101 protein-coding genes and 1 pseudogene (1 of these 102 cut by a window edge) are annotated in these 110,761 nt (G+C 74.1%); 49 read left to right on the top strand and 53 right to left on the bottom strand.

All coding sequences use genetic code 11. The annotated features are described in order from the left end of the window. Positions 1-1,745, top strand: the 3' portion of a protein-coding gene (locus ACZ7JA_RS23280; RefSeq protein WP_470810153.1) for a complex I subunit 5 family protein. Its footprint begins 13 nt before the window's first position; the window shows 1,745 of its 1,758 coding nt (coding positions 14-1,758); its start codon lies off the left edge, out of view; the stop codon is at positions 1,743-1,745. 3 nt (positions 1,746-1,748) lie between these two features. Here ACZ7JA_RS23280 and ACZ7JA_RS23275 read toward each other — a convergent pair whose 3' ends face one another. Continuing rightward, a complete protein-coding gene (locus ACZ7JA_RS23275; RefSeq protein WP_351671324.1) occupies positions 1,749-2,411 on the bottom strand; it encodes a DUF4230 domain-containing protein in 663 nt (220 codons plus the stop codon). A 189-nt stretch (positions 2,412-2,600) separates the two neighbouring features. On the opposite strand from ACZ7JA_RS23275, the gene ACZ7JA_RS23270 reads away from it, so the two are divergent. Beyond that, positions 2,601-3,554: a ribose-phosphate diphosphokinase gene (locus ACZ7JA_RS23270; protein ID WP_470810542.1), complete on the top strand. Its 954-nt coding sequence runs from the start codon at positions 2,601-2,603 to the stop codon at positions 3,552-3,554. 53 nt (positions 3,555-3,607) lie between these two features. Here the strand turns inward: ACZ7JA_RS23270 and ACZ7JA_RS23265 are convergent, their stop codons facing one another. Both ACZ7JA_RS23265 and ACZ7JA_RS23260 read right to left on the bottom strand, forming a co-directional pair. Then, the gene (locus tag ACZ7JA_RS23265) at positions 3,608-4,021 is read right to left on the bottom strand and encodes an anti-sigma factor antagonist (protein WP_351671327.1); all 414 of its coding nucleotides are present in this window, start codon (positions 4,019-4,021) and stop codon (positions 3,608-3,610) included. Positions 4,022-4,188: 167 nt separating this feature from the next. Next, positions 4,189-5,139, bottom strand: a complete 951-nt coding sequence (locus tag ACZ7JA_RS23260; protein ID WP_389301723.1) for an NADP-dependent oxidoreductase — start codon at positions 5,137-5,139, stop codon at positions 4,189-4,191. A gap of 71 nt (positions 5,140-5,210) precedes the next feature. Here ACZ7JA_RS23260 and ACZ7JA_RS23255 point away from each other — a divergent pair, with 71 nt between their 5' ends. The 3 genes and pseudogenes from ACZ7JA_RS23255 to ACZ7JA_RS23245 all read left to right on the top strand — a co-directional run. Next, on the top strand, positions 5,211-6,167 hold the full coding sequence (locus ACZ7JA_RS23255) for a GlxA family transcriptional regulator (RefSeq protein ID WP_470810149.1): 957 nt from the start codon (positions 5,211-5,213) through the stop codon (positions 6,165-6,167). 73 nt (positions 6,168-6,240) lie between these two features. Further along, on the top strand, positions 6,241-7,086 hold the full coding sequence (locus tag ACZ7JA_RS23250) for a hypothetical protein (RefSeq protein WP_351671335.1): 846 nt from the start codon (positions 6,241-6,243) through the stop codon (positions 7,084-7,086). 25 nt (positions 7,087-7,111) lie between these two features. Further along, positions 7,112-7,363, top strand: a pseudogene (locus ACZ7JA_RS23245) (response regulator transcription factor); the annotation flags it as partial. Positions 7,364-7,509: 146 nt separating this feature from the next. Here ACZ7JA_RS23245 and ACZ7JA_RS23240 read toward each other — a convergent pair. Both ACZ7JA_RS23240 and ACZ7JA_RS23235 read right to left on the bottom strand, forming a co-directional pair. Continuing rightward, complete coding sequence (locus ACZ7JA_RS23240) at positions 7,510-8,904, bottom strand: FG-GAP repeat domain-containing protein (protein WP_470810147.1); 1,395 nt, start codon at positions 8,902-8,904, stop codon at positions 7,510-7,512. A 162-nt stretch (positions 8,905-9,066) separates the two neighbouring features. Further along, complete coding sequence (locus ACZ7JA_RS23235; RefSeq protein WP_470810540.1) at positions 9,067-9,624, bottom strand: GNAT family N-acetyltransferase; 558 nt, start codon at positions 9,622-9,624, stop codon at positions 9,067-9,069. Between the two features lie 145 nt (positions 9,625-9,769). On the opposite strand from ACZ7JA_RS23235, the gene ACZ7JA_RS23230 reads away from it, so the two are divergent. Continuing rightward, positions 9,770-10,159, top strand: a complete 390-nt coding sequence (locus tag ACZ7JA_RS23230; RefSeq protein ID WP_404032202.1) for a cupin domain-containing protein — start codon at positions 9,770-9,772, stop codon at positions 10,157-10,159. Between the two features lie 75 nt (positions 10,160-10,234). Here the strand turns inward: ACZ7JA_RS23230 and ACZ7JA_RS23225 are convergent, their stop codons facing one another. Next, positions 10,235-11,461, bottom strand: coding sequence for a PucR-like N-terminal domain-containing protein (locus tag ACZ7JA_RS23225; RefSeq protein WP_389301737.1), 1,227 nt, complete (start codon positions 11,459-11,461; stop codon positions 10,235-10,237). Between the two features lie 212 nt (positions 11,462-11,673). Here ACZ7JA_RS23225 and ACZ7JA_RS23220 point away from each other — a divergent pair, with 212 nt between their 5' ends. Beyond that, positions 11,674-12,138 (top strand): pyridoxamine 5'-phosphate oxidase family protein, encoded by a 465-nt coding sequence (locus ACZ7JA_RS23220; protein WP_351671348.1) that lies wholly within the window; start codon positions 11,674-11,676, stop codon positions 12,136-12,138. Between the two features lie 61 nt (positions 12,139-12,199). Then, a complete protein-coding gene (locus tag ACZ7JA_RS23215) occupies positions 12,200-12,592 on the top strand; it encodes a VOC family protein (RefSeq protein ID WP_351671350.1) in 393 nt (130 codons plus the stop codon). 279 nt (positions 12,593-12,871) lie between these two features. Here the strand turns inward: ACZ7JA_RS23215 and ACZ7JA_RS23210 are convergent, their stop codons facing one another. Beyond that, positions 12,872-13,174, bottom strand: coding sequence for a DUF4235 domain-containing protein (locus tag ACZ7JA_RS23210; RefSeq protein WP_351671353.1), 303 nt, complete (start codon positions 13,172-13,174; stop codon positions 12,872-12,874). 28 nt (positions 13,175-13,202) lie between these two features. Next, complete coding sequence (locus ACZ7JA_RS23205; RefSeq protein ID WP_351671356.1) at positions 13,203-14,219, bottom strand: glutathione S-transferase family protein; 1,017 nt, start codon at positions 14,217-14,219, stop codon at positions 13,203-13,205. A gap of 105 nt (positions 14,220-14,324) precedes the next feature. Here ACZ7JA_RS23205 and ACZ7JA_RS23200 point away from each other — a divergent pair, with 105 nt between their 5' ends. Continuing rightward, on the top strand, positions 14,325-15,362 hold the full coding sequence (locus ACZ7JA_RS23200; protein ID WP_351671359.1) for a cation diffusion facilitator family transporter: 1,038 nt from the start codon (positions 14,325-14,327) through the stop codon (positions 15,360-15,362). A gap of 108 nt (positions 15,363-15,470) precedes the next feature. Here ACZ7JA_RS23200 and ACZ7JA_RS23195 read toward each other — a convergent pair whose 3' ends face one another. Then, on the bottom strand, positions 15,471-15,920 hold the full coding sequence (locus tag ACZ7JA_RS23195) for a nitroreductase family deazaflavin-dependent oxidoreductase (RefSeq protein ID WP_351671361.1): 450 nt from the start codon (positions 15,918-15,920) through the stop codon (positions 15,471-15,473). A gap of 115 nt (positions 15,921-16,035) precedes the next feature. Beyond that, the gene (locus tag ACZ7JA_RS23190) at positions 16,036-16,659 is read right to left on the bottom strand and encodes a LysE family transporter (RefSeq protein ID WP_470810140.1); all 624 of its coding nucleotides are present in this window, start codon (positions 16,657-16,659) and stop codon (positions 16,036-16,038) included. Between the two features lie 293 nt (positions 16,660-16,952). Here ACZ7JA_RS23190 and ACZ7JA_RS23185 point away from each other — a divergent pair, with 293 nt between their 5' ends. From ACZ7JA_RS23185 to ACZ7JA_RS23175, 3 genes are all read left to right on the top strand, one after another. Beyond that, positions 16,953-18,182, top strand: a complete 1,230-nt coding sequence (locus ACZ7JA_RS23185) for a cytochrome P450 (RefSeq protein ID WP_470810137.1) — start codon at positions 16,953-16,955, stop codon at positions 18,180-18,182. A gap of 12 nt (positions 18,183-18,194) precedes the next feature. Beyond that, positions 18,195-18,395 (top strand): ferredoxin, encoded by a 201-nt coding sequence (locus ACZ7JA_RS23180; protein ID WP_351671370.1) that lies wholly within the window; start codon positions 18,195-18,197, stop codon positions 18,393-18,395. Between the two features lie 77 nt (positions 18,396-18,472). After that, positions 18,473-19,018 carry a flavoprotein gene (locus ACZ7JA_RS23175; protein ID WP_470810134.1) on the top strand — a complete coding sequence of 182 codons (546 nt, stop codon included), beginning with the start codon at positions 18,473-18,475 and terminating at the stop codon, positions 19,016-19,018. A gap of 75 nt (positions 19,019-19,093) precedes the next feature. On the opposite strand, the gene ACZ7JA_RS23170 is transcribed toward ACZ7JA_RS23175, so the two are convergent. Then, entirely contained in the window at positions 19,094-19,981 is an 888-nt protein-coding gene (locus ACZ7JA_RS23170; RefSeq protein WP_450747092.1) for a hypothetical protein, read from the bottom strand. 137 nt (positions 19,982-20,118) lie between these two features. Further along, the gene (locus tag ACZ7JA_RS23165; RefSeq protein ID WP_351671423.1) at positions 20,119-20,961 is read right to left on the bottom strand and encodes an endo alpha-1,4 polygalactosaminidase; all 843 of its coding nucleotides are present in this window, start codon (positions 20,959-20,961) and stop codon (positions 20,119-20,121) included. 158 nt (positions 20,962-21,119) lie between these two features. On the opposite strand from ACZ7JA_RS23165, the gene ACZ7JA_RS23160 reads away from it, so the two are divergent. Continuing rightward, entirely contained in the window at positions 21,120-22,088 is a 969-nt protein-coding gene (locus tag ACZ7JA_RS23160; RefSeq protein WP_470810132.1) for an aldo/keto reductase, read from the top strand. A gap of 369 nt (positions 22,089-22,457) precedes the next feature. Further along, positions 22,458-24,338 (top strand): ricin-type beta-trefoil lectin domain protein, encoded by a 1,881-nt coding sequence (locus ACZ7JA_RS23155; RefSeq protein WP_470810130.1) that lies wholly within the window; start codon positions 22,458-22,460, stop codon positions 24,336-24,338. Positions 24,339-24,350: 12 nt separating this feature from the next. On the opposite strand, the gene ACZ7JA_RS23150 is transcribed toward ACZ7JA_RS23155, so the two are convergent. From ACZ7JA_RS23150 to ACZ7JA_RS23135, 4 genes are all read right to left on the bottom strand, one after another. After that, positions 24,351-24,845 (bottom strand): universal stress protein, encoded by a 495-nt coding sequence (locus tag ACZ7JA_RS23150; RefSeq protein ID WP_351671385.1) that lies wholly within the window; start codon positions 24,843-24,845, stop codon positions 24,351-24,353. A 31-nt stretch (positions 24,846-24,876) separates the two neighbouring features. Next, the gene (locus ACZ7JA_RS23145) at positions 24,877-26,130 is read right to left on the bottom strand and encodes an SLC13 family permease (RefSeq protein ID WP_351671426.1); all 1,254 of its coding nucleotides are present in this window, start codon (positions 26,128-26,130) and stop codon (positions 24,877-24,879) included. 171 nt (positions 26,131-26,301) lie between these two features. Beyond that, on the bottom strand, positions 26,302-27,024 hold the full coding sequence (locus ACZ7JA_RS23140) for a DUF4232 domain-containing protein (RefSeq protein ID WP_351671388.1): 723 nt from the start codon (positions 27,022-27,024) through the stop codon (positions 26,302-26,304). 147 nt (positions 27,025-27,171) lie between these two features. Further along, positions 27,172-28,560 carry a serine/threonine-protein kinase gene (locus tag ACZ7JA_RS23135; RefSeq protein WP_470810127.1) on the bottom strand — a complete coding sequence of 463 codons (1,389 nt, stop codon included), beginning with the start codon at positions 28,558-28,560 and terminating at the stop codon, positions 27,172-27,174. 9 nt (positions 28,561-28,569) lie between these two features. Between ACZ7JA_RS23135 and ACZ7JA_RS23130 the strand changes: the two genes are divergently transcribed. Then, positions 28,570-29,154: an RNA polymerase sigma factor gene (locus ACZ7JA_RS23130; protein ID WP_351671394.1), complete on the top strand. Its 585-nt coding sequence runs from the start codon at positions 28,570-28,572 to the stop codon at positions 29,152-29,154. Here ACZ7JA_RS23130 and ACZ7JA_RS23125 read toward each other — a convergent pair. Beyond that, the gene (locus tag ACZ7JA_RS23125) at positions 29,148-31,529 is read right to left on the bottom strand and encodes a SpoIIE family protein phosphatase (protein ID WP_470810124.1); all 2,382 of its coding nucleotides are present in this window, start codon (positions 31,527-31,529) and stop codon (positions 29,148-29,150) included. The genes ACZ7JA_RS23130 and ACZ7JA_RS23125 overlap by 7 nt on opposite strands. A gap of 198 nt (positions 31,530-31,727) precedes the next feature. Further along, positions 31,728-33,353, bottom strand: coding sequence for a multicopper oxidase family protein (locus tag ACZ7JA_RS23120; RefSeq protein WP_351671400.1), 1,626 nt, complete (start codon positions 33,351-33,353; stop codon positions 31,728-31,730). 312 nt (positions 33,354-33,665) lie between these two features. Here ACZ7JA_RS23120 and ACZ7JA_RS23115 point away from each other — a divergent pair, with 312 nt between their 5' ends. The 3 genes from ACZ7JA_RS23115 (at position 33,666) to ACZ7JA_RS23105 (ending at position 36,504) form a co-directional block, all read left to right on the top strand. After that, entirely contained in the window at positions 33,666-33,905 is a 240-nt protein-coding gene (locus ACZ7JA_RS23115; RefSeq protein WP_351671403.1) for a hypothetical protein, read from the top strand. Between the two features lie 3 nt (positions 33,906-33,908). Further along, entirely contained in the window at positions 33,909-34,286 is a 378-nt protein-coding gene (locus ACZ7JA_RS23110) for a toxin Doc (RefSeq protein WP_351671406.1), read from the top strand. 517 nt (positions 34,287-34,803) lie between these two features. Then, positions 34,804-36,504 carry an RICIN domain-containing protein gene (locus tag ACZ7JA_RS23105; RefSeq protein ID WP_470810121.1) on the top strand — a complete coding sequence of 567 codons (1,701 nt, stop codon included), beginning with the start codon at positions 34,804-34,806 and terminating at the stop codon, positions 36,502-36,504. 44 nt (positions 36,505-36,548) lie between these two features. Here ACZ7JA_RS23105 and ACZ7JA_RS23100 read toward each other — a convergent pair whose 3' ends face one another. Next, the gene (locus tag ACZ7JA_RS23100) at positions 36,549-37,718 is read right to left on the bottom strand and encodes a lactate 2-monooxygenase (protein WP_389454180.1); all 1,170 of its coding nucleotides are present in this window, start codon (positions 37,716-37,718) and stop codon (positions 36,549-36,551) included. 434 nt (positions 37,719-38,152) lie between these two features. On the opposite strand from ACZ7JA_RS23100, the gene ACZ7JA_RS23095 reads away from it, so the two are divergent. Then, complete coding sequence (locus ACZ7JA_RS23095; protein WP_351672567.1) at positions 38,153-38,584, top strand: protease inhibitor; 432 nt, start codon at positions 38,153-38,155, stop codon at positions 38,582-38,584. A 232-nt stretch (positions 38,585-38,816) separates the two neighbouring features. Here the strand turns inward: ACZ7JA_RS23095 and ACZ7JA_RS23090 are convergent, their stop codons facing one another. From ACZ7JA_RS23090 to ACZ7JA_RS23080, 3 genes are read right to left on the bottom strand one after another with little or no spacing between them, the layout of a single operon-like run. Beyond that, positions 38,817-39,014: a CDGSH iron-sulfur domain-containing protein gene (locus ACZ7JA_RS23090; protein WP_351672569.1), complete on the bottom strand. Its 198-nt coding sequence runs from the start codon at positions 39,012-39,014 to the stop codon at positions 38,817-38,819. Further along, positions 38,995-39,648: a HemK2/MTQ2 family protein methyltransferase gene (locus ACZ7JA_RS23085; protein WP_351672571.1), complete on the bottom strand. Its 654-nt coding sequence runs from the start codon at positions 39,646-39,648 to the stop codon at positions 38,995-38,997. Before ACZ7JA_RS23085 ends, ACZ7JA_RS23090 begins: the two co-directional genes overlap by 20 nt. 22 nt (positions 39,649-39,670) lie before the next feature. After that, a complete protein-coding gene (locus tag ACZ7JA_RS23080; RefSeq protein ID WP_351672573.1) occupies positions 39,671-40,684 on the bottom strand; it encodes an iron-containing redox enzyme family protein in 1,014 nt (337 codons plus the stop codon). A 22-nt stretch (positions 40,685-40,706) separates the two neighbouring features. Between ACZ7JA_RS23080 and ACZ7JA_RS23075 the strand changes: the two genes are divergently transcribed. Continuing rightward, the gene (locus ACZ7JA_RS23075; protein WP_470810538.1) at positions 40,707-41,315 is read left to right on the top strand and encodes a flavodoxin family protein; all 609 of its coding nucleotides are present in this window, start codon (positions 40,707-40,709) and stop codon (positions 41,313-41,315) included. Between the two features lie 11 nt (positions 41,316-41,326). On the opposite strand, the gene ACZ7JA_RS23070 is transcribed toward ACZ7JA_RS23075, so the two are convergent. Next, positions 41,327-41,494 (bottom strand): hypothetical protein, encoded by a 168-nt coding sequence (locus ACZ7JA_RS23070; RefSeq protein WP_351672575.1) that lies wholly within the window; start codon positions 41,492-41,494, stop codon positions 41,327-41,329. A 186-nt stretch (positions 41,495-41,680) separates the two neighbouring features. Between ACZ7JA_RS23070 and ACZ7JA_RS23065 the strand changes: the two genes are divergently transcribed. Continuing rightward, a complete protein-coding gene (locus ACZ7JA_RS23065) occupies positions 41,681-42,208 on the top strand; it encodes an SRPBCC family protein (protein ID WP_470810115.1) in 528 nt (175 codons plus the stop codon). A 26-nt stretch (positions 42,209-42,234) separates the two neighbouring features. On the opposite strand, the gene ACZ7JA_RS23060 is transcribed toward ACZ7JA_RS23065, so the two are convergent. The 5 genes from ACZ7JA_RS23060 to ACZ7JA_RS23040 all read right to left on the bottom strand — a co-directional run bounded on the left by ACZ7JA_RS23060 (position 42,235) and on the right by ACZ7JA_RS23040 (position 49,315). Next, the gene (locus tag ACZ7JA_RS23060) at positions 42,235-45,051 is read right to left on the bottom strand and encodes an NHLP bacteriocin export ABC transporter permease/ATPase subunit (protein ID WP_351672579.1); all 2,817 of its coding nucleotides are present in this window, start codon (positions 45,049-45,051) and stop codon (positions 42,235-42,237) included. A 1-nt stretch (position 45,052) separates the two neighbouring features. Continuing rightward, the gene (locus tag ACZ7JA_RS23055) at positions 45,053-47,275 is read right to left on the bottom strand and encodes an NHLP family bacteriocin export ABC transporter peptidase/permease/ATPase subunit (RefSeq protein WP_389454192.1); all 2,223 of its coding nucleotides are present in this window, start codon (positions 47,273-47,275) and stop codon (positions 45,053-45,055) included. Beyond that, positions 47,272-48,078, bottom strand: a complete 807-nt coding sequence (locus ACZ7JA_RS23050) for an HlyD family efflux transporter periplasmic adaptor subunit (protein ID WP_351672583.1) — start codon at positions 48,076-48,078, stop codon at positions 47,272-47,274. Before ACZ7JA_RS23050 ends, ACZ7JA_RS23055 begins: the two co-directional genes overlap by 4 nt. Positions 48,079-48,185: 107 nt before the next feature. After that, on the bottom strand, positions 48,186-48,401 hold the full coding sequence (locus ACZ7JA_RS23045) for a type A2 lantipeptide (protein WP_351672585.1): 216 nt from the start codon (positions 48,399-48,401) through the stop codon (positions 48,186-48,188). Between the two features lie 500 nt (positions 48,402-48,901). Continuing rightward, positions 48,902-49,315 carry a PaaI family thioesterase gene (locus ACZ7JA_RS23040; RefSeq protein WP_470810112.1) on the bottom strand — a complete coding sequence of 138 codons (414 nt, stop codon included), beginning with the start codon at positions 49,313-49,315 and terminating at the stop codon, positions 48,902-48,904. A gap of 199 nt (positions 49,316-49,514) precedes the next feature. Between ACZ7JA_RS23040 and ACZ7JA_RS23035 the strand changes: the two genes are divergently transcribed. Beyond that, a complete protein-coding gene (locus tag ACZ7JA_RS23035) occupies positions 49,515-50,984 on the top strand; it encodes a S1 family peptidase (protein WP_470810536.1) in 1,470 nt (489 codons plus the stop codon). Positions 50,985-51,286: 302 nt separating this feature from the next. Here the strand turns inward: ACZ7JA_RS23035 and ACZ7JA_RS23030 are convergent, their stop codons facing one another. Next, positions 51,287-53,383 (bottom strand): SpoIIE family protein phosphatase, encoded by a 2,097-nt coding sequence (locus tag ACZ7JA_RS23030; RefSeq protein ID WP_470810534.1) that lies wholly within the window; start codon positions 53,381-53,383, stop codon positions 51,287-51,289. Positions 53,384-53,779: 396 nt separating this feature from the next. Between ACZ7JA_RS23030 and ACZ7JA_RS23025 the strand changes: the two genes are divergently transcribed. Then, positions 53,780-54,388, top strand: a complete 609-nt coding sequence (locus ACZ7JA_RS23025) for a response regulator transcription factor (protein WP_351672589.1) — start codon at positions 53,780-53,782, stop codon at positions 54,386-54,388. 7 nt (positions 54,389-54,395) lie between these two features. Here the strand turns inward: ACZ7JA_RS23025 and ACZ7JA_RS23020 are convergent, their stop codons facing one another. The 4 genes from ACZ7JA_RS23020 to lanKC all read right to left on the bottom strand — a co-directional run bounded on the left by ACZ7JA_RS23020 (position 54,396) and on the right by lanKC (position 61,274). Then, entirely contained in the window at positions 54,396-56,552 is a 2,157-nt protein-coding gene (locus ACZ7JA_RS23020) for an ABC transporter ATP-binding protein (RefSeq protein ID WP_470810110.1), read from the bottom strand. Positions 56,553-56,598: 46 nt separating this feature from the next. Then, on the bottom strand, positions 56,599-58,299 hold the full coding sequence (locus tag ACZ7JA_RS23015) for an ATP-binding cassette domain-containing protein (RefSeq protein ID WP_389301800.1): 1,701 nt from the start codon (positions 58,297-58,299) through the stop codon (positions 56,599-56,601). 127 nt (positions 58,300-58,426) lie between these two features. Next, positions 58,427-58,540 (bottom strand): SapB/AmfS family lanthipeptide, encoded by a 114-nt coding sequence (locus ACZ7JA_RS23010; RefSeq protein ID WP_401128953.1) that lies wholly within the window; start codon positions 58,538-58,540, stop codon positions 58,427-58,429. 37 nt (positions 58,541-58,577) lie between these two features. Then, positions 58,578-61,274, bottom strand: a complete 2,697-nt coding sequence (gene lanKC / locus ACZ7JA_RS23005) for a class III lanthionine synthetase LanKC (protein WP_470810107.1) — start codon at positions 61,272-61,274, stop codon at positions 58,578-58,580. Positions 61,275-61,475: 201 nt separating this feature from the next. On the opposite strand from lanKC, the gene ACZ7JA_RS23000 reads away from it, so the two are divergent. From ACZ7JA_RS23000 to qcrB, 3 genes are all read left to right on the top strand, one after another. Beyond that, the gene (locus ACZ7JA_RS23000; protein ID WP_351672598.1) at positions 61,476-63,929 is read left to right on the top strand and encodes a SpoIIE family protein phosphatase; all 2,454 of its coding nucleotides are present in this window, start codon (positions 61,476-61,478) and stop codon (positions 63,927-63,929) included. 80 nt (positions 63,930-64,009) lie between these two features. Beyond that, positions 64,010-64,282, top strand: coding sequence for a hypothetical protein (locus ACZ7JA_RS22995; RefSeq protein ID WP_470810105.1), 273 nt, complete (start codon positions 64,010-64,012; stop codon positions 64,280-64,282). Further along, positions 64,279-65,784, top strand: coding sequence for a cytochrome bc1 complex cytochrome b subunit (gene qcrB / locus ACZ7JA_RS22990; RefSeq protein ID WP_351672602.1), 1,506 nt, complete (start codon positions 64,279-64,281; stop codon positions 65,782-65,784). Before ACZ7JA_RS22995 ends, qcrB begins: the two co-directional genes overlap by 4 nt. Here qcrB and ctaF read toward each other — a convergent pair. Both ctaF and ctaD read right to left on the bottom strand, forming a co-directional pair. Next, positions 65,720-66,103 (bottom strand): aa3-type cytochrome oxidase subunit IV, encoded by a 384-nt coding sequence (gene ctaF, locus ACZ7JA_RS22985; RefSeq protein WP_351672604.1) that lies wholly within the window; start codon positions 66,101-66,103, stop codon positions 65,720-65,722. The genes qcrB and ctaF overlap by 65 nt on opposite strands. Further along, positions 66,100-67,782, bottom strand: coding sequence for an aa3-type cytochrome oxidase subunit I (gene ctaD / locus ACZ7JA_RS22980; protein WP_470810102.1), 1,683 nt, complete (start codon positions 67,780-67,782; stop codon positions 66,100-66,102). The genes ctaF and ctaD overlap by 4 nt, the downstream gene beginning before the upstream one ends. A 145-nt stretch (positions 67,783-67,927) precedes the next feature. Here ctaD and ACZ7JA_RS22975 point away from each other — a divergent pair, with 145 nt between their 5' ends. Continuing rightward, the gene (locus tag ACZ7JA_RS22975) at positions 67,928-68,296 is read left to right on the top strand and encodes a DUF6479 family protein (protein WP_403676757.1); all 369 of its coding nucleotides are present in this window, start codon (positions 67,928-67,930) and stop codon (positions 68,294-68,296) included. An 85-nt stretch (positions 68,297-68,381) separates the two neighbouring features. On the opposite strand, the gene ACZ7JA_RS22970 is transcribed toward ACZ7JA_RS22975, so the two are convergent. Next, positions 68,382-69,542 carry an alkane 1-monooxygenase gene (locus ACZ7JA_RS22970; protein ID WP_351672607.1) on the bottom strand — a complete coding sequence of 387 codons (1,161 nt, stop codon included), beginning with the start codon at positions 69,540-69,542 and terminating at the stop codon, positions 68,382-68,384. A 273-nt stretch (positions 69,543-69,815) separates the two neighbouring features. On the opposite strand from ACZ7JA_RS22970, the gene ACZ7JA_RS22965 reads away from it, so the two are divergent. Beyond that, complete coding sequence (locus ACZ7JA_RS22965) at positions 69,816-70,385, top strand: TetR/AcrR family transcriptional regulator (RefSeq protein WP_470810098.1); 570 nt, start codon at positions 69,816-69,818, stop codon at positions 70,383-70,385. Between the two features lie 113 nt (positions 70,386-70,498). Here the strand turns inward: ACZ7JA_RS22965 and ACZ7JA_RS22960 are convergent, their stop codons facing one another. Continuing rightward, on the bottom strand, positions 70,499-71,716 hold the full coding sequence (locus tag ACZ7JA_RS22960) for a PP2C family protein-serine/threonine phosphatase (protein WP_470810096.1): 1,218 nt from the start codon (positions 71,714-71,716) through the stop codon (positions 70,499-70,501). 107 nt (positions 71,717-71,823) lie between these two features. Here ACZ7JA_RS22960 and ACZ7JA_RS22955 point away from each other — a divergent pair, with 107 nt between their 5' ends. The 5 genes from ACZ7JA_RS22955 to ACZ7JA_RS22935 all read left to right on the top strand — a co-directional run bounded on the left by ACZ7JA_RS22955 (position 71,824) and on the right by ACZ7JA_RS22935 (position 75,076). Continuing rightward, the gene (locus ACZ7JA_RS22955) at positions 71,824-72,012 is read left to right on the top strand and encodes a hypothetical protein (protein ID WP_351672613.1); all 189 of its coding nucleotides are present in this window, start codon (positions 71,824-71,826) and stop codon (positions 72,010-72,012) included. Positions 72,013-72,159: 147 nt separating this feature from the next. Further along, positions 72,160-72,336 carry a hypothetical protein gene (locus ACZ7JA_RS22950; RefSeq protein ID WP_351672615.1) on the top strand — a complete coding sequence of 59 codons (177 nt, stop codon included), beginning with the start codon at positions 72,160-72,162 and terminating at the stop codon, positions 72,334-72,336. A 105-nt stretch (positions 72,337-72,441) separates the two neighbouring features. Continuing rightward, entirely contained in the window at positions 72,442-73,413 is a 972-nt protein-coding gene (gene rfbB, locus ACZ7JA_RS22945; protein WP_470810532.1) for a dTDP-glucose 4,6-dehydratase, read from the top strand. After that, positions 73,410-74,276: a dTDP-4-dehydrorhamnose reductase gene (gene rfbD, locus ACZ7JA_RS22940; RefSeq protein WP_389454224.1), complete on the top strand. Its 867-nt coding sequence runs from the start codon at positions 73,410-73,412 to the stop codon at positions 74,274-74,276. The genes rfbB and rfbD overlap by 4 nt, the downstream gene beginning before the upstream one ends. Beyond that, a complete protein-coding gene (locus ACZ7JA_RS22935) occupies positions 74,273-75,076 on the top strand; it encodes a class I SAM-dependent methyltransferase (RefSeq protein ID WP_470810093.1) in 804 nt (267 codons plus the stop codon). The genes rfbD and ACZ7JA_RS22935 overlap by 4 nt, the downstream gene beginning before the upstream one ends. Here the strand turns inward: ACZ7JA_RS22935 and rfbC are convergent. From rfbC to ACZ7JA_RS22910, 5 genes are all read right to left on the bottom strand, one after another. After that, positions 75,066-75,671 carry a dTDP-4-dehydrorhamnose 3,5-epimerase gene (gene rfbC, locus ACZ7JA_RS22930; RefSeq protein WP_351672620.1) on the bottom strand — a complete coding sequence of 202 codons (606 nt, stop codon included), beginning with the start codon at positions 75,669-75,671 and terminating at the stop codon, positions 75,066-75,068. The genes ACZ7JA_RS22935 and rfbC overlap by 11 nt on opposite strands. 4 nt (positions 75,672-75,675) lie before the next feature. Beyond that, a complete protein-coding gene (locus ACZ7JA_RS22925; RefSeq protein WP_470810091.1) occupies positions 75,676-77,613 on the bottom strand; it encodes a glycosyltransferase family 2 protein in 1,938 nt (645 codons plus the stop codon). 121 nt (positions 77,614-77,734) lie between these two features. Then, complete coding sequence (locus ACZ7JA_RS22920; protein ID WP_351672624.1) at positions 77,735-78,319, bottom strand: hydrolase; 585 nt, start codon at positions 78,317-78,319, stop codon at positions 77,735-77,737. 7 nt (positions 78,320-78,326) lie between these two features. Next, positions 78,327-79,721 carry an MFS transporter gene (locus tag ACZ7JA_RS22915; RefSeq protein ID WP_470810088.1) on the bottom strand — a complete coding sequence of 465 codons (1,395 nt, stop codon included), beginning with the start codon at positions 79,719-79,721 and terminating at the stop codon, positions 78,327-78,329. After that, positions 79,718-80,155 carry a MarR family winged helix-turn-helix transcriptional regulator gene (locus ACZ7JA_RS22910; RefSeq protein WP_389301834.1) on the bottom strand — a complete coding sequence of 146 codons (438 nt, stop codon included), beginning with the start codon at positions 80,153-80,155 and terminating at the stop codon, positions 79,718-79,720. Before ACZ7JA_RS22910 ends, ACZ7JA_RS22915 begins: the two co-directional genes overlap by 4 nt. A gap of 135 nt (positions 80,156-80,290) precedes the next feature. On the opposite strand from ACZ7JA_RS22910, the gene ACZ7JA_RS22905 reads away from it, so the two are divergent. The 5 genes from ACZ7JA_RS22905 (at position 80,291) to ACZ7JA_RS22885 (ending at position 86,849) form a co-directional block, all read left to right on the top strand. Further along, entirely contained in the window at positions 80,291-83,335 is a 3,045-nt protein-coding gene (locus tag ACZ7JA_RS22905) for an FAD-binding and (Fe-S)-binding domain-containing protein (RefSeq protein WP_470810086.1), read from the top strand. Positions 83,336-83,345: 10 nt separating this feature from the next. Further along, the gene (locus ACZ7JA_RS22900) at positions 83,346-84,455 is read left to right on the top strand and encodes an enolase C-terminal domain-like protein (RefSeq protein ID WP_450746409.1); all 1,110 of its coding nucleotides are present in this window, start codon (positions 83,346-83,348) and stop codon (positions 84,453-84,455) included. Positions 84,456-84,489: 34 nt separating this feature from the next. Beyond that, positions 84,490-85,500 (top strand): SDR family oxidoreductase, encoded by a 1,011-nt coding sequence (locus ACZ7JA_RS22895; RefSeq protein ID WP_389301839.1) that lies wholly within the window; start codon positions 84,490-84,492, stop codon positions 85,498-85,500. Between the two features lie 9 nt (positions 85,501-85,509). Then, positions 85,510-86,004 (top strand): metallophosphoesterase family protein, encoded by a 495-nt coding sequence (locus ACZ7JA_RS22890; protein ID WP_351672636.1) that lies wholly within the window; start codon positions 85,510-85,512, stop codon positions 86,002-86,004. Between the two features lie 239 nt (positions 86,005-86,243). Further along, positions 86,244-86,849, top strand: coding sequence for a GNAT family N-acetyltransferase (locus ACZ7JA_RS22885; protein WP_470810082.1), 606 nt, complete (start codon positions 86,244-86,246; stop codon positions 86,847-86,849). A 22-nt stretch (positions 86,850-86,871) separates the two neighbouring features. Here the strand turns inward: ACZ7JA_RS22885 and ACZ7JA_RS22880 are convergent, their stop codons facing one another. From ACZ7JA_RS22880 to ACZ7JA_RS22845, 8 genes are all read right to left on the bottom strand, one after another. After that, positions 86,872-87,537: an SRPBCC family protein gene (locus ACZ7JA_RS22880; protein WP_351673631.1), complete on the bottom strand. Its 666-nt coding sequence runs from the start codon at positions 87,535-87,537 to the stop codon at positions 86,872-86,874. 16 nt (positions 87,538-87,553) lie between these two features. Then, positions 87,554-88,660: an XdhC family protein gene (locus tag ACZ7JA_RS22875; RefSeq protein ID WP_351673633.1), complete on the bottom strand. Its 1,107-nt coding sequence runs from the start codon at positions 88,658-88,660 to the stop codon at positions 87,554-87,556. After that, complete coding sequence (locus ACZ7JA_RS22870) at positions 88,653-89,780, bottom strand: vWA domain-containing protein (protein ID WP_470810079.1); 1,128 nt, start codon at positions 89,778-89,780, stop codon at positions 88,653-88,655. Before ACZ7JA_RS22870 ends, ACZ7JA_RS22875 begins: the two co-directional genes overlap by 8 nt. A 128-nt stretch (positions 89,781-89,908) precedes the next feature. Beyond that, positions 89,909-90,784 (bottom strand): AAA family ATPase, encoded by an 876-nt coding sequence (locus ACZ7JA_RS22865; RefSeq protein WP_351673637.1) that lies wholly within the window; start codon positions 90,782-90,784, stop codon positions 89,909-89,911. A 15-nt stretch (positions 90,785-90,799) separates the two neighbouring features. Then, positions 90,800-91,654 carry an FAD binding domain-containing protein gene (locus ACZ7JA_RS22860; protein ID WP_351673639.1) on the bottom strand — a complete coding sequence of 285 codons (855 nt, stop codon included), beginning with the start codon at positions 91,652-91,654 and terminating at the stop codon, positions 90,800-90,802. Then, positions 91,651-94,137 (bottom strand): xanthine dehydrogenase family protein molybdopterin-binding subunit, encoded by a 2,487-nt coding sequence (locus ACZ7JA_RS22855; protein WP_470810076.1) that lies wholly within the window; start codon positions 94,135-94,137, stop codon positions 91,651-91,653. The genes ACZ7JA_RS22860 and ACZ7JA_RS22855 overlap by 4 nt, the downstream gene beginning before the upstream one ends. Beyond that, the gene (locus ACZ7JA_RS22850; RefSeq protein ID WP_389301858.1) at positions 94,134-94,616 is read right to left on the bottom strand and encodes a (2Fe-2S)-binding protein; all 483 of its coding nucleotides are present in this window, start codon (positions 94,614-94,616) and stop codon (positions 94,134-94,136) included. The genes ACZ7JA_RS22855 and ACZ7JA_RS22850 overlap by 4 nt, the downstream gene beginning before the upstream one ends. A gap of 190 nt (positions 94,617-94,806) precedes the next feature. Next, entirely contained in the window at positions 94,807-96,066 is a 1,260-nt protein-coding gene (locus ACZ7JA_RS22845; RefSeq protein ID WP_470810073.1) for a YncE family protein, read from the bottom strand. A gap of 149 nt (positions 96,067-96,215) precedes the next feature. On the opposite strand from ACZ7JA_RS22845, the gene ACZ7JA_RS22840 reads away from it, so the two are divergent. The 11 genes from ACZ7JA_RS22840 to ACZ7JA_RS22790 all read left to right on the top strand — a co-directional run bounded on the left by ACZ7JA_RS22840 (position 96,216) and on the right by ACZ7JA_RS22790 (position 108,035). Next, the gene (locus ACZ7JA_RS22840; RefSeq protein WP_393433016.1) at positions 96,216-96,878 is read left to right on the top strand and encodes a TetR/AcrR family transcriptional regulator; all 663 of its coding nucleotides are present in this window, start codon (positions 96,216-96,218) and stop codon (positions 96,876-96,878) included. A 371-nt stretch (positions 96,879-97,249) separates the two neighbouring features. Then, positions 97,250-98,275, top strand: a complete 1,026-nt coding sequence (locus tag ACZ7JA_RS22835) for an alcohol dehydrogenase (protein WP_470810071.1) — start codon at positions 97,250-97,252, stop codon at positions 98,273-98,275. Between the two features lie 320 nt (positions 98,276-98,595). Further along, positions 98,596-98,721: a hypothetical protein gene (locus tag ACZ7JA_RS22830; protein ID WP_351673548.1), complete on the top strand. Its 126-nt coding sequence runs from the start codon at positions 98,596-98,598 to the stop codon at positions 98,719-98,721. 18 nt (positions 98,722-98,739) lie between these two features. Continuing rightward, on the top strand, positions 98,740-100,251 hold the full coding sequence (locus tag ACZ7JA_RS22825; protein ID WP_470810069.1) for an MFS transporter: 1,512 nt from the start codon (positions 98,740-98,742) through the stop codon (positions 100,249-100,251). Further along, positions 100,235-101,476 (top strand): tetratricopeptide repeat protein, encoded by a 1,242-nt coding sequence (locus tag ACZ7JA_RS22820; protein ID WP_470810067.1) that lies wholly within the window; start codon positions 100,235-100,237, stop codon positions 101,474-101,476. The genes ACZ7JA_RS22825 and ACZ7JA_RS22820 overlap by 17 nt, the downstream gene beginning before the upstream one ends. Further along, positions 101,473-103,386 carry a B12-binding domain-containing radical SAM protein gene (locus ACZ7JA_RS22815; protein ID WP_470810065.1) on the top strand — a complete coding sequence of 638 codons (1,914 nt, stop codon included), beginning with the start codon at positions 101,473-101,475 and terminating at the stop codon, positions 103,384-103,386. Before ACZ7JA_RS22820 ends, ACZ7JA_RS22815 begins: the two co-directional genes overlap by 4 nt. Beyond that, positions 103,386-104,324 (top strand): multinuclear nonheme iron-dependent oxidase, encoded by a 939-nt coding sequence (locus ACZ7JA_RS22810; protein WP_389301874.1) that lies wholly within the window; start codon positions 103,386-103,388, stop codon positions 104,322-104,324. The genes ACZ7JA_RS22815 and ACZ7JA_RS22810 overlap by 1 nt, the downstream gene beginning before the upstream one ends. After that, positions 104,314-105,105: a hypothetical protein gene (locus ACZ7JA_RS22805; RefSeq protein ID WP_351673558.1), complete on the top strand. Its 792-nt coding sequence runs from the start codon at positions 104,314-104,316 to the stop codon at positions 105,103-105,105. The genes ACZ7JA_RS22810 and ACZ7JA_RS22805 overlap by 11 nt, the downstream gene beginning before the upstream one ends. Then, positions 105,102-105,947, top strand: coding sequence for a JmjC domain-containing protein (locus ACZ7JA_RS22800; RefSeq protein ID WP_470810062.1), 846 nt, complete (start codon positions 105,102-105,104; stop codon positions 105,945-105,947). The genes ACZ7JA_RS22805 and ACZ7JA_RS22800 overlap by 4 nt, the downstream gene beginning before the upstream one ends. Beyond that, positions 105,944-106,999 (top strand): aKG-HExxH-type peptide beta-hydroxylase, encoded by a 1,056-nt coding sequence (locus ACZ7JA_RS22795; RefSeq protein ID WP_470810060.1) that lies wholly within the window; start codon positions 105,944-105,946, stop codon positions 106,997-106,999. Before ACZ7JA_RS22800 ends, ACZ7JA_RS22795 begins: the two co-directional genes overlap by 4 nt. Continuing rightward, the gene (locus ACZ7JA_RS22790) at positions 106,992-108,035 is read left to right on the top strand and encodes a metallopeptidase TldD-related protein (protein WP_351673564.1); all 1,044 of its coding nucleotides are present in this window, start codon (positions 106,992-106,994) and stop codon (positions 108,033-108,035) included. Before ACZ7JA_RS22795 ends, ACZ7JA_RS22790 begins: the two co-directional genes overlap by 8 nt. Before the next feature lie 24 nt (positions 108,036-108,059). Here the strand turns inward: ACZ7JA_RS22790 and ACZ7JA_RS22785 are convergent, their stop codons facing one another. The 3 genes from ACZ7JA_RS22785 to ACZ7JA_RS22775 form a co-directional block, all read right to left on the bottom strand. Continuing rightward, a complete protein-coding gene (locus ACZ7JA_RS22785) occupies positions 108,060-109,592 on the bottom strand; it encodes an MFS transporter (protein ID WP_389454538.1) in 1,533 nt (510 codons plus the stop codon). Positions 109,593-109,698: 106 nt separating this feature from the next. Next, positions 109,699-110,034 (bottom strand): hypothetical protein, encoded by a 336-nt coding sequence (locus ACZ7JA_RS22780; RefSeq protein WP_351673568.1) that lies wholly within the window; start codon positions 110,032-110,034, stop codon positions 109,699-109,701. After that, positions 110,031-110,761: cytochrome c oxidase subunit I (locus ACZ7JA_RS22775; RefSeq protein WP_470810057.1), on the bottom strand; the 731-nt coding region annotated here is incomplete at its 5' end. The genes ACZ7JA_RS22775 and ACZ7JA_RS22780, both read right to left, overlap by 4 nt.

Genomic DNA, 110,761 nt, shown 5'->3' with positions numbered 1-110,761 from the left:
TCCCGCTGCTCGTCGCGGTGCCGCTGCTCGGCGCCGCGCTGCTGGTGGCCATGGGCCGCTTCCTGCCCCGGCGCGCCGCCGAGATCACCGGCTGCGCGGTCTCCGGTGGCACCGCCGCGCTCGCCCTGGTCCTGCTGCCGCACTCCCCACCCCCGCTGGTCGAGTGGGCCGGCGGGTGGCGTCCCACCGGCGCCGGCAGCGTCGGCATCGTGCTGGTGGGCGACGGGCCCGCCCTCGGCATGGCCACCCTCGCCTCGCTGCTCACCCTGGCGGCGCTCGCGTACTCCTGGCGGTACTTCGACGAGCCGCCGCGCGGCCACTCCGGCTCCTTCCCCGCGCTGATGCTGGCCTTCCAGGGCGCGATGTGCGGGTTCGCGATCGCGGGCGACCTGTTCAACGCCTTCGTGTTCTTCGAGCTGATGAGCGTGGTCGCGTACGCGCTGACCGGCTACCGGATCGACGAGGCGAAGGCGGTGCAGGGCGCGCTGACCTTCGGCGTGGTCAACTCGCTGGGGGCCTACGCCCTGCTGATGGGCATCGCGCTGCTGTACGCCCGCACCGGTGAGCTGTCCATGACGAGGATCGGCCGGGGGCTCGACGCGCACGGACCGCCGGACGCCCTGGTCCTCGCCTCCTTCGTACTGGTGATGACCGGGCTGCTGGTGAAGGCGGCGGCCGTACCGTTCCACTTCTGGCTCCCGGACGCGCACGCGGTCGCGCCGACCCCGGTCTGCATGCTGCTCTCCGGCGTCATGGTCGAGCTCGGCTCCTACGGCGTCTGGCGGGTGTACGGCACGGTCTTCGCCGGCCCCGGCGGCATTCCCGCCCCGGCACTGACCAGCGCCCTGGTCACGCTCGGCACGCTCACCGCCGTCATCGGCTCTGCCATGTGCTGGTACCAGCGGCACATCAAGCGCCTCCTGGCCTACTCGACGGTCGCGCACACCGGGCTGTTCCTGATCGGCCTCGGCGTGCTCAGCCCCGAGGGCGACGACGGGATCGCGCTGTACATCCTGGGCCACGCCGCCGTGAAGGCCGCGCTGTTCGCCTGCTCCGGCGCCCTGCTCGACCGGTACGGCAGCGTCGACGAGCACGCCCTGCACGGCAGGGCGCGGGAACTGCGCGGCTTCGCGGTGATGTTCGCCGTCGGCGGCCTCGCCCTCGCCGGTCTGCCGCCGTTCGGCACGGCGCTCGGCAAGGCGATCGCCGAGGAGGCCGTGGGCGGGCCGCTCACCGTGGTGTTCGTGGGTGCTTCCGCGGTCACCGGCGCGGCCGTGCTGCGCGTCACCTCCCGGGTGTTCCTCGGCCTCGGCCCGCGCCCGCGGGACGCGGAGTACGAGACCAGCGGCTCCGACGAGCGGCCGGAGACGACCGGCATCCTGCGGCGCGTCCCGGACAGCATGACGGCGGTGCCCGCCGTGCTGCTCGCCGCCGCGTTCGCCGCCGGGGTCGCCCCGGGCTTCGGCGATGTGGTGGCCCGGTCCGTCAACGAGGCCGGCTCTGGCGGCGCCCACGCCTCCGCGCACTGGACGCTCGCCGGCGTCCTGCTGGGCCTGCTCTCGGCGCTGCTCGCGGTGGCCCTCGCCACGTCCGCCGTGACCCGGCCGGGTCGGGTGGGCGCCCCGGACCGGGCCCTGCCCCTGCGCCGGCTGCAGTCGGGCCACGTCGGCGACTACGTGGCCTGGCTGCTGGTGGGCGCCACCGCGCTCGGGGCGCTGGCGCTGCCGGGCGTCCTGGGCGGCTGACGCTCAGGCCCCGTAGGACACGTGCACCTCCTTGAACCCGAGGGAGTGCAGCAGCCCCTGCAGCATGTCGGTGGTGTTGGACTCGGCCCGCCCGGTCAGCCCGCTGTCCTTCGCGGCGTCGCCGATGTGCCGCACGGCGAGCTTCTGCACCGCCTGCTCGCCGTTGGGGTTGTCCGAGAACAGGTCGCCGAGCCGGTCGAGCAGACCGCGCTGCTTGGACACGGCGTAGGAGCGGTCCGGGTCCAGGGCGGGCCTGCCGAGCCGCGCGTGCGGCAACCGGAGCGTGGCCGTCGTCCGGTCGCCGTTCACCGACACGTCCTTGTCCCCGACCGCGCCGAGGTCCACATAGGCGTCCACGGTGCCCGCGCCGACGTACAGCGTGCGGGTGCCGCGGATCGCGTCGGGCAGGAACTTCGCGTCCTTCTCCAGGTCGACGACCACCTGGAAGTTGCCGGAGGCGGCGTCGTAACGGCTCATGTCCTGGATGGACTTCAGGAGCGCGGGGCCGCTCCGGTCGTGCGTCTCGGTGCCGAACAGGTCCTTGATGCCCGGGAGCACGGCCAGCCGGATGCCCGCGAACAGCACCACCAGCACCAGCACGAACGCGGTCACCACCTTGGCCCAGCCGGGCATGCGGCGGGGCAGGCGTCTGGCTTCAGTCGTCATGGCGACCCTCCTTCCTGCTGACACTGATGCCCGTCAAACGCGGGAGCAGACCGCGCCATTGAGTGGACGACGGCCCCGGGCGCCGGACCACGGCCGGGACGGGCGCGTCCGGCACACCGCTGCCGGGGGCCGGGAAGCGCCGCCAGTAGCATGACGGCGCAGCCCGTGCTGATCAGCGAGGAGCGGATCGTGCGAGACATCGCCGTCTTCAGTGGCAGTGCCCATCCCGAGCTGGCCGTGGAGGTCTGCGCCCACCTCGGCGTGCCGCTCAGCCCGACCCGGGTCAGCCGGTTCGCCAACGACTGCCTGGAGGTGCAGCTCCAGGCCAACTGCCGGGAGCGGGACGTCTTCCTGATCCAGCCGCTGGTCCGGCCGGTGCAGGAGCACCTGGTCGAACTGCTGATGATGTGCGACGCCGCCCGGGGCGCCTCCGCCGCCCGGATCACCGTCGTCATGCCGCACTACTCCTACGCCCGCTCCGACAAGAAGGACGCGCCCCGCATCTCCCTCGGCGGCCGGCTGGTCGCCGACCTGCTGACGGCCGCGGGCGCGAGCAGGGTGCTCGCCATGACCCTGCACGCGCCCCAGGTGCACGGCTTCTTCTCGGTGCCGGTGGACCATCTGCACGCCCTGCGCGAACTGGCCGCGCACTTCGCGCGGTACGACCTGACGCGCACCACCGTCGTCTCCCCGGACCTCGGCAACGCCAAGGAGGCCGCCGCCTTCGCCCGGCTGATCGACGCCCAGGTGGCTGCGGGCGCCAAGCAGCGGTTCGCGGACGACCGGGTGAGCATCAGCTCCGTCATCGGCGAGGTCACCGACCGGGACGTCATCGTCCTGGACGACGAGATCGCCAAGGGCAGCACCGTGCTCGAACTGCTGCAGAAACTGCGCGAGATGAGGCCGCGCTCGATCCGGGTGGCGTGCACGCACGGGCTGTTCGCGTCCGGCGCCCTCAAGCGGCTGAGCGAGCAGCCGGACGTGCTGGAGATCGTCTGCACCAACACCGTGCCGATCCCGGCGGACGAGCACACCGACAAGCTCCGCGTCCTGTCGATCGCCCCGGCCCTCGCCGAGGCCGTGCGCCGCATCCACAACGGCGAGTCCGTCAGCGCCCTGTTCGAGGACCCGCGGGGCGCCTGACGGCGAGGAGCCGCGGGGCGCCTGACGGCGAGGAGCCGCGGGGCGCCTGCGGCTCACAGGGAGCCGGACGCGGCCTCGGACCGCTTCAGGGCGGCGTCCAGAGTCGGCTGCGGCGGCAGCAGCCGGGACAGGCCGGTGACCCGCAGCACCCGGAGGGTCAGCGGATGGGTGCACACCAGATGCAGCCGGCCGCCCCGCTCCAGCACCCGGCCGCGCGCCCGGTACAGCAGGCGCAGGCCGGAGCAGTCGAAGAAGTCCACGGCGCGCAGGTCGATCACGATCAGAGCCCCGGGCCGACCGGTCGCCCGGTCCAGCGCGGGGACGATCTCGGCCGCCGCCGCGATGTCGATCTCACCGCGGAACTCCAGCACGGTGTGCCCGCGGTCCTCTCGCACGCGCAGATGCCGGGTGCGTGGCGTGTCCTGTCGCACGACGGCACCACCTCCCACCCGCGCCCGGAAAAGCATGACCCTCGACCGTCAAGTTACCCTCGATAGAAGGAATTTGAGCATGTTCGATTGACATATGTCTTCGGGTTTCACGCGTGTCGCCGTGTGGCCTGGGTGACAAAGCGGCGGCGGCGCGGGAGCGCGGGCCCGCCGTCGCCGGGCCCACGCTCACCCTCCCGCCCAGGTCAGTCCACCAGCAGGACCAGCTTGCCCGTCGTCCGTCCGGTGTCGCCCAGCTCGTGCGCCTTGGCCGCTTCGGCGAGCGGGAAGGCGCCCGCGACGGTGGCGCGCAGCCGGCCCGACTCCGCCAGCTCCGCCACCGTGTTCATCCCGGACCGGTCGGCGTCCACCAGCATCCGCACCGCCCGCACCCCGAGCCGCTCGGCCTCCTCGAGGAACTCCCGCGAACCGACCGGCAGGATCGACACCACGACGCCGCCCGGCCGCAGCACCCGCAGCGACCGTACGGACGTGTCCCCGCCGAGGGTGTCCAGGACGACGTCGACGTCCCGTACCGCCTCGGCGAAGTCGGTGGAGCGGTAGTCGATCGCCTCGTCGACGCCGATCTCCCGCAGGAAGTCGTGCTTCCCCGCGCTCGCGGTGCCGATCACGTACGCGCCGCGCGCCTTGGCGATCTGGACGGCCACGTGTCCCACCCCGCCGGCCGCGGCGTGGATCAGCACCCGCTGCCCGGGCCGCACGTCGGCGTGCTCGGTCAGGGCCTGCAGGGCCGTCAGCGACACCAGCGGGAGCGCGCCCGCCTGGACGTGGTCGAGCGAGGCCGGCTTGTGGGTCAGGGCGCGGGCCGGGACGGTGACGTACTCGGCGTGCGAGCCGTGGCCGAAGGGGTAGGGCAGCATGCCGAAGACCTCGTCACCGGGCCGGAAGGCGGCCACGCCGATCCCGGTCTCGGCGACCTCGCCGGAGACGTCCCAGCCGAGGACGAACGGCGGTTCCCCCAGGAAGCCGCCGGTCGCCCGGTGCTTCCAGTCGGTCGGGTTGACCCCGGCGGCCCGCACCCGGACCAGTACCTCGTTCGGCCGAGGCGCGGGCCGCTCGACCCGTACCTCCTTCAGCACCTCGGGACCGCCGAGGACGTCCTGGCGGATGGCGCGCATCGTGTTCACATCGCTCATGGTCACCCAGCCTGCCCGGCGGCGCCCGCCCGGGAAATGGCACGATGGCCAACCTCCGATAGGATCGTGCCATGCGTGGCACAGCGAGCCCGGAACGGGTGGCGGTCCTGGCCCTCGACGGCGCCTACCCCTTCGAACTGGGCATTCCCAGCCGCATCCTCGGCGCCGCCGACGGCCGCTACGAGGTGCTGACCTGCAGCGTCGACGGCCAACCGGTGCGCAGCAGCGCGGACTTCACCATCGGCGTCGAACACGGACCGGAACTGCTGGAGACGGCGGACACGGTCGTGGTCACCTCCGTCGCCCCCGCCCGCCTCCCCACCGGGCTGCCGGAGGCCGTCGCCGCCGCTCTCGCCCGGATCCGCCCCGACGCGCGGATCGTCTCCATATGCACCGCGGCCTTCGTGCTGGCCGAGGCGGGGCTCCTCGACGGCCGCAGGGCCACCACCCACTGGCACCTCGCCGACCTGTTCCGCCGCAGGTACCCGCGGGTCGAGCTGGACCCGGACGTGCTGTTCGTCGAGGACGGCCGGACCCTGACCTCGGCCGGGGCCGCCGCCGGCGTCGACATCTGCCTGCACCTGGTGCGCAGCGACCACGGCAGCGCCCTGGCCAACTTCGTCGCCCGCTGCTGCGTCGTCCCCCCGTTCCGCGAGGGCGGCCAGGCCCAGTACATCGAGCAGCCCGTCCCCGAGAACGGCACCTCCGGCACGGCCGCCACCCGCGCCTGGGCCCTGGAGCGGCTGGCCGAGCCGCTCACCCTGACGGAACTCGCCCAGCACGCCCGGATGAGCCTGCGCACCTTCGCCCGCCGCTTCCACGACGAGGTCGGGATCAGCCCCGGCCGCTGGCTCATCCAGCAGCGCGTCGGCCGCGCCCGGCACCTGCTGGAGTCCAGCGACCTGCCGGTGGACCGGATCGCCGCCGAGGTCGGCTTCGCCACCGGCGCCTCCCTGCGCCAGCACCTGCACGCCTCCATCGGGGTCTCCCCGCAGGCCTACCGGCGGACGTTCCAGAAAGCCCGCTGAGGCCCGCTGAACGTTCCGCGCCCCTCGGCCGTCCAAGGAGCGGACAACGGGCAGGCGGGAACAGGGGTGGGACATGCGCGCGGGACTCGTGGCGGTGGCGGTGCTTGCGGCCGTGGCGGCGGTGGGATGCGACGACGGGACCGGAGTACGGGTGGTGGTCCGCGGCACGCCCCCGGCCACCCCGTACGACGGACCGCTGCACGTGGCCACACGGGACACGGACGAGTCCGGTCCGCGTGCGCTGCGGCAGGCCTCCGGGGCGGCCGGGCGGGCGCTGGAGTGCGACGGGGAGATCTACGACGGCGGCGGCCCCGACGGCTGGAGCAGGGCCGACGGCGGTGACACGCCGGAGGACGGGCTGAAGCTCTACTTCGACCTGTTCGAACCCGAGCTGCCCGGCCACGGCTACCGCGAGGAGCGCGCGGAGGCCGGCCGGGTGCTGTACTCCTTCGACGTCCACGGGCGCACCAAGGTGGCCGTGGTGGTGGCCGAGGACCAGCCCGGCCGCCCGGGCTGGGGCCCGGAGACCTACGCCTCCTGCGACCCCGCCGAACTCCCCGCCCGCTACGCGGAGGCCGCGGGGGTGGAGGTGTGGACGGACCGCGACGGCGGGCGCGTACCGGTGCGCAGGCTCACCGGCTGGACCGGACCGGAGCACTGCGACTGGCAGTCGGCCCGCTTCATCGACCTGGACGGCCGCACCTACGCCCGTGACCCCGAGGGCGTGCTCGCCCGCGACGGCCTCCTCCGGGCGCCGTACCGCGCGCACGCCCCGCTGCCGGCGACGGCCCGTGACACCGGGTACCACTATCGCGGACTGCGGCTGTGGCTGACGCCCGCCCGGGACACCGCCTACGTCCGCACCGCCACCGGCACGGAGGCCTGGCCGCAGACGAAGAGCCGCATCGCCTGCAAGTGACGGTCCGACGGCCGCGGTTCGCGCCCGGTGGGTCGCCCAGCCGCCCGGCGCCGGTGCCGGCACCGGGCTGGAAGAGCTGACCGGCCGCGAACGCGAGGCCGTCGTCCTGGTCGCGCGGGGCCTGTCCAACGACGAGATCGCCGACAGCATGGTGATCAGCCCCCTGACCGCGAAGACCCACATCAACCGGGCCATGTCGAAGCTGCGTGCCCGCGACCGGGCACAACTCGTGATCCTGGCCTACGAGTCCGGCCTGGTGACCCCGCGTACCTCCTGACCCCGCGTCACGCGCACCCGGAGCCGTCCCAGCAGGCCGCTCGGCAGGCAGCCGGGATCCGCGGCACCGACCCGGTTGTCTCGGGCAACGCCGTGCGCGGGGCGCGCGGGGCCGTCGAAGCCGCTGACGGCCCCGCGCTCAGGTTGTCACTGCGGGAAGGTCGGCCAGACGCCCACCTTCGTCACCGCCGTGGTGGTGATGCCCGTGGAGCCGCCTCGCAGGAGGAGGCTGGTCTGCTCGTAGTCGTTGTCGCCGATCACGAGGTCGGCGTCGCCGTCCCGGTCGGTGTCGCGCAGGCGGACGAATAGGCCGAACCGCTCCCACTGGGTCGGGCTGCCGGGGACGCCGGCGGTGGCGCGGGTGAACCACTGCGAACCCGCGCCGGTCAGCCCCGCCCTGCCGCCGCGCAGGATGTGCACGCCGCCCGCCGAGGCGACCGTGCCGACCTTCTCCTCCTCCGAGCTGACCGCGAGGTCGGGGTAGCCGTCGCGGTTCGTGTCGCCGGCGGAGAGGGTGTCGCCGAAGCCGTCGTTCTTCGTCGCGGCCGTGGCGACGCCCGAAGTGGACTGTGTCAGGCGGTACTTGGTCGTGGGCCCGGTGGCGCCGCCGCGGACGACGACGACCGAGCCGGCGCCGTTGTTGTAGCTGGTGTCGCTGACGGCCAGGTTGCCGTAGCCGTTCTTGTCGAAGTCGGCGATGACGCCTCTGGGGCTGTAGTCGGGGTGGGAGTTGTCGATCGGGGTGACCTTGGAAGCGGGCTTGACGGTGCTGCCGCCGCGCAGGAACCAGGCGTCCAGGGTCATCTTGTCGTTGCGGTAGCCCTGCCCGAGGACGTACAGGTCGGTGGCCTTGTCGTCGGTGACCCTCCCGGCGACGAGCCCGGCGGGCTCCAGGATGTCGGGGGAACCGGGCGGCAGGTGGTGCTTGGTGACGGTGCCGGTCGTCCCGCTCTTGGAGAAGCCGCCCCGGAAGACGTACGCGGTGTCGAGGGAGTCGATCACCGCCAGGTCGGGCTTGCCGTCGCCGTTGAAGTCGCCGGTCTCGACGCCCTTGCCGAAGCCCCGGTACTTGACGGCGGCGACGGGGAGCCGGGTGGCCTTCGTGCCGAGGCCGGAGGCCGCGCCCCACATGATGGTGACCGCACCCGAGTCGACCTTGTCGCTCACCTTCTCGGTGAAGTCGGCGACCGCGAGATCGGCGTAGCCGTCCGCGTTGAGGTCGGCGGCGGCGAGGTCCGCACCGAACGCGTCCCCGTAGCCGCCGGCGTCCCCGGCGGCCCCGGGTACGCCCGTGCTGCTCTGGGTGAACGTCTTGGTCACCGTGCCGGGGCCGGTGGCGGTCCCGTAGGTGACGGTGAAGGAGCCGCCGAAGGAGGCCTGGGCGTAGTCCCGGTAACCGTCGCCGTTGAAGTCGTCGGCGTACTTCGCGGCCGCGGCCGCGGCGGGGCTCGAGAGGGCCAGCAGCCCTCCGCCGGTGAGGGACACCGCGGTGGCGGTCGCGAGGGCGAGCCGCAGCGCGCGGGGCATCCTGGGCGTGAACATGCGTCTCCTGCGTGCGCGCGGGACCGGCGGGGCCGGCTCCTGGTGATCTTGTGGTGCGGGGTACAGGGGAGACGCATGGTGGGGGAGAAGGGTTGTATCCCGGGGCCGCTCCTTCGCGGGCCGGCCGTGGGGACCCGACCGCCCAGGGCCGAAGGAGAGGACTCACGGTCCGCTCACCCGATGGAGCCGGGAGAACTCCTCGGCGAGCATGCCCATCAGAACGAGATCGTGGTGGCGGCCGGCGAGGAACACCTGCTCCCGGAGGCGGCCCTCCTCCACGAAACCAAGCCGACGGTGCAGTGCCAGCGACCCCTCGTTGTGCGCGAAGATCCGTGCCTGGCACTTGTGATAGCGCCGCTCGGCGAACATGTATTGCAGCAGCATCACCACGGCCTCTGACGCATAGCCCTGGTGACGGTGGTCGGCACCGATCGTGACGCCGTACTCGAACCAGCCGGCACCGGGGTCGGCGTGGTGCGTGCCGACGGTGCCGACCGCCTCTCCCGAGTCCGCCGCCTCGACGACCAGTTGGAAGCAGTCGCCGTGCGGCTCGGCAACGGCCCGCTCTCTCGCCCAGGCACGGCAGCCCTCGGCGGAACGAGGCGGACGCAGCACGTCCCCCAGTCGTTCCTCATCGGCGGCGAAGCGCATGAACGCCGTCCAGTCGTCAGGCTCGATACCGCGCAGACGTACCCGGGTGCCCGTCCAGAAAGATGCCATCCCGCATTCGATCACGCCGCACCGGAGGCGAGTACACGCGCTCGCCTCCCCCGCCGTACCCTCGGAAGGCCCGTTCGGGGGGCGTCATTGCGGCCGATGGCTGTCCGAGGAAAGAGGCTGAAGAGCCGTTGCTAGCGTTCGCCCCGTGAGTGACAGCGTGTACGTGGGCAACGCGGGCGAGGACGCGGCACTGGACCGGGGGTGGCTCCTCGGGCACTTCAAGGATGTTGGGGATCCGCGTCACAGCGAGGCCGTGGAGATCAAGTGGGGCGTCCACCCCCGTGCCGACGCGCGAGCGCAGTGGGTGAGGGGCGAGGAGCGCACCGCTCTCCTGGTTCTCGTCAGTGGCCGCTTCCGCGTCGAACTGCCCGGCCGCAGTGTCCTCCTGGAGAAGCAGGGTGACTACGTCGTGTGGGGGCGCGGAGTCGATCACTCGTGGTTCGCGGAGGAGGAGTCGGTGGTACTGACGGTCCGCTGGCCTTCCGTGCCCGGCTATGCGGCGGCTGGGAAGGATCGGGCGCGACCGCAGACCTGACACGGACGACTCCCGCGGCGCCGGCCGGGCGTGGGCCGGCGTCCGGGCGGGCCGGGAGGGCGCCCGTGCCCGACGTCACTCGGGAGCCATCGTGCCCCCGCGCAGTTCCCGTGCCCGCAGCGCGAGTTGGATCTCGAAGCGGGCGTCCGGGTCGTGGAGCGAGTCGCCGAAGAGTTCGTCGAGCTGGCGCATCCGGTAGCGGACCGTCTGAGGGTGCACCGCGAGGCGGGCGGCCACCTCGGCGACGCCCCGGCCGGACCGCAGCAGCGCCAGCAGGGTCTCCGCCAGCCGCTCCCGCTGGGGGAAGCGCACCCGCGCCAGCGGGCGCAGCCGGCGCTCGGCCATCGCGTCCAGCAGCGCGTCGTCGCGCAGGAGCAGCAGCGCGGGCAGGTGGTCCTGGCAGCGCACCACGCCCCCGGCCGGACCGGGGCCCGCCAGCACCCCGCGCCGTACGAGGCCGAGGGCCTCCGTCGCCCAGCGCAGCGACCTCGCGCCTTCGTGCGGCGCCACCGGCGGCCCCATCGCGGCGCGCAGTCCCTGCAGCGCCCCGGCCACCGCACGCGCCCGGCCCGGGCCCTCCGGATCGGGCACCACCAGCAGCGCGGGCTGCAGATCGAAGCGGGCGAGAAACTCCGGCGGCACGATCGGAGCCGCACCGGGGCCCGGGTCCACCGCCACCACCGCCACCGCCCGGGGCACCGTCCAGCGCGCGGAGTGCGCCAGATCGGCGATCGCGCCCTCCGGTGCCGGCGGGTCGGCGGTCAGCAGGTCCGCCAACCGGGCCCGGCGCTGCTGGAGTTCGCCGGCCGCGTGCAGCCGGGCCTCGGTGTAGGCCGCGGTCGCGGCGGCCGCCATCTCGTCCAGGTGCAGGAACAGCGCCTCGCCGAAGGCGCCCAGCACATCGCGGGGGAGCAGCCCCTCGTCCACCAGCGCGTTGACCCGGCGCCAGGTCACCCGGGCGCCGAGCCGCAGCGCCGACTGGAACGAGTCGAGACTGCGCCCCTCCTCGGCCTCCCCGCGGCCGATGCGCTCGTACGTCTCCTTGACCGGCTGCCAGTCGGTGTCCGGCTGCGCCATCCGCTCCAGCAGTCCGCGCAGCGCGTGGTCCACGCCCCGGTGCACGCCCTGGATGTACGTGTCGTCCATCGGGCGGGCGTACTCGGCTATCTGGCTGCCGATGGCGCGGACGACCTCCTCGGTGATCTCGGCTGCGTACGGTCGGAGGCGGTCGGGCAGTCCAGGGGGCAGCGCCTTGAACGGGCCGCCCGTGTCGGCCCCCGCCACGGCGGCTCTCTTCGGCACGGCGGTGACGATACCCGCGAGTAACTCGTACGGGCTCATCACCTGGAGACAGTTGCGGAAGCCACTTCTGCGCACCGGTGACAAAGGCCCCTCGCGGCCGGCGGCCCGGACACGCCTGGAGCGCCTTTCGAGCGCGGACGCAAGGCGGACGGTCACACTTGACGCCGTCCGCACGTCCTACGAGCGAGAACCGATGCCGAGGAGGCACGACCATGACCCCGCCGCCCGCCCGCACCGCCGAACAGCGCAAGAAGGACACCCTCCACCGGCTGGAGCACGACGTGGACGCCTGGGTGGCCACCGCGGGCGCGGACGGCGGCGCCCCCTACCTCGTCCCGCTGTCCTTCGTCTGGGACGGCGCCACCCTGCTGATCGCCACCCCGGCGGAGAGCCCCACCGGGCGCAACCTGGCGGCCACCGGGCGGGTCAGGCTGGGCATCGGGCCGACCCGGGACGTCGTCATCGTCGAGGGCGCCGCCCGGGCCGTGGCCCCCGAGGACCTGCCGGAGGAGGACGCCGAGGTCTTCGCCGGGAAGACCGGCTTCGACCCGCGCCGACTCGCCACCCGCTACCTGTACTTCACCGTGCTCCCGCGGCGGGTCCAGGCCTGGCGCGAGGAGAACGAGCTGGCGGGACGGGAGCTGATGCGTGACGGAGCGTGGCTGGTCGCCGACTGAAACGGCGGGACGGGGATATCCGCAGGGAGACCGAGAAGGACGGAATTCCCCAGGAGGAAAGATGCCCCTCGTGACCGCGGGCGTAGTGGTACTGGACTGCGCCGAGCCGGAGAAACTCGCCGAGTTCTACCAGCAGTTCCTGGACGGGGAACAGACGCACGCGTCCGCGAACCTGGTGGAGATCCGGGGCGGCGACGGCCTCCGGCTCGCCTTCCGCCGGGACGCCAACGCGACGCCGCCGAGCTGGCCGCGTCCGGAGAACTCCCTGCAGGCCCACCTGGAGTTCCTGGTGGCCGACCTGGACGAGGGCGAGCGCCGGGTGGTGGGGCTCGGCGGCCGGCCGATCGAGGCGGGGGACCCGGCGGGGACGTACGAGGAACGCGGCTTCGCCGACCCGGCCGGCCACTCCTTCACCCTGCGCCTCGTGCCGTCGCCGGCCCCGAAGCAGGGATGACGTTCCCGGACGCTCCACCGGGCCGGGCCGGGCGACGTGAGCCCGGCCCGGCCCGGTGGAGCGTCCGGCCGGCAGGTCCTAGGTCGTGTCCGCGAAGTCGCGTCGTTCGCCCGCAGGGCGGGCGTCGCGGCGTCCGGTGCGTGCTCTGGGGGTCCCCCGGCCGAAGGCTGGGGGAGTGCCGGCCGGATGCCCTCGTACTGGGTGTACTCGGGCTTTCGGCCGGTGCGGCGAGAGTGCGTGCCGGGCGTCGTGACGCAGACGCGACTTTGCGGACACGGCCTAGTCCCGGCCGCCCTTCTCCTTGGCCGGCCAGACGCCCGTGGTCCGCTCGATGGCCTTCGCCCCGGTGCGGTCCACGGCGCTGCGCACCACCGCGAAGATGGCGCCCTGGACCGCGGCGGCGAGCAGGATCTCGCCCCAGCCGCGGTCCGGGTCCAGCGCGTCGGGCGCGTCCTCCTCGTGCCGGAAGGCCATCCACGCCTTGCGGAAGGCCATCCCCGCCAGTGTTCCGCCCGCCCAGCTCAGCACGAACCCGACCGGCTGGTAGACGAGTGGGAGCTTGTTCTTCTTTGTCTTCGCCATGGAGGACTCCTTCCTCGTCATACGGTCCTCATGCGGGGCGTCCTCGCTCCGGCACCCGTTCGCCCGGGGGCGGCGGGCCCGGCGGCGTCCCGTCCCCGAACGGCCGTCCTCCCAGCTCCTCGCGGTGATGCGGGGTCAGCCAGCCGTCCAGGTCCGGGCCGAGCGGCACGATCCCGGTGGGGTTGATGCCGGTGTGCACCTGGTAGTAGTGCCGCTTGATGTGGTCGAAGTCGACCGTGTCGCCGAAGCCGGGCGTCTGGAACAGGTCCCGGGCGTACGCCCACAGCACCGGGTTCTCCGTCAGCTTCCAGCGGTTGCACTTGAAGTGGCCGTGGTAGACCGGGTCGAACCGGACCAGCGTGGTGAACAGCCGGATGTCCGCCTCGGTGATCGTGTCGCCGACCAGGTAGCGCCGGCCGGCGAGCCGTTCGGCGAGCAGCTCCAGCCGCCGGAACACCGCCGTGCAGGCCTTCTCGTACTCCGCCTGGTGGGTGGCGAACCCGGCGCGGTACACCCCGTTGTTGAGGTCCGCGTACACCTCGGCCATCACCGTGTCGATCTCGTCGCGCCGGCCCGCCGGGTACAGGTCCGGGGCGCCCTCGCGGTGCAGCTCCGTCCACTCGGTGGCCAGGTCGAGGGTGAGCTGCTGGTAGTCGTTGGTGACGAGCCGGCCGCTGGGCACGTCCACGACCGCCGGCACGCTCACCCCGCCCGGATAACCCGTCTCCCGCTTGTCGTACGCCTCGCTCAGGAAACGGATGCCGAGCACCGGGTCACGGCCGCCGGGGTCCAGGGTGAACCGCCAGCTCCGGTCGTCCTGGACCGGGTCGGCGACGGCCATCGGCAGGGCGTCCTCCAGACCCAGCAGCCGGCGTGAGACGACGGCCCGGCTCGCCCACGGACAGGCGCGGGACACCACCAGCCGGTAACGCCCGGCGGCCACCGGCCAGCCGTCCCGGCCGTCGGCGGTGATCCGGTCGTCGAAATGGCTTCTGGACCGGCTGAACGTCTTGTGTCCGTAGGCGCTGTTGCCGTCGCCGCCCATCTCTCCTCCTCGTCGTGCGCGGGCTTGTGTTCCCGCCACCACGCGTTCCCCTTTTTCGCCCTTCGGCACGGTGTGATCCGGCGGAGCGGGGGCAGTCGGCACCAGGTGAGTGGGACATCCTCTGAGCAGCAGACGGCCGCACGGACGGCCGAGGACTCGAACGGTGAGAAGGGCACCCGGCACAAAGGCGATTCGGGCGGTGACCATCACACCAAGGTCACCGTGCTGGTCGCGCTGGCCGCGAACCTGGTGATCGCCGTGGCCAAGGCCGTCGGCGGGGTGCTGGCGGGCTCGCCCGCGCTGCTGTCGGAGGCGGCGCACTCCGTCGCCGACAGCCTCAACGAAGTCTTCCTGCTGGCCGCGTTGCGGCGCAGCAGCCGTCCCGCCGACCGGCGGCACCCCTTCGGCTACGGCAAGGAGCGGTTCTTCTGGTCCCTCCTGGCGGCGGTCGGCATCTTCGTGATGGGCGGCTGCTTCTCCTTCTTCCAGGGCTTCGAGGCGCTGCGCAGCGGCACGGAGGAGAAGTTCAGCGGCTACGTCGCCGGCCTGATCGTGCTCGGCGTGGCGCTGGTCGCCGAGGGCGCCTCGCTGATGCGGGCCCTGCACCAGGTGCGCCGGCAGGGCGGCGGCCGCGACGCGCTGCGCGACCCGGCGCTGCGCACGGTGGTCGCCGAGGACGGCACGGCGGTCCTCGGTGTGACCCTCGCCCTCATCGGCATGGCCCTGCACATGGTGACCGGCCAGGTCGTCTGGGAGGCCTCCGCGTCCATCGCCATCGGCGCGCTGCTGGTGTACGTCGCCTACCGGTTGGGCCGGGACGCCCGGGACCAGCTCATCGGCGAGGCCGCCGACCCGGAGCTGAGCGGCAGGATCCGCTCGCTGCTGGAGGCCCAGCCGGAGATCGACAGCGTGGAGTCACTGCTCACGATGAAGATGGGCCTCGACTCCACCCTGGTGGCCGCCCGCATCGACCTGGTGCCGGGCCTGGACAGCGAGCGGGTGGAGGAGGTCTCCGTGCGCATCAAGCGGTCGATCTCCAGCACGGTTCCGGCCGCCGACCACATCTACCTCGACGTGACCGACCGGCCGGCGCGGGAGGCGCGAAGCGGCCCCGCCGCGACGGGGGAGCGCGGCGGGGCCTGACGCACGGGTGCCCAGCCCCGGACGGGTTCATGCCCGCCGGTTCGGCGAATCTCCCGACGGCGCCCGCCGCCCCGGCCGGAACCCGGCTCAGGGCGGCGGGCGCCCCCGTCAGTCCCCGTCGACCGGCTCCAGCACGAACACCGGGATCTCGCGGGACGTCTTGCGCTGGTAGTCGGCGTACGGCGGGAACGCGGCCACCGCACGCTCCCACCACTCGTCCTTCTCCGCGCCGGTGACCTCCCGGGCCCGCATGTCCCGCTTCTCCGCCCCGTCCTGCAGCTCGACGTGCGGATCCGACTTCACGTTGAAGTACCAGACCGGATGCTTGGGCGCGCCGCCCAGCGAGGCGACCGCCGCGTACCGCCCCTCGTGCTCGACCCGCATCAGCGGCGTCTTGCGGATCTTTCCGCTGCGCGCGCCCCGGGTGGTCAGCACGATGACCGGCAGCCCGGTGTCCCGCAGCGTGGTGCCCTTGGTGCCCCCGGAACTCTCGTACAACTCGACCTGCTCGCGCACCCACTGCGTCGGGCTGGGCTCGTACTCGCCCTCAAGTGGCATGGATCCGTCTCCTTCGTCGGTCCGGCGGTTGGTGCTCCGGACGGCCACAACGCCTGCGGCCGCCCGGATCATCCGTACCGCGTGCCCCGTCATCCGCGCGGGTGAACCGGTCCGGCTACGTGGTCATCCGTACCGCCAGCACCAGGATCACGGCGCTGGACAGCAGCGCCGTCGTCAGCCGGCCCCGGTGACCGGTCAGCGAGCGGCCCAGCAGGGCGCCCCCGCCGGCCAGCACGAGCTGCCAGCTCGCCGACGCGGCGAAGGCCGCCGCCACGAACGCCACCCGCTCCAGCGGCCGTCCGGCCTGCGCGGCGCCGCTGCCGAGCACCAGCGCCGCGAAGTAGACGACCGTCATGGGATTGAGCAGCGTGATCCCGAGAAGGCCGAGATACGCCCGTGCCGCGCCGGGAACCGGCCGCTGGGGGCGGGTGGCCAGCCGCCGGGCGCGGTACTGCCGCAGGGCGAGCAGCGCGGTGCGTACCGCGAGTGCCGCGAGGACCAGGGCCGAGGCCCAGCGCAGCGGGTCCAGCACCGGCCGCAGCCCGGCCGCGAGCGCGGCGCCGCCCAGCGTGGCGAGCAGCGCGTACAGTCCGTCGGCCGTGGCGACGCCGAGCGCCGCCGAGGCGCCGGTGCGCAGCGAGGTGCGGGCGGTGAGGGAGACCAGGTAGGTCCCGACCGCGCCCACGGGCACGGCGATCCCGTACCCCGCGAGCAGGCCCGCGAGCAGCGCGCCCGTCATGGGCGCGCGGGGTCGGGCCCTCCCGGACGGCCGGGCTGCTGTCGGCCCGGCACCGCGAGGACGGTGGCAGCGGGCGTCGGCAGGAGGGAGTCTGTAAGAAGCATGGGCCGATCCTGGGGCCGCCGCGCCCGCACCGGCAAGCGAATTTCGGCGCGTTCCCGTCCCCGGCCGGCCCGGTCTTCGGCCACATCACGGCGTACGCCGATCTGGCCGAACTTCCCGTCGCCCCATAGGTGCCTCGGGCATCTAATGAAGATCGGCACGACGCGTCTCATCGTCTGCGAGGTCTGCCCATGACGGAACTGAAGGACATCACCGGCCCGGGGACCCCGGCCGACCCCGTCGCCTTCCCCCAGGACCGCACCTGCCCCTACCACCCGCCGACCGGATACGAACCGCTGCGCGACGGGCGGAGCCTGTCCCGCGTCACCCTCTTCGACGGCCGCGAGGTCTGGATGGTCACCGGCCACGCCGCCGCCCGCGCGCTGCTCGCCGACCCCCGGCTGTCCACCGACCGCACCCGCCCCGGCTTCCCCGTGCCCACGGCCCGTTTCGCGGCCGTCCGGGACCGCCGGGTGGCGCTGCTCGGCGTCGACGACCCCGAACACCAGACCCAGCGGCGGATGATGATCCCGTCGTTCACCCTCAAGCGCGCGGCCGGGCTGCGCCCGACCATCCAGCGGACCGTGGACGGGCTGCTGGACGCCATGGTCGAGAAGGGCCCGCCGGCCGAGCTGGTCTCCGCCTTCGCCCTGCCCGTGCCCTCCATGGTCATCTGCGGTCTGCTCGGCGTGCCGTACGCCGACCACGAGTTCTTCGAGGAGCAGTCCCGCAAGCTGCTGCGCGGCCCCACGGCCGCCGACTCACAAGGGGCCCGCGAGCGGCTCGAGGAGTACCTCGGCGGGCTGATCGACGACAAGGAGCGCCAGGCCGGGCGCGGCGAGGGCGTCCTGGACGACCTCGTCCACCAGCGGCTGCGCACCGGCGAGCTGGACCGCCGGGACGTGGTGGCGCTGGCCGTCATCCTGCTGGTGGCCGGCCACGAGACGACCGCGAACATGATCTCCCTCGGCACCTACACCCTGCTGCGGCACCCCGGCCGGCTGGCCGAACTGCGCGCCGACCCGGCGCTGCTGCCCGCCGCCGTGGAGGAGCTGATGCGGATGCTCTCGATCGCGGACGGGCTGATCCGACTGGCTCTGGAGGACATCGAGGTCGCCGGCACCACGATCCGGGCCGGTGAGGGCGTCCTCTTCGCCACCTCGGTGATCAACCGCGACGCGTCCGTGTTCGCCGATCCCGACACCCTGGACTTCCACCGCTCCACCCGCCACCACGTGGCCTTCGGCTTCGGCATCCACCAGTGCCTGGGGCAGAACCTGGCCCGCGCCGAACTGGAGATCGCCCTCGGCTCCCTCCTGCGGCGGTTCCCCGGGCTCCGGCTGGCCGCGCCCCCCGAGGAGATCCCGTTCAAACCCGGCGACACGATCCAGGGGATGCTGGAACTCCCCGTGACCTGGTAAGAGGCTCTGGTCATGCACATCGACATCGACAAGGACCGCTGCATCGGCGCCGGCCAGTGCGCGCTGGCCGCGCCGGCCGTGTTCACCCAGGACGACGACGGCTACAGCACGCTGCTCCCCGGCCGGGAGGACGGCGGGGGCGACCCGATGGTCCGGGAGGCGGCCCGCGCCTGCCCGGTGAGCGCGATCAGGGTGACCGAACCGGCGGGCTGAGGGAGCCGGGGCGGCCCCGGGCAGGCGGCCGCCCTCGCCGGTTCGGTCGGGTCGTGCGCTTTCAGTAGGGTCGTGCGATGACCTCACAGGCCGGCAGGCCCTTCCTCTACGTCATCGTCTGCACGGCCGGGATCGCCGCCGGAGTACCCCGGCTGATCGCCGCGGCCCGTGACCGGGGCTGGGAGGTCGGGGTCGTGGCGACCCCGGTCGCGATGGGCGGCTTCTTCGACACGGCGGCCGTCGAGGAGCTGACGGGCCGTCCCATCCGGTCGGCCTGGCGCTCCCCGGCCGATCCGCGCCCGTTCCCGCCGCCGGACGCCGTGGTGGTGGCGCCCGCCACCTTCAACACCGTCAACAAGTGGGCGGCCGGGCTCGCCGACACGCTCGCCGTCGGCACGCTCTGCGAGGCGGCGGGGCTCGGCGTGCCGATCGCCGTCCTGCCCTGCGTGGCGGACGCGCTGGCCGCCCACCCCGCGTACCGGGAGAGCCTGGTCCGGCTGCGCGGGATGGGCGTCCGATTCGGCGAGCCGTACGCGGGCCCGCCCGGGGAGGACGGCGGACGGCCCGGGTTCGCCTGGGAGAGCGCCCTGGACCTGGTAGAGCGGCCCCCGGCCCCTCGGTAGCCGGCCGGGGCCTGCCGAGGGAGCCCCGCCCGGCCCGCCCGCTCCGGGCGGACGACGGGGCCTTCGCGACGGACCCTAGACGCAGGTCAGCGCCGGTCCGGCGAGCATCGCGCCGGTGTACAGGGACTGGCCGCGCGGCACCCAGTAGCCCAGCTTGGAGACCACGGTGGAGCAGTCGGGTCCGACGGTGACGCGGACCTTCACCTTCTCCGGGTGGCCGGGCTGCAGCGTGGTCAGCGCGCAGTCCAGGGAGTGCCGCAGCCGGGTGTTCGAGGGGTACCGGCCGACCAGCGGGTTGACGCAGCGGGCGTCGTCCGTGGCGATGCGCACACCGGTGGCGGCCTCGCCGATCAGCCCGAGCCGGGCGCTGCCGTCGCCCTCGTCGCCGTCCCGGCGGACCGTGTAGGTCAGCGTGGTGGTCGCGTTGCGCCGCAGCGTGGTCCGGTCGACGGTGACGGCGTGCGTGGGCTTCGCCTTGGGCGCGGTCACGGTGAGCGTCGCCTCGACGGTGCCCCGCAGGTCGACACCCGCGGGCGCCGACCGCACCCGCACGTCGGCGGTGACGTCGTACGTACCGGGGCCCGGGTACTCCTGGGCGTCCGGCAGCGTCCCGGTGGCGAGCGTCCGGCCGGCGCGGTGCGCCGTCCAGGTGCCCTCGGTCCGGCAGGTGTAGCGCACCCGGACGCCGGCGCGCCGGCAGCTCGCCGGGGCGGAGACCGTGAGTTGCGGGGTGCCGCTGCCCAGGCAGACGCTGACGACGGCCAGCTGGCCGTGGGCGCCGCGCAGGGTCCCGGCGGGCGCGCACAGGGTGGACGGCGGCTCCTCGCCCGCCCGGGACGGCGCGGACGGCGCGGACGGCGCGGACCGCGCGGGGGTGGGCTGCCCCCAGGCGGGGGTCACCAGGGCGAGGGGCAGCAGCGCCGCCCCCGCCAGGCTTTTCAGGATGGTGGGACGTGTCGGCACCTGGTGTCCTCCGGGCGGCCGGACCGGCCGGCTGCCGGTCGTCTGGGCCGAGGATGAGCTGACGGTACGACTGTCGGACCGCGCCACGCCGGGCCGGTCACCGGCAGGCGGCACGGCGGGAGGGCCGGTCGGCCCCCTCAGCGCACCTCGCGGACGTAATCCGGCGCGTCCGGCGTGGAGACGTCCAGGTCGCGGCGGACGATGCTCAGCCGGCCGCCCCAGCGCGCCAGGGCCTTGCGCAGGCCCCGGTCGGTGTACTCGATGTCCACCACGAGGTCGTCGAACGCCTTGGCGTACACCTCGCACTCGTCGTACTGCCCGCACTCCTCGGTGACCGCGAAGTCCAGTCCCGCCGCCTTGCGCCGGGCGGCCAGTTCCGCGGTGTTCTTCTGCCCGACGGCCAGTTCGCGGGCGTGCGCGTGCCCGGTGAGCAGGCGCGTGAACGCGATCGCGTCGGCGGCGGTGAGCAGGTGCTTCGAGCGGGTGTAGCTGTCGTAGTTGTCGGGCTCCACGGCGTCGAAGCCCTTCTTCGCGCAGCCGTCGATCCACCGGTTCACCCGCGCCGCCACCCGGCTCCGCTTGGCGGGGGTGCCGATGTCCAGCAGCGGCTCGTCCCAGTCCTCGTCGACGACGAGCCTGCCGCCGCCGTCGCGCAGCAGCAGGTCGGCGGGCCAGTCGGAACGTTCCTGCGGCTGGGCCTGGAAGGCGTTGACGTAGCAGATGTTGTACAGGCCGGGCACGGGGGAGTCGGACCGGTCGCGGCTGACGACGCGGACCCCGCGGGCCGGGGGATAGGCGCCGCCGATCTGGTAGTCGAAGCCGGCGTGCCGCGGCGGCAGGCGGTACGTCTGGGGCTTCGCGGTCCTGACCGGGCCGTCCGGGCCGCAGCCGGCCGGCGCGGTCACGGCGAGGGCCGCGGCGAGCAGGGCGGCGCCGGCCGTCGTCCCCCGGCCTCCCTTCCGGGAGGCTCCCTTCGTCAGCACGTCCGCTCCGTCGTGTCCCGGTCCCGGCCCCGCTCCGGACCGGCGTGGCGCGTCCGGAAATCCAACCGTCCGCCCGCGGCCGTGGTCAAGTCGGGTCCGGGAGCCGGACGTACGCTCCTGAGTGACCATCGCCCCTGAAGGCAGGAGCAGCAACGATGCAGTACGTGAAGCTCGGTTCGACCGGCCTGGACGTGTCGCGGATCTGTCTGGGCTGCATGACCTACGGCCTGCCCGACCGCGGGACGCACGAGTGGACGCTCGACGAGGAGGCGTCCCGTCCGCTGATCCGGCAGGCGCTGGAGGCGGGCGTCAACTTCTTCGACACCGCAAACGTCTACTCCGACGGCACCAGCGAGGAGATCGTCGGCAAGGCGCTGCGCGACTTCGCCGACCGCGACGAGATCGTGCTGGCGACCAAGGTGCACGGCCGGACCCGGCCGGGCCCCAACGGCGCCGGACTGTCCCGCAAGGCCGTCCTGACCGAGATCGACCACAGCCTGCGCCGTCTCGGCACCGACTACGTGGACCTCTACCAGATCCACCGCTACGACCACAGCACTCCGATCGAGGAGACGATGGAGGCGCTGCACGACGTGGTCAAGGCGGGCAAGGCCCGGTACATCGGGGCGAGTTCGATGTACGCCTGGGAGTTCGCCAAGGCCCAGCACGCCGCCGACCTGGGCGGCTGGACGCGATTCGTGTCCATGCAGAACCACTACAACCTGCTCTACCGCGAGGAGGAGCGGGAGATGCTCCCGCTCTGCGCCGACCAGCGCGTGAGCACGCTGCCGTGGAGCCCGCTCGCTCGCGGCCGGCTCACCCGTGACTGGGGCACGGTCACCGAGCGCAGCGCGGGCGACGCCTTCGGCAGCCGCCTGTACCTGGAGAGCGACCGCTCCATCGTCGAGGCGGTGACCCGGATCGCCGGGAACCGGGGCGTGCCGCGCGCCCAGGTGGCGCTGGCCTGGCTGCTGCACCGGGACACGGTGGCCGCGCCGATCGTCGGCGCCGCCCGGCCGGGGCACATCGAGGACGCGGTGGCGTCCGTCGAACTCGAGTTGAGCGAGAAGGAGATGGAGGAACTCGAGCAGCCCTACACACCGCGCGCGATCAGCGGCCACTGACCGCACGGCATCGGTCCGAGCGGGGCGCGCCCGTGCCGTGCGGACCGGCGCTGAGCCCCCGCCGGCCGCCCGGCCGGCGGGGGTGAACGGCGGTAATGCGGCGTAAAGGCTTTCTTGACAATTTGTCAAAAGGGCGGCCGCCCGAATTCCCATGCCGGGAACCGGGAGATCTCTTGTTACCCGGTGTCCGACTGTGTAAAAGTGTGCGCTGTCGGCGCGCAGACAATTACATTTTCCGCTGCATGCGCCAGGCCGCTCCGTACGCCCCCCACGCTTCAAAAGAGCTGCCACGGCGGCGTTCGAGATGCCGAATCCCGTCCATCCGATTGGTATGGACTAATTTCGTGTCGCGTCTGGAGGAATGCAGCGGTGAACGACGCAGGCAGGTCGGATTCCGCGCCGACCGGCCGCCGGTTCGATGTCCCGGACGAGCGGCTGAGCGCCGAACTGAGGAAGTGGACGGGAACGTCACCCGCGCTGCATCCGGTCGGTGAACTCCTGGACCGGCACTGGGAAGCCGCCTTCGCCTACGCCCGGCTGTGCACCGACGGGCCCCGGCCCGCGGGCATGCTCACCACCGCCGCCTTCACCCGGCTGTTCGGCGAGTCCATCAGGCAGTCCGGCCCGTCCGCCGCCTGGCGGCCCCATCTGCTGGTCACCGTCCGCCGGATAGCCGCCGAATGGGACGGCGACGGCCGGCAGGAACTGCTGCACCCCGCCCTGCGCACCAACCCCGCCACCGGTGAACGCGCCTCCGCCCGACTGCTCCCGCCCCCCGGCCGGCGGCTGCTCTCCCGGGCCTTCCAGCGGCTCCCCCAGTCCGCCCGCGCCGTGCTGTGGCACATCGAGGTCGAGGCCGAACCCCTGGCTGTGCCGGCCGCGTTGCTGGGCCAGGACGAGGACGAGACCCGCGTCGAACTCGGCCGCGCCCGCGAACGCCTGCGCGAGGAATGCCTCCAGGCGCACCGCGAACTCGCGCCCGAGACCGAGTGCCGGCGATACCTGCGCATGCTGGACGTCACCTTCCGGCGCGGCGGCGTCGACGTCGACCCCGATCTGCGGCGGCACCTCGACGGCTGCCGGCACTGCCGGCAGACCGCCGACCAGCTCGCCCAGTTCAACGCGGGGCTCGGCCTGGCCCTCGCCGAGGCCGTCCTCGGCTGGGGCGCCCGCGCCTACCTGGAGGCCCGCGCCACCCTCCCCGAAGCGGCCGCCGCCCCCGCACCCGCACCGGCCGCCGCGCCGCCCGGAGGCGAGGCCTTCGCCCCCACGCCGTCCCGAGCCCCCACGCCGTCCCGCGTCGCCGCCCCGTCCCGCGCCGCCGAGGCATCCCGCCGGTCCGCGCCCGCCGACCCGGCCGGCCCGCCCCGGCCCGGGCCCTCCCGCCGGTCCGCGCACCGGGCCGCCCGCCGCGCCCGCCGCCGTGACCTCGCCCTCGCCGCCGCCGCGGTCAGCGGCCTGGTCGTACTGCCGCTCGTCCTGTGGTCCGTGCTGAGCCCGGGCGACGACCCGGCCCCCGCGCCCGGCGCCACCCCCTCCCGGACACCGGGCAAGGGCAGCCCCGACGCGGGCCCGTCCTGGGCCGGTTCGAGCGGGACCACCCAGGGGGCACTGCGCGGCCGGCTGCGCAACCTCGCCTCCGGCCTCTGCGTGGACGTCGCCGGCGGCAGGGCCGTCAAGGGCGCCGAGACCGAACTCGCCACCTGCTCCTCCGGCCCCGCCCAGCAGTGGCGCTACGAGACCGACGGGCTGCTGCGCAACGCCTCCGCGCCGGACCTGTGCCTGGACTCCCACCTCGGCTACTCGGTCCGGCTCGCCCCCTGCTCGGCCACCGCGAAGTCCGCCAAGGACATCCGCTACGACTTCACCCTCCAGGGCGCGCTCGTGCCCCGCTCGGACCAGGACCTGGCACTGGTCCCGGCCGCCACCGACGGATCCGGCGCCCTCGTGCTCAAGACGCGGACCGCGGCCTCGGTCCAGCGCTGGAGCGTCGACACCGCGACCCCCGACCTGGAGATGCAGATCGTCAACTGGGACATCGAGAGCACTCCCGCACCGGCCCCGTCGGCCACCGTCGCGCCCAGGGCCGCCGAGCCCCCGTCCCCGTCGCCCACGCCCACCCCGACGGCGGACCCGTCCACCTCACCGCCGACGGACACGCCCAGCCCCGACTACTGCTCGGTCCACCCCGATCACTGCTCCTGGGGCGGCGGCGGATACCGCGGAGGCGGCGGACGCCACCACCACTGATCCGCCGCCGGCTCAGTGGTGGTGATGCGGCGGCGGGGGCGGGATCGTCGCCAGCCCCGGGGCCGGCTCCGGCCAGACCAGCAGCACCGGGCAGGGCGCGTGGTCGACGGCGAACCGGACGGCCGGGCCCAGACTGCGGGGCCCGAGCCGCGAGCGGTCGCCGTCCCGGGCCAGCACCAGCAGATCGGCGCCCTCCGCGGCGGCCACCACCTCCCGCTCGACCCGCCCGGCCCGTACCGCGCGGACGCTCGGCCGCCCCAGCCGCTCCGCCGCCGCGTCCAGGATCCCGGCGGTGGAAGTGCCCTCCAGCGTCTCCAGCAGCCCGCCCGGGTCCCGTTCGGGATGGCCGCGGCCCAGAAGCCCCGCGAACGCGCCGTGCGCCACCCCGGGCACGTCCGGGCCGGAGACGTGCAGCAGCACCACCTCGGCGTCCGGCGGGGCATGGGTGCGTACGGCGTCCACACAGGCGGGCCAGGTGCCCTCGACGAGCCAGGCGATCACGCGCATCCGGCCGGCCTCCCTCGGCTCACGGAATCCCTCAGAGAATCTGCAGCGCCCCCCACAGTGCCACCACGGACACCGCCAGCGAACAGGGCACGGCGATCAGACCCAGCCGGGTGAACTCCCCGAGGTCCACGCCGTGCTCGTGCTGGTGCACGATCCGCCGCCACAGCAGGGTGGCCAGCGACCCGGCGTACGTCAGGTTGGGGCCGATGTTCACCCCGAGCAGCACCGCGAGCACCGCGCCGGAACCGGCCGGAGCGGCGAGCGGCAGCAGCACCAGCACGGCCGGCAGGTTGTTGATGAGGTTGGCCAGCACCGCGGCCAGCGCCGCGGTCCCCAGCAGCGCGGCGAGCCCGGTGCCGCCGGGCAGCACCCGCCCGAGCACGTCCGCGAGCCCGTTGTCGACGACGGCGCGCACCACGACGCCCAGCGCCAGCACGAACGCAAGGAAAGCCGGGGCCGCCGCCCGCACCACGGCCAGGGGCGTCGCCCTGCGCCGCAGCAGCGCCCGCCCGGCCAGCACCAGGGCACCCGCCGCGGCCACCCACGCCGGGTCCACGCCGAACGCCGACGCCACCACGAAGCCCGCCAGCGTGCAGCCCACGGTCACCAGCGCGAACAACGGCAGCGGCGGCGCCGCGGCGGCCTCCCCGGGCACGGGGGCCGCGGCCGTCAGGTCCCGGGCGAAGAACCGCCGGAACACCAGGTACTCGGCGCCGATCGCCACCAGCCAGGGCAGCGCCATCAGGGCCGCGAACCGGGTGAAACTCAGCCCGCTCGCCGCGAACGCGAGCAGGTTCGTCAGGTTGGACACGGGCAGCAGCAGCGACGCCGTGTTGGACAGATGGGTGCACGCGTACACATGCGGTTTGGGCCGTACGCCGGTGCGTGCGGCGGTGGCGAAGACGACCGGCGTCAGCAGCACGATGGTGGCGTCCAGGCTGAGCACCGCCGTGATCGCCGACGCCAGTGCGAACACCGCCGTCAGCAGCCGCACCGGCCGGCCCTCCGCCCAGCGCGCCATCCACGCGCCGCACGCCTGGAACAGCCCCTCCACGTCGCAGAAGTGGGCGAGCACCAGCACCGCCGCCAGGAAGCCGACCACGGGCCCGAGCCGCTCCGCCTCCGCCCGGGCGTGCTCCAGCGGGATCGCGCCGGTCGCGATCACGATCCCGGCGGCGGGCACGGCCAGCGCGGCCTCCGGCCATCCGAAGGGACGTACGACGGCCCAGGCCAGCACGGCGACGAGCAGCAAGGCCGACAGGGCCTCGGCGAGCGGGGTGTTCAGGGCGGGTCCTTCCGGATCGGTCTCAGGTGGTGCCCGCCCATGAAAGCAAACGCCGGCGCGCGCACCACGCCGTCCTGGTGCCCGCCGCGCCCGGGAATCCGTCCCGGACCGGCACGGCGGTTTCCGCCGTCCAGGCCGGACGGCGGAAACCGGCATGCCGGCGGAAGCCGGTCAGGCGCCGGTGCCGGGACTGAAGACGGTCAGGAACACCGAGGAGGAGTTTCCGCCGACCGGGACCTCCCCGGCCGTCCACGCCACCCGCAGGTGGTCCCGCTCGTCCGGCGGGGTGATCAGCAGGCCGGCCGGCCTGGCCGTCTTCGCCTCGCTGATCTCCGGGTTGGAGAAGGTCAGGCCGGCCCAGGCGCTCTGCCCGGGCTTGAGCGTGACGGTCGCCGGGGAACCGGAGGAGCGCTTGGGGTCGGGGCCGAGCTGCGCGCCGGAGGCGTTCACGAAGGCCGCGCCCGGATAGCCGCGCAGGGTGCAGGTCCGGCCGGACTTGTTGGTGAGCACGAGGGGGAAGTTCTCCTGGCCGGCGCCCGGGTTGTTGCGGCCGACGGCGGCCCGCAGCTCCGAGGTGTGGCACCGGGTGCTGGTGGCGGCGGTCTTCCCGCCGCTGTCCGCGCCGGTGCCGGTCTTCGTGCCGCTGCCGGCGCCGCCGGACGCCGTGCCCGTCTTCGGGGCGGCGGACGAGGCCGTGCCGCCGGGGGTGGAGGCGGCAGGGGAGGAGACGGTGGTGGCCGGGCTGCCGCCGGCCTCGGTGGCTGGACCCGCCGTGCCCGACACCTTCTGGGGCGCGGAGCCGTCCTGGCTGCCGCAGGCGGTCAGCAGGCCCAGCACGGCGACCGCGCCCGCGAGCAGGGCCCCGCGCCGCGGGGACCGGGATGAGTACGCCATGTCGCTCACTCCTGGATCTTCACGGCACGCGTCGGGCGCGTGCCTCCGGCGCCGGGTGCGCCGTCACCACACTCCGATGCGCGGGGCGCCGGAAAAGTTCGCCTCGCCCGGAAATCCCTTCCCCGCACCGCCGCGCGCGGAACGTGTTCAGGTGACCCGCAGTGAGCGGAGCACCCTGTCGGTGCCGTCGGCGCCATCCCGCCGGCGGACCTGTACGTACACCTGGGGCCCCGCGGAGCCCCCCGCAGGCACCAGGGCCGACTCGGTGACCGAGCCGCCGTCCGGGCAGTCGCTCCAGGCCCGGACGCGGCCACGCCACCGGTCGCTCGCGAAGCTCCGGGAGCCGTCGTAGTGACAGCCCGGGTGGGTGAGGGCGTTCACCGGGGCGGTGACGTCGCCGTGCCCGCCGAGCCCGGCGAACACCCCGTCGACGCCCGCCCTCAGGTCGGCCCAGCGGGACAGGTCGCCGGTGACCACCAGACCCGGCTGGTGCCCGGCCGGCAGCCCGAGGACGCGCGGGTCCCAGCCGGAGTCGCGCAGCTCGCCGGCCCAGCCCGCCGGCACCTCGACCGAGATCCGGCCGGTGGCGTCCCGCACCTCGGTCCGGCCGCCGGAGCCGGAGCGGTGCAGCGCCAGTGTCACGGCGACCGCGGCCGCCACGGCGGCCACCACCGCGGCCAGTACCAGCGTCCCGGCGCCGAGCCGCCGCCGGACGCCGCCGAGTCGCCCGCCCACCCCGCCGCGGGCGGGCGCCGCGAGCCGGTCCAGCTCGTCCGCGAACGCCAGCGCCCCCGGCCAGCGCCGCTCCCGGTCCGGTTCGAGCGCGCGCAGCAGGGCCCGCTCGGCGTCCGCGCCCAGGTCCGGCCGCAGCCGGCCGGGCGGCACGACCTTCCCGGGCGGTCCCGGCACGGCGCCGGTGACCAGCTCGTAGCCGACCGCGCCCAGGCTGTACACGTCGGCGCGGGCGTCGATGCCCGCGCCCGGCTCGGCCTGCTCCGGCGGCTGGTAGCCCGCCGAGCCGGCCGCCAGGGTGAGCACCGAGGCCTGCGCCAGGCTCTTGGCCAGCCCCAGGTCGGCCAGCAGCACCCTTCGTTCGCCGTCCGGGGCGGTGTGCAGCAGCACGTTGGTCGGCTTGATGTCGCGGTGCACGATGCCGGCCTCGTGCAGCGCGGCGGCGCCGCGCGCGGCCAGCGCGGTCAGCGCGAGCGCCCGCGGCACCGGCAGCGGACCGGCCGTCAGCAGATCGGCGAGCGTGCCGCCGTCGGCGTACTCCATGACGAAGTACGGTCTGCCGTCGGGGAGTTCGCCGATGTCGTAGACCTGCACCACCCGGCTGGAACCGGCCCGGCGCAGCAGCCGCGCCTCGGACAGGAAGCGCTCGCGGACGTCGAGCCGGTGCGCCCAGTTCTCGGCGAGGACCTTCACCGCCACCGGGGCGTCGAGCTCGTCGTCGTGGGCGAGCCACACCGTGGCGAAGGCGCCGGTGCCCAGGCGCCGTTGGAGGCGGTAGCGGCCGATCCGCTCCAAGGAGTGCATACGACTATCATGCCTGCCCTGAGATCGACTTCCAGGGGGCCCGACGTGCCGGACGAGGCGACGGCCGAAGACCTTGCCCGGAGCGCCGCCGCCGGCGACCGGGAGGCGCTGGACCGGCTGCTGACCGGGCTGCGGCCCGAGGTGGTGCGCCGCTGCGGACGGTTCCTGCCCTGCCGGGAGGACGCCGAGGAGGCGGCGCAGGACGTGCTGCTCCAGGTGGCCCGGCACATCTCCGGCTTCGAGGGCCGCAGCCGCTTCAGCACCTGGCTTCACACCGTCGTCGCCAACTGCTGCCGGCAGAAGTACCGCGAGCTGAAGCGGCGGGCGGCCGAGCGGCCCGCCGTCATCGAGCCCGCCGAACACGTCGACCCGCGCACCACCAGCGTCATCGCCGGCTCCCGGGTGGACCTGCTGGAGGCCCTCGACCGGCTGGAGCGCGAGCACCCGCACCTGGTCGCGCCCCTGGTGTACCGGGACGTCTGCCGGCTCGACTACGCGGAGGCCGCCGAGCGCGCCGGCATCCCGCTCGGCACGTTCAAGTCCCGCCTGCACGAGGCCCGCAAGCGGGTACGGCCCTGGCTGCGGGTCTACTGAACCTCGGTCAGCGCCAGTTCCGCCCAGATGGTCTTGCCCTCCGGCGTGTGCCTGCTGCCCCACCGCTGGGTGAGCTGGGCGACCAGCAGCAGCCCGCGGCCGCCCTCGTCGAAGGTCTTGGCCCGCCTGAGGTGCGGCGCGGTGTGGCTGGCGTCGGACACCTCGACGATCAGCGTGGCCTCGTCGTGGATCAGCCGCAGCCTGATCGGCCGCGCGCCGTACCGGATTGCGTTGGTGACCAGTTCGCTCACCACCAGCTCCGCGGTGAACGCGACCTCGCTCAGCGACCACAGGTCGAGCTGGTCCAGCACCTGCTTGCGGATCGGCGCGACCAGTGCCGGGTCGGCGGGGATGTCCCAGGTCGACACCTGGGAGGCGGGCAGCCCCCGGGTACGGGCCAGCAGCAGGGCCACGTCGTCGGTGGCCTCGCCCGGCGGCAGCAGGGTCTGCAGGACCAGGTCGCAGGTCTCGTCAAGGGAGCCCGCGTACGCCTTCAGCGCCTCCACGAGCAGCCCTCTGCCGACGTCCAGATCCCGCTTGCGGGACTTCACCAGACCGTCGGTGTACAGGGCGAGCACGGTGCCCTCGGGCAGCTCGACCTCCGCGGACTCGAACGGCAGCCCGCCCAGTCCGAGCGGGGGGCCGGAGGGCAGGTCCAGCTCGTGCGGCTCGCCGCCCGGCCGCACCACCAGCGGCTGCGGGTGCCCCGCGCGGGCCAGCGTGCAGCGCCTGGACACCGGGTCGTACACGGCGTAGAGGCAGGTGGCGCCCACCTCGCCGGGGCTGTCGTCGCCGCTGTACTGCTCCGCCAGCCGGATCACCAGGTCGTCGAGGTGGGTGAGCAGTTCGTCGGGGGCCAGGTCGAGGTCGGCGAGGGTGCCGACGGCGGTGCGCAGCCGGCCCATGGTGGCCGAGGCCTGGATACCGTGCCCGACGACGTCCCCGACGACCATCGCGACCCGCATCCCCGACAGCGGGATGACGTCGAACCAGTCGCCGCCCACCCCGGCCCGGGCCGCCGGCAGATACCGCGAGCGGGCCTGCAGGGCGGCCGTGCGGGGCATCGTGCGGGGCAGCAGGCTGCGCTGCAGGGCGAGGGCGGTCTCCCGCTCGCGGGAGTAGCGCCGCGCGTTGTCGATGCAGACGGCGGCCCGGGCGGTGATCTCCTCGGCCAGCAGCACGTCGTCGGCGGTGAAGGAGTCCGGCCGCCGGTGCCGGGTGAGGACCGCGACCCCGAGGGTCAGGCCGCGCGCCCGGATCGGCACCGACATCGTCGAGTGGATGCCGAACCTCCTGACGACCTGGTCGCGGGCGGTGTGCCAGCTGTGCCACCTGGCCATGTCACCGGCGGCCTCGGAGGCGATGATCGTGCGGCCCGCGGTCAGCGCGTCGGCCTGCGGGGAGAAGTCCGGGTACAGCTCCGCCCGCCCCGGCCTGACCACCGCCTCCGGCACACCGTCGAGCACGGACTGGTGGGCGGTGCGGCGCAGCCGCAGGGGCGCCGTGACGCGCGCGGGGGGCTCGCCGTCGTACTCCTGCGGGTCCAGCAGGTCGATGGTCACGAAGTCGGCGAGCACGGGTACGCACACGTCCGCCAGCTCCTGGGCCGTACGCGTGATGTCCAGCGTGGTGCCGATCCGCGCGCCGGCCTCGTTGACCACCTGCAGCCGCCGGCGGGCCAGGTGGTTGTCGGTGACGTCGTGCGCGGCCAGGCACACGCCGACCACCCGGCCCCGGGCGTCGGTGATCGGGGCCATCCGGGTGAGCCAGGCCGTGACCCGGTCGTCCCCGCCGATGTCGCCGGTGTTCTCCATGTCCAGCGGCAGGCCGCTGGACAGCACCTGGAGCATGCCGCGCTCCACGTCCTCCGCCGGGGCCTGTCCGCCCAGCTCCGTGATCCGCAGACCCTTCACGCGCTCCTCGGGCAGCCCGATGAAGCCGGCCATGGCCTCGTTCATGCGCCGCAGGCGGAGCTGGTCGTCGTAGAGCGCGACCGCGCAGGGCGACTGGAGGAGGCTCGCCCCGGCCAGGTTGTCGTCGTCCAGGGCGTGCGGCCCGGCGCCGGTCAGCGGGGAGACGACCAGCCAGTCGGCGCCGTGGCCGTCGTCGGGCGGCCGGCGGTGGGCGAGCAGCCACACGGGGACGGTACGGCCGTCCCGGTGGCGCAGTTCCACCGTCCCGGTCCAGCGCGTGCCGAACGGCGTCTCCGGCATGCCCTCCCCGGCCAGCAGGGCGGCCGCGGGGCGGCCCACGACGGTCTCCGGCGGGTGGCCGAGCAGGCGCCGCGCGCCCTCGTTCCACTCGACCAGTGTTCCGTCGTCGTCGATGACGGCCCGGGCCGTGGCCGCATCGTCGAACGGATAGACCCGGCTCATCGTCGCCGCTCCCAGCGCACACTCACAGTGAACAGGTGGTACCACGCGCATTCCAGCGTAGTGCGTGGCACACCTCCCGCGGGGACGGCGAACCCGGCGGCCGGGTCGGTCCGCCGGACGGGGCCGGGGCGCCTTCCCGGCCGCCCGGACGCCCGGCCCCGTCCGCGGCGGACCGGGGGCGGGGACGCGGACACCGGGTCAGGCGCGGTAGCCGAGGATGGTCATCATGCCGCTCTCCGAGTGGTACTGGTTGTGGCAGTGCAGCATCCACAGCCCGGGGTTGTCCGCGTCGAACTCGACGACCAGCTTGCGGTGCGGCAGCACGATGGCCGTGTCCTTGCGCGCGCCCGCGCCGTCGAGTCCCGCGACGGCGAACGTGTGGCCGTGCAGGTGCATGGGGTGCCACATGTCGGTGGCGTTGATGAGGGTGAGCCGCACCCGCTCGCCGGCGCGCACCGGGTGGCGCTGACGGACGGAGTACGGCCGGTGGTCGAAGCCCCAGTCGTACTTCTCCATCGTGCCGGTGATCCTGATGCGCATCTCGCGGTCGGGGTCGCGGTCGTCCAGGGCGACGGAGTCGTCCGGCCGCAGGCGCCGGGCCGGGACCAGGTTGCGGTCGAGCCCGTCCGGGCGGACGTCCGCAGGGGGGACGTTGCGGCCCTTGTCGGTGCGCAGGACGGCGAGGGCCTGGCCCCTCTTGCCCTCGGCCAGGGCGACGAACGGGAACGCGCCGTCCTTGGCGGTGACGAGGACGTCGTAGCGCTCGGCCATGCCGACGAGCAGTGCGTCGGTCTCGGTGTGCCGCACCGGGTAGCCGTCGGTGTGCGTGACGGTCATCGGGTGCCCGTCCAGCGCCACCCGGAAGGCGGTCTCGGAACCGGCGTTGATGATGCGCAGCCGCACGCGCTCGCCGGGCCGGCACCGGAACACCGACGGGTGGCCGGCGGTGCGGCCGTTGACGAGGTAGAGGGGGTAGTCGACGCTGCCGGCGTCCCCGTGCAGCATCTCGCTGTACGCGTGGTGCAGCACCCGGCTGGGCCCGCCGGACGCCCGGGAGTGCGCGGCGTGCGGGGCCGCCGTCCCGCCGGAACGGGTCGCGGCCGGCTCGGGGCCCATGGCCATGCCCTCCATCTTCATGCCCTTGGGCATGAGCTGACGGAGCACCTGGTCGGGCGTGGAGCCCTGGACGCCGTCGAGCCAGTCGTCCAGGACGATGACCCACTCCTTGTCGTAGGCGAGGGGTTCCCGGGGGTCGTCGACGATGAAGGGCGCGTACAGGCCGCGGTCGGGCTGCATGCCGACGTGGGAGTGGAGCAGGAACGTGCCCGGGTGCGAGACCGTGAAGCGGTAGGTGAAGTCGGTCCCGGGCGCGATGGCGTTCTGGGTCAGGCCCGGGACGCCGTCCATGTCACAGCGCATGCGCACGCCGTGCGAGTGCAGGGTGGTGGTGTCCGGCAGCCGGTTGGCGAGGGTGAGGCTGAGGACGTCGCCTGCGGTGACGCGCACCAGCGGGCCGGGCAGTTGCTCGTGGTACGCCCAGGTGCGCACCTGCCGGCCGCCGAGGTCAAGGGTGTGCTCGGCGGCCGTGAACCTGAGCATGCGCACCGGGCCGGAGCCGCGTCTGCGCTCGGCGGCACGCACCTCGGGACCCGACGGCTCGACATATCCCTTCGGCCCGGGCGGAACGAAGTCCCCCTGGACGGTCCCCGCGGCCGCTGGGCCGGAACGGGGGCGGGGGCGGGAGTCGGTGCAGGCAGCCAGCAGTCCCGCGCCGGCCGCAGCGAACGGGGCTTGGAGCAGGGTACGCCGCGAAGGTGTGTGCATAAATGAAATAAGACACGTTTCGATCTGATATGTGCGGGATCCCGGGCGGCGCGTCCGATGGTGTCGGCGGCTGGGCCGTGCGTGCGCCGACCCGTTCCCGCGCGCCGGGCGGCGGGCGCGCCGTGTTGCCCTGCCGGGGGCGGCGGCGCGAGAGTGGGGGCCACCGGACTGCTTGGGGGTGTGGACCGTGTGCGTGGGCCTCGTGTCACCGGCGGAGAACGGCCATGGCCCCGGAGTTCGGCAGGTACCGGGACGAAGTGGCTGTGACCTGCCGATATTTACGGGTGAGTACCCGAGCGGTACCGTTGGCGCATGCCAGCTCTCAACGTGGAGTTCACTGACCGCGAACTGGAGGACCTGCGCCAGATCGCCAAGGAGCGCGGTACGTCGATGAAGGCGCTGGTGCGCGAGGCCGCCGCCGCCGACATCGCCCGCCACCGGGCGCTGCAGGAGGGCGCGGAGGCGTTCCGGAGCTTCTTCACCGCCCACGCCGAGGAGTTCGCGGCCGCGTTCCCCGACGACGAACGCCCGGCCAGCGGCGAGGCCGCCTGAGCGATGCCACCCGTCATCCACATAGACGTCCCCTGGCTGCTCCAGCGGCACGAGGAGGTCCTGCCGGACCAGCCCACGGTCGACGACTTCTCCGCGCTGGTCGCCGCCGTCGCCCGGCACCGCGTCGACCCGCCCCGGCTCGGCGTGGACTCCGACCCCGCCTGGCGGGCCGCCGCCCTGCTGCACACCCTCACCGTGCTCAAGCCGCTGCCGTCGGCCAACGCCCGCTTCGCCTGCGCGACCGCGGTGGCCTACATGTTCGTCAGCGGCGCCGGCATCGACGCGCCCTACGGCGCCCTCGTCGACCTCGCCCGCGACCTGATGTCCGGCAAGACGGACGTGTACGGCGCCGCCGACCGGCTGCGTTCCTGGCAGATCTGAGACGGTCCCGGCCGGCGGGGGAAGCCGCCGGGGCCGCCGGCCGGGGGCGCCCGCACGGAACGGGCCGCCGGCCGTGGGCAGTGGGACGGGGCCGGCGGCCGGTTGCGCGGGGGAGGGCTTCCTCCGGCTCTCGGCTTCGCCGAGCCGGGACCGTCCCGCCGCGCGGCCTTCCGAGGGGCCGGGGCCAGTCCACCACCCGGTCGCGCGCCCCGGGAGCGTGCGTGGCCGGCCGGTGCGTGCGCGGTGTTCACACGGGGCACGAGGAAATGGGAAAGGGGCGGCGGAGAACCGTTTCCGCGGCGCCCGTCCGGCTTCGTCCCGAAGGCCGCCGATGTCGTGCGAATGCCTTGTTCCGTGTGTGGAGGTTGTGCAAGGGTTGAAACACGGTGCGGGGGGTAATCGCCAGCAATCTCAAGGCAGTTGGGACGGGCCGGTCCGGAACCGGTGAATTCCCGCTCCCCGCGCGTATCCGGCGATCGGCAATCGACGCACCACACCCATCAAAGGATTCCGCTCAGTGCCAACCCCCCACCCCCCTCACCCTCCCTATCCGCCGCCGGGCGGCGACCCCGGGGAGTCCGACGAGTTCCTGGCCGTCCCGCTGCGAGCCGGTTCCGACGCGGAGGCCGCCCGGTCCACCGCGCTGCTGATGGCCCGCCACTGGCATGCCGCACACGACTACGCCGTCGTCTGCCTGGCCGCACAGGGACCGGTCGCCCACATGGTCACCGGCGCCGCCTTCCACCGGACGCTCGCCCGGCTCGCGCTCGGCGAGCCCGCCGAGGCCGTCCGGCCCCGCCTGCTGGTGGCCGTCCGGGACACGGTCCTGAACTGGTCCGCCGAGGACCGGATAGCCGCCGTTCTGCCGGCCCTGCGAAAACCCGCCGGGGGCCGCGGTATGCGCAACGCGAAGACCCTGATACCGGAAAACCGCGCCCTCTCCGAACGTTCTTTCCAGAGCCTTCCGCGACTCGAACAGGCGTTGCTGTGGCACGTCGAGGTCGAGGCCGAGCCTTTGGACATACCCGCGGCCCTGCTTGGCCTGGATCCCGGCAGCGCGGCGGCGGCACTCGAACAGGCGCATGAGAAATTCCGGGAAGGCTGCGTGCGGGCCCACCGGGAACTCGCGCCGAGTTCCGACTGCCGTCACTACAACCGCCTTCTGGACGCGCCGATCCGCCGCGGCGGCGCCCTGCTGCCGGACGTCCGGCAGCACCTCACCGGCTGCCGCTACTGCCGGCACGCCGCCGAGCAACTGGGCCGCATCGAGGGCGGACTCGGCGTACTGCTGGCCGAGGCGGTGCTCGGCTGGGGCGCCCGGCGGTATCTGGAGTCGCGCCCCGGCCGGTCCGGACCCGCCCGGGGCGCCTCGCAGGGCCCCGCCGGACGAGGGCGCGGCGGCGGGCGGCGCGGACCGCTGGAAGGGGCGCCGCCACGGACGTCCGGCGGACGCCGCAGACGCGGCAGGGCGTCCGGGCCGTTCGGCGCGGTCCCGACGCCCGCGTCGGGATGGCCGGCCAGGACGCTGCTCGTGGGGGTCGCGGTCGCCTCCGCCGCGCTGCTCGCCACCGTCGTCGCCCTCAGCGCCTGGCCCGACGGCGGCGACCACACCGACCCGGTCGCCTCCGAAGCGGCCCCGGGCGCCGGCGTCCGGCCCCCGACCGGGGCCGGCGGCTCGCCCGGCACCGCGGGCCTCCCCACGGCCGGCCGGCCCGCCCGGCTGCGCAACGCCGCGACCGGTCTGTGCCTGGACGTGCGGGGCGAGGCGCGGGCGGGCGCGAGCGTGGTGCTCGCCGCCTGCTCGGCCGCGCCGGCACAGCAGTGGACGTACGAGGCCGACGGGCTGCTGCGCAGCGCCGCCGACCCCCGTCTGTGCCTGGACTCGCACGCCGACGCGGGCGTGGTCATCCTCGGCCGGTGCGCGGGGGCGGGGGAGCGGAGGGGCGACGACGTGCGCTACGACCTCACCGTGCGGGGCGAGTTGCCGCCCCGCTGGGACCCGACCCTCGCGCTCGCCCCGGCCGGCGACGGGGCGAGCGCCGACGTCGTCGTCAAGGTCCGCGACGGCTCCGCCGCCCAGCGCTGGCGCACCGACGCCCCGTCCGCGAGCCCGGGCTCCCTGTCGGTCGCCGGCGGCGGCTCCCCGGGGTCCGGGGCGGCGCCGTCCGCCGGGCGCGCCCCGGCCCGGCCGGCCGTGCTGCCGGGGACGGGGACGTAGCGACTACGGCCGGTGCCGCCGCCGACGGCGGCGGCACCGGCCGGTCAGAGCGCCGCCTCGACGAGGTCGTCCCGCGAGACCGTCGCGGGCGTGGCGTGGCCGGACAGCGCGAGCGTGAGATCCAGTTCGGCCAGGACGCAGCGGACGACGTGCTCGACGCCCGCCTGCCCGTCGAGACCGAGGCCGTACACGTACGGCCGGCCGAGCAGCACCGCCCGCGCGCCCAGGGCGAGCGCCTTGAAGACGTCGTCGCCGGTGCGCACCCCGCTGTCGAACAGCACGCTCAGCCGGTCGCCCACCGCCTCCGCGATCGCCGGCAGCGCGTCGGCGGCCGCGATCGAACCCGCCACCTGCCGGCCGCCGTGGTTGGAGACCACCACCCCGTCCATCCCGGCGTCCGCGGCGAGCCGGGCGTCGTCCGGGTGCAGGACGCCCTTGAGAACGATCGGCCCGTCCCAGTGCTCGCGCAGGAAGGCGAGGTCGGGCCAGGTGTGGCCGGCGTCCCCGAACAGGCCGAGGAAGTGCAGCACCGCGGCGTTCGGATCCTCGTGGACGGGCTTGGCGAGGCCCGCCTGGAAGGCCGGGTCGGTGAAGTAGTTGGCGGTGCCCACCCCGTGCAGGAACGGCAGGTACGCCTGGTCCAGGTCGCGCGGGCGCCAGGCCAGCAGCGGGGTGTCCAGGGTGACGACGAGCACCGAGAACCCGGTGGCCCGGGCGCGGGCCAGGAAACTGCGCGTCACCTCGCGGTCCTTGCCCCAGTAGAGCTGGAACCAGCGCTCCGCGTCCCCCATGGCCTCCGCCACCCGCTCGAGCGGCGTGCTGGACGCCGAGGACAGGACGAACGGCACGCCCTGCGCTGCGGCGGCCCGGGCGGCGGCCGTCTCGGCGTCCGGGTGCATGATCGACAGCACGCCCACCGGGGCGAGGGCCAGCGGCGCCGGCAGGGTGCGGCCCAGCACCTCGGTCGTCAGGTCCCGCTCCTGGACGTCGCGCAGCATGCGCGGCACGATCCGGCGCCGGGCCAGGGCCGCCCGGTTGGCGCGGGCGGTGCCGCCGTCACCCGCGCTGCCCGCCACGTAGCCCACCGGGCCCGGTCCGAGCCGGTGTTCGGCGAGCTCCTCGAGCCGGGTCAGATCGGTGGGCAGCCGGGGCACGGCACCCGTCATCCCGTTCAGGTAGATCTCGTACTGGAAGTCCGCCCAGTGCTTGGCCATCCGTCCCTCCCACCACTCGCACCACGCCGCACGTCAGCGCGTGCCGACGATACTCGCGGGTAGGCCGGCGGGGCCCCACCGGGACGCGTCCGCAGCGACGGGACCACGCCGGCTCCCTGGACGCTCCATGAACGCGAGAAGTCGTGAAGGGGTCGTGAAGGGCTCGCCGTGGGGTTGGGGCGTTATGTTTCAGGCCGATTAACAAGTGGATGTTTTTCGGCCATTCGATCGACCCCTACGATCAAGAACCGCTCAGTTATGGGGTCGACGCGTTCAGTTTCCGTGACTTCACGCCACTGCTTCAACACGCAATGTTACTGAAAGCCGTGGGTTGGATGTGTGTTTCGGCGCGGGACTCGGCAGAGTGGCGCTCGCCGCTCCGGCGCCGACCGGGCCGGAGGGCACCCGTCTATTCGAGCGGAAGGATGCACACAATGCGGAACACCGCGCGCTGGGCAGCGATCCTCGGCCTCACGGCCGCCGTCTGCGCACCCCTGACCGGGGCCGCCCTCGCTGCACCGGGCGCCGCCCCGTCGTCGCTCTACGCCCCCTCGGCGCTGGTGCTGACCACCGGCCACGGCGAGACCGCGGCCGCGGCCACCCCCGAGCGCGCCGTCACCCTGAACTGCGCCCCGACGGCGTCCGGCACCCACCCGGCGGCGATCGACGCCTGTGCCGAACTGCGCGCCGCCGGCGGCGACCTGTCGGCCCTGAAGGCCCGCGACGACGTGCGGTGCACCAAGCTCTACGACCCGGTCGTGGTCACGGTCCAGGGTGTCTGGCAGGGCAAGCGCGTCTCGTACGAGCGCACCTTCGGCAACTCCTGCGTGAGGGACGCCATGAGCAGCAGCGTCTTCGCGTTCTAGGACCGGGATCGCAAGGTCCGCGCGCCGCCGGATCAGGCTCGCAACTGGGGAGTGCGGCCCCTGGAGCGTGGACGTGCGATCTCGCACCGGGACCGACGGGCGGAGTGGGGCCCCCGCCGGATTTCCCGGGCACACAGCCGCTCCCCGGAACAGGCCCGTGGGGGGCCTCTCCGGGGAGCGGCGAAAAACGACCGGTATCGAAAAACAACCGGTTTCAACTGAAGACCGGACGTCAGGCCTTGCGCCGGTGACTCGTGTCGCACCAGGGGTAGCGGCGACTGCGCCGGCAGGTGCACAGGGCCACCCGGAAGCGGTCGGAGGAGACCGTGGTGCCGTCGTCCAGCTCGATCTCCACCGGGCCCTCCATCAGGAGCGGCCCGCGCCGCTGCATCCGGATCCGGCGGGGCTGTTCAGCAGGGTCGTTCGGCACGGATCACCACCAGCTCCTCCTTGTCGTCGGCGGCCGTGAGCAGACCGCTCCGGCGCAGCCAGTCCTCCCGGGAGCGCAGCACCGGACCGAACTCGATCCAGCGGCGCCGGACGACGGCGGCCTTGAGATCCGCCGCGCGCAGCAGTTCCAGGGTCCGCTCCGGGCCGCTGAGCGCCGAGTGGACCAGCAGCAGCACCCCGCCGGGCCGCAGCAGCCCGGGTGCGTCCCGGCAGATACGGTCCAGCAGCAGCCGCCCGTCGTGGCCCGCGTCCCAGGCCCGCGACCTGCCGTGCGGCTCGCCCCCGGAGCCGGGCGCCGGCACGTACGGCGGGTTGGCCAGGATGAGGTCGTACGATCCGTCCGCGACGGGGCCGAAGAGGTTGCCGCGCCGGATCCGCACCGGCTGGCCGGTCAGCCACGCGTTCAGCCGCGCCGTCCACACCGCCCGCCGTGAGACGTCCACCGCGGTCACGTCGGCGCCGTGCCGGGCGGCCGCCAGGGCCAGCGCCCCGCTTCCGGTGCCCACGTCCAGAACCCGCGCGCCCGGTGCCGGCGCCTCTTCGTCCAGTGCCTCGGCCAGCAAGGCGGTGTCGTCCTGAGGGGCGTACACGCCCGGAAGTACCCATGCTGTCACGCCGGCCCGGGTACCCCCTTCATCAGGATGTATGGGCCATTTCCCGGGCAAGGGGAACGCGGAGCGACGACCGCCCCGCACGCCACTCGCCGAGCAGCCGCCGCGCCAGCCGCTCCTCCACGAACTCGGTGGCGTCGATCCCGAAGGCGATGTCGGCCGCCAGTTCGGGCTCCTCCGCCAGCAGCCCGCCGATCACGTCGTGGCGGACGACCTGCTCGTGCACCGCGTCCGCCTCGACGTGCTCGTCGTAGAAGAACTCGGCGGCCGGCCCGGCCCCGGTGCGGCGCATCGCCTCGGCCAGCCGGCGGGAACCGGGGGAGGAGGTGATCTCCACGTCCGCGAAGTGGCCCACCAGCGCCCCGCGCAGCCGGCGGTGCAGCCCGAACAGCGACATCAGGTTGACGACGGTGAGCATCTCGGCGCAGGCCGCGTCCAGGTGGCGGCCGTACGCGGTGTCCAGGCCCAGGTCCGTCATCAGATCGGCGAAGAGCCGTGCGTGCACGCGCTCGGTCCGGCCGCCGCCGAACTCGTCGAACTCCACCGCCGCCATCGCCGCCTTGGCGCGGCCCCACAAGCGGGGCAGCACCCAGGCGTGCGGGTCGGCCTCCTTCAGGTGGTACAGGGAACGCTGCGCGGCGTACTCCCGCACATGCCACAGCTCGCCCTCGTCGCACAGGAAGTGCGAGACGCCCGTCCCCTCGGCGGGCTCCACCAGGAGGGCGGCCAGGGCCTCGTCGAGGCTGTCGTGCACCGGCGTGTCGGCGCGCAGGGCGGACAGGAAGCGGTTCTCCAGCGCGCCCCGCAGCGCGAGCAGCCCGGGATCCCACTCCAGCTCCGGGCGGACGCCCGCGAAACCGCGGTAGTGCAGCTCGTAGCACAGGTAGAGGGCGAGCTGGAGATCGTCGCCGTAGGGATCGGCCGCCTCGGCGCCGGCGGCGTCGGGCAGCGGGCCCGCGTCGCGCAGGAAGGCGGTGACGGCTGCGGACAGGGGCCCGCGCGGCGCGGGCAGCTCGGGTCCTCGCAGGTGGTGGTTCATGGCAGCCGGGTACCCGGCCGCGATGAAAGCACTAGTGATCAACTGCACTCTCAAGCGGTCACCCGACGCCTCCGACACGGAGGCGCTCGCCGGGGTGGTCACCGGGCGACTGGAGAGGGAGGGCGTGGGCGTCGACCTCGTACGGGCGGTGGACCTGCCGATCGAGCCCGGCGTCACCAGCGAGCCCGTCACCGACGGCGACGCCTGGCCCCAGGTCCACGGCAAGCTGCTGGACGCCGAGGTCCTGGTGATCGCGTCACCGACCTGGCTGGGGCGTCCGTCCTCCGTCGCCCAGCGGGTGCTGGAGCGGATGGACGCGATGCTGTCCGAGACCGACGGCGACGGCCGCCCGGTCGCCTACAACCGGGTCGCCGGTGCGGTCGTCACCGGCAACGAGGACGGGGCGCATCATGTGATCAGCGAGATCTCCGGCGCCCTCGCCGACATCGGCTACACGATCCCGGGCCAGGCCTGGACGTACTGGCACCTCGGCCCGGGGCCGGGTCCCGATTACCTGTACGAGGAACGCGGCCGCGAGTGGTCGCACCGGACCGGCCGCGCCATGGCCGCGAACCTGCACGCGGTCGCCCGCGCGCCGGCGGAGCACCCGGTGGGTGCTCCGCCGGAATAGCGGGAGGGCGCTCAGTCCCCCTCGGACTGCTCCTGCGCTCCGGTGTTCGGGGTGATGGCGTCCGCCGCCTCGCCCCGGTTCCGCTCGTCCTCGCCGTGCGTCTCGGCCTCCTCGGCCTCGTGCAGCACTTCCCCCAGGGCCGTATCGGGCCGCTTCCCCTGGTCGTTCCCGCCCGGCATGGCGTCTCCTTCCGTCGCCTGGTCTTGATCCACTACGGGTTACCCGTCGGCGCGGTCTCAAGCGCCCCGGCACGGGTCCGGGAAGGCGGAGGCGTCGTCCACGGGCCCGGCGTGCGGACGCGCGGGGGAGTGGGCGGGTAGCCTCGGCACGCCGAGGGGGGCCCGCACCGCGGAGGACCGATCACCATGCCCGCCGACCTCACCGGCACCTTCCTGACCCTGGACGACGGCCGCCCGGCCGTCCGCTTCACCCGGATCTACGACCTGCCCCAGGACCGGGTCTGGAGGCTGGTGACCGACCCGGGCGAGCTGGCCGGCTGGTTCCCCTCGCGCGCCGAGATGGACCTGCGCCCCGGCGGCGCCATCACGTTCAGCGGCGACCCGAACATGCCGGAGTCGACCGGCACGGTGCTCGCCGCCGACCCGCCTCGCCACCTCTCCTTCGAGTGGGGCGGCGACGAACTCCGCTTCGGCCTGGAGGCGGAGGACGGCCGGCGCACCCGGCTGACGCTCACCGACGTGCTGGCCGACGAGAAGGCCGCCGCCCGCAACGCCGCGGGCTGGGAGGTGTGCCTGGCCGCCCTGGACGCCAGGGCGCGCGGCGAGCACCCCGACGGACCGCACGCCGGAGCGGGCGCGGCCTGGCGGGAGTTCTACGACGCCTACGTCGCGGCGGGAGCGCCCTCGGGCGCACCAGTGCCGGGCCTGGACTGACCGCCCGGCCCGCGCCCGGTCCTCGCCTACGCCAGTTGCCTGCGCACCAGTTCGTGCAGCCGGCCCCCGGTGTCGGCGAGCAGCTCGGCGGGCGGCCCCTGCTGGATCACCCGGCCGTCCTCCATCACGATCACCCGGTCCGCGTCCAGCACTGTCGACAGGCGGTGCGCGATGACGATCCGGGTGGCGTTCAGCTTGCGGGTGCTGTCGATGACCGTGCGCTGGGTGTCGTTGTCCAGGGCGCTGGTCGCCTCGTCGAAGAACAGGATGCGCGGACGCCGGATCAGCGCCTGGGCGATCATCAGCCGCTGCCGCTGGCCTCCGGAGATCGCGCCGTTGCCGGCCACGATCGTGTGCAGGCCCATCGGCATCCGCTTGATGTCCTCCGCGAGGCCCGCCAGCTCGGCGGCGGCCATCGCCTCCTCCGGCGTGTACGGCTCGGTGCCGCAGATGACGTCCAGGATGGAACCGGTGAACGGCTGCGCGTGCTGGAGCACCACACCGCACTGGCGGCGCACCGCCGACTGGTCCAGGGCCGCCAGGTCCTGCCCGTCGTACAGCACGCTGCCCGAGACCGGCCGGTCGAAGCCGATGAGCAGCCGCAGCAGCGTGGACTTGCCGCAGCCGCTCGGGCCGACGACCGCCACGAACTCGCCCGGACGGACGGCGAAGGACACGTCGTCGAGGACGAGCGGCCCGTCGTCGGCGTACCGGAACGACAGCCGGCGGGCCTCGACGGCGCCCGACAGCGGGCCGGGCCGGGTGCTCGCGGTGCGCACCTCGGGCGTGGCGTCCAGCACCGGCCTGATCTCCTCGAACAGCGGCAGCGCCGCCACCGCCGAGACGAAGGAGCCGGTGAGCTGGGTGACCGAGGTCAGCACCATCGTCACCGAGGTGTTGAAGGTGAGGAACGCCGCCGCCGACATCGCGCCCCTGGCCGGCCCGGCCAGCAGCATGAACATCAGCAGCGTGCACACCGGCAGGTAGACCGCGCCCAGCACCGAGGTGAGGTTCTTGATCCGGCCCACCTTCTGCTGGAGCTCCCGGCTGTGCGCGAACTGGCGCGCCCACGCGGCGTACGCGTAGTTCTCCGCCGCCGCCACCCGCAGCTTGGGCAGACCGCGCAGGGTCTGGAAGGCCTGGTTGTTCAGCTTGTTGCCGAGCACCACCAGGCGCCGCTGCCAGCGGACCTGCCACAGGCCGAGCCCCAGGAACACCGCCGCGATGACGACGAGCATGCCGATCGCCGCCATGGCCATCGCCGGGCTGTACCAGAACAGCAGCCCCAGGTTCATCGCGCCGACCGTCACCGACTGCGCGACCACCGGGCCGGTCCCGGCCAGCAGCCGGCGGATCGCGCTGATCCCCATGGCGGCACTGGCCAGCTCACCGGTGGAGCGCTGGGTGAAGAACCGGGTGGGCAGCCGCAGCAGCCGGTCCCACACGGCCGGCTGCAGCGCCGACTCGATGCGGCCCTCCATGCGCAGGATGGTCAGGTTCTCCAGCAGTGTGAAGGCGGCCGACACCACCCCGCTCACCATCACCGCGAGGCATACCTGCACGATCAGGCCCGTCTGGGCCTTCGGCACGTACTCGCCGAGCACCTTGCCGGTGGCGATCGGCACCAGCGCGCCGATGACCACCGTCACCAGCCCGGCCAGCGCCAGATTCCCCAGGTCGCCGCGCGTGCCGCGCAGACTGAACCGCAGCAGCCCGAGCGGACCGAGCCGCCGCTCGGGCAGCGGCCGGTAGAACATCACCGCGCGCGGCTCGAACTCCTCGGCGTTCGCCTTCTCCACCGGCGTCTCGCGCCCGGTGCCCGGATGCACCGCCACATAGCCGCCGCGCCGCCACAGCAGCGCCACCGGCGCCCCGGACAGCGCCCGGTGCCCCACCAGCGGGCCCACGTTCTCCCGCCACCAGCGCCCGTCCAGCCGGACCGCCCGGGTCCGCACCCGGGAGGCGAGCGCCACCCGCTCGACCGGGTCGAGGCGTTCGCTCTCGGTGCCGCTCTGCGCGGGGGCGGCCAGCTCGATGCCGGCCGCCTCGGCGACCAGCTTGCAGGCCGCGTAGCTCGCGTCGGCGTCGGCGGCCGTCGCCGGACGGGCCGAGCGCCTGCCGATGGAGGCCAGCAGCGTCTGGTCGGCCTGGGCGCGGACCGCCTCACCGGCCTTGATGCCGGCCGCCGTACGCGTCTCGTGGGTGCGCTCGAGCTGCTCGATCCACCGGTCGAGCGCGGTCAGCAGCCGGTACTGCTGGTCGACCATGCTCTGCCACAGCGCCGGGTCCATCAGCAGATCGGCCGCGGCCTCGGCGCCGTACAGCGAGCCGTACTGCACGCTGCCCGGCGGCACCTGCATCCAGAACACGTCGTCGTCGGCGGGCGCGGCGGCGCGTTCCTCGGCCATCGGCGCCTGGAAGAGGACGGACAGACCGCGGCCCACGCCGAGGGCGAGGGCGTACTCCAGCGGGCTGGTCGTGGGCGGCACGTACTGCGGGTTGCCGTACTCGTCGTACGACCAGGTCTGGGTGTGGGCGGGCTGGTACAGCTCGCGCAGGTTGACGCGGTGCAGCACGCAGTCCCGCACCGGGCGGGCCACGAGCGTGTGCTGGGGCCCGGCGACCGGGCCGAGCAGCAGCGCGCCCGCCTCCAGGCGGCCCAGATGGTGCCAGTGCCCCTGCTGCTCGGCGTCCACCGCGAACAGGTCGAGCCCGCCGGCCGCGACCAGCCACAGCACCTGCGGCCCTTCGAGGTCCACGCGGCTGAAACCGGCGCAGTCGACCCGCGTGCCCAGCGAACCGAGCGCGCCGAGGACGAGGTCGCCTTCGTGCACGGACGTCATCTCACCGCTCCCTGACCAGCGCGGCGTACGCGCCACCGCGCGCCACCAGCTCCTCGTGCCGCCCGCGTTCCACGACGGTGCCGTGCTCCAGCACGACGATCTCGTCGCTGTCGCGGACCGTGCTCAGCCGGTGGGCGATCACCACGCAGGCGCAGCCGCGCCGGCGCAGGTTGTCCATCACGACCAGCTCGGTCTCCGCGTCCAGCGCGCTGGTCACCTCGTCCAGCACCAGGATGCTCGGCCGGCGCACCAGCGCCCGGGCGATCTCCAGGCGCTGCCGCTGGCCGCCGGAGAAGTTCCGGCCGTCCTGCTCGACCATGCTGTGGATCCCGCCCGGCCGGCGCGTCACCACGTCGTACAGGGCGGCGTCCCTGAGCGCCTCGATCACCGCCTCGTCGGGGATCGACGGGTCCCACAGGGCCACGTTGTCGCGGATCGAGCCCTCGAACAGGAACACGTCCTGGTCGACGAAGGACACCGAGGCGGCGAGCGCGCCGCGCGGGATGTCCTCCAGCCGGCGGCCGTCGATGCGGATCACCCCGTCCCACGGCGTGTACAGGCCCGAGATCAGCCGGGACACCGTCGACTTGCCGCTGCCCGAGCCGCCGACCAGGGCCACCTGCCGGCCGGGGCCCACCGTCAGGTCGAACCCGGTCAGCAGCGGCTGGTCCAGCGGGCTGTAGCCGAAGGTGACGTTCTCCAGTTCGATGTGCCCGTGCAGCCGGCGGGTGGAGTCGCCCGAGCCGGGCCGCGCGTAGAGCGGGTCGGCCTGGAAGTTCTCCACGTCCTTCAGCCGGGCCACGTCCGCGGCGAAGTCCTGGATGCGGCCCGCGACGCCGTTGAGCCGGGTCAGCGGCGCGGTGAACCGGGTGACCAGCGCCTGGAAGGCGACCAGCAGACCGACCGAGATGTGCCCCTCGACGGCCCGCATCCCGCCGATCCAGAGGATCAGCGCGCTGTTGAGCGTGGCGAGCGTCGGCGCGACCACGCCCAGCCAGGCGCTCGGCACGCCGAGCCGCTGCTGCTCCTCCAGCGTGGTGGCGTGCTGGCCGGCCCACTTGCGGAAGTAGCCGTCCTCGCCGCCGGTCGCCTTCATCGTCTCGATGAGCTGCAGCCCCGAGTACGAGGTGTTGGTGAGCCGGGCGGTGTCCGCGCGCAGCTTCGCCGTCCGGGTCGCCCGCAGCCGTACCACCAGCCGCATCGCGACGACGTTCAGCAGGGCCACGCCGATGCCGACGAACGTCAGCTGCGGGTCGTACGTGTACAGCAGCACGGCGTACAGCACGACCACGATGGCGTCCACGCCCGCCGCCGCGAGGTCGCGGGCCAGGGTCTCGGCCACCTGGTCGTTGGACTGCAGGCGCTGCACCAGGTCGGCCGGGGAGCGCTGGGAGAAGAAGGTGACCGGCAGCCGCAGCAGATGGCGCAGGAAGCGGGCGCTGGAGAGGGTGGAGGAGATGATCCGGCCGTGCAGCAGGTTCGCCTGCTGGAGCCAGGTCAGCACCAGGGTGAGCGCGACACAGGTGGCCATCGAGGCGAACAGCACGCCGAGCAGCGAGGTCTGCCCGCCGATGAGGAACATGTCGATGTAGGTACGGCTGAGCGCGGGCACCGCCGCCCCGACCGCCACCAGCAGCAGGCTGGCCAGCACGGCGGCCGGCAGGGTGCCCGCGGTGCCGCGCAGCCGGGCCGGCATCGCGCCGAGCACGCCCGGCCGGCGGCCGCCCCGGGTGAAGTCCCCGCCCGGCTCCATCACCAGCACGACACCGGTGAAGCTGCCGTCGAACTCCTCCATCGGCACGAACCGGCGGCCCTTGGCGGGGTCGTTGATGTACACCCCGCGGCGGCCGAAGCGGCGGCCCATGCCGTCGTAGACGACGTAGTGGTTGAACTCCCAGAAGAGGACGGCCGGCGCCTTCACCTCGGCGAGCGCGGCCAGGTCCATCTGCATGCCCTTGGCGGTCAGCCCGTAACCGCGGGCGGCCTTCAGCAGGTTGCTGGCGCGCGAGCCGTCGCGGGAGACGCCGCAGGCGATGCGCAGCTCCTCCAGCGGGACGTGCCGGCCGTAGTGGCCGAGCACCATGGCGAGGGAGGCGGCGCCGCACTCGACGGCCTCCATCTGGAGCACGGTGGGCGTACGGACCGTGCCGCCGCGGGACTTGGGCACCGGCCTGCGGGCCGGGGCGGCGCGTCTGCGGCCGCGGGATTCCTGGGCGGTGGTCACGGGAGCAGCCAATCGACGGGACGCTGGTCGGCCAGCTTGATCGAACCGGAGGCGAGGGTCATGGAGTCGAGCCGGTACGGCGGCCCCTCGGCGGACGACCAGCGGTAACCGCTCTTCGCCGACGCCGACTTGTCCAGCGAGACCAGCACCGCCACCGGGCGGCCCTTGCGGGTGAACTGCTCGCCGAGCTGGCTGTCGCCGAGGAACGCGGCGATGGACTGCGGGGACTGCGCGGCGCGGTCCACCGACTTCACGTGCCCGCGCAGCACGCCGTACCGCTGTGCGGGCACGGAGGACACGGTCAGGTCGACCGGGGCGTGCGCGGGGATGGCGGCCGCGTTCTCGGCGGGGACGTACACGGTCGCGTACAGCGGGTCCGAGGCGTGGGCGATCTTCTCCACGGAGGCCACGTTGGCGCCGGTCTGGACGATCTGCCCGATGGTGGCGGCGAGCGCGGTGATCCGGCCCGCGGCGACGGTGCGCACCACCGTGTCGCCCTGGCCGGTGCGGACCTTGAGCACGGGCGCGCCGGCCGGCAGCCGTTCGCCCTGCTCGGCGAGCACGGCCGTGACCTGGCCGGCGACGGGGCTCTGCAGCAGGTAACTGCCCTGCCCATGGGTCAGGACGGCCTGTGCGGCGACGGTGGAGGCGACCGATCCGGTCACCGCCCACACGGAGGCCGCCGCCATGACGACGACGGTGACGCCGAGCGCGAGCCAGCCCTGGGGGCGGGCCAGTCGCACCGGGAGGTCCAGCTCCTCCGGCGACTGGAGCTTGGCGAGGGCCTGTTGGCGGAACTGCACGGAACTTCCCTCACCCGAGGAGAGACATCGTCACGACAGGAACGCGGGCACCCGAGAGTCCCGGAGCCGGGGGGCGGCTCCGGGACTTCGGTGACACCGGGGTGCGATCAGAGACCGGCGACCAGGCCGGTGATCGGGGCGGTGTTCAGGCCCGTGACACCCTCGACGGTGCCGACGGCGGTGTCCACCAGGCCGGCGACGGGGGCAACGCCGTTCACGGCACCGGTCACGGTGTTGAGGGCGTTCAGGGACAGACCGCCGGAGACGTTGTCCAGCTCGGCGTCCGAGATCTCGACGGTCTCAACCTGGGGGGTGGAGTTCATGGTGGAACTTCCCTTCGTATGGATATTCATAAGGGGGGAAGCGGCCCCCTCTGGGGACAGACGGACGGCCGCCACCGCGGGCTCCGGGCCCCCGTTTCCGGAAGGCCCGGGGGAATGCCCGCGGTGCGATGGATCAAAGCACGCCCGCGCTTCTGGCTTCCAATCAAACATGCCTCTCACCTGCGCACTTGGAGTACCCAAGAGTCCAACGGTGCAGGTTTGCGCACGCCGTGTCGGCCACTCCTTCACATGCCGCACGGCATCGGCGCGGCCGCGCCCTTGCCCACCGGCCGGCGAATCCGGCACTCCGCGCCAAAGGAGTGCCGGGGGGCGCGCGGATGTGCAGATACGACGGCGGCGGTGACGCGCTTGGGCAGTCGATGTGCAGATTCCCTGAAGCAGGGATTCCGGTACGTGTGCAGAACTGGCTGTTACCGAACGGTAGCCGAGCGTGCCCGTTCAGGGGTGCGCGGAGCGCCGGCCCGGGAAGGCGCGGACCGTCAGCCCAGGAGCGCGTAGACCGTGCTCGCCCGGGCCGCCAGTGCGCCTGACTCCGTGTCGCGCAGGGTGATGTCGGCGAACGCCGTCCGCCGCCCCAGCTTGGTGAGCACCGCCTCGATCCGGACGTCGGAACCGGTCACCGCGCGCTGGAAGGACGTCGACTGCTGCACGGTCGTCATCGGCACGAAGCCGCCCCGGGCGGCCGAGACCGCGACCACCGTGGCCGTGTCGGCCGCCGCCATCAGCGCCTGGCCCGACAGTCCGCCGCCCTCCCGGGCCAGCCGCTCCGACCAGGGCAGCCGCAGCACCGCGCGGTCCTCGGCCAGCGACTCGACCACCAGGCCCAGTTCGAGGACCCAGGGGGCGAAACAGGTGGCGAGGATCTTGTCGGCCTCGGCGGTGGTCAGCGTCATGTCGGCGATTCTTCCCGGCCCGGCGCCGGGACACGCGCGACGCGGCCGATTCGCCTCGGTGGCACGGGAGTCGGCAACCGGAATTGAACGCACCGCCTGACCCGCCCGTACCTGTAGCCATCCAGGCGCCCCGAACGACTGCCCGACCGCGGCAGATTCCCCCGCTCCCAGGAGGTCGAGAAGTTTGAGTCACAAGCGAATGCCCAAGCGCAAGGCCGCGATAGCGGTGGGCGGTGTCGCTGCGCTCGGCGCGGCGGCCCTCCTGCTGCCCAACGCCAACGCGTCCCAGGACAAGGCGTCGGGCGCCGCCGGCACCGCCAGGACCCTGAAGGCCGCGGACGCCTCGGATCTCGCCGCCCAACTGCAGAAGGCGCTCGGCGACGCCGTCGCCGGGTCCTACTACGACAGCGCCAAGCGGCAGCTCGTCGTCAACGTGGTCAGCGGCGACAAGAACGTGATCGTCCAGGCGGAGAAGGCCGGCGCGGCCGTGCGCCAGGTCGACAACAGCACCGCCGAACTCCAGGCCGCCGCGCGGACCCTGAAGAGCAAGGCCACCGTCCCGGGCACCGCCTGGGCCGTCGACCCGCGCACCAACAAGGTCGTGGTCACCGCCGACTCCACCGTCACCGGCGCCAAGTGGGACCGGGTCCAGTCGACCGTGCGCGGTCTCGGCTCCGGCATGGCCACCCTGAAGAGGTCCGCCGGTTCCCTCAAGACCTTCGTCTCGGGCGGCGACGCCATCTTCTCCCAGGTGCAGGGCGGCAACGTGCGCTGCTCCCTCGGCTTCAACGTCACCGCCTCCGACGGCAGCCCCGCCTTCCTGACGGCCGGTCACTGCGGGGTGGCGGCCAAGCAGTGGTCGGACTCCCAGAACGGGCAGCCCATCGCCACCGTGGACCAGGCCACCTTCCCCGGCGAGGGCGACTTCTCACTCGTCAAGTACGACGACCCGAACACCCAGGCGCCCAGCGAGGTCAACGCGGGCAACGGCCAGACCGTGCAGATCAACCAGGCGGTGGACGCGACGGTCGGCCAGGCCGTGTTCCGGATGGGCTCCACCACCGGGCTGCACAACGGCCAGGTGACCGGCCTCGACGCCACCGTCAACTTCCAGAGCGAGACGGACCCCAACGGCGTCGACACGGTCACCGGCCTCATCCAGACCGACGTCTGCGCCGAGGCGGGCGACAGCGGCGGCTCCCTGTTCACCCAGGACGGCGGCGCGGTCGGCCTCACCTCCGGCGGCAGCGGGGACTGCACCAGCGGCGGCGAGACCTTCTTCCAGCCGGTCACCGCGGCCCTGCAGGCCACCGGCGCCACCCTCGGGAACGGCGGGAACGGCGCGGGCGGCCAGGCGGGTGCCGGAGCCGGGGACCAGGCGGGCGCGGGCGACCAGGCGGGTGCAGGAGCGGGGGACCAGGCCGGAGCGGGCGACCAGGCAGGAGCTGGTGACCAGGCCGGCGCCGGTGCCGGTGACCAGGCTGGAGCCGGGGAGCAGGCGGGCGCCGGGGACGGCTCGGGCGCCGGTGACCAGGCGGGCGGCGACCAGATCGGCGGCGGCGCCGACCCGTCGGCCACGGCGGGCGGCCACCAGAGCGGCACGGGCGAGGGCGCGGGCGACCAGGCGGGCGCGGGCGACGGGTCCTCCTCCGCCGACGGGTCCCACTGATCCCACCGGGGCCCGCCGGCTCGCGCCGGGCGCGACCGGGGCCACCGGGCCGCAGCACGACTCCCCGCCCGGCCCACAGCGGTTCCGGCCGGGCGGGGACGGTCCGGTCCTCCGGCGGGAGGGCCGGACCGCGGCCGTCGCGGCACCCGGGACTCGCCGCTGTCGTGGTGCCTGGGACTCGCCGCTGTCGTGGGGCCTGGGACTCGCCGCCGTCGCGGCACCCGGGACTCGCCGCCGTCGCGGCGCCCGGGGCTCGCCGCCGTCGCGGCGCCCGGGGCTCGCCGCCGTCGCGGCACCGCGGCTCAGCCGCCGTCGTGGGCCCTGAGCAGCAGCACCGCGACGTCGTCCATCCGTTCCTGCGCGGCCGCGCTGTGCCGCAGCAGCTCGTCGGCCAGCTCCTCCAGCGGCCGGCCGCCCACCTCGCCGAGCAGCGCGCCCAGGTCGACCAGGGAGTCCTCGATGTCCACGCCGGGCGACTCCACCAGCCCGTCCGTGTACAGGGCGAGCACCGAGCCGGGCGTCAGGGACACCTCGGTGGTCGGGTACGTGGCGGAGGCGTCGATGCCCAGCAGCGGGCCGCCCGCCAGGTCCAGCACCCGCACCCGGCCGTCCGGGCGCCTGAGCAGGGGCGGCGGATGCCCCGCGCGAGCCATCACGGCCCGGCCCCGGGCCGGGTCCAGACGCAGGTACAGACAGCTCGCGAACAGCTCGGACCCCAGATCGATGAGCAGCCGGTTGGTGCTGCTCATCACCTCCTCGGGCGGCTGCCCCACCGTGGTGTAGGCGCGGACCCCGGTGCGGATCTGCCCCATCAGCGCCGCCGCCGTGACGTTGTGTCCCTGTACGTCCCCGATCACCGCCGCCGCCAGCGGGCCGGTCGGCACCAGGTCGTAGAAGTCGCCGCCGATCTCCATGCCCTGAGTGGCCGGCAGATACCGGGCGGCCGCCTCGATCCCGGGCAGCCTCGCCAGCGAGTGCGGCAGCAGGGACTCCTGGAGCCCCTGCGCCAGCCGGTGCTTGGCGTCGTACAGCAGGGCGCGCTCCAATGCCTGCGCGATGAGACCGCCGAGGCTGGTCAGCACCGCCCGCTCGTCGGCGGCGAAGGCCCGCGGTTCGGCGTACGCGAGCACACAGGTGCCCACCGGCCGCCCGGACGCGATCAGCGGCAGGAACGCCCAGGCCGCGTAGCCGTCCGGGGTCCGCTGCCGGCTGGGATACAGCCGCTCCAGCTGCTCCTGGGTCTCGAAGAACCCCGGTACGCCGCTGTTCAGGACATGGGTGCCCGGGGTGCGCTCGGTGAGCGGCAGACCGTCGAACCGCTCCACCACGTGCGGGTCGGTGTAGCCGCGGTGTCCCAGCACGTGCAGCCGTCCGCCCTGGGAGCCGAGGATCACCAGCGCCTGGCTGCCGACCGCCGGGGCCACCTCGTCGGCGACCAGCTGCACCACGTCGTGCACCCCGACCGCCTCGGTCAGCGCGCCCGCCAGGCTGAGCACCTGAGAGATCGTCACCAGCCGGGACGGCCCCGGTCCCGGCTGCGGCGTCTCGCGGGTGATCTCGGCGACTGCCCGGGCACGGGTGATCCGGACGCTCAGCCCGGTCCTGCTCGGGTACAGCCGGAACGACAGCCATTCGCCCGGCGGGCGCAGCGCCACGAACGACGCCACCTGCTGGCTGATCAGCGCGGCCCGGTAGCGGTCCTCGTACACCGGGTCGTTCAGCCACGGCACCGACACCCACGGCTGGGTGCCCAGCAGTTCGGCCGCCGGCCGGCCGAGCAGCTCGGCGGCCGCCGCGTTGACGAAGCCGACCCGGCCGTGCAGGTCCAGCGACACCAGCCCGTAGGGCAGCCGGGCCACCATCCGCGCCGCCTCCACCGTGCCCAGCGTGCCCGCCACCCCCGACACCGGCGCCGCCAGCAGATCGGCCTCGGGGAGCAGGGTCAGGTTCTCCTCGGCGGCCCGGGCCAGCCGCAGCGCGAGCCGTTCGCAACCCGCGGTCAGACGCTCCCGCTCCGGGTCGGACAGCTCCGGCGGCCGCACCCCGGGCCAGGTCACGAACACGGCGCCGAACACGGTGTCGGCCGTCGCCACCGGCAGCGCGGCCAGCGCGAACGGGTACGGCAGCACCACCGAGATACGCGGGTAGCGACGCGCCATCTCCTCCTCGCCGCTCACCCACACCAGCCGGCGCTCGCGCACCGCGTCCGCCACCGGGATCGGCGCGTGCAGCCCGACCCGCTCCCAAGGGGCCGCGAACGCGCGGGGCATGCCCGCCATGACCGCCATCTCCAGCACCGGCTCGGAGTGGCGCAGCAGGTAGACCGCGCCGGAGTGCGCGCGCACGTCCTCCAGCATCGAGGCCAGCGCGAGCGACAGCAGCGGCCGGCCGGCCGTCATGCCGGCCACCTCCGGTGTCCGCCCGGCCCCTGGCCCGTCGGGCACGGCGACCACCTCCTCGTACGGCCGCGCACGCCTCCCGGGATCAAGGCTGCCCCGTGGGCGCGCCGGGCGCACGGCGAGCGCCGCCGGCGTGCCCCCGGCGGCGTCCTGACCTGCGCGCGAACCCGCGCGTGACGATGAAATCTTCCGATTACCCCGTCCGCCCGGACCCATGCCCAGGCATCGGAAGCGCGGGTGGTGTACGGGCGCCGCACGTGCGCCCCCGCGCATCCTGATGGCCGGTTTCCCGCGCCCGTGATCGGTGACAGCGCCGAACAATAGGGCACGCGCTCAACACCTGAATTCGAAAGCATGCGAGGCGGCCGCCGAGCGGTCCGCTGGAGGGGCGGGGCAGTGATACGGGTACTCCTGGTGCACGACGCGTGTCTGGTACGGGCGGTTCTGGCCGAGTGGCTGAGACGGGAGCCCGGGCTCCAGGTGGAGGACACGCCATGGCGGGGCGCCGCGACGAGGGTGCGCTCCTTATGCCCGGACGTCTGCGCGGCGGACCTCGAGTGCGGCGACGGCCAGGGGAGCCCGCCGCTCGGTGAACTGTGTCCCCCGGGCACGGGAGGGCGGCCGCCGGCGCTGGTGGTGCTGGCGAGCGGGAACCGGCCCGGGGCCCTGAAGCGGGCGGCCGAGGCGGGGGCGCTCGGCTTCGTCGACAAGGCGGGCTCCCCGGACCGGCTGGTGCGGGCGATCCGGCGGGTCGCGGAGGGGGAACGATTCGTCGACACGTCGCTGGGCTTCGGGTTCCTCAAGGCCGCTCAGATGCCGCTGACCGGCCGGGAGTTGAGCGTGCTGTCGATGGCGGCCGACGGCGCGTCCGTCGCGGAGATCGCCGGGCGGCTGCACCTGTCCCACGGCACGGTGCGCAACTACATGGCCGCGATCACCCGCAAGACGGGGGCGCGCAACCGCATCGACGCGATCCGGATCTCGCAGGGCGAGGGGTGGCTGTGACCGCCGGTCACCGCACCGGCGCGGCGGGCTCCGCCGTCCAGTCGCCGACCAGGGCGCGGTAGCGCGCCGAGGTCCGCAGCAGTTCTTCGTGGGTGCCGCAGGCGGTGCGCGGCCCGTCCAGCACCAGTACCCGGCCGGCCCGCAGGGCCGAGCTGATGCGGTGCGCGACGACCACCAGCGTTCCGCCGGGCCGGGCGGCGAAGGCCCGCTCGGCCCGGGCCTCGGCGGCCGCGTCGAGATGGCAGGTGGCCTCGTCGAGCAGGGCGAGCGGCGCCGGGGAGAGGTAGGCGCGGGTGAGCGCGATCAACTGGCGCTCGCCCGCGGACAGCGCGGCCGGATCGACCCCGGCCGCGGGGCCGCCCAGCGCCTCGAGCAGCGGAAGGCACCCGACCGCCTCGGCCGCGGCCGTCAGCTCCGCCTCCGGCACGGGCTCCTGGCGGAACATGCCCAGGTTCTCAGCGAGGGTCCCGCCGTGGACGTACGCCTCCTGCGGAATGAGCACCCGCGCGGCGGCCGCCTCCGGGCTCGGCACGGTGTGCCCGTACACCTGGATCGCCCCCTCGCGTGCCACCAGCAACCCCGCGACCAGCCCCGTGAGGGTCGACTTCCCGATCCCGCTCGGCCCCACGACGGCCAGGTGCCCGCCCGCCGGCAGCCTCAGATCGAGCCCGTCGAGCACGGGCTCGCTGGCGGGCCCGTAGGCGAAGGTGACACCCCGGAGACCGAGGGCGGGAGCCCCGGGACGCGGACGCGGGTGAACGGTTCCCCCCGGCTCCCGCCGTGGAGCCGGCCCTCCGCCCGAGGCGCCGAGCCGGGGCGCCGGGGGCCGGGGCGGCCGACCGCCGGTGCGGCCTCGTTCGTGCGTGGCCTCTCGTGCAGGCGGCCCTTCGCCCGCGGCGTCGAGCCGGTCGCTGTGGTCGGCCGGGCCGGGCGCTGGGTGGGGGGCGGGCTCTGTTGCCGGGTGCCGGTCCGGACGTCCCTCCCCGGCTGCGGGCCGTTTCGTGGGTGCCGGCCGGCTCGGCGTGCCGGATGCGGACGCCTGACGCTGGTCGCCGCGGTCGCCCGGTGTGGGCGCGGGGCGAGGGTCCGGCTGGTCGGCGGAGCCGGGTGCGGGGCGCTGGTCCGGCCTGCCGGGTCCGGGCGCCGGGCGCCGGGCGCTGCGTCCGGCCGGGCCGGACGCCGGCTGTGGGTCCGGTCCGTCGGCGGGCCGTCGTGCGGCCGGTGGCCGGTTCTCGACGTCGGGGGGTGTGGGCGGGAGTAGGCGGCGTAGGACGACGGTGAGGCGGGAGCCGCTGGTGCCGAGGCCGTGGACGAGGTTCTGGAGGGCGGGGAGCAGGGACTGGGTGACGTAGGCCAGGGCGCCCACCAGCGCACCCGCGGTGACGCCGTGCCCGAGCAGCCAGGGCGCGGTCACCAGCAGCAGGACGACCGGCAGTTCGCCGCCCACCGCCAGCGCCGCCACCCGGGCCACGCTCCAGCGGGCCAGGGCGCGGGCGGCCCGCTCCTCGGCGGCGACCGCCTCCGAAATTTCCGCCGCCATCCGGGCCTCCGCGCCGGCGGCCGCCACGTCCCGCAGCCCCGGGCACACCGTCCCCAGCTCCCCGGCGAGCGCCTCGTCGGCGGCGAGGAAGGACTCCTGGCGCCGGGCCAGCGGCCGCAGCGTCGCAGCGAACAGCGCGACACCCGCCAGCAGCGGCGGGACGACGACCGCGAGCAGCAGCGGGTCCAGCGCGCACAGGCCGGCCAGCGCCCCGGCCGCGGTGAACAGGAACGACCGGGAGACCAGGACGAGACCGGCGGACGTGTCCCGGGCGATCTCCACCTGCTGGGTGAGCCCGGAGAGCGCTCCGCCGTCCGCCTCCCGCACCCCGCGCGCCACCACCCGCTCGACCAGCCGGTCCCGGGCGGGCTCGACCAGCGCGGCGACCGCGCCGTACACGCGTCCGGTCCCGTACGCCCCGGCGGCCACCGCGAGCCCGGCCGCGCCGAGCCAGAGCAGGCCGGTCCGTGTGTTCCCGGCCAGGAACCCGGCGTCCAGCGCCCGCGCCAGGGCGTACCCGAGCACGAAGGTCTGCCCCGCCTCCAGGGCCGACCAGCAGCCGAGCCGCACCAGCACCCGCCACCGTGCCCGCAGGAACCGCAGCGCCTGCCGCCGTACGCCCATCAGCGGGCTCCTTCCCGGTGCGGGCACCCGCCCGCGGGCCGCTCGCTCATGTCCCGTCCTCCTCCCCGAACACCGCCCGGTACTCCGGGTCCCGCCACAGCTCGGCGTGCGGGCCCACCGCCCGTACCCGGCCCCCGTCCAGCCAGGCGACCGCGTCGGCGCGGGCCGCGGTGGCCGTGCGGTGGGCGATGAGCAGACGGGTCGGGCCCGCACGGGAGGACAGCAGGGCCTCGGTGATCTGGTGCTCCGTGACCGTGTCGAGGCTGGAGAGGGCGTCGTCGAGGATGAGCAGCCGGCCGCCGTGGGCGAAGGCGCGGGCCAGCCCGAGGCGCTGGGCCTCGCCCCCGGAGCGGGGCGCGTCGGCGCAGCGGGTGGCGTAGCCGGCGGGCAGCCGGCGGACGAAGTCGTCGGCGCGGGCCGCGCGCGCGGCCGACCGGACGCGCTCGGCGGAGGGGGCGGCGAGCCCGAAGGAGAGCGTGTCCTCGATGGTGGTGCCCAGCAGGGCGGGCCGCTCGAAGGCGTACGACACCGCGCGGCGCAGCTCGTCGTGGCGCAGGTCGCGCAGCGGGACCCCGTCCAGCCGGACCTCCCCGGCGTCCGGGTCGGTGAGCCGGCCCGCGAGTTCGGCGAGCAGCGACTTGCCGGTGCCGGAACGACCGACCACCGCGAGCATGGCGCCCGCCGGGACGAGCAGGTCGACGCCGTCCAGCACGGTCCGCCCGCCCCGCCGGGCCGTCACGCCGCGCAGCTCCAGCCGTCCCTCGCCGGGCGGCAGTTCACCGGAGCCGTACCCGGGGGCCGGCTCGGCCAGCACCTCGGCCAGCCGTCCGGTGGCCGCGCGGGCCCGGGAGAGCGCGGCCAGGTGCCCGAGCAGCATGCCGACGCCGGTGGCGAGGGCCGCGTACCGGGAGGCGGCCAGCACCTCGCCGACCGACAGACGGTGCCGGGCGAGCAGCAGCCCGGCCACCGCGACCACGCCGAGGTTCAGCAGCGGCGCCACCGTGACCGCCTGCGCGGCGGCCCGCCCCTGCACCCGCCACATGCGGTGCCCGGCGCGGGACAGTTCCGGCAGCGGCCGCAAGATCCGGGCCGTCTCCCGGTCCTCGGCGCCGGCCGCGCGGATCGTGCGGGAGCCGCCGACCGCCTCGGTCAGCGCGGCGGCGATCCTGCCCTGCACCCGCTGGTAGTCGGCGGCGCAGGCCGAGGTGTCCCGGGCGAAGGCGCGCAGCAGCAGCGCCAGGACCGGCGCTCCGGCGAGGAACACGGCGGCCAGCCAGGGGTCGATGAGGCCCAGCGCCACCACCCCGCCCACCGGCCCGGCGAGCGCGGCGACCAGCGCGGCCGTGGCGCCCGGCGCCGTGCCGGCCTGCGCGGCGCTGCCCACCAGCCGGGCCACCAGGTCACCGGAGCCGAACCGGGCGCCCGCGCGCGGGCCGACGGCCAGTACGTGCCCGGTGACCCGGCGGCGCAGCCACGCGGTCGATCGCGCGTCCACCGTGCCGGTGAGGACGCCCGCGCACCCGTCCAGCACGGCGAGCAGCAGCACCAGACCCGCGCAGCAGGCCACCCAGCGGCCGGCCGGCGCACGGTTCAGCAGCAGGTCGAGGGCCCGGCCGAGCGCGGCCGGCAGCAGCAGTCCGGCGGCCGTCGCCGCCGCGCTGACGGCGCACAGCGCGGCGCACCGGGCCCGGACGTGCCGGAGCACGGCACGCGGCAGACGGTCGGGGAGGTCGGTCGGGGGCGTCATCGGCTGCGGCCTCGCCTCGGATCGAACGGGAGCACGAACAACGAACGGGACGGGAAACGGGAAGGCTCCGGGCAGCCCACCCCCGCACGGGGAGTGGGGCGCCCGGAGCCGTTATCCGGCGGCTCGGTCAGAGACAGAGCGCAACGCTCGCCGCCGAGACGCAGGACAGCAGGCTCAGCGTGCTGGCGCCGCCGCCGGTGTGCTCGTCGGACTCCAGGGTCTGCAGGTCGAGAAGTGCCATGATGGGTGTCCTTTCCCTATTGGGGACGGGGGTTGTGTCACGACTCCGTCGGTGCGGAGCCGCGTGTGAGGGCCGCCGGCGGCGGCAGGAACGGCAGGTGCGCGGCGCGTTCGGCGTCGAGGGCCGAGGCGAGCGCCAGCAGGCAGCCGGCCGTTCCGGTGGCGAGGTCCATGGAGAGCCGCATCATCTGGTTCCCGGGGAAGGCGAGCTGACCCTGGTAGGCCATCGCGAACCAGCCGAGCCCCGCGATCTGCTGCTCGAGCCGCTCCCGGCCGGCGTCCGGCGTCAGGCCGCGGGCCAGGTGCAGGATCATTCCGGCGCGGCCCTGGAAGAGTCCGGGCTGCGCGTAGAAGCGGGAGGTGGCGGCGGTGCGGATGCCGGTCCTGGCCTGCTCGAACTCCGCCGCCGCGCCCGCCGCGTGCGCGAGGAAGGCCGTCTCGCGGGCGTCGTCGGCGGTCCGGGCGAGCGAGGAGAACCGCTCGCCGCCGTCGCCCGCGTGCGCCAGGTAGTCGTCGAGGACCATCCCGATCCCCACGCTCCCGTCGCCGAGGTACGGCAGCGTCCGCCAGCCCTCGTCCACCTCGAGCCCGCCGTGCGCCTTCTGGAGCACGCAGCCGGCCAGGTCGCGGCGCAGTGCCTCGGCCGCGGCCACCAGAAGCCGGGTCTCACCGGTCTGCTCGTACCGCCGCAGCAGGAACAGCGCGGGCCCGGTCGCGCCCCGCAGCAGCCCGGCCCGCCGCCGCGGCGTGTCCGGGACCGGCTCGGTGAGGCGCCGGACGAGGATGTCGGCGGCCTCATCGGCCCGCTCGCCGAGCTCCGGCTCGCCGGTCGCGGCCGCCAGGTGGCCGAGGACCAGTCCGACCCCGGCCAGTCCGCCGTTCAGTTCGGAGGAGAGGTTCTGCCACTTCTCCCGCAGGACGCAGTCGACCAGGTCCAGCGCACGCTGCCGGTGGCCGAGCCGGTCGAGGACCAGCGCCACGCCCGCGAGGCCGTCGTAGAGGCCCAGCGGAGTGCCGGGCGGCACCACCGCCGTGTGGTCCAGCAGCCAGCGCTCGCCCTCCTCGTACCGCCCGGCCCCGGCGGCGTCCAGCGCGTACAGCACGCCGGCCGCGCCGTGCGCCAGGCCGAGCCCGCCGCCCTCGGAGAACTGGGCGATGTCGCCTGGGAAGAGTCGGTCGTCGCGCTCCGGCGTCGCGGAGGCGAGGATCGCCTTGACCATCGAGTCCCGGCTGTAGGGCCAGTCGCCCGGGTCCACCAGCGGGGCGGACGGCCGGGCCGTCCCGCCGGCCGGGTTCCGGGTGATCTCGGCGACCGCCTCGTCCAGGAAGGCGCGCGGCACGTCCGGGAACTGCCCGGCGATCACGTCCGCCAGGTGGGCGGCCTTGCCGCGGTCCACCACGAACAGCGTGGTCACCGGCAGGAACAGGGCGATCCGCAGACAGGCCAGCGCGTACCGGTCGACGTCCTTGCCGCGGCGGTCCGGCGGCGCGAAGAAGCCGGGGTGGGCGACGACCTGCCGCCCGTTCTCCTTGGCCGGCGCGGCCGCCTCGAAGTCGATGAGGTACACGGTCTCCTCGTCCGGGGCGACCATGACGTTGAAGACGTGCAGGTCGTTGAAGACCAGCCCGCGCTCGTGCACCGCCTCCACCGCGCGTTCCACCGCCCGGTGTATGCGCAGCGCCCACCGCGTGTACGAGGCCACGCGCTCCGGGTCGGGATCGGTCGTGAGCAGCGGATGCCGCTCGGCGAAGTACGAGTTGAGCGTGCGGCCCTCGAGGAAGTCCATCACCAGGAACCGGTGGTCGCCCAGCGTGAACCAGTCCCGCACCTCGGGCACCACGCCGGTCCCGGCGGCCCGTTCCAGCGCCGCCTTCTCCCGCTCCAGCCGGGCCACGGCGTCCGCCCCGTCTGCCGCGAGCCCGGCGTGCGGGCGCGCCTCCTTCAGCACGACCTTGCGCCCGTCGCGGGTGTCGGTGCCCACGTAGACCCCGCCGCCGTTGGAGAAGTGCAGCGCCTTCTCGATGCGGTAGGGCAGGTCGCCCACGGTCGTGGTGTTGCGGGCCTCCAGGTGCGGCCGCAGGAACTCCGGCAGCGCCACCCACTCGGGCACCTGGAAGGACGGGTCCCGCCGGTCCGGCACCAGGCGTCCCTCGCCGTCGGCCACCGCCAGGACCAGCGAGCCCCGCTCGTCGACGACGTACCGGCGGGCGAACGCGCCGTAGCGGACGTAGAGCGGGCCTTCGCCGTAGCGCAGGTCGGTCAGGATGTACGGCCCCTCGCAGCCCTTCAGCTCCGCGCCGAGCTCCTCCAGCACCTGCCGCAGCTGCTCCTCCCCGTCCGGGTAGACGGTGACGAACTTGCCGCTGGTGTCGCGGCCGGCGTACTTGGTGTTGCGCAGGTGCAGCAGGTGCGGGCCCGGCACGAACTTGAACGGGATGCGGCGCGGCACGCAGTAGTCCCACACGGCCGCCGCGATCCGGTCCGCGTTCGCCCGGGTCGCCGAGGAGTGCACCTTCCAGCCCTGGGCCGGCCCGGGCAGCGGTGCGCCGTCCGCGCCGAGCGGGGTCAGCGTCAGCCAGTCGCCGCTCCGTGCCGCGTGCCAGCCGTCCGGAACCGTGCGACGCGCCGTCTCGAACAGCGGCGCGGGCTCGTGCCCGTCGTCCGCCGAAAGCCGGTCGGGCGTGTCGTAGAAGTGCCCGTCGGCCAGCGCGTACACCTCGTACCGCTTGTCCATGCGCCTGCAGCCCCTCCCTGTGGGTGACCGGGGAAGAGATTTCCAGCAACCGACCGGTCGCGGACAGTCACCGCTGTCACGAGAAGGCCGTGCGGAACGCACAAGTAAAGATGTGTTCGGCGGCTTTCGAGCGGTACGCGGACGGCGGCGCCCGGGACGGCGCGTCCGCAGGGGCTGCGCCGTCGGCTCATACGCGCTGTAATGGCGAACGTGGCGAGTGAGGGTGCCGCGGTGCGCGGATCGCGGAGCGAGCGTGCCGCATCTGCCTTGGACGCACTCGCGGCCGTTCCCGCTGCACCGGACCGGCTGCGGCGCGTCCTGGAACAGGCGCTGGTCTTCGCCGGGGCCTCGTTCGCCGGCGTGTACGCGCCGGGCGACGACCCCGCGACGCTCCGCCTGACCGAGTCGGCCGGTCTGCCCCGCACCCTGTACGGGCTGCGCGACGGCTGTCCGGCCGCGGGCGGCTCCCCGATGGCCGAGACCCACCGCACCCGGAGCCCCGTCTGGCTGGGCCCGGCCGACCTGGCGGGGTGCGCCGAGGCACGCCGGGCGCCGTATCCGGACTTCTCGCTGGCCGCCCTCCCGCTCGGCCCGTCCGGCGGCTGCCTGCTCGCCGTCACCGAGCAGCCCGGCGGCTTCGGCGCCGACGACCGCGCCTGCCTGGAACTGGTCGCCCGGGCCGTCGCCCTGCCCGCGCCGGCCCCGGTCGCGACCGACACGGGCGAGCTGCCCGCCGACGCGTTCAGCGTGATCATGGACACCGGCCGGATCGAGGTCGGCGACGCGATCCTCGGTCTGTTCGGCATCGGCCGGCCGGAGTTCGACGGCCGGGTGGAGACGCTGCTCGGCCTCACCGTCCCCGAGGACCTGCCCTCCCTCATGTCCGTCGTCGAGGCCGACCACATGTCGATCGGCGAACGCGAACTGGAGTTCCGCATCCTGCAGCCCTCCGGCCCGCCCAAGTGGGTCCGGCTGCGCGGCCGGCTGGTGCCCGGCGGCGAGGGCCGTTCCGCCCGTCTCACCGGCACCGTCGCGGACGCCTCCACGCTGCGCTCCGGCGTCACCGACGTGGCCCGGGTCCAGCGGCTGGCCGCCGCGCTGGCCACCGCCGGCACCGTCAAGGACGTCGGTAAGGCCGTGGTCGCCGCCCTGCGCGTCCCGCTCAACGCCGACCGCATCGCGCTGGCCGAACTGGAGAACGACCGCCTGGTCGTCACCGTCCTCGACCCGCCGGAACCCGAGGCGTGGCCCGAGGTGTGGCGCACCGAGTGGCGCACCGAGTGGCCCGACGCGCCGGTGCGGGCGATGCCCACCCTGGCCTCCGCGCTGCGCCAGGGCCGCGCCCGCATCTGGCCCGCCGGCAGCCCGCTGGAGCCCGCCCTCGCCGAGGTCGGCCCCGGCGGCCTCGCCGTGCTGCCGCTGCCGGCCGGCGGCCGCATGGCCGGCGCCTGCCTGGTCGGCTGGGACCAGCCGCACGAGTTCGCCCCCGACGAGCGCGCCCTGCTCACCGCCTGCGCCGGTCTCACCGGACAGGCACTGCTGCGCGCCCACGCCTTCGACGCCGAGCACGAACTCGTCGGCATGCTCCAGCGCACCCTGCTGCCACGCCGGCTGCCCCGGCTGCCCGGCGCGGTCGCCGTCGCCCGCTACCTGCCCACCACCGCCGGCCTGGAGGTCGGCGGCGACTGGTACGACGTGATCCCGCTCGCCGACAACCACGTCGCCCTCGTCATCGGCGACGTCCAGGGCCACAACGCGGGCGCCGCCACCCTGATGGGGCAGATGCGCACCGCCCTGCGCGCCTACGCCGCCGAGGGCCACTCACCGGACGTCGTCGTCGCGCACGCCAACCGGCTGCTGCTGGACATGGAGACAGACCTCTTCGCCACCTGCGCCTACGTCGACGTCGACATGGAGCAGGGGACCGCCCTGTGCGTGCGCGCCGGCCATCTGCAGCCCGTGCTGCGGCACCCGGACGGCAGCACCGAGATCGTGCAGGCCGAGGGCGGCCCGCCGCTCGGCGTGCTCGGCCAGGCCGAGTTCCGCATGACCCCGCTGCGGCTCCAGCCCGGCACGGTCCTGGCCCTCACCACCGACGGCCTGGTGGAGTCCCCGGGCGCCGACATCGACGAGGGCATGGACCGGCTCGCCGCCGAGCTGGCCGCCGCCGACCCCGGCCACCTCGGCCTGGTCGCCGACGCCCTGCTCACCGGCGCCCACCGCGGCGACGACGTCGCCCTGCTGCTGATGCGCTACGACGGCATGGCCGTACGCCCGCTGCGGGAGAGCTGGACCGTGTGGCGGGTCCCCGAGGCCGTCCGGCACGCCCGCCGCTTCACCCGGCGCACCCTGCGCACCTGGGGCGTCTCCCCGGACACCCTCGACGCCGCCCTCCTGGTCGTCTCCGAGCTGGTCACCAACGCGCTCGTGCACACCGGCGGGCCGGTCCGCCTCGACCTCAGCCTGGTCAACCACCGGCTGCGGCTCGCCGTCGCCGACACCTCGCCGCGCAGCCCGGTGCAGCCGACCAGCATCGGCTGGGAGGCCACAGGCGGCCGGGGCATCCTGCTGGTGGAGGCGGTGTCGGCGGCCTGGGGGACGGTGCCGGTCAGCGGCGGCAAGCAGGTGTGGGCCGACCTCGTATCACCGGACTGACCCGCCACTCGGGTACCGGTGCGGTCCGCGCACGGCAGGTCAACGGGCGCCGCGCGCCGACCGTGCCTAAGGTCGGTGGGGTGGCACACACCTTCGAGGAACTGGTGGCGAAGCAGCGCGCCGCCGAGGCGGCACAGCGCATGGTCGATGAGCTCCGGAACGCCTACGGGCCGCCCGCCGGGCAGCAGATGACGGGCGTCCAGTCCGGCACCTACGAGACGGCCCTGCGCGCCTGGCGGGACCTGGCCCGTGAGGTGCAGACCGCGGTGAGCGAGTACGCGAAGGAGACCGGCAGACCACGGGCCGACGTCGAGGCGGAGGTGGCGCGGGCGGCCGCACCGCAGGACTCGTGAGAGGTGGTCCCCGCGCGGCCGCCCGCGCCGCCGAACGCCTCACCGACGCCGCCGACGCCCGCCTCCCGGTGCTGGAGGGCGGCTCGCTGCTGCGCAAGGCGTTCCCCGAGCACTGGTCCTTCCTGCTCGGCGAACTCGCCCTCTACAGCCTGCTGGTGCTGATCCTGACCGGGGTGTGGCTGACGTTCTTCTTCCAGCCGGAGATGCGGGAGGTCGTCTACCAGGGCTCCTACGTGCCGCTGCAGGGGGTGCTCATGTCGTCCGCCTTCGACTCCACCCTGCGCATCAGCTTCGACGTCCGCGGCGGACTGCTGATCCGGCAGATGCACCACTGGGCCGCGCTCCTGTTCATCGCAGCGATCGGCGCGCACATGCTGCGGATCTTCTTCACCGGCGCCTTCCGCCGGCCCCGCGAGCTGAACTGGGTCATCGGGGTCACCCTGTTCGCGCTGGCCCTCGCGGAGGGCTTCGCCGGCTACTCGCTCCCCGACGACCTGCTGTCCGGCACGGGACTGCGGATCGCCCAGGGCATCATGACCTCGATCCCGGTGGTCGGGACGTACCTGGCCTTCTTCGCCTTCGGCGGCCAGGTGCCCGGCCACGACATCATCACCCGCCTCTACCCGGTGCACATCCTGCTGATCCCGGGCGCGCTCGTCGCCCTCGTCTCGGTGCACCTGATCCTCGTGTTCCGCCTCAAGCACACCCAGTGGCGCGGCCCCGGCCGCACCAACCGCAACGTCCACGGCAAACCGCTCGTCCCGCAGTTCAGCGCCTCCTCCATCGGCCTGTCCCTGACGGTCGCCGGCGTGCTCGCGGCGCTGTCGGCCGTCGCCCAGATCAACCCGGTGTGGGTGTACGGCCCGTTCCGCCCCGACCAGGCCTCCACCGGCTCCCAGCCCGACTGGTACGTCGGCTTCCTGGAGGGCGCCCTGCGGCTGATGCCGGCCTGGGAGACGAACTTCGCGGGCCACACCGTCATGTGGAACGTGCTGCTGCCCGCCGTGGTCCTGCCCGCGCTGGTGTTCGCCGTGCTCTACGCCTACCCGTTCGCCGAGCAGCGCCTGACGGGGGAGTGGCGCCAGGAGCGGCATCTGTGCGACCGGCCGCGCGAGCGTCCCGTGCGCACCGGACTGGGCGTCGCGGCCACCGTGTTCTACGCCGTGCTGCTGCTGGAGGGCGCCAACGACGTCAGCGCCCAGACGTTCCGCGTCTCCGTCAACGCGCTGACCTACGTGTACCGCGTCGCCCTCGTCGCGGCGCCCGTCCTAGCCTTCCTGCTGACCCGGTGGCTGTGCCGCGCCCTGACGGCGGCCGAGCGGGAGCGCCTCGCCGAGGGCGTGCCCACCGGCGACATCCGGCAGAACGTCACCGGCGGCTACGAGACCGGCCACGAACCCGTGGAGTCGTTCCGGCCCGGAGCGCCGCGCCGGGAGATCACCGGCGCGCGTACTGGAACACCATCCCGAAGACCCCGCGGGCCAGAACGCCGCAGCCGATGAGGAACAGCCACAGCCCGTAGACGACGCCGGTCGCCGTCACCGCGAAGCCCAGCGCGGTGACGACCGGCCACGGGCTCTCGTCCGGGAAGAACGCCACCGGCCCGGCGCCGTCGGCCACCTCGGCGTCCCCGAGGTCCTGCGCCCGCCTGCCCTTGCGCCGGTACTGCACCAGGCAGAAGAACGACACCAGCGCCGCCATGCCGCACGCCACCAACAGCGCGGCCGTGCCCGCCGGCTCGCGCGACCACACCCCGTACAGGGCGGCGACCCCGCCGAAGAACACCGCCACCCCGCCGAACAGCATCGCCTCGGTCTTCATCGTTTCCCTTCCTCCTGGGCCTCGCGCACGACCTCCGGATGGTGCAGGTCGAAGGCCGGCGACTCGGACCGGACCCGGGGCAGCGCCACGAAGTTGTGCCGGGGCGGCGGGCAGGACGTCGCCCACTCCAGGGCCCGGCCCCACCCCCAGGGGTCGTCGATGTCCACGCGCTCGCCCTTGGCCCATGTGCGCCAGACGTTGTAGAGGAACGGCAGGGTCGAGACCGCGAGCAGGAACGCGCCGGCGGTGGAGATGCTGTTCAGCAGGGTGAAGCCGTCGCCGGGGAGGTAGTCCGCGTAGCGGCGGGGCATGCCCTGCTCGCCGAGCCAGTGCTGGACCAGGAAGGTGAGCTGGAAGCCCGGGAAGAGCAGCCAGAAGTGCAGCTTGCCGAGACGCTCGTCCAGCATCCGGCCGGTGAACTTGGGCCACCAGAAGTAGAACCCGGCGAACATGGCGAACACCACCGTGCCGAACAGCACGTAGTGCAGGTGGGCGACGATGAAATAGGAGTCCGTGAGGTGGAAGTCCAGCGGGGGTGAGGCGATCAGCACCCCGCTGAGCCCGCCGAGGAGGAACGACACCAGGAAACCGCAGGACCACAGCATCGGGGTCTCGAACGACAGCGAGCCGTACCGCATGGTGCCGATCCAGGCGAAGAACTTGATGCCGGTGGGGACGGCGATCAGGAACGACATGACGGAGAAGAACGGCAGCAGCACCGCGCCGGTGGCGAACATGTGGTGCGCCCAGACGACGGCCGAGAGCATGGTGATGGCGATGGTCGCGCCGATCAGCGGCAGATAGCCGAACAGGGGCTTGCGGGAGAACACCGGCAGGATCTCGGAGACGATGCCGAAGAAGGGCAGCGCGACGATGTAGACCTCGGGATGCCCGAAGAACCAGAACAGGTGCTGCCACAGCAGCGCGCCGCCGTCGGCCGCGTCGAAGACGCGCGCGCCGAACTTGCGGTCGGCCTCCAGGGCGAGCAGGGCGGCGGTCAGCACGGGGAACGCGGGCAGCACCAGGATCGAGGTGAACAGCACGTTCCAGGTGAAGATCGGCATCCGGAACATGGTCATGCCGGGGGCGCGCAGGCACATGATGGTGGCGATGAAGTTGACCGCGCCGAGCGTGGTGGAGACACCGGTGACGACCAGCCCCATCACCCACAGGTCGCCGCCGGCGCCGGGGGAGTAGTACGCGCTGTTGAGAGGTGCGTAGGCGAACCAGCCGAAGGAGGCGGCGCCGCCCGGCACCAGGAAACCGGAGACCACCATCAGGCCGCCGAAGAGGTACATCCAGTACGACAGCGCGTTGAGCCGGGGGAAGGCCACGTCGGGCGCGCCGATCTGCAGCGGCATGACCGCGTTGGTGAACCCGGCGAACATGGGGGTGGCGAACAGCAGCATCATGATCGTGCCGTGGATGGTCACGAACTCGTTGTAGCCCTGCGCGCTCAGCACCTGCAGCCCCGGCCGCGCCAGCTCCGTGCGCATGCCCAGCGCGAGCAGCCCCGCGAGCAGGAAGAAGCAGAAGGCCGTGACCATGTAGAGCCGGCCGATCACCTTGTGATCGGTCGTCGACAGCCAGCGCAGCAGGACCCGGCCGGGCCGGGGAGCGGGGGAGGAGTACCGTGCGGTGATCTCCGCGATCTCCGACATCTCCGGTGTTTCGGTCATCACGGGCGACGCTACTCCGGGGGCCCCGTGGGCCCGCCCGCGCCACGCCCCGCACGCCCACGGTCGGATCCGCCGCCCCCTGCGCCGTTCGGCTGAAGCACCCCCGGTCAGGCATCCGGCGCGCACTCCCGGGTACCCGCAGGCCATGAACACTGCCACGTACGAAGCAGCCTCGGGCACCCAGGTGTTCGGCTACGTCCTCGTCCTCGTGGTCGGCGTCGCGCTCGTCGCCGGGCTGCTGTGGGCCTTCCGGCTGGGCGTCTCGGTGCGCCGGCGCGAATCGGCTCCGCCCCGGCCCGAGGAGCAGCCCAAGCTGCCGCCGACCGGTCCGGTCCGTGAGACGAGCGAGATGCGCGAGGCGCACGAGGTGCCCCGCGCCGAGGACGGCGACGAGCGGCTCACCCCCCACCAGCTCGGCAACGCCGGCTCCCGGCGCGCCGAGGACCAGCGGCGTCCGCGCTGGTCGCCCGGTTCCAGCGGTTCCTTCGGCGGCGGTGGCGGCGGCCAGACCTGAGCCGCGACCGTGGCCGTGACGCCGCGGCTTCCCGTACATACATGAACTCGGGTTCGGTTCACCCTTGTGGGCGAACCGAACACCGTTACCGACGGGCCGGAGAAGTGGACGGCGCCGGGCGCCGCCCGGTGGGTGTCCTGGTGTTGGTCAACGCGGTGTCGCCGCCGTAGTGGGCGAGCAGCCTCGGGTCCATGACCCTGCGCCACAGCGGTGGGACCCAGGCGAGGACGATCATGGCCGCGTAGCCGGCGGGAAGCTGCGGCGCTTCGTCGAAGTGCCGCAGCGTCTGGTAGCGGCGCAGCGGGTTCGCGTGGTGGTCGGAGTGCCGCTGGAGCTGGAAGAGGAACAGGTTGCTGACCGTGTTGTCACTGTTCCAGCTGTGCCGGGGGGTGACCCGTTCATAACGGCCGTCCGACCGCCGTTGACGCAGCAGGCCGTAGTGCTCCAGGTAGTTCACCGACTCCAGCAGGCCCACACCGAGGACCGCCTGCAGCAGCAGCCAGGGCAGGACCACGGGTCCGAAGACCGCGCCCAGCGCGCTGAAGAGGGCGACGGACAACGCCCAGGCGGTCAGGACGTCGTTGTGCCGGCTCCAGGTGGGTCGTCCACGCCGTTGGAGCCGGCGCCGCTCCAGAAGCCATGCCGATCGCGCACTGCCCGTGACGGTGCGGGGCAGGAAGAGCCAGAAGCCCTCCCCGCGGCGGGAGCTGGCGGGATCCTCCGGTGTCGCCACACGCACGTGGTGGCCGTGGTTGTGCTCGACGTAGAAGTGGCCGTAGCAGCTCTGGGCCAGGGCCAGACGGCTGAGCCTTCGCTCCACCTGCTCCTTCTTGTGGCCCAGTTCGTGGGCGGTGTTGATCGCCACCCCGGCGACCACGCCGGTGGTGGCCGCCAGCCCGAACGAGCCGGTCACGCCGAGAGCGCCTCCGGCCCACTGCCGGCAGGCCCAGACGAGGGCCGCGAACTGCAGCGGCAGATACAGATAGGTGCACCACCGGTAGTAGCGGTCCTGCTCGAGGCGCTCGACCGCCGTCTCGGGAGGGTTGGCCCCGTCGGTGCCGGTGATCAGATCGAGCAGTGGGACGAGGACGAAGGCGAAGAACGGCCCCCACCACCACAACGCGGCGACGCCGGTGACGTGCACAAGGACGCCGGCCTGCCAGGGCAGGGTCGGGACGGCGAGCGCCAGGGGCCACCACAGGCGCTTGGGGTCGCGCCAGCGCACGTCGTCGGCATCGCGGCTCATAGCGTCAGCTCCTCGGTCGGGTGCGTGCTTCCGCCTCCCCCGCCCAGGGGAGGCGGAAGCACGCCATGGGGGGGGAGGCTCAGACTGGCAGTCGGCCGATCGGCTGACAAAGGCGGCGCTGTGTCAATATTCTGACGGCCGGTCAGCTTGCGAGGAGTGATCATGCGGGTGCCGCAAACGGGCGGACCAGGGCCTCAGGAACAGCCCCTCCCCGAGCAGGGGGCGGGATCCGGGCGGCCGCCGGATCCGCCCCGTCTCGCCTGGCGCAAGCACATGCGTCAGCGCGTCCTCGACGAAGCGTGGGCCCTGGCCTCCGACAGCGGATGGGACCGTGTACGGGTCGCCGACCTCGCTGTGCGGGCCGAGGTCTCCCGCCCTTCCATCTACGCGGAGTTCGGCAACCGCGCCGGCATAGGCCACGCCCTGGTGCGTCGGGAGGCCGAGCTGTTCCTCACCGGCCTGGCCGGCGTGCTGGACCGGAACCGCACGCACGTGGGCCTCGCCCTGCAGGCCGGAGTCGGCCACGCCCTGGCCGAAGCCGAACGCAACCCGTTCATCAAGGCGGTGCTGGCCGCCGCCCGCGGCGGAACCGACGCCCTGCTGCCCTTCCTCACCAGCCGCCCCGACCCCGTGCTCACCAGCGCCCGCACCCTGGTGTCCGCGTGGCTGGGCGACGTCCTGCCCCACCTGGAAGAGCACCGGCACCACGAGGCCGCCGACCTCCTGGTGCGCCTGAGCATCAGCCACATGCTGCTGCCGTCCCCCGACCCGGACACCGCACCGGCCCGCGTGGCACGCGCGGCCTGCGCCGTGCTCGGCATCCCACCGGTCGCCGCACGATGACGGCCGGCATGGATCACCGCTGCCGCGGGCTGCGGCGCCGTCCGCGCGTCGCGCCGGGACGAAGGCCCCGCGTGCGGTCCGGGCCGGCAGCGGCGGTGCTGCTGTCGGGGAGGTCAGCCGGTGTCCGGTCCCTGAGTGGGCCGGAGTTGGGTGTTGCGGCTGGGTCCGTGCCATTCGAGGCAGACGACCGTGGCGTCGTCGCGGAGCCGGTCGCTGTGGTGGTCCAGGACGGCGCGCATGAGGCGGCGCAGGGTTTCGGGTACCGAGAGGCCGTCGGCGTGGTGGCGGATGACGAAGTCGGTGAAGGCCTCCAGACCGAACTCGCGGCCCGTCGCGTCGCGGGCCTCGATGACGCCGTCGGTGTAGAGGAGGACGCGATCGCCGGGTTCGAGCTGCTCGTGGCAGAGCGTGGCGGTGATACCGAGGTCGGTGCCCAGGGGATGGGCGGGCTTACAGGGCAGTGAGGCGGTCCAGCGGCCGGCACGGATGAGAACCGGCGGGTGGTGTCCGCGACTGATCCAGGTGAGCAGCCCGGTGCGAGCGTTGAGGTCCGCCAGGATCGCCGTGACGTACGTGTCGTGTCCGAAGTGGTCCAGCAGCACCCGTTCGACCCGCTCGCCGGTGGTGACCAGGCCGGCTCCCTGGCGGCGCTGGTTGCGGCAGGCAGCCACGGCCAGGTTCGCGGTCAGCCCGGCGTGGCTGTCGTGGCCCATGGCGTCGAAGACGGCCAGATGCACCTGGTCCCCGGCGACGGCGTAGTCGAAGGCATCCCCACCGATCTCGTAAGCGGGTTCCATCGCGGCGGCGATCACCACGTCCCGGTTGGCGAAGGAACGCGGCGGCATCAGATTCCACTGCAGCTCCGCGGCCACGTTCATCGTCCGGGTTCGGGCCAGGCGGGCGGCGGCATCGCTGCTGGGCCGCTTGCTGACCACCAGCAGACCCACCAGCGACGCCACCGTCTGCAGCTCCTCAAGTCCCGCACCGCCGCCCAGGTCGGCGCGCAGGACGCCAAGCCGCGCGGTTCCGTCCAGGATCGGTACCCACCAGCGGCCCACCTCGCCCTCTGCGCGCGGCTCGTTGTAGGCGAAGACCCAGCCCGGCAGCGTGCCCTCCACCGGGAACTCCTCGCCGCCGTGCGTGCCGTCCAGACCGCTGCCGGTCACCTCCCGCAGAACCTGCTCGCGCAGGTCGGCCAGGTAGACGCGGGCGTCGGACAGGCCCGCCAGGGCGGCGTGCCTGGCGATGAGGCCAGGGAGCTGATCGAAGCCGGCCAGGTGGCCCTCGGCCAGCATCCCGCCCAGCGACCGCACCATGCGCTCCGCCTCCATGGGCTCACCCCTTCGCCGCCGCGGCATGGCTTCCGGCTCCAGCATTCCAGCCACCACGGCCGAAAGCGCGCACGAGCAGGCCTCGGGTCGCCGCGGACCGCTCAGGGATGATCACGAACGGGTGCCCGCCCGCGGTGCGCCGCCCGGCCGGGCGGACCGTCTTCGGACCCAGGGCGGCCATGGGGCCGCTGGTCGGCCGGTACCGGATCGGGTGCCTGGTCGAGCAGGTCGAGGTGGGCACCATGTCCGCGAGCGGCCGGTACGGGCGTCCGGCCGCGCGCCCGCCGACGGCTTGAGCGCCACGAGTACGGAGAGTCGCCCCTGCCACTGCCCACGCGTTTGGGCGTCCGGGGCGCGGGGACCCGGGCCGACACACCGCAGCCGCCGGCAGCCGGTCCACCGGCCGGCCCGGCGGCAGGGCAGAAGAGAGAAGATGAGACACCGTGACCGCGCACATCAGTGACAGGCCCACCCTCCCCTATGCCGAGACCGGCTGGTCCAAGGCCCGCCGCGGGCGGGGCAAGGGCGTCCGCACCTGTCTGCCGGCCGTCGTCGACCGCACCGCTCCGCGGCAGGGCGACACGGAGCGGGACGCCACCATAGTGCGGGGCGAGGACTGAGGAACACCGCGACGGGGAGCGGCGCCGCGGCGGCGATCCGCGAGCCTGCCCAATAAGGCGAACAAGGGTCCGGACCGGGCCGTCCGCCGTTAGGGTATGGCCAATATGAACCTCCTCGTCACCGGCGCCGCCGGGTTCATCGGCTCCCACTACGTCCGCGGCCTCCTCGCCGACGACTCGCCCGGAGCGCCGAGCGTCACCGTGCTGGACAGGCTGACCTACGCCGGCACCCGCGCCAATCTGCCGAGCGGGCATCCCCGCCTCGACTTCGTGCACGGCGACATATGCGACGCCGCCCTCGTCGACAAGCTGATGGCCGACGCCGACCAGGTGGTGCACTTCGCCGCCGAGTCCCACGTCGACCGGTCGATCGACGGGGCCGGCGAGTTCGTCCGGACCAACGTGGTGGGCACCCAGACCCTGCTGGACGCGGCGCTGCGGCACGGCGTCGGCACCTTCGTGCACGTCTCCACCGACGAGGTGTACGGCTCCATCGAGTCCGGCTCCTGGCCCGAGGACCACCCCCTCGCGCCCAACTCCCCGTACTCCGCCTCCAAGGCCTCCTCCGACCTGCTGGCCCTCGCCCAGCACCGCACCCACGGCCTCGACGTCCGGATCACCCGCTGCTCCAACAACTACGGCCCGCGCCAGTTCCCGGAGAAGGTGATCCCGCTCTTCGTCACCAACCTCCTCGACGGCCTGACCGTCCCGCTCTACGGCGACGGGCGCAACGTCCGCGACTGGCTGCACGTCGAGGACCACTGCCACGGCATCGAGCTGGTGCGCACCAAGGGCCGGCCCGGCGAGGTCTACAACATCGGCGGCGGCACGGAGCTGAGCAACAAGGAGCTGACCGGCCTCCTCCTCGAGGCCTGCGGCGCCGGCTGGGACCGGGTGCGGCAGGTCACCGACCGCAAGGGCCACGACCTGCGCTACTCGGTCGACTGGAGCAAGGCCCGCGACGAACTCGGCTACCGCCCGCGCCACGACTTCACCAACGGCCTCGCCGCCACGGTCGCCTGGTACCGGGACAACCGCTCGTGGTGGGAGCCGCTCAAGCGGCGGAGCGTCCGATGAGGTGGCTGGTCACCGGCGCGAGCGGCATGCTCGGCCAGGACACCGTCCGGGAACTGCGCGAACGCGGCGAGGACGTCACCGGTCTGGACCGTACGGCTCTCGACATCGCCGAACCCGGCTCCGTACGGCAGGCGTTCGACGACCACCGTCCGGACGTCGTCGTCAACTGCGCCGCCTACACGGCCGTGGACGACGCCGAGACCGACGAGGCACGCGCGCTGCGCGTCAACGGCGAGGGACCCCGGCTGCTCGCCCGCGCCTGCGCCGCCCACGGCGCCCGGCTGGTCCACGTCTCCACCGACTACGTCTTCTCAGGCGAGGCCCGCGACACCCCCTACCCCGAGGACCACACCCCGGCGCCGCGCACCGCCTACGGCCGCACCAAACTCGCCGGGGAGCGCGCGGTGCTCGCCGAACACCAGGGCGGCGCCGTCGTGTTGCGCACCGCCTGGCTGTACGGCGCCCACGGCCGCAACTTCGTGCGCACCATGCTCGAACTCGAGGCCCGCCGCGACACCCTCGACGTCGTCGACGACCAGCGCGGGCAGCCGACCTGGAGCGCCGACGTGGCCGCCCTCGTGGCGGACCTCGGCGCCGGGGACGCCCGCGGCGTCCTGCACGCCACCAACTCCGGCGAGGCCACCTGGTTCGAGCTGGCCCGCGAGGTGTTCCGGCTGGCCGGGGCCGACCCGGAGCGGGTGCGCCCCACCGACAGCCGGTCCTTCCCCCGCCCCGCGCCCCGGCCCGCCTACAGCGTCCTCGGGCACGCGCGGTGGCGGGAGACCGGCCTGGAACCGCCGAGGGACTGGCGGTCCGCCCTGTACGAAGCCCTGCCTCACATCCGCAAGGAGATGTCCCAGTGAAACGGCACGAGTTCCTGCGGGAGCTCCACAAGGTCACCGCGAACCGCAACTACCTGGAGATCGGCGTCAACGACGGCCGCAGCCTGACGCTGTCCCGGGTGCCCAGCATCGCCGTCGACCCCGCGTTCAAGGTGGTCACGGAGATCCGCTGCGACGTGCACCTCGCCAAGGCGACCAGCGACGACTTCTTCGCCCGCGACAACCCCCTCGCGCACCTCAGGGGCGGCCGCCATCCGCTGCGCAACCTGGCCCGCAACCGCAGCCCCTTCGGCTACTGGCGGCGCACCACGCTGGACCTGTCGTTCATCGACGGCATGCACCTCTTCGAGTACGCGCTGCGGGACTTCATCAACATCGAGAAGCACGCAGACTGGGCGAGCGTCATCGTCTTCGACGACATGCTGCCGCGCAACGTCGACGAGGCCGCCCGCGACCGGCACACCGACGCCTGGACCGGCGACGTGTACAAGCTCGTCGAGATCCTGAACCGCCACCGTCCCGACCTGGTCACGGTACTGGTCGACACCGCGCCCACCGGCCAGCTCGTGGTCTTCGGCGCCGACCCGTCGAACACCGTGCTCAAGGACCGGTACGACGAGATCGTCGCGGAGTTCGAGGTCCCCGACCCGCAGAAGGTCCCCGAATCGGTGCTGGAGCGCACCACGGCCGTCAAACCCGAGGACTTCCTCGGCGCCGGCTTCTGGAAGCCGCTGGCCGCGGCGCGCGACCGGGGCACCAAGCGGGCCCGCGGCTGGGAACCGCTGCGGCGCGCGCTGGAGCCCTACTCCGTCACCCGCTGAACCGGCCGCGCAGTCGCGCGTAGTGGGCGGAGCAGTCCGCGTAGGAGGGCAGCAGCCCGGACCGCTCCGCCTCGGCCAGGGTGGGCGCCTCGGCGTCCTTGGGCGACAGCACCGGCTCGACGCCCTCGGGCCAGGCGATGCCCAGACCGGGATCGAGCGGGTGCACGCCGTGCTCCCGCCCCGGCGCGTACCCCTCCGAGCACAGGTACACCACGGTGGCGTCGTCGGTCAGCGCCATGAAGGCGTGCCCGAGGCCCTCGGCCAGGAAGACCGCGTGCCGGTTGTCGTCGTCCAGCCGTACCGCCTCCCACCGCCCGAAGGTGGGGGAGCCGACCCGGATGTCCACCACCACGTCGAGTACGGCGCCGCGCACGCAGGTGACGTACTTGGCCTGGCCGGGCGGCACGTCCGCGAAGTGGACGCCGCGCAGCACGCCCCGCCGCGACACCGAGCAGTTGGCCTGGGCGAGGCCAAGGTCGTAGCCGGTGGCCTCGCGGAACTCCGCGCCCCGGTACCACTCGTGGAAGCTGCCCCGGTCGTCCGGGAACGCCTTCGGCTCCAGCACCCACGCGTCCGCTATCTCCAACTGCCGCACCGCTTCAGGCCTTTCGTGTAGTCGTCGGTCCCAGCACCGCGCCCAGCACGCGCCGGGCCCTGCCGAACAGCCGCCGCAGCAGCCCGCGCGGAGTCACCCGCACCACCCGCACGTCCTCGCGGCCCGCCTTCAGCAGCAGCGGCAGCGTCAGAACCCGGCCGCCGGGCAGGCAGAGCGCCGCGCGCCAGGCGGCGCCCCGCAGTTCGCGCACCGGCACCGGGGCCGCGAGCAGGCCGTGGGCGCCGTCGGCGGGGGTCAGCACGGCCTCCGCGTCGAGGGTGCGGCCGGAGGCGGTGTGGGTCAGCCGGAGGGTGATCGGGGTGCTGTCGGGGACGTACAGCGGCAGCACCAGGGAGAGCACCTCGCTGTCGGACAGCGCCGCGTCGGCCGGGGTGAGCCGGTGCAGCCCGAGGGACTTCACCGCCCGGTCCACGTCCAGGGAGAGGTTCGCGTACCCCTTCGTCCAGTACGGCAGCACCATCCGGCCGCCGACCAGCCCGGCGGGCGGCAGCGCGCCGCCCTGCGCGGGCGCCGGCCCCAGCCGGCACTCCTTGGTCCAGCCGCCCAGCGTGAGGCGGACATGGGCGCCCCACAGCCCGCCGGCCGGCGGTTCGCCGCCCGCCGCCGTCGCGGGGTCGACGGTGGCCGTGCCGCGCAGCACCAGCCGGGTCCGGCCGTCGGCGGCCGGGACGCGCTCCCGAACGGTCTCCACCGGCTGGAAGTAGGAGGCGCCGGTCTCCCGGTCGCGCAGGATCAGATCGGCGGTCGCCCTGCCGAAGCCGTCCGCGGCGGCCGCGGTCAGCCGGGACACGGCCTCGGCCAGGTCGGCCGGCGCGTCGTCCGACGGGGGCCGGGTCCCGTCGGCGCTGACGGCGAGCGGGCCGTCGGCGTCGGTGTACTCGGCGGTGAAGCCCACCCGCAGCCTCCCGTCCCGCCACTCGACGCCGGCCGGTACGGCCCGGGGCCGGACGCCCGCCTCCCACTCGGCGTAGGCGACCAGGTCGTCGTAGCGGTCGTCCCGGATCAGCGCGGCGACGATCCGCTGGCCCAGCCGCATCCCGGGGGCGACACCGGGGCCGAAGCGCTCCTTGACCACCGCGTGGGTCTCCCGGAACACCTCCCGCCGGTAGTCGTCCGGCATCGCCAGCAGCCGGCGCCCGCTCATCCGGTCGACGATCTCCACCCGCAGCCAGCGGCGCAGCAGCCGGTCGCGCAGCGCGCCCGGCTCGGTGTATCGCTCGACGACGTCCAGGGCCTCGCGGAGGTTCTGGAAGTAGCCGACCGGATCGAAGCTCTGGAAACCGGCGTTGGCGGCGTCGTCGCGTTTGACGTGGTAGTAGCAGACGTAGTCGCTGAGCACGGAGACGTTGTCCGCGCGCAGGTAGGCCTCGGTGACGAAGACGTGGTCCTCCAGGCGCCGCCGGCCTTCCGGGAAGCGCAGCCCGGTGCGCTCCAGGAAGGAGCGCCGGAGCATCTTGTGCGGGGTGAGGCTGTCGATCAGCGGGGCGTTGGCGACCGTGGCGTGCGGGTGGTTGCGGCGGAACAGCTCCACCGGCACCGGGCGGCCCTTGCCGGCCATCTTGCCGACGACGACGTCGGCCTTGTTGGCCACGCCGTACTCGTACATCCGCTCCAGGGCCTCGTCGCCGAGGTGGTCGTCGTTGTCGACGAACATCACGAACTCGCCGCGCGAGGCGTCGATCCCGACGTTGCGGGGCTTGCCGGACCAGCCGGAGTTCTCCTGGTGGACGACCTGGAAGTGCGGGTGCTCGGCGGCGAGCGCGTCCAGTCTGGCCGGGGTGGCGTCGGTGGAGCCGTCGTCGACGAATACGACCTCGAACTCGTCGGGAGGCAGCGACTGGCGCAGCAGCGAGGCCACGCAGTCCTCGATGTACGGCCCGGGGTTGTAGACGGGTACGACGACGCTGACCTTGACCGGCATCCGGTTTCCAAGCCCCCTTGGTTCGCCTTCCGTTGCCTGAGTGGCACGGCGCGTGGCCGAATGTTAACCCGCTGCCTTGTACGGGCGAAGTCAAGCCCGCACAAGGCACCGTGTCGGGTGATCAGGCGTGGGTCTTGGCCAGCAGCTCCAGGATCTCGGCCGTCGTGCCGCTCTCGCCGAGCCGCGGGAAGATCCGCTCGACGCTGCCCGTGTGCGCCGCGGGGTCGCTGTCGGTCATGGCGTCCGTGGCGAGGGTGACGTGGTAGCCGTGGGCGTAGGCGTCGCGCGCGGTGGACTCGACGCCGATGCTGGTGGCGATGCCGGCCAGCACGATCTGCGTGATGCCGCGGCGGCGGAGCTGCGTGTCGAGGTCGGTGCCGTGGAAGGCGCTCCAGTTGTGCTTGGTGACGTGGATGTCGCCGGGGTGGCCGGACAGTTCGTCGACGACGACGTCCCAGCCGTCCGGGAAGGCGAGGCCGCGGGCCTGCCGCTCGGTCCGGCCGGGGACGGCGTCCGCCCCGTCGGGCGAGAAGGACACCCGCACCAGGACCACGGGGAGGCCGCGGTCACGGAAGGCGGCGGCGAGTTCGGCGGTGCGGGAGACGACGTCGGCGGCGGAGTGCGGCTGGGTGGGCATGGCCACGATGCCGTTCTGCAGGTCGATCGCGACGAAGGCGGTGCGGGGGTCGAGCGTGGTGACGGACATGCGTCGATCAGGCCTTTCGAGGGGTGAGCCGGCCGAGGGAACGGTCGGGGAGGGTCGTCGCCAGCAGCAGGGCCGAGCCGGCGAGCATGAACAGGGCCAGGCCGTGCAGCCCGGCGGTGTCGGCGCGGTGCGGGTAGAACGCCGCGGTGGCGGCGGACGCGCCCAGCGCACCGAGGTACATGAAGGTCCGCAGCAGTCCGGCGGCCGACGCGATCCGTTCGGGATCGGCCTGCCGGTACAGGGCGTTCTGCGCGGCGAGGCCGACGAGGCCCTGCGGGACGCCGAGGAGGGCGCCGACCCCGAGCAGCAGCCACGCCGGGCTGTCCGCGCCGACCAGGAGCAGGGCGGCGGAGCCGGCGATCTGCAGCGCGGCCCCGGTGAGCAGCTTGGCGCGCACCGCCTCGCGCCGCCCGGTGAGGGCGGAGACGGTGAGCGCCGTGGCCGACAGCGGCAGCAGCACCAGGCCGGCCGTGGCCGCGCCCAGCCCGCGGCCCTGCTCCAGCCACTGGGTGTAGCCGTACATGAAGGCGTAGGAGGTGGTGTAGGCGAGGAGCTGGCGCAGATACGTGGCGAGCAGCGGGCCGTTGCCGCCGAGGACCCTGAGGTCGATGAACGGGTCCGGGGTGCGCAGCTCGCGCAGCGCGAACGCGGCGGCAGCGGCGGCGGCCGCGAGCGGCAGGCACCAGCGGTCCGGGCGCGGGTCCGTCAGGAACAGCATCAGCGCGACCAGCATGGCCGCGAACAGCGCCATGCCGGGCAGGTCGACGCTCCGGTGCCCGGGTGCCGCCGGGGCGCGCGGCAGCCGCAGCGCGCCGAGGACCAGACAGGCCGCGGACAGCGGCACGTTGACGGTGAACACGGCACGCCAGCCGCCCAGCCCGATCAGCAGCCCGCCGAGCGCGGGCCCCACCACCGCCACCGTCTGGGCGGCGACGGCCAGTGCGGCCAGCACGCCCGCCGGACTGTCCTGCCCGGTGCGCTCGGCCTCGGCGCGGGTGAGCCGCATGGCGGCCGGATACGCGGCCGACGTACCGAACCCGAGCAGCACCCGGGCCGCGATCAGCGCGCCGAGCGACGGCGCCAGCGCGCCCAGCAGACCGGCGACGCCGACCATCGCGGTGCCGGTCAGATAGAGCCGGCGCGGCCCGTACGTGTCCACCAGCCGCCCGATGACGGGCTGGCCGACGGCCGTGGCCAGGTAGAGCGCCGAGACCAGCCACACCGTCTCGGCGGGTGGCGCGCCGAACGCGACGCCGATCGGCACCAGCGCCACGGCGATCATCGAGGAGTTGACCGGGTTCAGCACCGAGCCGAGGACCATCGGCGCGATGAGCCGGCGGTCGAATCCGGCGGGGGAGGGGCCGGCGGTCCGGCCGGTGCGCGGGGTGAGCCTCGGTATCACGGCCGCGAGAGCCGTTCCAGCAGCTCCAGCGCGGTCAGGACGGTCTGCCGCTCCTCCTCGGTGTAGCGGTCCTCGAAGGCGCGGGCCAGCCACTCCTCGCGGAGCTGCTTGTTGCCCTCGACCCGGGCCCGGCCGGCGTCGGTGAGGGTGACCAACTGGCGGCGGCCGTCGTCCGGGTCGGGGGCGCGCCGGATCAGGCCGTGCCGCTCCAGGGCGGCCAGCGTGGTCGCCATCGACTGCGGCCGTACGCCTTCCGCGCCGGCCAGCGCGCTGGCCGTGGCCGCGCCGTGCTTGCCGACGAGGGAGAGCGCCGACTCCTGCGACGGGGTGAGGTCGGCGTCCTGCGCGACCTCGCGGATGCGGCGCCGCAGCCGGCTGAACACCACGCGCAGGTCACGCGCGGTGCGTACGGCGGATTCGGAGATGACGGCCATGCCGTCACCCTAGGACCGCCAGCGCAAACTGTCCAGTCACAACTGTTCAGTTTTGCCTGTCGAACAGTCGGGTACTCGGCCGTCCCCGCACAGGGACAGCGCAGTACAGCGCCCAGGTGAGTTCAGGGAGTGCGGATGACCGGGTGGGACATCTCCGGCCTGCGGGCCTCACTCGCCGACGAGGTGGACGGCGAGGTCCGCTTCGACGCGGGCAGCCGCGGGGCCTACGTCACCGACGGTTCGAACTACCGGCAGGTCCCGATCGGCGTCGTGGTGCCCCGCACGGTGGAGGCGGGCGCCCGCGCGGTGTCCGTCTGTGCGCGCTTCGGCGTCCCGGTCCTCTCCCGGGGCGGCGGCACCAGCCTCGCCGGGCAGACGACCAACACGGCCGTGGTGATCGACTGGACCAAGTACTGCGACGGGCTGCTGTCCGTGGACCCCGATGCCCGCACCTGCGTGGTCGAGCCCGGCATCGTCCTGGACGAGCTCAACCGCCGTCTGTCCCCCCGCAAGCTGCAGTTCGGGCCCAAGCCGTCCACCCACAGCCACTGCGCGCTGGGCGGCATGATCGGCAACAACTCGTGCGGCGCCTCGGCCCAGGCCTACGGCAAGACCGTCGACAACGTACGCCGCCTGGAGATCCTCACCTACGACGGACAGCGGGCCTGGGTGGGCCCGACACCGCCGGACGAGCGCGCCCGGATAGCGGAGGGGGGCGGCCGGCTCGCCGAGATCTACGCCGGCCTGGACCGCATCGCCACCGAGTACCTCGCAGACATCCGCCGCGGCTACCCCAAGATCCCGCGCCGGGTCTCCGGCTACAACCTCGACTCCCTGCTCCCGGAGAACGGCTTCGACGTGGCCCGAGCGCTCGTCGGCAGCGAGGGCACGCTGGTGACGGTCCTGCGCGCCGAACTGGACCTCGTGCCGGTGCCGGCGTACCAGTCCCTGCTGGTCCTCGGCTACGACGACATCTGCGCCGCCGCCGACGACGTGTCCCATCTGCTGGAGCACTGCTCGCCGAGCCAGCTGGAGGCACTGGACGGGCGCATGGCGCAGCTGATGCGCGAGGAGGGCGCCTACCTGGAGTCCCTGAACATCCTCCCGCGGGGCGACAGCTGGCTCATGGTCCAGTACAGCGGCGACAGCCAGGAGGCCGTCGACGAACAGGCCCACGCCCTGCTGCGCGCCGTCGGCCGCGGCGAGAAGGACCCGGACGTCGCGTTCTCCGACGACCCCGAGCGCGAGCAGCGGATGCTCAAGGCCCGCGAGGCCGGGCTGGGCGTCACCGCCCGGCCCCCGGACGACCGCGAGACCTGGGAGGGCTGGGAGGACTCCGCGGTCCCGCCCGAGCGGCTCGGCGACTACCTGCGCGACCTGAAGGCCCTGTTCGAGGAGTTCGACTACGACCACCCGTCCCTGTACGGGCACTTCGGGCAGGGTTGCGTGCACACCCGCATCCCCTTCGGGCTGAAGACCGCCGAGGGCGTCGCCGACTTCCGCCGCTTCGTCGAGCGCGCCGCCGACCTCGTCGCCTCCTACGGCGGTTCGCTGTCCGGCGAGCACGGCGACGGGCAGTCCCGGGGCGAACTGCTCACCCGGATGTTCGGCGAGCGCCTGGTGACCGCGTTCGGCGAGATGAAGGCCCTGTTCGACCCGGACGACCGGATGAACCCGGGCAAGATCGTGCACCCGCACCCGGTCGACGGACAGCTGCGCCTCGGCCCGTCATGGCGCCCCGACACCCCCTCCACCCACTTCCGGTTCCCGGCGGACGACCACTCCTTCAACCGCGCCGTGATGCGCTGCGTCGGCATCGGCAACTGCCGCAGCCACTCCGGCGGCGTGATGTGCCCGTCCTACCGCGCCACCCGGGAGGAGGAGCACTCCACCCGCGGCCGCGCCCGGCTGCTCTTCGAGATGCTCGACGGCCACGCCGACTCGGCGGTCAAGGACGGCTGGCGCTCCACCGAGGTGCGCGACGCGCTGGACCTCTGCCTGGCCTGCAAGGGCTGCAAGTCCGACTGCCCGACCGGTGTCGACATGGCGACACTCAAGGCCGAGTTCCTGTCCCACCACTACGAGGGCAGGCCGCGCCCCGCCGCGCACTACGCGCTGGGCTGGCTGCCCCTGTGGGCACGCCTCTCCCGCCTTTCCCCCGGCCTGGTCAACACCGTGCTGCACGCGCCCGGCCTGGCCCGCGCGGGCAAGCGGCTGGCCGGCGTCGACGGGGACCGCCCGGCGCCGGTGTTCGCCCGCCGGTCCTTCGTGCAGTGGTGGCGGGCCCGCGGCGGCGAGGAACCCGACCCCGCCGACCCGCGCACCGTGGTGCTGTGGCCGGACACCTTCAGCAGCTACTTCCACCCCTCCATCGCGATCTCGGCCGTGCGGGTGCTGGAGGACGCCGGCTTCCGGGTCGCCGTACCCACCGAGCCCGTGTGCTGCGGCCTGACCTGGATCTCCACCGGACAACTGCCGGTCGCCCAGAAGGTGTTGCGCCGCACCCTCGGTGTGCTGCGGCCCTACCTGGAGGCGGGCACGCCCGTCATCGGCCTCGAGCCCTCCTGCACCGCCGTGTTCCGCGCCGACGCCCCCGAACTGCTGCCCGCCGACCAGGACGTGCGACGGCTCGCCGGACAGTTCCGCACCTTCGCCGAGCAACTGGTCCACCACGCGCCCGACGACTGGCGGCCACCGCCGCTCGCCCGGCACGCGACCGTGCAGACCCACTGCCACCAGCACGCCGTCATGAAGTTCGACGCCGACCGCGAACTCATGCGCCGCGCCCACCTCGACGCCGACGTCCTCGACGAGGGCTGCTGCGGACTGGCCGGCAACTTCGGCTTCGAGCGCGGTCACCGCGAGGTGTCCATGGCCGTCGCCGAACAGGGCGTCCTGCCCGCCGTCCGCGCCGCCGCCCCCGGCAGCCTCGTCCTCGCCGACGGCTTCAGCTGCCGCACCCAGATCGAGGACGGCGGCACCGGCCGGCGCGCCCTGCACCTCGCCGAGGCCCTGGCCCTCGCCCTCGACGGCAACCTGCCCAGCGACGCCCCGGAACGCCTGGCTCAGCGCCCGTCCGGGCCCTCCCGCACCGCGCGCTGGGCGACGACCGCCTCCGCCGCCGCCCTCGCCGCCGCGGCCGGCACCGGCGCCGCGCTGCGGCTGCGGCGCCGGGACTGAGGAGGCGGCCATGAGCGACCGGCCCGTCGTCGAGTCCGTGGACACGGCCGTCTACACCGTGCCCACCGACGCCCCCGAGGCCGACGGCACCCTCGCCTGGGACAGCACCACCCTCGTCCTGGTCACCGTCCGCGCCGGCGGCACGAACGGCCTCGGCTACACCTACGCCCCCGCGGCCGCCGCGCACGTCGTCGACGGCCTGCTCGCCGGCGCCGTCACCGGCACACCCGTCCACGACGTGCCGCGCGCCAACGAGGCGATGTGCCGGGCGGCCCGCAACGCGGGGCTGCCGGGAGTGGCCGCCCAGGCGGTCAGCGCCGTCGACATCGCCCTGTGGGACCTCAAGGCCCGCCTGCTGGGCCTGCCCCTCGTCGACCTGCTCGGCGCCGCCCGCGACGACGTGCCCGTCTACGGCAGCGGGGGCTTCACCACCTACGACGCCGACCGCCAGGACCGGCAGCTCCGCGGCTGGGCCGAGGACCAGGGCATCCCCCGGGTCAAGATCAAGATCGGCGAGTCCTGGGGCTCCCGCGAGGCCCGCGACCTGGAACGCGTCGGCCGCGCGCGGGCGAGCGTGGGCGAGACCGCCGAGCTGTTCGTGGACGCCAACGGCGCCTACTCCGGCGGACAGGCGGTCCGGGTCGCGAGCGCGCTCGCCGACGCGGGCGTGACCTGGTTCGAGGAGCCGGTCTCCTCCGACCACCTCACCCTGCTGGCCGACGTCCGCGGCCGGGTCCCCATGGACGTCACCGCCGGCGAGTACGGCTACACGCTGCCGTACTTCGAGCACATGCTGGCCGCCGGCGCCGTCGACTGCCTCCAGGCGGACATCACCCGGTGCGGCGGCGTCACCGTGTGGCTGCGCGCCGCCGCCCTCGCCCACGCCCGCGGGACCGCCGTCTCCGGGCACTGCGCGCCGCACGCGCACGCCCACGCCGCCGCCTCCGTGCCCAACCTGCGCCACCTGGAGTGGTTCCACGACCACGTCCGCGTCGAACGGCTCCTCTTCGACGGCGTCCTCGACCCCGGGGGCGGCTCCGTCACCCCGGGCGCCGACGGCGCGCCGGGTCTCGGGCTGACCCTGGCGGAGGAGCGCGCCCGGCCCTACCGGGTGGCCTGACACACCGCCAGCCCGCCGTACGAGAGGAGACACCATGCCCCCCACCGTCGTCATCACCGGTGCCAGCGCCGGGATCGGCCGCGCCACCGCCCGCCTGTACGGCCGGCGAGGCGCGAACGTCGTCCTGGTGGCGCGGGGCGAGGGCGGCCTGAGCAACGCGGCCGACGAGGTCGCGGTCCTCGGCGGACGGCCCCTGGTGCGGCCCGCCGACGTGGCCGACCCGGCCCAGGTCGAGGCCGTCGCGGACGCCGCCGAGAAGGAGTTCGGGCCGATCGACGTGTGGATCAACTGCGCCTTCGCGTCCGTGTTCGCGCCGTTCGACGAGATCGAGCCCGAGGAGTTCGTGCGCACCACCGAGACGACCTACCTGGGCTTCGTCAACGGCACCCGCACCGCGCTGAAGCGGATGCTGCCGCGCGACCGGGGCACGATCGTGCAGGTCGGCTCGGCGCTCGGGGAACGGTCCATCCCGCTGCAGTCGGCGTACTGCGGCGCCAAGCACGCCGTCAACGGCTTCACGTCCTCCGTCCGCCTCGAACTGCTGCACCGCGGCAGCAACGTGCACATCACCGTCGCGCAGATGCCCGGTGTCAACACGCCCCAGTTCGACTGGGTGCGTTCCCGGCTCGACAAGCACCCCATGCCGGTGCCGCCGATCTACCAGCCGGAGGTCGCCGCCCGGGGTGTGGCGTACGCGGCCGACCACCCGCGCCGCAAGCAGTACTACGTCGGCGCGTCCACCGTGGCCACCCTCTGGGCCAACCGCCTCGCCCCGGCCCTGCTCGACCGGTACCTCGCCCGCACCGGCTTCGGCTCCCAGGAGACCGACAGCGTCCCGCCGACCGGCCTGGACAACCTCTTCGAGCCCGCCGACCGGGCGCCCGAGGACGACCAGGGAGCCCACGGGGCCTTCGACGACATGGCGCACGGGCGTTCCTGGCAGGAGACTCTGGCCCGGCACCCGGCCGCCGCCGCCCTCGGCGCGAGCGCCGCCGTACTGGGCGCCGTACGCGGCATCCGCCACCTCACCTCCCCGCATCCCTAGAGTGGCCGTGTGCGACTGCTCCTGATGTCCGACACCCACCTGCCCAGGCGCGCGAAGCGGCTCCCGGACCCGCTGCTCGCCGAACTCCCGCGCGCCGACGTGGTTTTCCACGCCGGGGACTGGGTCGACACGGCCACCCTCGACCTGCTGGAGGACCGCAGCCGCCGGCTGGTCGCGGTGTACGGCAACAACGACGGCCCCGAACTGCGGGCCCGGCTCCCCGAGGTGGCGTACGCCGAACTGGGCGGCCTGCGCTTCGGCGTGGTCCACGAGACCGGTCCCGCGCGGGGCCGCGAGGCCCGGTGCGCCGCCCGCTTCCCGGAGCTGGACGTGCTGGTCTTCGGCCACAGCCACATCCCCTGGGACACCGTCGCCCCCGGCGGACTGCGGCTGCTCAACCCCGGCTCCCCGACCGACCGACGCCGCCAGCCGCACCACACCTACCTGACCGCGGCCGTCGCCGACGGCGCCCTCACCGACGTGACCCTGCACCGCATCACCTAGGCCGTGTCCGCGAAGTCGCGTCTGCGTCGCGACGCCCGGCACGCACTCTCGCCGCACCGGCCGAAAGCCCGAGTACACCCAGTACGAGGGCATCCGGCCGGCACTCCCCCAGCCTTCGGCCGGGGGGACCCCCAGAGCACGCACCGGACGCCGCGACGCCCGCCCTGCGGGCGAACGTCGCGACTTCGCGGACACGACCTAGGGCCTCTCGTCCCGGCCCGCCGTGGCAGGATGCGGCGATGACCTCCCGTCCCGCCGCACCGGTACCCGCCACCGCGCCCGCCGTCCCGGCCGCCGGCCGGATCGCGGCCGGCGAGCAGCCCGTACTGCCGCTGAGCGGCGAACTGGAGCTGCGGCCCTGGCGCCTCGACGACGCCGACGCGGGCGCCCTGCTCGCGGCCGGCCAGGACCCGGACATCAGCCACTGGAACCTCTTCACCGTCGGCAGCCGCGCGGAGGCCCGCGACCGCATAGCGCGCATGCACCAGCGCCGCACCGCCGGGACCGGCGCGGTCTGGGCCGTCGCGCCCCGCGGGGGCGCGGCGATCGGGCTCGCCGCGCTCAACGACGTCGACCCCGCGGACGGCTCCGCCGAGGTCGCCTACTGGGTGCTGCCCGCGGCGCGGGGCGGCGGCATCGCCGTCCTGGCCGCCCGGCGCCTGGGCCGGTGGGCCCTGGACGAGCTGGGACTGCGCCGGCTGACCCTGCGGCACTCGACCGCGAACCCGGCGTCCTGCCGGGTGGCCGAGAAGGCCGGCTACACCTACGAGGGAAGCCTGCGCGACGCCCTCGCCCACGCGGACGGCCGGCACGACGTCCACCTCCACACGCTGGTGGCCGGCTGACCCTCGCCCCCTCAGCGGCAGGTCACCTACGGCGTCCGCCGTGCGGCCGCCGGGTCCCGCGGCCGCGCCGCGAGCGGCCGCGGCGCCGGAGTCCGGCGGCGGCCAGCACCAGCAGGGCCAACGCCGCAGCGGCCGCGAGGCCGCGCTTGGCCACCGGGAGACCCGCCGTGCGCAGCAGGTCCAGGGGCTCCGGCTCCTGCCGTCCGGCGGCCGGCGCCGCCTCCTGCGCGGCGGGCCCGGGCTCCGGGCCGCGCAGCCGGTCGGCCAGGCACGCGGCGAACTGCCCCACCAGACGGTCGCCCACCTCGCCCAGTACGCCGCGCCCGAACTGCGCCGGACGACCGGTCACCTTGAGATCGGTGTCCACGGCCACGGCCGTGCCGCCGTCGCGCTCGCTCAGCACGGCGGTGACCGTCGCCCTGGCCGTGCCCTGCCCCCGGGTCTCCCGGCCGCTCGCCGCGAGCACCATCCGGTGGGCGACCGCGTCCTGCTCCTCGAAGACCGCGGTGCCCCGGTAGGTCACGGTGACCGGCCCCACCTTCACCTTCACCGAACCGGTCACGGTCTTGCCGTCGTACTCCTCCACCGTCGCGCCCGGCAGGCACGGCGCGACGCTCTCGATGTCGAGCAGTGCCCGCCAGGCCTCGTCGACGGGGACGGGGACGGTGAACTCGTGGTGCAGTTCCATCAGTTGCTCCTCGCACTCAGGGGGCGGCGGCCGGATGGATGGCCCCGGCGGTCGTGGTCAGCGGCGCGCCGCTGCCGCCCCAGCGCAGGGCGACGATCTCGGCGGCGACGGACACCGCCACCTCCTCCGGCGTCCGGGCCCCGAGATCCAGCCCGAGCGGCGAGCGCAGCCGGGCCAGTTCGGCCTCGGTGACACCGGACTCGGCCAGCCTTTCGCGCCGCTCGTCGTGGGTACGGCGACTGCCCATCGCCCCGATGTACGCGGCCGGCCGGCGCAACGCCTCCTCCAGCAGCGGCACGTCGAACTTCGGGTCGTGGGTGAGGACGCAGATCACCGTGCGCCCGTCGGTGCCGGTGGCGGCGAGATAGCGGTGCGGCCAGTCGACGACGACCTCCACGCCCTCCGGGAAGCGCTTCGGCGTGGCGAAGACCGGCCGGGCGTCGCAGACGGTGACCCGGTAGCCGAGGAAGGCGCCGATACGGGCCACGGCGGCCGCGTAGTCGATCGCCCCGAAGACCAGCATCCGCGGCGGCGGCGCGAACGACTGCAGGAACACCGTGACGGCGTCCTCGCGACGCTCCCCGTGCGGCCCGTAGTGCCTCAGCCCCGAGGCGCCGAGGGCGAGTTCACCGCGCGCGTCGGCGGTGACCGCCACATCGAGACCGGCCGCGCCCAGGGTGCCCTCGACGCCGTCCGGCCAGACCGCCCGGGCGGCCCCGCGCGGTGCGGGCCCGTCGACCACCGTGGCCACGGTCACCGGCTCGCCCGCGGCCACGGACGCCGCGACCCGGCCGAACCCCGGGTCCGAACCGGGCGTCACCGGCCGCACCAGCAGGGTGATCTCGCCGCCGCAGGTCAGCCCGACGGCGAACGCGTCCTCGTCGCTGTACCCGAAGGTCACCAGCCGCGACTCGCCGCTCGCCACCACCTCCTGGGCGAGTTCGAACACCGCCCCCTCCACACAGCCCCCGGACACACTGCCCACGACCTCGTCGTCCGGGCCCACGGCCATCGAGGCGCCCGGGCCGCGCGGCGCGCTGCGGCTGACCGCGACGACCGTGGCCAGCCCGAACGGCACCCCCGCCCGGTACCAGCGCTCCAGCGCCGGGAGGATCTCACGCACCTTCCGCTCCCTTCATCGGCACCCGGCCGTCCGCGGCCCCGCGCACCACCGCCGCCAGTCGTTCCAGCGCCGCGAGACTGTGCCCCTCGACGAACGCGTCCACGCTCGGCAGCGCGGCCGCCATCCCGGCGGCCAGCGGCGCGTAACCGGGCCGGGCCTTGCGCGGGTTGGCCCAGATCACCTGGTGGGCGAGGGCGTGCAGCCGGCGCATCTGCGCCCCGAGCAGCTCCGGATCGCCCCGCTCCCACCCGTCCGAGAGCAGCACCACCACGGCGCCGCGCGCCATGCCCCGCTGCCCCCAGCGGTTCAGGAACTCCCGCAGCAGCTCACCCAGCCGGGTGCCACCGCGCCAGTCCGGCACGGCCGCCGCGAGCGCCGCCATCGCGAGGTCCGGGTCGCGGTGCGACAGTTCCCGGGTCGCCCGGGTCAGCCGGGTGCCGATCGTGAAGACCTCGGTGCGGCCCCCGCGCACCGCCGCGTGCGCGAACCGCAGCAGCGCGTCGGCGTACGGCGCCATCGAGCCGCTCACGTCGACGAGCAGCACGACCCGCCGGGGCTGCTCCACCCGCGCGTGCCGCCGCAGCCGGGCCGGTTCCCCGCCGCGCCGCAGCAGCTCCCGCACGGTGCGGCGCGGGTCGACCCGCCCGCGCCGTGCGGGCCGCCGCCGGGCCGAGCGCCTGCTCTGCCCCCGCAGCGCGAACGCGGCCAGCAGACGGCGCAGTTGAGCCCGCTCGGCGGGGTCCAGGTCCGCGACGTCGCGGTGCCGCAGCACCTCGGCGGAGCTGGCGAGCGTGACCGCCGGCGGCCCGTGCGGCTCGTCCTCGCCGGGTGCGCGGGGCACGGCGGACGCCTGCCGGGCCACCAGGCGCAGCCGGGGCGGGGGAGCGGACCGCACCGCGCGCGCGGGGGGCTCGCCGGGCGATCCGAAGTACGCCGTGAACACCCGCTCGTACCGCGCCAGATCGTCGTGTCCGCCGCACAGCGTCGCCCGTCCCGCCCAGTACACGTCGGCCCGTGCCCCCGGCCGCAGCACGGCCACGGCACGCAGGAACGCGTGCACCCGCTCGCTACTGGCCTCGAGCCCGGCGGCCCGCAGGGCCCGCACGAACCCGAGCAGCACGGCATCGGCCCCGAGCGGCCCGTCGCCCGCGCCGTTCGGCCCGTCGCCACCCGCCCGGGGTGGCGCGCCGCTCGTCGGGCGGGGACCCGGTGGGCGGTGCGGAGGGCTGTCCGGCGTGTGCATCGCGGTCACGTCCCCCGGGCCGCCAGGACCGCGGTCAGGTCCAGGCCCCGCGCGCGGTCCGCGTCCTCGCGGTACTTCAGGGCCGAGCCCAGAGTCGCCACGGCCAGTTCCGCGTCCACCTCCGTCGCCCCGAGCGCGTCCAGCGCCTCGGCCCAGTCGATCGTCTCGGCCACCCCCGGCGGCTTGAGCAGGTCCGCGCCGCGCAACGTCTGGACGAGCGCGGTGACCTGCTCGGCCAGCCGCGCCGAGACCCCCGGCAGCCGGCGGCGCACGATGGCCAGCTCGCGGGCGAAGGAGGGGTGGTCGAACCAGTGGTACAGGCACCGCCGCTTGAGCGCGTCGTGCACCTCCCGCGTCCGGTTGGAGGTCAGCACCACCACCGGCGGCTCCTCGGCCCGCAGCGTGCCCAGTTCGGGGATGGTCACGGAGTACTCCGACAGCAGCTCCAGCAGGAACGCCTCGAACTCGTCGTCGGCCCGGTCGATCTCGTCGACGAGGAGCACCGAGGGATGGGTCTGCAGCGCCCGCAGCAGCGGCCGGGCGATCAGGAAGCGCCGGTCGTACAGCTCGCTCTCCAGCCGGTCCGCGTCCCGCACCCCGGCCGCCTCCGCGGCCCGCAGGTGCAGCAACTGGCGCGGGAAGTCCCAGTCGTACAGGGCCTGCGCGGCGTCGATCCCCTCGTGGCACTGCAGCCGGATCAGCGGCGCGCCCAGCGCCTCGGCGAGGGCGGAGGCGAGCGCGGTCTTGCCCACGCCCGCGTCGCCCTCGCAGAACAGCGGCCGGTGCAGTCGCAGCGCCAGGAAGCAGGTGACGGCCAGCCCCTCGTCGACGAGGTACCCCGTCTCCTCCAGCCGGGCCCGCACCTGCTCCGGGTCGTCCATCCGGGTGATCGGCGCTCACCCCATTCCGGTGGCGGTCAGCACCGCCCGCCTGGTCAGCACCCGCGCCAGGTGCTGCCGGTACTCGGGCGTGGCGGCCAGGTCCTGCGACGGTTCGGTGCCCTCGGCCGCCGCCTCGGCGGCCCGGGCCACGGCCTCGGGCCCGTCGGCGCCGGCGAGCGCCTCCTCGGCCGCCGCGGCCCGCAGCGGGGTGGCGCCCATGTTGGTCAGACCGACGCGCGCCTCGGCGATGTGCCCGTCGTCGCGGCGTACGAGCGCCGCGACCCCGACGATGGCCCAGGACTGGGCGACCGGGTGGAACTTCTCGTAGTGGAAGCTCCAGCCGTCCGTCTTCGGGATCCGCACCTCCACGAGGAGTTCGTCCGGCGCGAGCGCCGACTGGAGGTAGTCGACGAAGAACTCCCGGGCCGGGATCGTACGCCGACCGCCCGGGCCGACGACGACCAGCTCCGCGTCCAGGGCCAGGGCCACGGCGGGCAGGTCGCCGGCCGGGTCCGCGTGCGCGAGCGAGCCGCCGAGGGTGCCACGGTGCCGTACGGCGGGATCGGCCACGGTGGCCGTGGCCTCGGCGAGCAGACCGGCGTGCCGGCGCACCAGCGGGTCGTGGACCACCTCGTGGTGCGTGGTCATCGCCCCGATGGCCAGTGTGCCGCCGTCCTCCCGGACGCCGCGCAGCTCCGGGATCCGGCCGACGTCCACCACCAGCTCCGGGAAGGCCAGCCGCAGCCGCAGCAGCGGCAGCAGGCTCTGCCCGCCGGCCAGCACCTTCGCGTCCTCGCCGGCGTCGGCGAGCGCGCGCACCGCCTCGTCGACGCTCGTCGGACGGGTGTACTCGAACGCGGGGGGAATCATGCCGAACCCTCCTCTCCGGACGGGCCGTACTGCCCGACGTCGCCCGCCTGGGCCGCCTGCCCGGACTGGCCCGACTGCGCGGGGCCCGTCCCGCCGGCCTGCTCGGCCACGTTCGCGGCACCGGACCGCGCGGCCCGGATCGCCTGCCACACCCGGTGCGGCGAACACGGCATCCGGACCTCCCGCACGCCCAGCGGCCGCAGCGCGTCGATCACGGCGTTCACCACGGCCGGGGTCGAGGCGATCGTGCCCGCCTCGCCGACTCCCTTGACCCCCATGGAGTTGGAGGCCGCCGGCGTCTCCGTCCGGTCGGTCACGAAGTGCGGCAGGTCCGCCGCCGAGGGCACCAGGTAGTCGGCCATGGTGCCGGAGACCAGGTTGCCGTCGTCGTCGTACACGGCCTCCTCGAACAGCGCCTGGGCGATGCCCTGGGCGAGCCCGCCGTGCACCTGCCCCTCCACGATCATCGGGTTGACCACCCGGCCGACGTCGTCGACGCAGACGTAGCTGCGGATCCGGGTCTTGCCGGTCTCCGTGTCCACCTCGACCGCGCACAGGTGGGTGCCGTGCGGGTAGGAGAAGTTCTCCGGGTCGAGCACGGTCTCCGCGTTGATGGACGGCTCCACGCCGTCGGGCAGGTCGTGCGAGGTGAAGGCCTCGAAGGCGATCTCCTGGATGGTCTTGCGGGCTTCCGGGGACCCCTTCACGGAGAACGCGCCGTCCCTGAAGTCCAGGTCCTGCTCGCTCGCCTCCAGCAGGTGGGCCGCGACCTTGCGGGCCTTCTCCACGACCTTGACCGCGGCACGGTGCACGGCCTCGCCGCCGACGGACAGCGAGCGCGAGCCGTAGGTGTCCATGCCCTGCGGGGCGGCCCTGGTGTCGCCGTGCACCACCTCGACGTCCTCGAACGGCACGCCGAGGACGTCGGCCGCGATCTGGCTCCAGCAGGTCACGTGGCCCTGGCCGTGCGGGCTGGTGCCGGTGACGACCTCGACCTTGCCGGTGGGCAGCATGCGGATGCTCGCCGCCTCCCAGCCGCCGGCCGAGTACCGCAGGTCGCGCAGCACCCGGCTCGGCGCGAGACCGCACATCTCGGTGAAGGTCGACACCCCGATGCCCAGGCGTACGGTGTCGCCGCGCTCCTCGCGCTTGCGCTGCTCGGCGCGCAGGTCGTCGTAGCCGAACAGGCCGAGGGCCTTGTCGGTGGCCGCCTCGTAGTCGCCGCTGTCGTAGGTCAGTCCGGCGATGGTGGTGTACGGGAACTCGTCGTGCCGGATCCAGTTGCGGCGCCGTACCTCCACCGGGTCGAGGCCGAGCTCGTGGGCGAGTTCGTCCATGGTCCGCTCGATGGCGAACGTGGCCTCGGGGCGGCCGGCGCCCCGGTAGGCGTCGGTCGGGGTGCGGGTGGTGAACACGCCGGTGCAGTTGAACTCGTAGGAGTCCATCTTGTAGATCGCCGGGTACATGAAAGCGCCGAGGATCGGGATGCCCGGGGTGACGAGCATCAGGTAGGCGCCCATGTCGGCGAGCAGGTCGACCTTCAGGCCCAGCAGCCTGCCCTCGGCGGTGGCCGCGACCTCGACGTCCTGGATCATGCCGCGGCCGTGGTGCGTGGCGAGGTAGCCCTCCGAGCGGGACTCGGTCCACTTGACCGGGCGGCCGAGCCGGCGGGCGACGGTGAGCGCGAGCGCCTCCTCGCCGTAGACCTGGAGCTTGGAGCCGAAGCCGCCGCCCACGTCCGGGGCGACCACCCGCAGTTTCTGCTCGGGGATGCCGGTGACCACGGCCAGCATGACCCGCAGGATGTGCGGGATCTGCGTCGCGGAGTACACCGTGTACTCGCCGGAGGCGGCCAGCGGGGTGACGACGACCGCGCGCGGCTCCATGGCGTTGGGGATCAGCCGCTGCTGGTGGTAGCGGCGCTTCAGGATCACCTCGGCGCGCTCGCGCACCGCGTCGAAGCTCTCGCCGGTGGCGAGCGGCCAGGTGTAGCAGCGGTTGGTGCCCTTGTCGGCGTGGACCTGCGGGGAGTCCTCGGCGAGCGCGGCCTCCAGGTCGAGGACCGGGGGCAGCGGCTCGTAGTCGACCTCGATCGCCTCCAGCGCGTCGGCCGCGGCGTACCGGTCGCGGGCCACCACGACCGCCACCGGGTCTCCGGCGTACCGCACCTCGTCCACGGCGATCGGCGGGTGGTCGGGCAGCACGATGTCCTCGGTCACCGGCCAGGCGCAGGGCAGCGAGCCGAGCCCCTCGGCGAGGTCGGCGCCGCTGAACGCCGCCACGACACCGGGGCGTTCCCGGGCGGGGGACACGTCGACCGAGGTGATCCGGGCGTGGGCCATCGGGCTGCGCAGGACGGCCATGTGCAGCAGCCCGGCGACCTGGATGTTGTCGGTCCAGTTCGTCTGGCCGGTGATCAGCCGGGCGTCCTCCTTGCGCAGCCGGGAGCGGCCGATCTCGCGTTCGACGGCCTGGTCGGTCATGCCGTGGCCTCCTCGGTGACCTGTTGCCCGGAGGCGGCCAGGACCGCGCGGACGATGTTCTGGTAACCGGTGCAGCGGCAGAGGTTGCCCTCCAGGGCCTCCCGGACCTCGCCGGCCGTGGGGCGCGGGTTCTCGCGCAGCAGGTCGCGCGACGCCATGATCATGCCGGGGGTGCAGTAGCCGCACTGCAGGCCGTGCCGCTCGTGGAACGCGCGCTGCAGCGGCGTCCACTCGCCGTCCTCCGCCAGCCCCTGCACGGTGGTCACGACGCCGCCGTCCGCCTGCACGGCCAGCACCGAGCAACTCTTGACGGTCGCGCCGTCCAGGTCGACCGTGCACGCCCCGCAGTTGGAGGTGTCGCAGCCGATGGTGGTGCCGGTGAGACCGAGGCGGTCACGCAGATAGTGGGCCAGGAGCAGACGGGGTTCCACGTCGTCCTCGTAGGCCGTGCCGTCCACGTTCACCTTGATGTGGGTCATGCGCCCTCCAGACCGTGCGGGCAGGAGTGAAAGCTGGGTAAATCCGTCAGACTGACGTGACGTAGGTCACTCTAAGGCGGCGCACGGGACCCGGCGAGTGCTGCGGCACTTGGATTGTTGAGTGTTAGACCGATGTGCAGGTGGGGCACGGCCTCCGGGGGGCTCGGGGGAGCCCCGGGGCGTGTGTCGCTCAGCTTCCGCCCGGACCCGTCCAGCCGTCCTGGACGTGCCCCAGGCGGACGCGCTGCGGATGGTCGCCGACCGGGACCGACGTCACCTTCCGGCCGGTGGCGAAGTCGATCGCGGTGACCTGGTCGGCGCCGGACTCGGAGACCACGCAGTCCTTGCCGTCGCCGCTGACCGTGGCCCAGTACGGCTTGGACGCGGTGACCAGCGGCCCCTCCTGGAGGGTGGCGCGGTCGACCACCGTGGCGTAGTCGTCCATGGTGCCCGCCACGCACAGCCTGGTGCCCTCGGGGTTCATCGAGAGCCCGTGGTGGCGCGAGTCGTTGACCCAGGTGGTGCGGTCCGGGCTGGTCGCCGGGTTCTTCGGCAGGGTCTTCATCCGGGTGATCTTGTCGGCGGCGACGTCGTACTCCAGGAAGCCGTTGAAGAACGACACCTGGAAGTACAGCTTGGACTCGTCGGGGGAGAACACGGCGGGACGCACGGCGTCGGAGAAGTCCTTCAGTCCGTACGCGTCGAGCCGCTGACGCATGTCGACGACCTTCACCTGCTTGAAGGTCGTCGCGTCCACGACCGTGATGTGCCGGTCGCCCTTCGTCCAGTCCCAGACCGGGTCGTCCAGGGCGGTGTTGACGTCGCCGATGGACATGTTCCAGATGTACTTGCCGTCCCTGGTGAAGATGTTCTCGTGCGGCTTGTCGCCGGTCGGGAACGAGCCGAGCTGTCTGCCGGTCCCGATGTCCAGCACGTGCACGGTGTTCGCGGTCGACGCGGACACCGCGACGCGGGTGCCGTCCGGCGAGACGGCCATGTGGTCGGCACGGTAGCCGGACACGGCGAAGCGCCAGTTGAGCTTGCCGGTGGCCAGGTCGATCGAGACGACGTCCGCGAAGCTGGGGCGGGACACCACGACGGAGCGGCCGTCCGGGGTGGAGTACATGTCGTCGGCGAACTGGTCGTGGCCCTCGCCCACGCTGTTGCGGATGGCCTGGAAGTAGATCCACCGGATCGGGTCCGCGTTGATCTCCGCCATCCGCTGGGCCTTGTCCGGGATCACGTCGATCCGGCCGATCTTCGCGAAGTCGCCGGAGGACCTGATCACGTCGGCGGTGCCGTCCCAGTTGTTGCCGACGAACAGCACCTCCCGCAGACCGGCGGCGTCCGACGCGGTGGCGGTTGCGGAGGCGGCGGTCGCCGGGCCGGCGAGGGTCAGCGCGAGGGCGGCGGCCATGGAGCAAAGGTGCCTGGTTCTCGAGGCAGGCATGACTGCTCTCTTTCCTCGGGGAATCTGAACACGGGCGCTTTCACTGTGAACTTACTGAAAAGTAAGGAAGGGGCGGCCTTCTCGACAAGATGTGTGCACGACAAGATTGGGGGAGTGGTGGCAGCGGTCGGGGCGGCAGGGGGGCAGGGTTGACGGGCAGGCTCAGGGCGCCGACGGGCCGCTACGGCGGCAGGTCCGCCGAGGAGCGGCAGGCCGAGCGGCGCCGCCGCTTCCTGGACGCCGCGCTGCGGCTGTTCGGCGGCGACCCCGGCTACCGGGCGACCACGGTGGCCGCCCTGAGCCAGGCCGCGGGCCTGTCCACCCGCCAGTTCTACGAGGAGTTCCGCACCCTCGAGGACGTCCTCGCCGCGCTGCACCTGGAGGTCAACGGCCTCGCGGAACGGGCCGTGCTGGACGCGCTCGCGGCGGCGGAGGGGCTGCCGCTGGCCGAACGGGTCGCCGTGCTGTTCCGCGCCTACGCCCGCGACGTCACCAGCGACCCGCGCCGCATCCGCATCGCCTTCGTGGAGATCATCGGCGTCAGCGCCCGGCTGGAGGAGCAGCGGCTCGCCCGCCGCGCCCGCTGGGTCGACCTGATCCGCGCGGAGGCCGACGCGGCGGCGGCCCGCGGGGAGGCGGCGGTACGCGACTACCGCCTCGCGGCCACCGCCTTCATCGGCAGCGTCAACGGCCTGCTGCACGACTGGAGCAGCGGCTGGGTGGACGCGACCCTGGACGACGTCGTGGACGAACTCGTCCGCCAGCTCCTGGGCATCCTCCGCCCGGAGGGGTGGCGGGCCGGAGGGGGGTGAGGGGGGAGGGGACGCGAGCGTCGGTCGCGGCTGCGGGGGCTTCCGGCCCCACCCCATGTCGACGGGGGGCTCCGGCCTGGCCGAGTGCGGTCACGGAGCACCGTCCGGCCCTGTCGACGACGAGACGTGCCCGGCCCGGGCCGGGCAAGCCGGGCGCTGGTGAGACGGGGTTCGGCGGGTCGGCGGCCGGCGGGGTCCGGTTCGGCGGACCGTGCGGCTGACGGCGGGACTCGCCGGGTCCGGACCCGGGCCTGGCGGGGCGGTGGGCCGGCCGGGTGGCGGCATCCGGGCCGGGGGTTCGGCGCGCGGCATTCGGGTGGAGCTGGTGTGCTGGAGCGGGGGGCCGTCGTACCCGTTCTCCGGAGATGCAGATGAGTACCTATCGAGTCGCGCAGGTGACCGCCCCGGACGGCACGTTCGAACTGGCCGAGCGAGAGGTGCCCCGGCCCGGGCCCGGGCAGGTCCTGGTCGCCGTGGAGGCGTGCGGGATCTGCCACAGCGACGCCCTCTTCGTGAGCGGCGGACTGCCGGGCGTGTCGTTCCCCGAGGTGCCCGGGCACGAGATCGCCGGGCGGATCGAGGAGCTGGGCGAGGGGGCCCAGGACCGCGGATGGCGCGCCGGTGACCGGGTGGCCGTCGGCTGGTTCGGCGGCAGCTGCGGCCACTGCGCGCCCTGCCGCCAGGGCGATTTCGTCGTGTGTCCGAACCTGAAGGTCCCGGGCTGGGCGTACGACGGCGGCTTCGGCGACAAGGTGCTCGTACCCGTCGACGCCCTGGCCCGCATCCCCGAGGGTCTGGCGGCGGGCGACGCCGGGCCCATGGCCTGCGCCGGCGTCACCACGTTCAACGGGCTGCGGCGCAGCTCGGCCAGGCCGGGCGACCTGGTCGCGGTGCTCGGACTCGGCGGCCTGGGACACCTCGGGGTGCAGTACGCGGTCGCCATGGGCTTCGAGACCGTGGGGATCGCCCGCGGCGCCGAGAAGGCCGACTTCGCCAAGAGGCTCGGCGCCCACCACTATGTCGACAGCACCTCCGGCACCCCGGTCGCCGAGGCCCTGCAGTCCCTCGGCGGAGCCAAGGTCGTGCTCGCCACCGCCGGGCACTCCGATGCCATCACGGCCACCGTGGACGGCCTGGAGCCCCGCGGCGAGCTGGTGGTCATCGGGGCGGACACCGAGCCCCTGGGCATCAGCCCGGTCCAGTTGCTGATGAGCGGCCGTGTCGTGCGCGGTCACCCCTCCGGCACCGCGAAGGACGTCGAGGACACCATGGCGTTCAGTGCCCTGCACGGCATCCGCCCGATGACGGAGTCCGTGCCGCTGGAGCAGGCGGACGAGGCCTACCGGAAGATGCTGGCCGGCCGGGCCCGCTTCCGGATGGTGCTCACCACCGGCTGAGACGTCCCGTCACGGCAGGAACCCCCCGGCCGTGAAGGAGCGAAGTCACCCTTTCGGGCAGCGGGGAAAAAGTTTCCGCGGGCGAAAGTGCCGAATGCGACCGGAACGAGCCACCGCGCGTACGAAGGAATGGCCGACTCCGTTTATTTTCCCGCGATTTCCCGACTCGTGGCGCTGATCGAAAAGCGGAGCCCGGCCCGCCGGCGTGCTTTTCGGTCAAACTCCCCATGCCTTCTTTGGGCGGGTGAGGGCGTCCCTTAGGATCAATTGCAAGCGCTGCGGGGTTGGGCCTGTGGTGCCCTATTTCCGAGGGAGACGCAATGGGCGAGTCGAACACCGACCAGAAGATCCTCGAGGAGATCGAGGACCTCGACTCTCTGGAGGTCCTGGAGGCCGAGGACCTGGACGACAGCGTGGCGTTCCACGCGTTCCGGTTCCGCAGCTAAGGCCGGCCCGGACCAGACATGAAAACGGGTGGGCGGCCCGGTTTTCCGGCCCGTCCGCCCGTTGTCGTCGTCCGGCCGATAATTCGAGCACGGTACCCCAGGTTCTCGTCGAGAAAGGTCACACGGCCCGCTGTGGCGATTTATGTACGGCTGTTGCGGCACCGGCGTTTCGCCGGCCTTTGTTTCGGGCAGATGGTCTCCCTTCTCGGTGACGCGTTCTTTCCCATCATCGTGGTGGTGGCGGCCGCGAAGGCGGGCACGCCCGCCGAGACCATCGGCGCGGTCTTCGCCGCGCGCTTCGTCGCGCTCGGCGCGGTGGTGCTGTTCAGCGGAGCCCTCCTGGACCGGTTCGACCCGGTCCGCGCGGCCGTCGTCGCGGACTCCGCCCGCGTGGCCGCTCTCGTCGCACTCGCCGTGGTCTGGGACGGCGGACTGGACCCCGTCGTCCTCGCCGTCGCCGTACTGATCGGACTGTGCGAGGCGGTCAGCGAGCCCGCGCTGCTCGTCGTCGCGCCCAAGGTCCTCCCGCACCGCGCGGCCCGCGACGCCGCCGGCGAGGAGGACACCGAGGTCACCGCCGCCTACGGCCTGCTGGAAGGCATGCGCAACAGCGCCGGCATGGTCGGCCCCACCCTCGCCGCCGCCGTCGTCGGCGCGCTCGGCGCGCCCACGGGCGCCGTGCTCGCCGCGTTCGCCTTCGGGGTCTCCGCCGCCGCCACCCGCTACGCGGGCGCGCACATCGGGACCCGCTCCCGGTCCGGCGCCCGCGCGGCGGAACCGGCGCCCGGGAAGGCCGGGCCCGAACCGGACGGCCCGGCGGGCGGCCCGCGGAGCGACGACGCGGATGACGCCGAACCCTCGCTCCTGCGCACCGCCCTCCAGGGCCTCGCCGTGCTGTGGCGCATCCCGTGGCTGCGCCATGTGCAGCTCCTCGCCGTCGTGCACGTGGTGTTCGCCGTCGGCCCCTGGATGGTCGGCCTGCCCGTCTTCCTGATCGAGCGCGGTCACAGCGCCACCGTGTACGGATTCGTCCTGGGCGCCTTCGCCGTCGGCAACGCCGTCGGCGCCCTCGTCGGCGGCCGGATCGGCGGCCGGCACCGCGGCCTGTACGCCCTCGCCCTGCTCGCCCTGTACGGCGTGACCGTGCTGGCGCCCGTCATGACCGGTTCCGTCCTGCTGCTCGCCGCCGCCTTCTTCGCGGGCGGTGTCGGACAGCAGGCCTTCGACGTCGTCAAGATGACCGGACTGCGCCGGGACGTGCCCGAGGAGCTGCACGGCCGCGCTTTCTCGGCGGACTTCTTCTTCTCCTTCGCCTCCCTGCCGCTCGGGCAGCTGCTGGGCGCCGGACTGCTCCGCTTCGCCGACGCCCGCTCGATCATGCTGTGGGGCGGCGCGCTCGTGCTCGTCTCCACCGCCGCCGTGGCCGTACGGCCGGACGTCCGCCGGTTCGCGTCCGCGGGGCCCTCGGACACCGTCCCGGCGCCGGGAACACCTCTCATGGAACGGTCACCGGATGCCGGCACACGTTGATCTCTTCGAGGAGCACGGCGAGGTCGCGGCCCTGTGGTCCGGCCGCCCCTACGGCGGCCGCACGGTCGTCTGCTTCGACCGCCACCTCGACCTCAAGCCCCTGGCCCCGGGCGGCGCCGAGGCGCTGCGCGCCGCCGCCGAGGAGGGCGGCTCCCCGGCCCCGCTGGTGCGCCGGCTGCCGGTCCGCGGAGTGCCCGGCGCCTTCGGCCTGGACGACTTCTGGTCCGCCGCCGCGATCACGGCCGGCCTCACCGACCTGGTGTGGGTGCCCAGTTGGCGTTCCTCCGACGGCTGGGTGCGGCACGCGCTGGACGCCGTCTCGCTGATCGGCACCGCCGGCGCTCCGGCCGACCCGCGGGCGGAGCGCTGCTGCCTCGCGGTCACCCTGTGCGGGGTCCGGCTCGCCGTCGTACCCCCCGACCTCCTCCTCGACCACCTCGACCGGCACGTGCGCACGGACGTCGTGACGGACATCGACCTGGACTGGCTGGTCGACGAGCACGGCAGGTCCGAGCACGGCACGGACGAACTGGCCCGCCTGGTCGACGCCTGCGGAGGCGAACTGACCGCGATGACCTGGTCCACCCGGTCGGGTTTCCTGCCGTCCGAATATCGCACCGTGGGCGCGGACGTCGCCGCCCGGCTCGGGCTGCGCGCGCGCCGGTCCTCGTACCTGCCCGCGACGCCGTGGCCGGAGGACCTGATGCTGCGCGTCCACCAGGGCGCCGGACCGTCCGGACCCGAGGCGGACGGCGACGGACCGGAAGCGGGTATCGTCATCGCCCTGCGCGGCCTGGCGCACACGGCGGCGAGCCTGGAGACGGCGGAGAAGTGCTTCGAGCGGGCCGCCGCGCACGGCTACCGCTCCAGCTGGCTCGCCTACCGCGTCGGCGCCGCCCACTTCGCCCTCGGCGACCACCGCGCCGCCCGCTCGTACCTGCGCGAGGCGGCGGCCATCGACCCCCAGGACACCCTCGGCGCACACGCCCGCGTCATGGGCGCGCGGGCCACCCTGCGCCTGGACGGCGCCGGCGCCGCCCTGGACGAGTTCCGCGCCCTCGCCGCCGAACTGCCGTTGCGCGAAGGGGTGTGGAAGACGCTGCGCGTTCTCGCCCGCGCCCAGGGCGACCCGGACACGGCGGAGGCGGCCGGGCGGCAACTGCGGCGGCTGGCCCGCCTGACCGGGCCCGGCGCCGCCGCCGGGCCGGAGACGGACCGGCCGTGATCGACGTGCTCCTGGTGATGCCACCGGTCAGCGAGGCCGTGCAGTTCCCCTACCTCGCCCTGCCCCAGCTCACCGCGGCCTGGACCGCCCAGGGGCACCGAGTGCGCGCCGTCGACCTCAACCTGGAGTACCGCGACGAGGTGCTCCTGCGCCGCCCGACGGCCCCCGAGGACGGCGCGGCCGACGACGCGCCGACCGCCGCCGCCATCTACCGGGGCGTCAGCGAGGAATACCGGGCCGCCCACGGCGACCTGCTGCTGCGCACCGCCCGGGACCGCTCCGCCGGATTCGACCAGGAGACGGCCATCACCGCGACCGGCCGCTACGTCCTGCGGCAGGCCGGCCGGGACGGCTGGATCCTCCCCGGGACACCCCGGCTGGGGCGGATCGACGAGCTGGTGGAGGCGTCACTCGGCTCCTGGTCCGCCCGCTGGTGCGCCGACCGCCTCGAAGCGCTGCTCGCCGAACACCGGCCCCGCCTCCTGGCCTTCACCGTCCCGTTCTTCAGCCAGGTGGTCCCCACCCTCGCCCTGACCACCTCCGTCAAACGGCGCCGGCCGGACGTCCGGATCGCCCTCGGCGGACCGACCGTGCAGATGTGGGCCGCCGCCCTGCGCCGCCGGACCGCGGCGGCCGGCTCGGTGGACCACTGGTGCGCGGGCCACGGCGAGGACTTCCTGACCGACGTCCTCGGGACCGGCCCGGCCCGCACCCATGAGGTGCCGGAACGGCACGCGGACGGCCTGCGCGACGGCTTCGTCCTCAACGACCAACCCGCGCCCGACTTCGGGCAGTTCGACTTCGCGGACTACAGCAACCAGGCCCACCAGTTCCCGTACCGCCTGACCGTGGGCTGCTACTGGGGACGGTGCACGTTCTGCTCGTACGGCAACCGTTACCGCGACGCCCGGGCCTTCCAGCAGATAGACCCCGGCACCGCCGCCCGGCACCTCGTCGGGCTCGCCCGCCGGCTCGGCATCACCGATGTGGCCGTGGCCGACGAGAACACCGGCCTGCGGCACCTGTTGCGCGTCATGGAGGCCGTGCGTCGCGGCGGAGTGGACCTGACCTTCCGGGTCCGGGCCCGCCTGGAGCCGGAACTGGCCGACCCCGGTTTCTGCCGCCGGCTTCGCGAGGCCGGCTGCGTGCAGATCTCGACCGGCTTCGAGACGGCCGACCAGGACATACTCGACTCCCTGCGGAAGGGACAGGACGCGGCCCACGCAGAGCGGGCCGTGCTCAACCTGACCGGCGCGGGCATCGTCACCAACCTCTCCTTCATGGACGGCTACGACCACCCCCGGGCCGTCGAGGGCCACCACGACACGGTCGGCGTCATCCGGCGCCACCCCGCCGACATGGGCCTGGACACCCTGCAGTTGCTCGTTGCCGAACCCGGCAGCCACCTGTGGGCCGACCGGCCGCGCGAGGACGACGATCCGCTCGTCACCAACGACGGACTGGCCTTCGCCGCCGGACGCGTCGGCGGCGCGGTCCTGGCGGGCGCCGCGACCGACGAGGCCCGCGACCGGCTGCTGCGGATGACCGTCGAGGCCGTACCCGACGCCGAACGCGCCGGCCGCCCCGACCTGCCGCAGCACCCGGACGGACGTCCGGCCGCGTCCGGCGACCGGACCACGGCGGCCCGGCCGCGGTTCGCCGTCGCCCTGCGACGGGTGGGCGGCCGCTGGTTCCTGGCCGACGTCGCCTGGCCGCGGATGGCCGCCGTGCCCGCCGGCCTGACGCCCACCCCGGACGGCCGCTTCCAGCCGGAGGACAGGGACGGACGGCACTGGCTGCACCGGATGCTCGACAAACGCCTGCTGGAGCCCGACGGGCCGGACCCCACCGCAGCCGGCGCCCGCCGGGCGCCCGCGGCGTCCGATGCCCTCGGAGGGAGGAGCGTGTGATGGAGAAGCTCGGACTGGGGCTGGGCATGGACCTGGTCTGGGGAGAGCGGATCGGCTTCGAGAAGACCGGCTCCGGCCGGCCCACCGACCAGGTGGCCGCCTTCCTGAGACACAACGCCCCCGGCTACGACTACATGTTCGTCGCCTTCCAGCCCATCGACTACGGCCCCCTCGCCCCCGAGCGCTACTTCCCGGCGTACGACCGCCTGTTCGAGCTGTTCGGCGCCGAGCGGCCCCGCGCCTTCCACCACACCATGCTCAACACCGGGAGCCCCGAGCGCTACCGGCGCGCCGAGATCGCGGACTTCACCAACGCCCTCGTCGAACGCTACGGATTCCGCTGGGTCGTCGAGGACCTCGGCATCTGGTCCCTCGCGGGCCGCAGCCTGCCCTACCCCATGCCGCCCGTCCTCACCGAGGAGGGCCTGAAACACTGCGTGGCCGGCGTCGCCGACTGGGTGGAGCGGCTGCGGGCGCCCCTGTCGGTGGAGTTCCCCGGCTTCACCGAGGGCGGCAGCTTCCTCGTCGGCGACCTGGACGCGTTCACCTTCTACGACACCGTGATCCGGGAGACCGGCGCCCTGGCCACCATCGACATCGGGCACATCCTCGCCTACCAGTGGCTGACCGGACGCACCGGACCGCGGATGTTCGAGGGCCTGGACGCGCTGCCGCTCGACCGCTGCCACGAGGTGCACCTGTCGGGCTGCCAGATCGTCGACGGGCGCTTCCGCGACCTGCACCACGGGGTGCTGCTCGACGAGCAACTGGCCCTGCTGGAACACCTGCTGCCGCAGATGCCGAACCTGACCGGCGTCACCTACGAGGACCCCAAGTTCACCGCCGACGGACAGCTCGTCCCGAAGTCGCGGCCCAACGCGGAGCGGCTGTTCGCCCTCGTGCGGTCCTGGAAGGAGGGCGGCGCCCGTGCCGCATGAGACCCCGGCCCCCGTCCTCGGTCCGCCCACGCGGCACGAGCGGATCCTGAAGGTCCTCGACCGGCTGCTGTACGACAGGGAGTTCCGCGAGGCGTTCACCGCCGACGGCCCGGCCGGCCGCCGGCTCGGCCTCGACGCCGACCTGGTGGACGCCTTCGGTCGGGTGGACCTGCACGAACTGGCCCTGGTGGGACGGAACATACGCTCCGAGGTGGTCTCCGGCGGCACCGGCACCGGGCCCGGCCTCAAGGGGGCGTTCCCCCGCACCCTGGACGAGCTGCGGGAGCGGCGCGGGGTGGCGGTCAACCAGGTGGCGGAGCGGTTCATCGCCTCGCCGTCCTTCCAGCGGTTCCGCGACGTCCCGTTCTCCCCGTACGGCCGCGGCACGACGCTGCCCGAGTGCTTCCACCGCTTCATGGCGGGCCGGCCACCGGAGCTCGACCCGCGCGGCGAACTGGAGCCGCTGGTCCATCACGAGGCCGCAGCGGCCGTCGTCCGCGCGGTCGCCACCGGAGCCCACGCCACCTTCGACGTCACCCTCGCCCACACGGCCTTCCACGGCGGTGTCCTGTGCGGGTTCCGCGCCTACGACGAGGCGCCCGGGGCGTGGCGGCTGGAACCGACCATGTTCCTGGCGGGAGGCGGCCGTTGCGTCATCGGCACCGCCCGCCGCCCGCTGTACGAGGCCCTGACCGCCTTCCTCGACGGGCGCCTCGACGCGCTCGCACCGCGGGTGCGGGCCTCACTGGAGGAGCGCGTGCGCGCATGGGGGCTGCGATGAACACTCACCGGACCGAACGGACGGACACCCGCCGGCCGGACGAGACGGACCAGCTCGACCTCGACCGGTTCCGCCGCGAGCACTGGCGCCGCCGGCCCGTCGTCCTGCGCGGCTGCGGACCGCAGTTTCTCGCACCGGCGCTGACCTGGTCCGACGTCACGGCACTCGAGGCACGCCTGGACGCGGACACCTCAGCGGCGGGCGTGCACCGGCGCCCCGACGGAACCGTGCTCTTCGTGAACCAGGCGCAGCACACCATGCCCCAACTGGCCGCCGCCTGCGAGAAGCTGGCCGGTCTCTTCGGCTGGGACGAGTGCACGGCCGATCTGTCCGTCACCCGCGGCGGCGGCGCCGGGATCGGCTGCCACTTCGACCACAGCGACAACTTCGTCGTGCAGCAGCAGGGCTCCAAGAGCTGGCGCGTCGGGCTGCCCGAGCACACCAGCCGCGACCGGCAGCGCCGACGCATGCTGGAGACCAAGGGGTTCGTGCCCTCGGGCCGGCTCCCGCAGCGGCCCTGGGAGGTGCTGCTGCACCCCGGTGACGTGCTGTACCTGCCGCTGTTCGCACCCCACGAGGGGGTCGAGGACCCGGACGGCGCCGGCGAGGGCTCGGTCAGCGTGTCCTTCTCCTACAACGCGCGCAGCGCGCTGGGCGCCCACCTCAAGCCGCTGCTGCGCGCACTGGCCGCGCAGGACGCCTGGTGGGAGCCGCTTCCCCTCGACGGGGCCGACCCCGAGCGGCTCGAGGCGGCGCTCGTACGGGCCCTGCGCACCATCACGCGCCCGGCGCCGGAAGCGCCGGAGCGGCACACGGAACCGGCGGGACAGGGGGACGCATGAGGCTGAAGGAACTCGCGGCGGACAGGTCGGCGGCGGGACTGCCCGATCTGTCGCTGATCGTCCTCGCGGAGGACGCCGCCGCCGTCGCGGCCGGCGAACAGGTGCGCCGCGTCGTGGCCCGGCAGTACCTCGTACGGCTCCTGCGCGCGGTCAGGGCGCTGCGCGAGGACCGCCCCGACGCGCCCGAGCTCGCCCGCGCCCTGGAACTGCTGGACGCCTGGGACGTCGACGAGGCCCTGGACCGGGCACTGCGACCGGACATGACCGGCTGGATCTGGCGCAGCACCGGGACCGGCGCCGACCCCGCGGTCCTGCTCACCCAGCTCGGCCGGTGCCTGGAGCCCGAGCGGCCGGGCGCGGCGGCCCACGTCGGCCTCGGGGCCCGGCGTCCCATGGCACCGGTCGTCACCACCGCCGCCGGAGGCCGCGCCGCCCAGCTCTTCGGCTGGGCCCGCGAGGGCGACGAGGAGCCGCTCGACCTCACCGCTGAGCGGGCGCGGGAGTTCGCCGCGACCGTGCAGCGGGGAGCCGACGCGCTGGCGGCCGTGTGGCCCGAGGGCCTGGAGATGGCGGCGATCGACATCCAGGCGTTCGCGGCACTGGGCGGCCACCGCGGGCTGCGGCCCCTGAACTTCAGCATCCACGGCCTGCGGGGTCTGGTCCTGACCAGCGAACGACCCGCCCACATGCTCGCCCAGACCCTGGTCCACGAGGCCACCCACCAGCGCTTCAGCGGCATCCTCGACTGCGTGGCGGTGGTCCGCAATCCCGAGGCGCGGCACCACTCGCCGTTCGTCGACGCGGAGCGGCCCCTCGGGCACATCGTGCACGGCATCCTCTCCTTCATCAACGACGTCCACGTGGCCGGCCGCCATCTGGCGGTCGAGCGCGACCCGGTCGAACGGGGCCGCATCCAGCGCTACGTCGCGCTGAAGACCGATCAGCTGCGCGTCGCCGAGAAGAACCTGCTCGAGGTCGCCGAGCCGACCGAGCACGGCGCCCGGCTGCTCGCGGGGTGCCGGAGCGCGATCGACCGGCTCGACCGTGGCTGACGGGCGGCCCCACGGCCCGCCCGCCGTCCCGGCCGGCCCCGGCGAGGACGTCGTCGGCGCGGCGCTGACACGGGCCCGCGCCCGGCTCGGACCGGGGGCGCACGTCGACCACGACGAACACGGCGGGCTGTGCCGGGTGCGCATCCGCCTCGGCCCGGCCCGGCACGGCCACACCCCGCAGTGGGGCGTCGCCGCCCACGACAGCGCCTACGTGGCGGCCGAACTGGACGGCGGCGTGGCCCGACTGCTCGACGACCGCGCGCTGCTGGCCCGGCGCCGTCCGCTGACCGGCCCGTTGTCCGGCCCGGCGCTGCTCACGCCCCCGGCGGCCGGAATCCTGGTGCACGAGTGCTTCGGCCACACCAGCGAGGCCGACAACTACCTGGCCCAGCGGCAGGCCCTCGGCCGGTCCCTCGGCGACACGTGGACCCCGGCCCCGCTGACGGTACGCGACCGCCCGACGGCCCGTCCGTACGCGGGCAGCTACCTCCGGGACGACGAGGACACCGCGCCCCGGACGGTCACGCTGGTCCGCGACGGCCGCTGGAGCGCGCTGCTCACCTCCCGGGCGACCCGGGCCCTGAGCGGGGGCAGCAGCACCGGACACGGCCGCGGCGCCCGGGGCGCGGTCGCACCCCGCTGCAGCGTGCTCGACGTGGAGCCGGGGCCGCACACCCGGGCGGAACTGCTCGAACGGGTCGGCGACGGCTGGCTCCTCGGCACCGCCGTCGGCGGCTTCTCCGTGCGCGAACACCTCATCCTCGAAGCGCTGTGGGCCCGCCGGGTGCGCGACGGGCGGCCGACGGACGACGTCGTGGGGCCGGTCGCCGTCTGCGCGCCGAAGGCGGCGCTGGCGCGGCAGATCACCGCCGTGGGCGGCGACGTGCGCGTGCACAGCTCGCCGTACTCCTGCGTCAAGGACGGGCACGAGGTCGGCTCCACCCTCATCAGCCCCTCCCTGCTCCTGGCCCGCTGCGTGGTGCGGCCGCTGGAGCAGGTGCGGCGACTGGTCCGGCGTGCGCGGCCGCCCGCCTGAGCGGTCCCGGGCGGGGTACGGCGCTCAGGTCTGCCGGGCGTTCACGGGGCTGTTGGCGACCTCGTCGGGGCACTTGCGGCGCGGCCCGCGTACCCGCCGGTCGCGCCGCCAGTCGGCCGTCGCGAGGGCCAGCGAGGCCGCCATGCCGACGAGGGCGGCGCCCAGCGCGGCGAAGAGGGCGCCGCGGAAGTCGTGGCTCCTGCCGAGCACCAGGTAGAAGAGCCCGGGCAGGGCGGCGGTGCCCACCGCCGCGCCGAGCCGCTGCCCCGTCTGCAGCGCGCCGCCGGCCGCGCCCGCCATCCGCACCGGAACGTCCCGCAGGGTCATGGTGATGTTGGGGGAGACGACGAAGCCGCCGCCGACGCCGCCCAGGAACAGCAGCGGAGCGGCGAGCCAGGCGGCGCTGTCCGCGGGCCCGTGGCGCAGCAGCAGCGCGGTGCCGCCGAGGCCGAGGAGGACGCCGGTGAGACCGCACACCGTGAGCAGCCGGCCGAACCGCTCCACCAGCCGGCCGGCGACCACGGAGCTGATCGCCGAGCCGACGGCGAACGGGGTCACGGCCAGGCCCGACCGCAGCGGGGAGAAGCCGAGGCCGTGCTGGTAGAAGAGGGCGAAGACCAGCCAGACGCCGCTGAACCCGATGAAGTACAGCGTGCCGACGCCGGCCCCGACGGCGTAGCCGCGCACGGTGGTGAACAGGCGCGGGTCGAGCAGCGGCTGCGTGCCGCGGGCGATCAGGCGCCGCTGCCACCGCGTGAACACGGCGAGGACCGCGGCTCCGGCCGGGAACAGCCACCACAGCTCCCCGATGCCGCCCGATTCCGCCTGCACCAGCGGATACATGAGGCAGAGCACGCCCAGCCCCAGCAGCAGGACGCCCGGCACGTCCACGTGCCCCCGGCCGGTCCGCCGGGTACGGGGCAGCAGGCGCCGGCCGAGCAGCACGGCGAGGATGCCGATGGGGAGGTTGACGTAGAAGATCCACCGCCAGCCCTGGGCGCCGGAGGCGAGGGCGAGGATGACACCCCCGGTGATCGGGCCCACGGCCGAGGAGATGCCGACGATCGAACCGAACAGCCCGAAGGCACGGCCGCGTTCGGCGCCCCGGAAGAGCTGCTGGATGAGCGCGGAGTTCTGGGGGGCCATGAAACCCGCCGCCAGGCCCTGGGCCAGCCGGGCCGCCACCAGCAGCGTGATGTCGGGGGCCGCTCCGCAGGCCGCGCTGAAGACCACGAAACCGCTGAGGGCCAGCAGGAAGATGCGCCGCCGGTCCAGGGCGTCGCCGAGCCGCCCGGCGGTGACCAGCGCGAGGGCGAAGGTGAGGGCGTATCCGGAGACGACCCACTGCACCTGCGCGGCGGAGGCGTGCAGGTCGCGCTGGATGGTGGGCAGGGCGACGGCCACGATCGTCACGTCCAGCAGGCTCATGAAGCCGGCCACGAGCGTGACCCACAGGGCCCGCCAGCGGCGCGGGTCCGGCTCGTACCCGGCCTCCTGGGCGCCCTCGTCCCGGGCGCCCGGATCCCGGTCGTCCGCCGCGGACGCCGACGCTGTCACAGGGGCTGCTCCTCTCACCCACCCGAACCCGGACGAACCAGGTTCCCCCGCCCGGCCCGCCGCACACCTGTCCACCACCGCGGATGCGGGCGCCGCCGGGCGCGGGTCAGCCGGCCGCCAGGACCAGCAGCCCCGTCGCCGCCACGAGGGCGCACCCCAGGACGCACCAGGCCGCCAGCCGCAGGCGCAGCGCCCGGTACCGGCTCTCGTAGGCCAGCCGCAGTTCCTCGGCGCGCTCCGCGGTGCGCCGCCAGGAGGCGCGGGACAGCGTCAGGTACTCCGCCTCGAACTGTCGCTCCAGATCGTCGCGCTGGGTGTCGGTGAGCCAGCCCAGCCGGGCGGCCAGCCGGGCCGCCGCCGCACGGCCCTCCTCGCGTGCGGCGGCGAGCAGCAGATGACCCTCGATCTGCCGGACCAGCGTCCGGCCGTCGTCGGCGCTCACCGCGCGGTCACCTCCCGTTCCCGCGCCGGAACACGCGGATGGTGCAGGTCGAACGCCGGGGACTCGCTGCGGATCCCCGGCAGGGCGGCGAAGTTGTGCCGCGGCGGCGGGCAGGACGTCGCCCATTCCAGCGAGCGGCCGTAGCCCCACGGGTCGTCCACGCCGACCGGCTCGCCGTACTTCGCCGTCCTCCACACGTTGTAGAGGAACGGCACCATCGACGCGCCGAGCAGGAAGGAGAAGACGGTGGACACGGTGTTGAGCGTGGTGAGCCCCTCGACCGCGAGGTAGTCCGGGATCCGGCGCTGCATCCCGTTCACGCCCAGCCAGTGCTGGACCAGGAACGTGCCGTGGAAGCCGACGAACAGCGTCCAGAAGGTGATCTTGCCGAGGCGCTCGTCCAGCGTCTTGCCGGTCATCTTCGGCCACCAGAAGTGGAAGCCCGCGAACATCGCGAAGACGACGGTGCCGAAGACCACGTAGTGGAAGTGGGCGACGACGAAGTAGGTGTCGGAGGTCGGGAAGTCCAGCGGCGGCGAGGCCAGCATGACTCCGGTCAGCCCGCCGAAGACGAACGTCACCAGGAAGCCCGACGCCCACAGCATGGGCGTCTCGAAGGAGAGGCTGCCGCGCCACATGGTGCCGATCCAGTTGAAGAACTTCACACCGGTCGGGACCGCGATCAGGAAGGTCATGAAGGAGAAGAACGGCAGCAGCACACCGCCGG

The sequence above is a fragment of the Streptomyces sp. NPDC038135 genome (genome assembly GCF_055601245.1).
Note: the sequence above shows the minus strand (reverse complement) of the source record. Positions and strands in the feature narration are given on the sequence as shown.

Excerpts from the sequence above, each read along its gene's own strand:
- ACZ7JA_RS22850 (WP_389301858.1), bottom strand. The coding sequence starts at position 94,616 with ATGACCCACATCAAGGTGAACGTGGACGGCACGGCCTACGAGGACGAC.
- ACZ7JA_RS22825 (WP_470810069.1), top strand. The coding sequence starts at position 98,740 with ATGAAAACGGGTGGGCGGCCCGGTTTTCCGGCCCGTCCGCCCGTTGTC.
- ACZ7JA_RS22910 (WP_389301834.1), bottom strand. The coding sequence starts at position 80,155 with ATGGCCGTCATCTCCGAATCCGCCGTACGCACCGCGCGTGACCTGCGC.
- ACZ7JA_RS23205 (WP_351671356.1), bottom strand. The coding sequence starts at position 14,219 with ATGGGCGGCGACGGCAACAGCGCCTACGGACACAAGACGTTCAGCCGG.
- lanKC (WP_470810107.1), bottom strand. The coding sequence starts at position 61,274 with ATGGACAAGCGGTACGAGGTGTACGCGCTGGCCGACGGGCACTTCTAC.
- ACZ7JA_RS22865 (WP_351673637.1), bottom strand. The coding sequence starts at position 90,784 with ATGGACGACCCGGAGCAGGTGCGGGCCCGGCTGGAGGAGACGGGGTAC.
- ACZ7JA_RS23095 (WP_351672567.1), top strand. The coding sequence starts at position 38,153 with ATGCGGAACACCGCGCGCTGGGCAGCGATCCTCGGCCTCACGGCCGCC.
- ACZ7JA_RS23190 (WP_470810140.1), bottom strand. The coding sequence starts at position 16,659 with ATGACGGGCGCGCTGCTCGCGGGCCTGCTCGCGGGGTACGGGATCGCC.
- ctaF (WP_351672604.1), bottom strand. The coding sequence starts at position 66,103 with ATGAAGACCGAGGCGATGCTGTTCGGCGGGGTGGCGGTGTTCTTCGGC.
- ACZ7JA_RS23045 (WP_351672585.1), bottom strand. The coding sequence starts at position 48,401 with ATGAACTCCACCCCCCAGGTTGAGACCGTCGAGATCTCGGACGCCGAG.
- ACZ7JA_RS22970 (WP_351672607.1), bottom strand. The coding sequence starts at position 69,542 with ATGAGCCGCGATGCCGACGACGTGCGCTGGCGCGACCCCAAGCGCCTG.
- ACZ7JA_RS23100 (WP_389454180.1), bottom strand. The coding sequence starts at position 37,718 with ATGGCCAAGCACTGGGCGGACTTCCAGTACGAGATCTACCTGAACGGG.
- ACZ7JA_RS23140 (WP_351671388.1), bottom strand. The coding sequence starts at position 27,024 with ATGGCGTACTCATCCCGGTCCCCGCGGCGCGGGGCCCTGCTCGCGGGC.
- ACZ7JA_RS22830 (WP_351673548.1), top strand. The coding sequence starts at position 98,596 with ATGGGCGAGTCGAACACCGACCAGAAGATCCTCGAGGAGATCGAGGAC.
- ACZ7JA_RS23065 (WP_470810115.1), top strand. The coding sequence starts at position 41,681 with ATGCCCGCCGACCTCACCGGCACCTTCCTGACCCTGGACGACGGCCGC.
- ACZ7JA_RS22820 (WP_470810067.1), top strand. The coding sequence starts at position 100,235 with ATGCCGGCACACGTTGATCTCTTCGAGGAGCACGGCGAGGTCGCGGCC.
- ACZ7JA_RS22955 (WP_351672613.1), top strand. The coding sequence starts at position 71,824 with ATGATCACGAACGGGTGCCCGCCCGCGGTGCGCCGCCCGGCCGGGCGG.
- ACZ7JA_RS22905 (WP_470810086.1), top strand. The coding sequence starts at position 80,291 with ATGACCGGGTGGGACATCTCCGGCCTGCGGGCCTCACTCGCCGACGAG.
- ACZ7JA_RS23150 (WP_351671385.1), bottom strand. The coding sequence starts at position 24,845 with ATGCGCGTGATCGCCTGGCTCGTCGAGGGCACCTGGCCCGCCTGTGTG.
- ACZ7JA_RS23075 (WP_470810538.1), top strand. The coding sequence starts at position 40,707 with ATGAAAGCACTAGTGATCAACTGCACTCTCAAGCGGTCACCCGACGCC.
- ACZ7JA_RS22855 (WP_470810076.1), bottom strand. The coding sequence starts at position 94,137 with ATGACCGACCAGGCCGTCGAACGCGAGATCGGCCGCTCCCGGCTGCGC.
- ACZ7JA_RS22895 (WP_389301839.1), top strand. The coding sequence starts at position 84,490 with ATGCCCCCCACCGTCGTCATCACCGGTGCCAGCGCCGGGATCGGCCGC.
- ACZ7JA_RS23175 (WP_470810134.1), top strand. The coding sequence starts at position 18,473 with ATGACCTCACAGGCCGGCAGGCCCTTCCTCTACGTCATCGTCTGCACG.
- ACZ7JA_RS23255 (WP_470810149.1), top strand. The coding sequence starts at position 5,211 with ATGCGTGGCACAGCGAGCCCGGAACGGGTGGCGGTCCTGGCCCTCGAC.
- ACZ7JA_RS23110 (WP_351671406.1), top strand. The coding sequence starts at position 33,909 with ATGCCACCCGTCATCCACATAGACGTCCCCTGGCTGCTCCAGCGGCAC.
- rfbD (WP_389454224.1), top strand. The coding sequence starts at position 73,410 with ATGAGGTGGCTGGTCACCGGCGCGAGCGGCATGCTCGGCCAGGACACC.
- ACZ7JA_RS22800 (WP_470810062.1), top strand. The coding sequence starts at position 105,102 with ATGAACACTCACCGGACCGAACGGACGGACACCCGCCGGCCGGACGAG.
- ACZ7JA_RS22920 (WP_351672624.1), bottom strand. The coding sequence starts at position 78,319 with ATGTCCGTCACCACGCTCGACCCCCGCACCGCCTTCGTCGCGATCGAC.
- ctaD (WP_470810102.1), bottom strand. The coding sequence starts at position 67,782 with ATGACCGAAACACCGGAGATGTCGGAGATCGCGGAGATCACCGCACGG.
- ACZ7JA_RS23260 (WP_389301723.1), bottom strand. The coding sequence starts at position 5,139 with ATGAGCGATGTGAACACGATGCGCGCCATCCGCCAGGACGTCCTCGGC.
- ACZ7JA_RS22835 (WP_470810071.1), top strand. The coding sequence starts at position 97,250 with ATGAGTACCTATCGAGTCGCGCAGGTGACCGCCCCGGACGGCACGTTC.
- ACZ7JA_RS23020 (WP_470810110.1), bottom strand. The coding sequence starts at position 56,552 with ATGGGCGTACGGCGGCAGGCGCTGCGGTTCCTGCGGGCACGGTGGCGG.
- ACZ7JA_RS22925 (WP_470810091.1), bottom strand. The coding sequence starts at position 77,613 with ATGCCGGTCAAGGTCAGCGTCGTCGTACCCGTCTACAACCCCGGGCCG.
- ACZ7JA_RS23265 (WP_351671327.1), bottom strand. The coding sequence starts at position 4,021 with ATGCTTTTCCGGGCGCGGGTGGGAGGTGGTGCCGTCGTGCGACAGGAC.
- ACZ7JA_RS23135 (WP_470810127.1), bottom strand. The coding sequence starts at position 28,560 with ATGCACTCCTTGGAGCGGATCGGCCGCTACCGCCTCCAACGGCGCCTG.
- ACZ7JA_RS23275 (WP_351671324.1), bottom strand. The coding sequence starts at position 2,411 with ATGACGACTGAAGCCAGACGCCTGCCCCGCCGCATGCCCGGCTGGGCC.
- ACZ7JA_RS23215 (WP_351671350.1), top strand. The coding sequence starts at position 12,200 with ATGCCCCTCGTGACCGCGGGCGTAGTGGTACTGGACTGCGCCGAGCCG.
- ACZ7JA_RS23240 (WP_470810147.1), bottom strand. The coding sequence starts at position 8,904 with ATGTTCACGCCCAGGATGCCCCGCGCGCTGCGGCTCGCCCTCGCGACC.
- ACZ7JA_RS23195 (WP_351671361.1), bottom strand. The coding sequence starts at position 15,920 with ATGCCACTTGAGGGCGAGTACGAGCCCAGCCCGACGCAGTGGGTGCGC.
- ACZ7JA_RS22860 (WP_351673639.1), bottom strand. The coding sequence starts at position 91,654 with ATGATTCCCCCCGCGTTCGAGTACACCCGTCCGACGAGCGTCGACGAG.
- ACZ7JA_RS22880 (WP_351673631.1), bottom strand. The coding sequence starts at position 87,537 with ATGGAACTGCACCACGAGTTCACCGTCCCCGTCCCCGTCGACGAGGCC.
- ACZ7JA_RS22810 (WP_389301874.1), top strand. The coding sequence starts at position 103,386 with ATGGAGAAGCTCGGACTGGGGCTGGGCATGGACCTGGTCTGGGGAGAG.
- ACZ7JA_RS22965 (WP_470810098.1), top strand. The coding sequence starts at position 69,816 with ATGCGTCAGCGCGTCCTCGACGAAGCGTGGGCCCTGGCCTCCGACAGC.
- ACZ7JA_RS23000 (WP_351672598.1), top strand. The coding sequence starts at position 61,476 with ATGGCGAACGTGGCGAGTGAGGGTGCCGCGGTGCGCGGATCGCGGAGC.
- ACZ7JA_RS22845 (WP_470810073.1), bottom strand. The coding sequence starts at position 96,066 with ATGCCTGCCTCGAGAACCAGGCACCTTTGCTCCATGGCCGCCGCCCTC.
- ACZ7JA_RS23235 (WP_470810540.1), bottom strand. The coding sequence starts at position 9,624 with ATGGCATCTTTCTGGACGGGCACCCGGGTACGTCTGCGCGGTATCGAG.
- ACZ7JA_RS23120 (WP_351671400.1), bottom strand. The coding sequence starts at position 33,353 with ATGCACACACCTTCGCGGCGTACCCTGCTCCAAGCCCCGTTCGCTGCG.
- ACZ7JA_RS22975 (WP_403676757.1), top strand. The coding sequence starts at position 67,928 with ATGAACACTGCCACGTACGAAGCAGCCTCGGGCACCCAGGTGTTCGGC.
- ACZ7JA_RS23250 (WP_351671335.1), top strand. The coding sequence starts at position 6,241 with ATGCGCGCGGGACTCGTGGCGGTGGCGGTGCTTGCGGCCGTGGCGGCG.
- ACZ7JA_RS23125 (WP_470810124.1), bottom strand. The coding sequence starts at position 31,529 with ATGAGCCGGGTCTATCCGTTCGACGATGCGGCCACGGCCCGGGCCGTC.
- ACZ7JA_RS23185 (WP_470810137.1), top strand. The coding sequence starts at position 16,953 with ATGACGGAACTGAAGGACATCACCGGCCCGGGGACCCCGGCCGACCCC.
- ACZ7JA_RS23030 (WP_470810534.1), bottom strand. The coding sequence starts at position 53,383 with ATGACGGCCGGCCGGCCGCTGCTGTCGCTCGCGCTGGCCTCGATGCTG.
- ACZ7JA_RS23060 (WP_351672579.1), bottom strand. The coding sequence starts at position 45,051 with ATGACGTCCGTGCACGAAGGCGACCTCGTCCTCGGCGCGCTCGGTTCG.
- ACZ7JA_RS23040 (WP_470810112.1), bottom strand. The coding sequence starts at position 49,315 with ATGACGCTGACCACCGCCGAGGCCGACAAGATCCTCGCCACCTGTTTC.
- ACZ7JA_RS23070 (WP_351672575.1), bottom strand. The coding sequence starts at position 41,494 with ATGCCGGGCGGGAACGACCAGGGGAAGCGGCCCGATACGGCCCTGGGG.
- ACZ7JA_RS22885 (WP_470810082.1), top strand. The coding sequence starts at position 86,244 with ATGACCTCCCGTCCCGCCGCACCGGTACCCGCCACCGCGCCCGCCGTC.
- ACZ7JA_RS23210 (WP_351671353.1), bottom strand. The coding sequence starts at position 13,174 with ATGGCGAAGACAAAGAAGAACAAGCTCCCACTCGTCTACCAGCCGGTC.
- ACZ7JA_RS23130 (WP_351671394.1), top strand. The coding sequence starts at position 28,570 with ATGCCTGCCCTGAGATCGACTTCCAGGGGGCCCGACGTGCCGGACGAG.
- ACZ7JA_RS23220 (WP_351671348.1), top strand. The coding sequence starts at position 11,674 with ATGACCCCGCCGCCCGCCCGCACCGCCGAACAGCGCAAGAAGGACACC.
- ACZ7JA_RS22795 (WP_470810060.1), top strand. The coding sequence starts at position 105,944 with ATGAGGCTGAAGGAACTCGCGGCGGACAGGTCGGCGGCGGGACTGCCC.
- ACZ7JA_RS22960 (WP_470810096.1), bottom strand. The coding sequence starts at position 71,716 with ATGGAGGCGGAGCGCATGGTGCGGTCGCTGGGCGGGATGCTGGCCGAG.
- rfbB (WP_470810532.1), top strand. The coding sequence starts at position 72,442 with ATGAACCTCCTCGTCACCGGCGCCGCCGGGTTCATCGGCTCCCACTAC.
- ACZ7JA_RS23035 (WP_470810536.1), top strand. The coding sequence starts at position 49,515 with ATGCCCAAGCGCAAGGCCGCGATAGCGGTGGGCGGTGTCGCTGCGCTC.
- ACZ7JA_RS23160 (WP_470810132.1), top strand. The coding sequence starts at position 21,120 with ATGCAGTACGTGAAGCTCGGTTCGACCGGCCTGGACGTGTCGCGGATC.
- ACZ7JA_RS23080 (WP_351672573.1), bottom strand. The coding sequence starts at position 40,684 with ATGAACCACCACCTGCGAGGACCCGAGCTGCCCGCGCCGCGCGGGCCC.
- ACZ7JA_RS23015 (WP_389301800.1), bottom strand. The coding sequence starts at position 58,299 with ATGACGCCCCCGACCGACCTCCCCGACCGTCTGCCGCGTGCCGTGCTC.
- ACZ7JA_RS23010 (WP_401128953.1), bottom strand. The coding sequence starts at position 58,540 with ATGGCACTTCTCGACCTGCAGACCCTGGAGTCCGACGAGCACACCGGC.
- ACZ7JA_RS22900 (WP_450746409.1), top strand. The coding sequence starts at position 83,346 with ATGAGCGACCGGCCCGTCGTCGAGTCCGTGGACACGGCCGTCTACACC.
- ACZ7JA_RS23115 (WP_351671403.1), top strand. The coding sequence starts at position 33,666 with ATGCCAGCTCTCAACGTGGAGTTCACTGACCGCGAACTGGAGGACCTG.
- ACZ7JA_RS23180 (WP_351671370.1), top strand. The coding sequence starts at position 18,195 with ATGCACATCGACATCGACAAGGACCGCTGCATCGGCGCCGGCCAGTGC.